This is a genomic window from Roseateles amylovorans, assembly GCF_025398155.2.
Classification (GTDB): domain Bacteria; phylum Pseudomonadota; class Gammaproteobacteria; order Burkholderiales; family Burkholderiaceae_C; genus Roseateles; species Roseateles amylovorans.
The window spans coordinates 5059449-5173577 of sequence record NZ_CP104562.2 but is presented as its reverse complement, the minus strand read 5'-3'; the positions used below and the strand labels follow the sequence as shown (position 1 = coordinate 5173577).

General features: G+C 67.4%; 100 protein-coding genes, 1 tRNA gene, 2 pseudogenes and 1 riboswitch (1 of these 104 cut by a window edge). Of the genes and pseudogenes, 53 read left to right on the top strand and 50 right to left on the bottom strand.

Translation table 11 applies throughout. The features are described 5' to 3' along the window. Window positions 1–178: 178 nt before the first annotated feature. The 7 genes from N4261_RS21410 to N4261_RS21380 all read left to right on the top strand — a co-directional run bounded on the left by N4261_RS21410 (window position 179) and on the right by N4261_RS21380 (window position 9291). Window positions 179–1375, top strand: a complete 1197-nt coding sequence (locus tag N4261_RS21410; protein ID WP_261757275.1) for an MFS transporter — start codon at window positions 179–181, stop codon at window positions 1373–1375. A 338-nt stretch (window positions 1376–1713) separates the two neighbouring features. Continuing rightward, a complete protein-coding gene (locus tag N4261_RS21405) occupies window positions 1714–2691 on the top strand; it encodes a Bug family tripartite tricarboxylate transporter substrate binding protein (protein WP_261757274.1) in 978 nt (325 codons plus the stop codon). A 280-nt stretch (window positions 2692–2971) separates the two neighbouring features. After that, window positions 2972–4324 carry an enolase C-terminal domain-like protein gene (locus N4261_RS21400; protein ID WP_261757273.1) on the top strand — a complete coding sequence of 451 codons (1353 nt, stop codon included), beginning with the start codon at window positions 2972–2974 and terminating at the stop codon, window positions 4322–4324. Window positions 4325–4577: 253 nt separating this feature from the next. Further along, window positions 4578–5558: a Bug family tripartite tricarboxylate transporter substrate binding protein gene (locus tag N4261_RS21395; RefSeq protein WP_435531962.1), complete on the top strand. Its 981-nt coding sequence runs from the start codon at window positions 4578–4580 to the stop codon at window positions 5556–5558. A gap of 320 nt (window positions 5559–5878) precedes the next feature. Beyond that, window positions 5879–6661, top strand: coding sequence for a 2-dehydro-3-deoxyglucarate aldolase (gene garL / locus N4261_RS21390; RefSeq protein WP_261757272.1), 783 nt, complete (start codon window positions 5879–5881; stop codon window positions 6659–6661). A 177-nt stretch (window positions 6662–6838) separates the two neighbouring features. Then, window positions 6839–7735: a 2-hydroxy-3-oxopropionate reductase gene (gene glxR / locus N4261_RS21385; protein WP_261757271.1), complete on the top strand. Its 897-nt coding sequence runs from the start codon at window positions 6839–6841 to the stop codon at window positions 7733–7735. A 254-nt stretch (window positions 7736–7989) separates the two neighbouring features. After that, window positions 7990–9291, top strand: coding sequence for a glycerate kinase type-2 family protein (locus N4261_RS21380; RefSeq protein WP_261757270.1), 1302 nt, complete (start codon window positions 7990–7992; stop codon window positions 9289–9291). A 144-nt stretch (window positions 9292–9435) separates the two neighbouring features. Here N4261_RS21380 and N4261_RS21375 read toward each other — a convergent pair whose 3' ends face one another. Beyond that, complete coding sequence (locus N4261_RS21375) at window positions 9436–9834, bottom strand: hypothetical protein (RefSeq protein ID WP_261757269.1); 399 nt, start codon at window positions 9832–9834, stop codon at window positions 9436–9438. On the opposite strand from N4261_RS21375, the gene N4261_RS21370 reads away from it, so the two are divergent. Both N4261_RS21370 and N4261_RS21365 read left to right on the top strand, forming a co-directional pair. Further along, the gene (locus tag N4261_RS21370) at window positions 9824–10594 is read left to right on the top strand and encodes a Crp/Fnr family transcriptional regulator (RefSeq protein ID WP_261757268.1); all 771 of its coding nucleotides are present in this window, start codon (window positions 9824–9826) and stop codon (window positions 10592–10594) included. The two genes, N4261_RS21375 and N4261_RS21370, sit on opposite strands and share 11 nt — an antisense overlap. A gap of 116 nt (window positions 10595–10710) precedes the next feature. Further along, window positions 10711–11541, top strand: coding sequence for an HDOD domain-containing protein (locus tag N4261_RS21365; RefSeq protein WP_261757267.1), 831 nt, complete (start codon window positions 10711–10713; stop codon window positions 11539–11541). Window positions 11542–11598: 57 nt separating this feature from the next. Here the strand turns inward: N4261_RS21365 and N4261_RS21360 are convergent, their stop codons facing one another. The 4 genes from N4261_RS21360 to xdhA all read right to left on the bottom strand — a co-directional run bounded on the left by N4261_RS21360 (window position 11599) and on the right by xdhA (window position 16448). Continuing rightward, window positions 11599–11994 (bottom strand): helix-turn-helix domain-containing protein, encoded by a 396-nt coding sequence (locus tag N4261_RS21360; RefSeq protein ID WP_261757266.1) that lies wholly within the window; start codon window positions 11992–11994, stop codon window positions 11599–11601. Between the two features lie 9 nt (window positions 11995–12003). Beyond that, window positions 12004–12300: a type II toxin-antitoxin system HigB family toxin gene (locus N4261_RS21355; protein ID WP_261757265.1), complete on the bottom strand. Its 297-nt coding sequence runs from the start codon at window positions 12298–12300 to the stop codon at window positions 12004–12006. Between the two features lie 195 nt (window positions 12301–12495). After that, a complete protein-coding gene (gene xdhB, locus N4261_RS21350; RefSeq protein ID WP_261757264.1) occupies window positions 12496–14871 on the bottom strand; it encodes a xanthine dehydrogenase molybdopterin binding subunit in 2376 nt (791 codons plus the stop codon). Beyond that, entirely contained in the window at window positions 14868–16448 is a 1581-nt protein-coding gene (gene xdhA / locus N4261_RS21345; RefSeq protein ID WP_261757263.1) for a xanthine dehydrogenase small subunit, read from the bottom strand. Before xdhA ends, xdhB begins: the two co-directional genes overlap by 4 nt. Window positions 16449–16598: 150 nt before the next feature. Between xdhA and N4261_RS21340 the strand changes: the two genes are divergently transcribed. The 4 genes from N4261_RS21340 to N4261_RS21325 all read left to right on the top strand — a co-directional run bounded on the left by N4261_RS21340 (window position 16599) and on the right by N4261_RS21325 (window position 22236). After that, entirely contained in the window at window positions 16599–17585 is a 987-nt protein-coding gene (locus tag N4261_RS21340) for a LysR family transcriptional regulator (RefSeq protein WP_261757262.1), read from the top strand. Then, window positions 17582–18952, top strand: a complete 1371-nt coding sequence (gene guaD, locus N4261_RS21335) for a guanine deaminase (protein ID WP_261757261.1) — start codon at window positions 17582–17584, stop codon at window positions 18950–18952. Before N4261_RS21340 ends, guaD begins: the two co-directional genes overlap by 4 nt. 210 nt (window positions 18953–19162) lie before the next feature. Next, on the top strand, window positions 19163–21184 hold the full coding sequence (locus tag N4261_RS21330) for a S9 family peptidase (RefSeq protein WP_261757260.1): 2022 nt from the start codon (window positions 19163–19165) through the stop codon (window positions 21182–21184). Between the two features lie 650 nt (window positions 21185–21834). Further along, window positions 21835–22236, top strand: coding sequence for a cold-shock protein (locus N4261_RS21325; protein WP_261757259.1), 402 nt, complete (start codon window positions 21835–21837; stop codon window positions 22234–22236). Between the two features lie 236 nt (window positions 22237–22472). Here N4261_RS21325 and N4261_RS21320 read toward each other — a convergent pair whose 3' ends face one another. Continuing rightward, window positions 22473–24890 (bottom strand): TonB-dependent receptor plug domain-containing protein, encoded by a 2418-nt coding sequence (locus N4261_RS21320; RefSeq protein ID WP_261757258.1) that lies wholly within the window; start codon window positions 24888–24890, stop codon window positions 22473–22475. Between the two features lie 1010 nt (window positions 24891–25900). On the opposite strand from N4261_RS21320, the gene N4261_RS21315 reads away from it, so the two are divergent. Continuing rightward, complete coding sequence (locus N4261_RS21315) at window positions 25901–26683, top strand: YoaK family protein (protein ID WP_261757257.1); 783 nt, start codon at window positions 25901–25903, stop codon at window positions 26681–26683. A 907-nt stretch (window positions 26684–27590) separates the two neighbouring features. Here the strand turns inward: N4261_RS21315 and N4261_RS21310 are convergent. The 3 genes from N4261_RS21310 to N4261_RS21300 form a co-directional block, all read right to left on the bottom strand. Beyond that, window positions 27591–28793, bottom strand: coding sequence for a PepSY-associated TM helix domain-containing protein (locus N4261_RS21310; protein WP_261757256.1), 1203 nt, complete (start codon window positions 28791–28793; stop codon window positions 27591–27593). Between the two features lie 109 nt (window positions 28794–28902). Next, complete coding sequence (locus N4261_RS21305) at window positions 28903–29085, bottom strand: hypothetical protein (protein ID WP_261757255.1); 183 nt, start codon at window positions 29083–29085, stop codon at window positions 28903–28905. A gap of 272 nt (window positions 29086–29357) precedes the next feature. Beyond that, window positions 29358–31064 carry an FAD-dependent oxidoreductase gene (locus N4261_RS21300; RefSeq protein WP_261757254.1) on the bottom strand — a complete coding sequence of 569 codons (1707 nt, stop codon included), beginning with the start codon at window positions 31062–31064 and terminating at the stop codon, window positions 29358–29360. Window positions 31065–31254: 190 nt separating this feature from the next. On the opposite strand from N4261_RS21300, the gene N4261_RS21295 reads away from it, so the two are divergent. Continuing rightward, complete coding sequence (locus N4261_RS21295) at window positions 31255–31755, top strand: acyl-CoA thioesterase (protein WP_261757253.1); 501 nt, start codon at window positions 31255–31257, stop codon at window positions 31753–31755. A 135-nt stretch (window positions 31756–31890) separates the two neighbouring features. Here N4261_RS21295 and gshA read toward each other — a convergent pair whose 3' ends face one another. The 6 genes from gshA to N4261_RS21265 form a co-directional block, all read right to left on the bottom strand. Continuing rightward, on the bottom strand, window positions 31891–33417 hold the full coding sequence (gene gshA / locus N4261_RS21290) for a glutamate--cysteine ligase (protein ID WP_261757252.1): 1527 nt from the start codon (window positions 33415–33417) through the stop codon (window positions 31891–31893). A 68-nt stretch (window positions 33418–33485) separates the two neighbouring features. After that, on the bottom strand, window positions 33486–34460 hold the full coding sequence (locus N4261_RS21285; RefSeq protein ID WP_261757251.1) for a GlxA family transcriptional regulator: 975 nt from the start codon (window positions 34458–34460) through the stop codon (window positions 33486–33488). A gap of 68 nt (window positions 34461–34528) precedes the next feature. Continuing rightward, window positions 34529–35194, bottom strand: a complete 666-nt coding sequence (locus N4261_RS21280) for a cysteine hydrolase family protein (RefSeq protein WP_261757250.1) — start codon at window positions 35192–35194, stop codon at window positions 34529–34531. Between the two features lie 192 nt (window positions 35195–35386). After that, window positions 35387–36010 carry a DUF1415 domain-containing protein gene (locus tag N4261_RS21275; protein ID WP_435531961.1) on the bottom strand — a complete coding sequence of 208 codons (624 nt, stop codon included), beginning with the start codon at window positions 36008–36010 and terminating at the stop codon, window positions 35387–35389. Between the two features lie 207 nt (window positions 36011–36217). Then, complete coding sequence (locus N4261_RS21270) at window positions 36218–37411, bottom strand: M20 aminoacylase family protein (protein ID WP_261757249.1); 1194 nt, start codon at window positions 37409–37411, stop codon at window positions 36218–36220. Between the two features lie 277 nt (window positions 37412–37688). Beyond that, window positions 37689–38825: an ABC transporter substrate-binding protein gene (locus tag N4261_RS21265; RefSeq protein WP_354005380.1), complete on the bottom strand. Its 1137-nt coding sequence runs from the start codon at window positions 38823–38825 to the stop codon at window positions 37689–37691. Window positions 38826–39033: 208 nt separating this feature from the next. On the opposite strand from N4261_RS21265, the gene N4261_RS21260 reads away from it, so the two are divergent. The 3 genes from N4261_RS21260 (at window position 39034) to N4261_RS21250 (ending at window position 42821) form a co-directional block, all read left to right on the top strand. After that, window positions 39034–41127 (top strand): molybdopterin-containing oxidoreductase family protein, encoded by a 2094-nt coding sequence (locus tag N4261_RS21260; protein WP_261757248.1) that lies wholly within the window; start codon window positions 39034–39036, stop codon window positions 41125–41127. Window positions 41128–41167: 40 nt separating this feature from the next. Beyond that, complete coding sequence (locus tag N4261_RS21255) at window positions 41168–42307, top strand: aminopeptidase (RefSeq protein WP_261760800.1); 1140 nt, start codon at window positions 41168–41170, stop codon at window positions 42305–42307. 169 nt (window positions 42308–42476) lie between these two features. Further along, a complete protein-coding gene (locus N4261_RS21250; RefSeq protein ID WP_261757247.1) occupies window positions 42477–42821 on the top strand; it encodes a polyhydroxyalkanoic acid system family protein in 345 nt (114 codons plus the stop codon). A gap of 48 nt (window positions 42822–42869) precedes the next feature. Here N4261_RS21250 and N4261_RS21245 read toward each other — a convergent pair whose 3' ends face one another. Next, entirely contained in the window at window positions 42870–43121 is a 252-nt protein-coding gene (locus tag N4261_RS21245) for an acyl-CoA-binding protein (RefSeq protein WP_261757246.1), read from the bottom strand. A gap of 116 nt (window positions 43122–43237) precedes the next feature. On the opposite strand from N4261_RS21245, the gene N4261_RS21240 reads away from it, so the two are divergent. Beyond that, window positions 43238–44767: a wax ester/triacylglycerol synthase family O-acyltransferase gene (locus N4261_RS21240; protein ID WP_354005379.1), complete on the top strand. Its 1530-nt coding sequence runs from the start codon at window positions 43238–43240 to the stop codon at window positions 44765–44767. A 597-nt stretch (window positions 44768–45364) separates the two neighbouring features. Here N4261_RS21240 and N4261_RS21235 read toward each other — a convergent pair. Continuing rightward, window positions 45365–46147 (bottom strand): ABC transporter permease, encoded by a 783-nt coding sequence (locus N4261_RS21235; protein ID WP_261757245.1) that lies wholly within the window; start codon window positions 46145–46147, stop codon window positions 45365–45367. After that, a complete protein-coding gene (locus tag N4261_RS21230; protein WP_261757244.1) occupies window positions 46144–47100 on the bottom strand; it encodes an ABC transporter ATP-binding protein in 957 nt (318 codons plus the stop codon). The genes N4261_RS21235 and N4261_RS21230 overlap by 4 nt, the downstream gene beginning before the upstream one ends. A gap of 171 nt (window positions 47101–47271) precedes the next feature. Here N4261_RS21230 and N4261_RS21225 point away from each other — a divergent pair, with 171 nt between their 5' ends. From N4261_RS21225 to N4261_RS21140, 17 genes are all read left to right on the top strand, one after another. Further along, on the top strand, window positions 47272–48021 hold the full coding sequence (locus N4261_RS21225; RefSeq protein WP_261757243.1) for a TetR/AcrR family transcriptional regulator: 750 nt from the start codon (window positions 47272–47274) through the stop codon (window positions 48019–48021). 159 nt (window positions 48022–48180) lie between these two features. After that, a complete protein-coding gene (locus tag N4261_RS21220; protein ID WP_261757242.1) occupies window positions 48181–48519 on the top strand; it encodes a hypothetical protein in 339 nt (112 codons plus the stop codon). Between the two features lie 241 nt (window positions 48520–48760). After that, window positions 48761–49027 (top strand): BolA family protein, encoded by a 267-nt coding sequence (locus N4261_RS21215; protein WP_261757241.1) that lies wholly within the window; start codon window positions 48761–48763, stop codon window positions 49025–49027. A gap of 92 nt (window positions 49028–49119) precedes the next feature. Then, the gene (gene hisG / locus N4261_RS21210; RefSeq protein WP_261757240.1) at window positions 49120–49773 is read left to right on the top strand and encodes an ATP phosphoribosyltransferase; all 654 of its coding nucleotides are present in this window, start codon (window positions 49120–49122) and stop codon (window positions 49771–49773) included. Window positions 49774–49786: 13 nt separating this feature from the next. Beyond that, a complete protein-coding gene (gene hisD, locus N4261_RS21205; RefSeq protein WP_261757239.1) occupies window positions 49787–51097 on the top strand; it encodes a histidinol dehydrogenase in 1311 nt (436 codons plus the stop codon). Between the two features lie 253 nt (window positions 51098–51350). Continuing rightward, the gene (locus tag N4261_RS26100) at window positions 51351–52907 is read left to right on the top strand and encodes a methyl-accepting chemotaxis protein (RefSeq protein WP_290428836.1); all 1557 of its coding nucleotides are present in this window, start codon (window positions 51351–51353) and stop codon (window positions 52905–52907) included. A gap of 85 nt (window positions 52908–52992) precedes the next feature. Then, window positions 52993–53211, top strand: coding sequence for a CopG family transcriptional regulator (locus tag N4261_RS21190; protein WP_261757238.1), 219 nt, complete (start codon window positions 52993–52995; stop codon window positions 53209–53211). Beyond that, window positions 53208–53681, top strand: a complete 474-nt coding sequence (locus N4261_RS21185; RefSeq protein ID WP_261757237.1) for a PIN domain-containing protein — start codon at window positions 53208–53210, stop codon at window positions 53679–53681. The genes N4261_RS21190 and N4261_RS21185 overlap by 4 nt, the downstream gene beginning before the upstream one ends. Then, window positions 53678–54763 (top strand): histidinol-phosphate transaminase, encoded by a 1086-nt coding sequence (gene hisC, locus N4261_RS21180; protein ID WP_261757236.1) that lies wholly within the window; start codon window positions 53678–53680, stop codon window positions 54761–54763. The genes N4261_RS21185 and hisC overlap by 4 nt, the downstream gene beginning before the upstream one ends. Window positions 54764–54868: 105 nt before the next feature. Beyond that, entirely contained in the window at window positions 54869–55465 is a 597-nt protein-coding gene (gene hisB / locus N4261_RS21175; protein ID WP_261757235.1) for an imidazoleglycerol-phosphate dehydratase HisB, read from the top strand. Further along, window positions 55465–56148, top strand: coding sequence for an imidazole glycerol phosphate synthase subunit HisH (hisH, locus tag N4261_RS21170; RefSeq protein ID WP_261757234.1), 684 nt, complete (start codon window positions 55465–55467; stop codon window positions 56146–56148). Before hisB ends, hisH begins: the two co-directional genes overlap by 1 nt. A gap of 113 nt (window positions 56149–56261) precedes the next feature. Further along, complete coding sequence (hisA, locus tag N4261_RS21165; RefSeq protein WP_261757233.1) at window positions 56262–57005, top strand: 1-(5-phosphoribosyl)-5-[(5-phosphoribosylamino)methylideneamino]imidazole-4-carboxamide isomerase; 744 nt, start codon at window positions 56262–56264, stop codon at window positions 57003–57005. A 4-nt stretch (window positions 57006–57009) separates the two neighbouring features. Then, the gene (gene hisF, locus N4261_RS21160; RefSeq protein WP_261757232.1) at window positions 57010–57771 is read left to right on the top strand and encodes an imidazole glycerol phosphate synthase subunit HisF; all 762 of its coding nucleotides are present in this window, start codon (window positions 57010–57012) and stop codon (window positions 57769–57771) included. Further along, complete coding sequence (gene rsmD, locus N4261_RS21155) at window positions 57768–58469, top strand: 16S rRNA (guanine(966)-N(2))-methyltransferase RsmD (RefSeq protein WP_261757231.1); 702 nt, start codon at window positions 57768–57770, stop codon at window positions 58467–58469. The genes hisF and rsmD overlap by 4 nt, the downstream gene beginning before the upstream one ends. A 111-nt stretch (window positions 58470–58580) precedes the next feature. Continuing rightward, window positions 58581–59090 (top strand): pantetheine-phosphate adenylyltransferase, encoded by a 510-nt coding sequence (coaD, locus tag N4261_RS21150; protein ID WP_261757230.1) that lies wholly within the window; start codon window positions 58581–58583, stop codon window positions 59088–59090. A 5-nt stretch (window positions 59091–59095) separates the two neighbouring features. Further along, window positions 59096–59350: a YfhL family 4Fe-4S dicluster ferredoxin gene (locus N4261_RS21145; RefSeq protein WP_261757229.1), complete on the top strand. Its 255-nt coding sequence runs from the start codon at window positions 59096–59098 to the stop codon at window positions 59348–59350. A gap of 505 nt (window positions 59351–59855) precedes the next feature. Continuing rightward, window positions 59856–61034, top strand: coding sequence for an ATP-binding protein (locus N4261_RS21140; protein WP_261757228.1), 1179 nt, complete (start codon window positions 59856–59858; stop codon window positions 61032–61034). A gap of 69 nt (window positions 61035–61103) precedes the next feature. On the opposite strand, the gene N4261_RS21135 is transcribed toward N4261_RS21140, so the two are convergent. From N4261_RS21135 to N4261_RS21125, 3 genes are all read right to left on the bottom strand, one after another. Then, entirely contained in the window at window positions 61104–61700 is a 597-nt protein-coding gene (locus N4261_RS21135) for a histidine phosphatase family protein (RefSeq protein ID WP_261757227.1), read from the bottom strand. A 1-nt stretch (window position 61701) separates the two neighbouring features. Continuing rightward, on the bottom strand, window positions 61702–62490 hold the full coding sequence (locus N4261_RS21130; protein ID WP_261757226.1) for an adenosylcobinamide-GDP ribazoletransferase: 789 nt from the start codon (window positions 62488–62490) through the stop codon (window positions 61702–61704). A 154-nt stretch (window positions 62491–62644) separates the two neighbouring features. Further along, the gene (locus N4261_RS21125; RefSeq protein ID WP_261757225.1) at window positions 62645–63613 is read right to left on the bottom strand and encodes a DUF3369 domain-containing protein; all 969 of its coding nucleotides are present in this window, start codon (window positions 63611–63613) and stop codon (window positions 62645–62647) included. A 521-nt stretch (window positions 63614–64134) separates the two neighbouring features. Between N4261_RS21125 and N4261_RS21120 the strand changes: the two genes are divergently transcribed. The 11 genes from N4261_RS21120 to N4261_RS21070 all read left to right on the top strand — a co-directional run bounded on the left by N4261_RS21120 (window position 64135) and on the right by N4261_RS21070 (window position 78404). After that, a complete protein-coding gene (locus N4261_RS21120; RefSeq protein ID WP_261757224.1) occupies window positions 64135–64383 on the top strand; it encodes a hypothetical protein in 249 nt (82 codons plus the stop codon). A 235-nt stretch (window positions 64384–64618) separates the two neighbouring features. Beyond that, window positions 64619–65839, top strand: coding sequence for an MFS transporter (locus N4261_RS21115; RefSeq protein WP_261757223.1), 1221 nt, complete (start codon window positions 64619–64621; stop codon window positions 65837–65839). A 284-nt stretch (window positions 65840–66123) separates the two neighbouring features. After that, window positions 66124–67131: a 4-hydroxy-2-oxovalerate aldolase gene (gene dmpG, locus N4261_RS21110; protein ID WP_261757222.1), complete on the top strand. Its 1008-nt coding sequence runs from the start codon at window positions 66124–66126 to the stop codon at window positions 67129–67131. A 1-nt stretch (window position 67132) separates the two neighbouring features. Beyond that, window positions 67133–68044, top strand: a complete 912-nt coding sequence (locus tag N4261_RS21105) for an acetaldehyde dehydrogenase (acetylating) (protein WP_261757221.1) — start codon at window positions 67133–67135, stop codon at window positions 68042–68044. 5 nt (window positions 68045–68049) lie between these two features. Beyond that, the gene (locus tag N4261_RS21100; RefSeq protein ID WP_261760798.1) at window positions 68050–69330 is read left to right on the top strand and encodes an aminotransferase class I/II-fold pyridoxal phosphate-dependent enzyme; all 1281 of its coding nucleotides are present in this window, start codon (window positions 68050–68052) and stop codon (window positions 69328–69330) included. A 179-nt stretch (window positions 69331–69509) separates the two neighbouring features. Next, the gene (locus tag N4261_RS21095) at window positions 69510–72050 is read left to right on the top strand and encodes an ATP-grasp domain-containing protein (RefSeq protein ID WP_261757220.1); all 2541 of its coding nucleotides are present in this window, start codon (window positions 69510–69512) and stop codon (window positions 72048–72050) included. Between the two features lie 11 nt (window positions 72051–72061). After that, on the top strand, window positions 72062–73378 hold the full coding sequence (locus N4261_RS21090) for an ATP-grasp domain-containing protein (RefSeq protein WP_261757219.1): 1317 nt from the start codon (window positions 72062–72064) through the stop codon (window positions 73376–73378). 185 nt (window positions 73379–73563) lie between these two features. Continuing rightward, window positions 73564–74628, top strand: coding sequence for a porin (locus N4261_RS21085; protein ID WP_261757218.1), 1065 nt, complete (start codon window positions 73564–73566; stop codon window positions 74626–74628). 103 nt (window positions 74629–74731) lie between these two features. Beyond that, a complete protein-coding gene (locus tag N4261_RS21080; protein WP_261757217.1) occupies window positions 74732–76405 on the top strand; it encodes an FAD/NAD(P)-binding protein in 1674 nt (557 codons plus the stop codon). Further along, on the top strand, window positions 76402–77406 hold the full coding sequence (gene pip, locus N4261_RS21075; RefSeq protein ID WP_435531960.1) for a prolyl aminopeptidase: 1005 nt from the start codon (window positions 76402–76404) through the stop codon (window positions 77404–77406). Before N4261_RS21080 ends, pip begins: the two co-directional genes overlap by 4 nt. A 284-nt stretch (window positions 77407–77690) precedes the next feature. Beyond that, window positions 77691–78404 carry an autoinducer binding domain-containing protein gene (locus N4261_RS21070; protein ID WP_261757215.1) on the top strand — a complete coding sequence of 238 codons (714 nt, stop codon included), beginning with the start codon at window positions 77691–77693 and terminating at the stop codon, window positions 78402–78404. Between the two features lie 224 nt (window positions 78405–78628). Here N4261_RS21070 and N4261_RS21065 read toward each other — a convergent pair whose 3' ends face one another. Continuing rightward, a complete protein-coding gene (locus N4261_RS21065) occupies window positions 78629–79555 on the bottom strand; it encodes an acyl-homoserine-lactone synthase (protein ID WP_261757214.1) in 927 nt (308 codons plus the stop codon). 121 nt (window positions 79556–79676) lie between these two features. Here N4261_RS21065 and N4261_RS21060 point away from each other — a divergent pair, with 121 nt between their 5' ends. Then, window positions 79677–80117, top strand: a complete 441-nt coding sequence (locus tag N4261_RS21060) for a DUF4902 domain-containing protein (protein WP_261757213.1) — start codon at window positions 79677–79679, stop codon at window positions 80115–80117. Between the two features lie 105 nt (window positions 80118–80222). On the opposite strand, the gene N4261_RS21055 is transcribed toward N4261_RS21060, so the two are convergent. Both N4261_RS21055 and N4261_RS21050 read right to left on the bottom strand, forming a co-directional pair. Next, a complete protein-coding gene (locus tag N4261_RS21055; RefSeq protein WP_261757212.1) occupies window positions 80223–80417 on the bottom strand; it encodes a hypothetical protein in 195 nt (64 codons plus the stop codon). Between the two features lie 86 nt (window positions 80418–80503). Further along, a complete protein-coding gene (locus N4261_RS21050) occupies window positions 80504–81397 on the bottom strand; it encodes a PEP-CTERM sorting domain-containing protein (protein WP_261757211.1) in 894 nt (297 codons plus the stop codon). Window positions 81398–81654: 257 nt separating this feature from the next. Here N4261_RS21050 and N4261_RS21045 point away from each other — a divergent pair, with 257 nt between their 5' ends. Next, entirely contained in the window at window positions 81655–83751 is a 2097-nt protein-coding gene (locus tag N4261_RS21045; RefSeq protein ID WP_261757210.1) for a patatin-like phospholipase domain-containing protein, read from the top strand. Between the two features lie 54 nt (window positions 83752–83805). Here the strand turns inward: N4261_RS21045 and cobT are convergent, their stop codons facing one another. The 21 genes and pseudogenes from cobT to N4261_RS20945 all read right to left on the bottom strand — a co-directional run bounded on the left by cobT (window position 83806) and on the right by N4261_RS20945 (window position 104784). Further along, entirely contained in the window at window positions 83806–84849 is a 1044-nt protein-coding gene (gene cobT / locus N4261_RS21040; RefSeq protein ID WP_261757209.1) for a nicotinate-nucleotide--dimethylbenzimidazole phosphoribosyltransferase, read from the bottom strand. A 310-nt stretch (window positions 84850–85159) separates the two neighbouring features. Next, window positions 85160–86650: a cobyric acid synthase gene (locus N4261_RS21035; protein WP_261757208.1), complete on the bottom strand. Its 1491-nt coding sequence runs from the start codon at window positions 86648–86650 to the stop codon at window positions 85160–85162. A gap of 69 nt (window positions 86651–86719) precedes the next feature. Beyond that, window positions 86720–87769 (bottom strand): pyridoxal phosphate-dependent aminotransferase, encoded by a 1050-nt coding sequence (locus tag N4261_RS21030; protein ID WP_261757207.1) that lies wholly within the window; start codon window positions 87767–87769, stop codon window positions 86720–86722. Beyond that, window positions 87760–88710, bottom strand: a complete 951-nt coding sequence (gene cbiB, locus N4261_RS21025) for an adenosylcobinamide-phosphate synthase CbiB (protein WP_261757206.1) — start codon at window positions 88708–88710, stop codon at window positions 87760–87762. Before cbiB ends, N4261_RS21030 begins: the two co-directional genes overlap by 10 nt. 113 nt (window positions 88711–88823) lie before the next feature. Next, window positions 88824–89393 carry a cob(I)yrinic acid a,c-diamide adenosyltransferase gene (cobO, locus tag N4261_RS21020; protein WP_261757205.1) on the bottom strand — a complete coding sequence of 190 codons (570 nt, stop codon included), beginning with the start codon at window positions 89391–89393 and terminating at the stop codon, window positions 88824–88826. Further along, on the bottom strand, window positions 89383–90039 hold the full coding sequence (bluB, locus tag N4261_RS21015) for a 5,6-dimethylbenzimidazole synthase (protein WP_261757204.1): 657 nt from the start codon (window positions 90037–90039) through the stop codon (window positions 89383–89385). The genes cobO and bluB overlap by 11 nt, the downstream gene beginning before the upstream one ends. 180 nt (window positions 90040–90219) lie before the next feature. After that, window positions 90220–91533 carry a cobyrinic acid a,c-diamide synthase CobB gene (locus N4261_RS21010; protein WP_261757203.1) on the bottom strand — a complete coding sequence of 438 codons (1314 nt, stop codon included), beginning with the start codon at window positions 91531–91533 and terminating at the stop codon, window positions 90220–90222. A gap of 49 nt (window positions 91534–91582) precedes the next feature. Continuing rightward, a complete protein-coding gene (locus N4261_RS21005) occupies window positions 91583–92458 on the bottom strand; it encodes an ABC transporter ATP-binding protein (RefSeq protein ID WP_261757202.1) in 876 nt (291 codons plus the stop codon). Continuing rightward, the gene (locus tag N4261_RS21000; protein WP_261757201.1) at window positions 92455–93459 is read right to left on the bottom strand and encodes a FecCD family ABC transporter permease; all 1005 of its coding nucleotides are present in this window, start codon (window positions 93457–93459) and stop codon (window positions 92455–92457) included. Before N4261_RS21000 ends, N4261_RS21005 begins: the two co-directional genes overlap by 4 nt. Continuing rightward, entirely contained in the window at window positions 93459–94424 is a 966-nt protein-coding gene (locus tag N4261_RS20995) for an ABC transporter substrate-binding protein (RefSeq protein ID WP_435532089.1), read from the bottom strand. The genes N4261_RS21000 and N4261_RS20995 overlap by 1 nt, the downstream gene beginning before the upstream one ends. A 98-nt stretch (window positions 94425–94522) precedes the next feature. Beyond that, window positions 94523–95167: a bifunctional adenosylcobinamide kinase/adenosylcobinamide-phosphate guanylyltransferase gene (gene cobU / locus N4261_RS20990; RefSeq protein WP_354005378.1), complete on the bottom strand. Its 645-nt coding sequence runs from the start codon at window positions 95165–95167 to the stop codon at window positions 94523–94525. A 114-nt stretch (window positions 95168–95281) separates the two neighbouring features. Next, on the bottom strand, window positions 95282–97231 hold the full coding sequence (locus tag N4261_RS20985) for a TonB-dependent receptor plug domain-containing protein (protein ID WP_261757199.1): 1950 nt from the start codon (window positions 97229–97231) through the stop codon (window positions 95282–95284). 70 nt (window positions 97232–97301) lie between these two features. Beyond that, a riboswitch (cobalamin riboswitch) is annotated at window positions 97302–97644 on the bottom strand. Window positions 97645–97685: 41 nt separating this feature from the next. After that, complete coding sequence (locus tag N4261_RS20980) at window positions 97686–98342, bottom strand: hypothetical protein (RefSeq protein WP_261757198.1); 657 nt, start codon at window positions 98340–98342, stop codon at window positions 97686–97688. 154 nt (window positions 98343–98496) lie between these two features. Beyond that, a pseudogene (gene pth, locus N4261_RS20975) lies at window positions 98497–99120 on the bottom strand (aminoacyl-tRNA hydrolase); the annotation flags it as partial. 105 nt (window positions 99121–99225) lie between these two features. Then, window positions 99226–99843 (bottom strand): 50S ribosomal protein L25/general stress protein Ctc, encoded by a 618-nt coding sequence (locus N4261_RS20970; protein ID WP_261757196.1) that lies wholly within the window; start codon window positions 99841–99843, stop codon window positions 99226–99228. Window positions 99844–99958: 115 nt separating this feature from the next. Next, window positions 99959–100921 (bottom strand): ribose-phosphate pyrophosphokinase, encoded by a 963-nt coding sequence (locus N4261_RS20965; protein ID WP_290428835.1) that lies wholly within the window; start codon window positions 100919–100921, stop codon window positions 99959–99961. A gap of 71 nt (window positions 100922–100992) precedes the next feature. Beyond that, window positions 100993–101069 (bottom strand) — tRNA-Gln (locus tag N4261_RS20960). A 38-nt stretch (window positions 101070–101107) separates the two neighbouring features. After that, window positions 101108–101506, bottom strand: coding sequence for a 4-(cytidine 5'-diphospho)-2-C-methyl-D-erythritol kinase (locus N4261_RS26255; RefSeq protein WP_435532088.1), 399 nt, complete (start codon window positions 101504–101506; stop codon window positions 101108–101110). A 72-nt stretch (window positions 101507–101578) separates the two neighbouring features. Next, a pseudogene (gene ispE, locus N4261_RS26250) lies at window positions 101579–102181 on the bottom strand (4-(cytidine 5'-diphospho)-2-C-methyl-D-erythritol kinase); the annotation flags it as partial. Window positions 102182–102394: 213 nt separating this feature from the next. After that, complete coding sequence (locus N4261_RS20950) at window positions 102395–102967, bottom strand: outer membrane lipoprotein LolB (RefSeq protein WP_261757193.1); 573 nt, start codon at window positions 102965–102967, stop codon at window positions 102395–102397. After that, window positions 102967–104784, bottom strand: coding sequence for a tetratricopeptide repeat protein (locus N4261_RS20945; RefSeq protein ID WP_261757192.1), 1818 nt, complete (start codon window positions 104782–104784; stop codon window positions 102967–102969). The genes N4261_RS20950 and N4261_RS20945 overlap by 1 nt, the downstream gene beginning before the upstream one ends. Window positions 104785–104993: 209 nt before the next feature. Between N4261_RS20945 and mutM the strand changes: the two genes are divergently transcribed. Together mutM and mutY are read left to right on the top strand one after the other, a co-directional pair. Continuing rightward, complete coding sequence (mutM, locus tag N4261_RS20940; protein WP_261757191.1) at window positions 104994–105887, top strand: bifunctional DNA-formamidopyrimidine glycosylase/DNA-(apurinic or apyrimidinic site) lyase; 894 nt, start codon at window positions 104994–104996, stop codon at window positions 105885–105887. A gap of 60 nt (window positions 105888–105947) precedes the next feature. Further along, window positions 105948–107003 (top strand): A/G-specific adenine glycosylase, encoded by a 1056-nt coding sequence (gene mutY / locus N4261_RS20935; RefSeq protein WP_261757190.1) that lies wholly within the window; start codon window positions 105948–105950, stop codon window positions 107001–107003. A gap of 52 nt (window positions 107004–107055) precedes the next feature. Here mutY and N4261_RS20930 read toward each other — a convergent pair whose 3' ends face one another. After that, a complete protein-coding gene (locus N4261_RS20930) occupies window positions 107056–107244 on the bottom strand; it encodes a hypothetical protein (protein WP_261757189.1) in 189 nt (62 codons plus the stop codon). A gap of 265 nt (window positions 107245–107509) precedes the next feature. On the opposite strand from N4261_RS20930, the gene N4261_RS20925 reads away from it, so the two are divergent. Beyond that, window positions 107510–107920 (top strand): hypothetical protein, encoded by a 411-nt coding sequence (locus N4261_RS20925; RefSeq protein ID WP_261757188.1) that lies wholly within the window; start codon window positions 107510–107512, stop codon window positions 107918–107920. 193 nt (window positions 107921–108113) lie between these two features. Here N4261_RS20925 and N4261_RS20920 read toward each other — a convergent pair whose 3' ends face one another. From N4261_RS20920 to N4261_RS20905, 4 genes are all read right to left on the bottom strand, one after another. Next, window positions 108114–109232 carry a hypothetical protein gene (locus tag N4261_RS20920; RefSeq protein WP_261757187.1) on the bottom strand — a complete coding sequence of 373 codons (1119 nt, stop codon included), beginning with the start codon at window positions 109230–109232 and terminating at the stop codon, window positions 108114–108116. A 236-nt stretch (window positions 109233–109468) separates the two neighbouring features. After that, window positions 109469–110311, bottom strand: coding sequence for an RNase adapter RapZ (gene rapZ, locus N4261_RS20915; protein WP_435532087.1), 843 nt, complete (start codon window positions 110309–110311; stop codon window positions 109469–109471). Between the two features lie 95 nt (window positions 110312–110406). Then, window positions 110407–112149 carry a DNA repair protein RecN gene (recN, locus tag N4261_RS20910; protein WP_261757186.1) on the bottom strand — a complete coding sequence of 581 codons (1743 nt, stop codon included), beginning with the start codon at window positions 112147–112149 and terminating at the stop codon, window positions 110407–110409. Between the two features lie 202 nt (window positions 112150–112351). Further along, window positions 112352–113227 (bottom strand): NAD kinase, encoded by an 876-nt coding sequence (locus N4261_RS20905; RefSeq protein WP_261757185.1) that lies wholly within the window; start codon window positions 113225–113227, stop codon window positions 112352–112354. 70 nt (window positions 113228–113297) lie between these two features. Between N4261_RS20905 and hrcA the strand changes: the two genes are divergently transcribed. After that, window positions 113298–114129 carry the 5' portion of a heat-inducible transcriptional repressor HrcA gene (hrcA, locus tag N4261_RS20900; RefSeq protein WP_261757184.1) on the top strand. Its footprint extends 179 nt past the window's final position, so the window shows 832 of its 1011 coding nt (coding positions 1–832); the start codon lies at window positions 113298–113300; its stop codon lies off the right edge, out of view.

Below are 114129 nucleotides of genomic sequence, written 5' to 3'. Positions count from 1 at the left end.
GCCTTGACTGCGATGAGCGCCACAGGCGCCATGACACGGTTTCCCTGGCGCGCTTCCGCCTTCCGGCTTCGTGCGAACTCGGCCCCCGACGCGTCCCGCGTCATCTCGCCAGCTTCTGGCGCTGTCCGAGGTGCGGCTGTGAAGCGCGCCTCGATCTCACGCTGAGCCAAGGACCTGCATGTCTTCCTCCTCAAGAATGCCGATCCAGGTCTGGATCCTCTCCCTGTCCTCCTTCGCCATCGGAACGGCTGAATTCGTCATCGCCGGGATCCTGAGCCAGGTGGCCGACACCCTGGGCGTGACGCCGGGGCAGGCCGGCAACCTGATCACCGCCTATGCCCTGGCGGTGGTGATCGGCGGGCCTGTGCTCACCCTGTGGCTCGCTCGATTTCCGAAGAAGCGGGTGTTGGTGGGGTTGATGGCGATGTTCATCGCGGGCAACCTCATCAGCGCCTTCGCCACCGACTATTCGATGCTGCTCGTCAGCCGTGTCGTGGCCGGACTGACGCAAGGTCCGTTCTACGGGATCGGTGCGGTGGTCGCCACGCGGCTGGTTTCCGACACCCAGGCCGGTCAGGCGGTGGGCCGGATGTTTGCCGGCCTGACGCTGGCCAATGTGCTGGGTGTCCCGGCCGGTGCCTGGATCGGCAACCGGGGGGATTGGCACACCACCTTCCTGGTCGTGGCGCTCCTGGGCGGGATGGCCATGGTGGCGCTGTCCCTCATGCTGCCCCGGGATGCGTCCGGCACAGCGTCCCACGGCCAGCCCATGGGCCGCCAGCTCGCCGCCTTCAAAAATCCGCAGTTGCTGGCCAGCCTGGCGATCACTACCTTGGGTTGGGTGGGCTTCATGACCTTCTATGGCTACATCGGCCCCATCGCGGAGCATGTGGCCGGCTTTGATCGCAGCTCCCTGAGCGGCGTGCTGGTGGTGGTGGGCCTCGGACTGGTCGTGGGCAATGCGCTGGGCGGACGGACCGCAGATGCCAACCTGCGGTGGTCGCTGATGGGCTGGCCGGTCGCGATGATCGCCGCATTGCTGGCGGCTGGCTGGCTCGCCCCCTATAAATGGCCGTTCCTGGCAGCGGCGTTTGTCTTCGGCATCACCTCGTTCGCCAATGTGCCCTCGCTGCAGATGCGGGTGATGAAGCACGGCCAGGCAGCGCCGGAACTGGCCGCCACGGCCAACATCTCGGCCTTCAACATCGCCAACGCGCTGGGCGGTGTCATTGGCGGAGTGGTCATCGACAGCTCGCTCGGAGAGGCCGCCATCCCGTTTGCCGCCGCCATCGTGCCCGCGGTGGCGCTCCTGTTCATCGTGAGCCAGGAATGGCGTCGTCCAGCCGCCGACGGCACGGCACGCTTGAGCATCTGACCGGCGGCCCCGCCACGCACGGCGGGGCTTGCGTGCCTTCCCCGAGCGCCCCCATGAGGCGCGGGGGGGCGCGAGCGAGGCTGCGGCGCGCATGGCCGCCCGCCGCGGCCCTGGCCCCGTGCGGCGCGCGAAGCCGTGGCTTGGCGTTTTCCCTGGGACGGTGATCATCCTGTCTTGTCAGTGCTTCCCATGCACTTGTATGATGACTGACAACAAGGTCGCCGCCGCCGATGCCAGGATCCTGGTCAGCCCGGATTCATGAACCGATGGACAAGAGCGACTGCCCCACCGACAGGGTGATCCGGCACTTCGCCGACAACGCCACGGAGACAACGTTCATGAATTCACTGTTTCGCCGCGTGCTGCCCCGCCTGGGCGCCGCCTTGCTGACCGCCGGTCTGGCGCTGTCCGCGCAGGCCTTCCCCGACAAGCCGGTGACGCTGCTGGTGCCGTTCCCACCGGGCGGTTCCACCGACACCCTGGCCCGTGCGATGGGCGCGAAACTGCAGGAAAAATGGGGCCAGACGGTCATCGTCGACAACAAACCCGGCGCGACCGGCACCTTGGGCACCGCCCAGGTCAAGCGCTCCGCGCCGGACGGCTACACCTTGCTGGTGTCGTCGCTCGGTCCCTTCGTGATTGCGCCGCATCTGCTCAAGGCGGTGCAGTACGACGCACTGAAAGACATCGACCTGCTCACCGTGGCCGTGCAGGCGCCGAATGTGCTGGTGGTGCCCGCCAGTTCGCCGCTGAAGTCGGTGCAGGACGTGGTGGACACGCTCAAGAAGCAGCCGGACAAGCTGACTTTCGCCTCGTCGGGCAATGGCTCCTCGGACCATCTGACGGCGGAACTGTTCTGGCTGCAGACCGGCACCTCCGGGCTGCATGTGCCGTACAAGGGCGGCGCGCCGGCGATCAGCGACCTGCTGGGCGCCCAGGTGGATGCCTCGTTCCAGAACGTGAATGCGGTGCTCTCGCACATCCAGGCCGGCAAGCTGCGCGCGCTGGCGGTGACCGGCGAGAAGCGCTCGCCGGTGCTGCCGAATGTGCCGACGCTGGCGGAATCCGGCATCAAGGGCGCGGATGTGTATTCCTGGCAGGGCGTGGCGGCCCCCAAGGGTCTGCCGCCGGCGCTTCGCACCCAGATCCATCAGGCGCTGGTGGCGGCGCTGCAGGATCCGGCGGTCAAGCACAAGTTCGCGGAGATCGGCATTGAGACGGTGGCCAATACGCCCGATCAGGCGCAGGCCTTCCAGAAGGCGGAGTTCGCCCGGTGGAAGCAGGTCATCGAGACACGCAAGATCACAGCAGACTGAATAGGTCCCCCCCCTACCGCCTGCGGCGGCCCCCCCAGGGGGGCGAGCAGGAGCCCGGCAAAGCCGGATCTCCGTGCTCTGCTTGACCTGTCGGGGCGGGGCCCCTCTTGGGGGGTGGATGGGCCCCCCCCTACCGCCTGCGGCGGCCCCCCGAGGGGGCGAGCAGGAGACCGGCAAAGCCGGATCTCCGTGCTTTGCTTGACCTGTCGGCCCTGTGGGGCCTTCGATTTCATCCGCGGTGGGGGTGGACGGGGTGACGTGACGACATTTTGGAGTTGAGATGGCAGCAAGTAGTCCTGTAGTGAAGTCGGCGCGGGCCGTTCCGGTGGCCGGGCGCGACGGCATGTTGATGAATCTCAGCGGTGCGCATGCGCCGTTCTTCACACGCAATCTGCTGATCCTGGAGGACAGCGAAGGGCATGTGGGGGTCGCCGAAATCCCCGGCGGTGAGCCGATCCGCAAAACGCTCGAACAGGCCGGCGCCATGCTGGTCGGGCAACCGATCGCCACGTGGAATGCACTGCTCTCGCAGATCCGCGACAAGTTCAAGTCGCTCGACAGCGGCGGTCGCGGCCTTCAGACCTTCGACCTGCGCACCACCATCCATGTGCTGACCGCCGTGGAATGCGCGTTGCTCGATCTGCTCGGCCAACACCTCGGCGTGCCCGTCTGCGAGCTGCTCGGCGAAGGCAAGCAACGAGACTCGGTGGCCATGCTCGGCTATCTGTTCTTCGTCGGCGATCGCACCAAGACCGATCTGTCCTATCTCACCCCCGATGACGAACGCCACGCCAGCCCCAGCGCCGCCGATGCCTGGCTGAAGGTGCGCCATCACGTGGCCATGACGCCCGATGCCATCGTCGCCCAGGCCGAGGCCGCCCAGGCCCGCTATGGATTCAAGGACTTCAAGCTCAAAGGCGGCGTGCTCGCCGGCGAAGCCGAGGTGGAAGCCGTCCAGGCCCTCAAGGCTCGCTTCCCCGACGCCCGCGTGACGCTCGACCCCAACGGCGGCTGGCTGCTCAAGGACGCCATCCGCCTGCTGCGCGATCTCGGCAGCGTGCTCGCCTACGCCGAAGACCCCTGCGGCGCCGAGGACGGCTTCTCCGGCCGCGAGGTGATGGCCGAGTTCCGCCGCGCCACCGGCCTGCCCACCGCCACCAACATGGTCGCCACCGACTGGCGTCAGCTCACCCATGCGCTCAGCCTGCAGTCGGTCGACATCCCGCTCGCCGACCCGCATTTCTGGACCATGTCCGGCGCCGTGCGCGTGGCCCAGACCTGCCGCGACTTCGGCCTGACCTGGGGCTCGCATTCCAACAACCATTTCGACGTGTCGCTGGCCATGTTCACCCATGCCGCCGCCGCCGCACCCGGCCGTCTGACCGCCATCGATACCCATTGGATCTGGCAGGACGGCCAGTTCCTGACCCAGCAACCGCTGCAGATCGTCGACGGCGAAGTGACCGTTCCGACCGCCCCCGGTCTCGGCGTGACGCTGGACATGGCCGCTGTCGACGCCGCCCATCAGCTCTACCTGCAACACGGCCTCGGCGCCCGCGACGACGCCATCGCCATGCAGTACCTCATCCCCGGCTGGCGCTTCGATCCCAAGAAGCCCTGCATGGTGCGCTGACCACAGACACCGAAGACTGCCGCACCGAGTCATCGAGTCATCGATCCCCCAAGTCCCCGAGTCCCCAAGTCCCCAAGTCCCATTTCCCGAAGTTCAGAGGGCTTTGAGAAGCCGAGAAGCCGAGAACCCGAGAACCCGAGAACCCGAGAACGAGAGGCGCCGCGAGACGGCGCCCCGACCCGCCCCCCTTTGCGCCTCGGCGCAGCGGGGTGCGCTCCCCACGATCCCCGATCCACCCCCGGAGAGAGACAACATGCGATTCCAACGACGACACCTGGCCTTGGCGGGCGCTGCAGCCGCGGTGCTGAGCACCCTGCCGACGATTGCGATGGCGCAAGCCGCCGCCTGGCCGACCAAGCCGGTGCGCCTGGTGGTGCCCTACACCCCCGGCGGCTCCTCGGACATCATTGCGCGGGCCATCGGGCCCTTGCTGTCCGAAGCGCTGAAGCAACCGGTCATCATCGAGAACAAGGCCGGAGCCAGCGGCAACATGGGCGCCGATCAGGTGGCCAAGTCGACCGACGACCACACCCTGCTGCTCTGCGATGTGACCGCGCTGGCGATCAGCCCGTCGGTCTATCCGAAGCTGCCGTTCAATCCGTCCAAGGACCTGAAGGGCGTGGCGATGCTGGCCTACTCGCCGCACATGCTGGTGGTGCATCCCTCGGTGCAGGCCAACAACCTGAAGGAACTGGTGGCGCTGTCCAAGACCAGCAAGATCGATTTCGCGGTCACCGCCATGGGCAGCGCACCGCATCTGGCCGGTCTGGCCGTGGCCGGCGCCACCGGCGCGACGTGGGAATACATCCCGTACAAGGGCGGCTCGCAGGCGGTCACCGACACCATCGCCGGCCAGACCCAGGTCCTGATGAACGGCATGCTCGCCACGCTGCCCTTCGTGCAGAGCGGCAAGCTGAAGGTGCTGGGCGTGAGCAAGGCCACCCGCGTGCCGCTGCTGCCGAATGTGCCGACGCTCGCCGAGCAGGGCGCGCCCGGCTTCGAGTCCGGCACCTGGCAAGGCGTGCTGGCGCCCGCCAGTCTGCCCGCCGCCGCGCAGGCCAAGCTGTCGGCCGAGCTGATCCGCATCATCCGCATGCCTGACCTGCGCGCCCGTCTGGCGTCGCAAGGCGCCGAAGTCTTCACCATGAACCCGACCGAGTTCTCAACCTTCTTCGAGAAGGAACGCAAGAACTGGTCGACCGTGGTGACCAAGAACAACATCAAGCTCGACTGATCAAAAGCCCAGAGCATGGCGACGCCGTGGCCACCCGATGGCAAACCCGATGGCGACCCGGAGACGGGTGCCGCCACGGTCGAGGACCTCCTGGACCGCCTGCGGGCCCTGAGCGCCTTCGAGCGCCAGGGCCCCGACGAACGCCAGGAACGCCACGAACGCCATGCTCGCCCCGTTGAACTGAATGGATCGATGGCTTTCGGAGTCCGGCCCCAGGGACGGCCGGTTCGCCGAAGGACGTCGTTCGACGGATTCAACCGATGCGCAGCGCCCCACCGGCGCCGCGCCGATGCCCGACCCGCCGCAAGAAGGATCCCGCCATGACCACCCCGACCACGCCCTACTGCAGCTTCCCCAACTCGCTGCGCCAGCGTCTGCTGGCGGGAGAGACCCTGCTCGGTTGCTGGTGCTCGCTGGCCAATCCCATCACCACCGAGGTGCTGGGCGTGGCAGGCTTCGACTGGCTGCTGCTGGACGGTGAGCACTCGCCCAACGATGTGGTGAGCTTCGTGCCGCAATTGATGGCGCTGAAGGACAGCGTCAGCGCGCCAGTGGTCCGGCCGTCCTGCAACAACCCGGTGGAGATCAAGCGGCTGCTGGATGCGGGCTTTTCCAACCTGCTGATTCCGTTTGTCGAGACGGCCGAGCAGGCGGCCCAGGCGGTCGGCGCCACGCGCTATCCGCCGCAGGGGTTCCGCGGCGTGTCGGTCGCCCAGCGCAACAACCGCTACGGCACGGTGCCGGGTTACTTTCAAGGCATCAACGACCAGCTCTGCGTGATCGTCCAGATCGAAAGCCCCGCCGGTGTCGCGGCCGTGGGTGAGATCGCCGCCATCGAGGGCGTGGATGCCGTGTTCATCGGACCCTCCGACCTGGCCGCCGGCTATGGCCACCTCGGCAACCCCGGTCATCCGGAGGTGCAGGCCGCCATGACGACCATCTTTGAGGTGTGCAAGGCCGCCGGCAAGCCGATCGGCATCCTCGCCCCGGTCGAGGCCGATGCCCGTCGCTACATGGCGATGGGCGCGACCTTCGTGGCGGTTGGCAGCGACCTGGGCCTGTTCCGCGGCGCGACCCAGGCCTTGCGGGACAAGTTCCGCTGAGCCTCGCGGCTCGGCCCGAGCGCGTCAGCCCGGGCCGGCGCGACGGTGGCGGTGGGGCTCGCCCGTCGATGTCCCTCGGTCCGTTCCACGCCGCGCCATGCCGCTTCATCCGGTTCTATCCAGTCTCATCCGGTTCCATCCCATCCAGTTCAGTTCAGCAGTGAAAGAGAGCAAGTCATGAGCATCAAGATCGGTTTCATCGGCCTCGGCATCATGGGCGCGCCGATGGCGGTCCGTCTGGCAGCGGGCGGCCACACCCTGTTCGTGCACACCCGCAGCCAGGTGCGCGACGAGATCAAGGCCACCGGCGCCACCGTGTGCGCCAGCGCCACCGAAGTGGCCCGGCAGGCCGATGTGATCTTCACCATGGTCCCGGACACGCCGGACGTGGAGCGGGTGCTGTTCGGCGAGGGCGGTGTGGCCGCCGGGCTGTCCAAGGGCAAGACGGTGGTGGACATGAGCTCGATCTCGCCGATGGCCACCAAGGACATCGCCCAGCGCATCCAGGCCCTGGGTGCGGACTGGCTGGATGCGCCGGTCTCCGGCGGCGAGGTGGGGGCCAAGGCCGGCACGCTGACCATCATGGTCGGCGGCGATCAGGCGGTGTTCGACCGCATCAAGCCGCTGTTCGAGCTGATGGGCAAGAACATCACCCTGGTCGGGGGGGCGGGTGCCGGGCAGACCTGCAAGGTGGCCAACCAGATCATCGTGGCCCTGAACATCGCAGCGGTCAGCGAGGCCCTGGTGTTTGCGTCCAAGGCCGGTGCCGATCCCGCCAAGGTGCGTGAGGCGCTGATGGGCGGCTTCGCTTCCAGCCGCATCCTCGAAGTGCACGGCGAGCGCATGATCAAGCGCACCTTCAATCCCGGCTTCCGCATCGCCCTGCATCAGAAGGACCTGAACCTGGCACTGCAGAGCGCCAAGGCGATGAGCCTGGCCTTGCCCAACACCGCCAACACCGCGCAGCTGATGCAGACGGCCGCCGCGCAAGGCTGGGATCAGCTGGATCACTCTGCACTGGTGCGCGCCATCGAGCTGATGGGCCATCACGAGCTGGGCGACACCACGTCCTGAGGCCGCACCGAGCGGGCCTTGAAGGGCCCGTGCCGCGGGTGGGCGACGCGCTGGCGGTGTCATCCCCGAGCTGGCCCTTCCAGCCGACACTTCCAGCTGGCCCTTCGAGCTGTCCCTTTGATCTGGCGCTTCGAGCGGTGGCACCGGGCGGTGACCCTGACGGGCCGGGCGGAGCCACCTCTGAATCGCGCCTGCGGTGCCGAGGCGATGGTGTCGGCACCGCCTTTCCTTCCGACTTCGCATAATGGGCGCCCATGAACCAGGCCTCGCTTCTCGATGATCCCCGCGCCTTGTTGCGCCACCTCTATCAGGTGGCGGTGGCGCGGGCGCTCCCCGGCAAGATCCTGGCGGATCATCTGCCACCGCCGCCCAAGGGGCGCACCTTGGTGCTCGGCGCGGGCAAGGGGGGCGGATCGATGGCAAAGGCGCTGGAAGCCGCCTGGCCCGCGAGCGCACCGCTCTCCGGTCTGGTGATCACCCGCTACGGCCATGTCCCGCCGGACTACCGGCCACAGCGGCTGGAGATCGTCGAGGCCGCGCACCCGGTGCCGGATGCAGCCGGAGAACGCGCAGCCGCCCGCATGCTGCAAGGGGTCAAAGACTTCGGTCTGACGGCGGACGACCAGGTCATCTGCCTGATCTCCGGCGGGGGCTCGGCCTTGCTGTCGCTGCCCGCCCCGGGCCTGACGCTGGCAGACAAGCAGGCGGTCAATCGCGCGCTGCTGGCCAGCGGCGCTGGCATCGCGGAGATGAACTGTGTGCGCAAGCATCTGTCGGCGATCAAGGGCGGTCGGCTGGCGGCGGCCTGCGCGCCGGCGCGGGTGCTCACCTTGATGATCTCCGACGTGCCGGGCGACGATCCGGCCGTCATCGCCTCCGGGCCCACCGTGCCCGACGCCACCACCTGCGCCGATGCGCTGGCCATCTGCGCCCGCTACGGCATTGCCCTGCCGGATCGGGCGCGTGAGGCGCTGTCACGCGGCGAGTGGGAGACGCCCAAGCCGGGCGATGCCTGCTTCGAGGGCCATGAACAACGCATCATCGCAGCGCCCCGCCAAAGCCTGCAGGCGGCGGCGGAGGCGGCCCGTGCGCTGGGCCTGACCACCCATGTGCTGTCCGACGAGATCGAGGGCGAGTCCCGGGAGGTGGGTCGGGTGCATGCAGCGTTGGCGCGCTCGGTCGCCCGTCATGGCGAGCCGTTCGCCAAGCCCTGCCTGATTCTGTCGGGCGGGGAGACGACGGTCACCCTCAAGCCGAACCCGGGTCGCGGCGGTCGGGCGGGCGAATTCCTGCTGGGCTGTGCGCTGGCGCTGGACGGTCAACCCGGCGTCTGGGCCCTGGCGGCGGACACTGACGGCATCGACGGCGTGGAGGACAACGCCGGCGGCTTCATCGCGCCGAACAGCCTGGCGCGCGCCCGCGCGCTGGGCTTGAAGCCGGCGGAACTGCTGGCAGCCAACAACGGCTATGCCTTCTTCGAAGCGCTGGGTGATCTGATCGTCACCGGACCGACGCAGACCAACGTCAACGATTTCCGCGCCTTGCTGGTGCGGTGAGTGCGGAGCTGGCAGCGCGGGATGCGGTGCGGCCGCGCTCGGTGCTCGGTGCTCGGTGCTCGGCGGGCGTCGGCATGCTGGGCGGCGCGTTGTCATGGTCGTATCCATTTGAAACAGTAACGGTCGACGGCGCCGTTGTTGACCTCACTCAACGTTCGTGCGCGGCAAGGCCGCGACATTGCGGTTTTGGTTTTTCCCCATCCGCGCCGTGTCAGACCCTGCATGCCCCACAGGTTCCGCGCCCGAGCCTGCCTTGCCGTCCCCGTCACCTGATTCGACCTGGCCCCAGGTGGCCGAGGCGCCGTCCGTGTACGCGACCCTGTCCCCGCCCGTGACGGTCCCGGGCTGCCAGGGCGCGCTGCCGGGGGCCTTGCCGCCTTCAGCGCTGGGGTTGTCGTCGATGCCGCCGTGGTCGATGTCGTCCGCTTCGACTGTTTCGACTGCGTCGATTGCTTCTACTGCGTCGATTGCTTCGACCTCGTCGACGTCGTCGACCTCCTCATTCCCATCGATATCGTCAGCGCCAGCTTCGGTGTTCTCCACCGCTGAAACGCACGCGGTCAGCAAGCGCCCGTCGCTTGACCTTGACGGCGCGCTGCCCTCGGTGCTGAGGCCTGAAGGGCTGGTCGACTGGCCTCGACTGCTGCCCGGCCTGGCTGTCGATGTCGAGCTGAGCCAGGCCCTGAACAGCATGGTCCAGTTGCGGGCCTTCCGGCAGGGGGCGGCGATTCATCGCCAGGGCCAGCCAGCGACGTTGCTGCGAGCAGTCTGCGAAGGCTGCGTCGGTCTGGGGCGACATGCGGGGGGTCCGACCGATGCGCTGATGCAGAGCTTCCAGCTCAAGCGCACGGTGCGGTCGCCGGCCTGGCTGGATCTGCACACCGCCTGGCTGGGCACCACCTACGACCTGGATGCCTGCGCGACCAGCGCCTCGGTGACGCTGGTGCTCGAATGGCCGATGGCGGTGGCGCGCGGCTGGCTGCGGCGGCAACCGGAGGTGCTGGAGGCCCTGATGCGCGCGTTGGGCGGGCAGATGAGGGAGGTCCAGGATGCGCTGCATGACCTGTCGACCAAGGATGCGCTGGGGCGGGTCGCCGCCTGGCTGATGCGGCGGGCCGGCCCGCATGCGCGGCTGGAGATCGGTGAACGCAAGCGGGATGTGGCATCGCAGTTGGCGATCTCGCCCGAAACCTTCTCCCGCATCCTGCGCCAGTTGGCGCGGCGGCGGCTGGTCAGCGTGGACGGTTACGAAGTGGCGTTGCTGGACCGCATCGGCCTGATGCGGCTGGCGCGTGACTTCTGACGCGACTGGACGGGGGCATGTCGTGTCAGACGAGGACAGGCGGTGGCCGGACGCTGGTCGGCGCCGGAGGACAGGCATAGACTCGTTGCACCGAGGCTTATTGCGGAGTCGGCGTGATGAACACCAGCGCGGAACGGTTCTTCGGCAGTCATGCGGCCTTGCCGGTCATGCCTGAGGTCGGGCGGCGGCTGCTCCACAGCCTGGACGATGACAGTGCCAGCCTGAGCCAGATCGCCGAGCTGATCGGCAAGGACTCGACGCTGTCGGCCAAGGTGCTTCGCCTGGCCAACTCGGCCCGCTACAGCCCCTCCCACACGGTGGCCACGCTGCAGGATGCCGCGATGGCGTTGGGCCTGGAGACGCTGCGCAATCTGGCGATGGCCGCCAGCATTTCCGGCACCTTTCCCAAGGTCAACGGCCTGGACCGGGAACGCTTCTGGCGGCACAGCATCCGTACCGCCGGCTATGCACGACTGCTGTCCAAGCTGTTGCAAGGCGATGCGGACACCGCCTACATCGCCGGCCTGATGCTGCGCACCGGCCAACTGCTCATGGCGATCCGCGAGCCGGAGCAGGTGGCAGATGTGGAATCGCATGCGTCCGAGCCGGGCAGCCGGTTTTCGTTGGAGATGCACCGCTTTGCCTGCACCCATGCGGACGTGACGGCGGCGCTGGCCGCGCACTGGCAGTTCCCCGGCAGTCTGGTGGAGGCGTTCAAGGACGCCAACGCGCCGCTGGAGATCCGACCGTTTTCCCTGCTGGCCGCAGTGCTGCATCTGGCCGAGGTGCTGGCCGATGCGGCGGACCAGCGGCAAGACCCAATCAAGGCCCTGCAGGTGGCGGTGCCGGAGTTGGTCGAGCATCTGCATCTGGACCTGGACTTCCTGCGCCTGAGGCTGGAAGGCGCGGGCGACCCCGGCGCGGATGTCGATCTGCTGTTGCACTGAACTGAACCTGCTGGCGGGGCCATCCACGCTTCAGACTCCTGGTGAGTCGGTGGCGCGTTAGCGCGCCTCGCCCGATGGGGACCGGCGAATGGTGCGGGGCTGTATCAATACGTCCGCCGCAAGTCCCAGTCCGCTGTGCAAAGCGCGAATCATGGCCAAGGTGAGGGGACGCGTGCCAGCGAGCACTTCATAGACACGATTCTTCGCCCCGATCATGGGAACGAGATCATGGACCGTCAGTCCTGATTGCTCCATGCGGAATTTGATGGCCTCAATAGGATCCGGCGTCGTGATCGGGTAGAGCTTCGATTCATAGGCGTCGATCAGCGTCAAGAGCACCTCAAACGTGTCACCTTCTACGCTGCCGACCTCAGGCTCTCGCTCAAAAAAAGGAGCAACGGCCGCCAATGCGGCCTGATAGTCCTCGTGATTTCGAATCGGACGAATCTCCATAACTCACTCCTAGCCTACGGTGTCAACGTCAATTGCGTCGTACTGCTCATGGGTCCCGATGAATTTGATGTAGACGGCTTGAAACCTGTAAGCCACCGCGGTCACAAGTCGATAGTCATTGCCCTTGATGTTGAAGATCACGCGCCTGCCTGGGCGAACACTGGCGTTTCGAAACTGCGCCTTGAGCTCCTGGGGAGTTGCCCATTTCGCCTTTGAAACTTCGTCGAACCAAGATTTCAAGGGTTGCTCAGCGTCAGGATGTAAGAGCCAAAACGCCTCTAATGTCGATCTGGCGATCACTTTCATGCTGCATTCTGCTGTGATTCAAATGGTAGTCCCAAATTGGGATCTGGTAAAGCTGGGTGATATGTTGCGTGCGTACGAACTGACGACTGTCAGGTTCGGCTGTGCCTGCGGTGCCGTGACCCGGCCGCTCCGTTCTTCGCGCTTTCCCTTTGCCTTGCCCACGTCCCAATCGCCAGACAGTCACTTCGCCAGCCGTTACATCGCTCGCGTCGCCTCCACCGCATCCAGCACCGCCTCCGGCGTGGCGGGCGCCCGAAGCGGCGGATCGCAGCGCGCGGGCCCGCAGGCGGCGACCGCATCCTTGATCGCGAGCAGCACCGAGAACGGCAGCAGCAGCGGCGGCTCGCCCACGGCCTTGGAGCGATGGATGCTGTCCGCGCGGTTGGGCGCATCGAACAGGGCCACGCGGAAGTCGCGTGGCATGTCGTTGGCCGTGGGGATCTTGTAGGTGCTCGGTGCGTGGGTCAGCAGCAGCCCGGACTGCGGATGCCAGACCAGCTCCTCGCAGGTGAGCCAACCCTGTCCCTGCACGAACGCGCCTTCCACCTGACCGATGTCCAGCGCCGGATTGAGCGACTGCCCGACGTCATGCAGCACGTCCGCTCGCAGCACCCGGTGCTCGCCGCTGAGCGTGTCCACCACCACCTCGGCCACCGCCGCCCCATAGGCGTAGTAGTAGAAGGGATGACCCTGCAGCTTGGCCCGGTCCCAATGCAGGCCCGGCGTGGCATAGAAGCCATCACTCCACAGCTGCAGGCGGTTCAGGTAGGCCTGCGCCACCAGCGCCTGGAAGGTCATCGAGCGGTCACCGCCGTGCACCTGGCCGGCGTTGAACACCACCTCCGTCTCGTTGCAGTCCAGCAGGCGGGCCGCCAGCGGCAGCAGGCGCTGCCTGATCTTGCGGGCGGCATCCTGGGCGGCCTTGCCGTTGAGATCGGACCCGGTGGACGCCGCCGTGGCGGAGGTGTTGGCCACCTTGCTGGTGTCGGTGGCACTGGCCCGCACCGTGTGCGCCGGCACGCCCAGCTCATGCGCCACCACCTGCGCGACCTTGGTGTTGAGCCCCTGGCCCATCTCGGTGCCGCCGTGATTGACCAGCACCGAGCCGTCGGTATAGACATGCACCAGCGCGCCCGCCTGGTTCAGATGGACGACATTGAACGAGATGCCGAACTTCACCGGCGTCAGCGCCATGCCGCGTTTGAGCACCGGACTCGAGGCATTGAAGGCGGCGATCTCGGCGCGTCGGTCGTGATAGGCCGAACTCGTGATGAGCTGATCGGTGAGCGGCTGCAGCAGGTGGTCGTCGATCTGCTGCCCATAGGGCGTGACGTCCTGACCCGGTCGATAGAAATTGCGTTGCCGCACCAGAAGTGGGTCCAGGCCCAGCCGCCGCGCCACGCCGTCCAGGATCATCTCGATCGCCAGCGCGCCCTGCGGGCCGCCGAAGCCGCGGAAGGCGGTGTTGCTCTGGGTGTTCGTGCGCGCGCAGTAGCCGTGCATCGCCACATGCGGCAGCCAGTAGGCATTGTCGAAATGGCACAGCGCTCGCGCCATCACCGGCGCGGAGAGATCGGCGCTGTGGCCGCAATTCGAGATCAGGTCGATCTCGGCCGCCAGCAGCAAACCGTCGTCATCGAAGCCGACCGACCAGCGGTAGTCGAAGCCGTGTCGGCGACCGGTGATCAGGAAATCGTCGTCGCGGTCCACCCGCAACTTCACCGGCTTGCGCAACCGGGTCGCGGCCACGGCGGCGACGCAGGCGAACAGCGCCGATTGCGATTCCTTGCCGCCGAAGCCGCCGCCCATGCGTCGGCATTGCACCGTCACCTGATGAGCCGACCAGCCCAGCGCATGGGCCACCAGCTGCTGCATTTCCGACGGATGCTGGGTCGAGCAGTGGATCAGCACGCCCTGGTTTTCCTGCGGCAGCGCGTAGCTGATCTGGCCTTCCAGATAGAACTGCTCCTGACCGCCGACGGCCCACTCGCCGTCGAGCCGGTGTGGCGCGGCCGCCAGCGCGGCGGCGGGATCCCCGCGGGACAGGTGCATCGGCGGCACCACGTAGAGCCCTTGGGCATGGGCCTCGCGGGCCGTCAGCACGGCAGGCAGCGCCTCGGTGCGGACGACCTGCCGGGCCATCGCGGCGGCGCGGCGGGCGAGTTCGCGATCGGTGGCGATGACGGCATAGACCGGCTGCCCCAGGTAGCGCAGTTCGCCGTCGGCCAGGATGGGGTCATCGTGCACCAGCGGACCGCAGTTGTTCTCTCCGGGCAGGTCGGCCACCGTCAGGACCGCCACGACGCCAGGCTGGCGTCGTAGCATTTCCAGGTCGATCGACAGCAAGCGGCCATGCGCCACCGGCGACAGCCCCAATGCCGCATGCAGGGTGCCTTGCGCTTCGGCAATGTCATCGGTGTAGACCGCCTCGCCGCTGACATGCAGATGGGCGGCCTCATGCACCCGGCTGATGCCGACCTGCGGCTGCGGCGTGGCGGTCTTCAGGGACTTGGCCGACCGCGCTTGGCTTGGCAGGTCGGGCAAATCGCGCAGATCGAGCGGCTTGTTCATGCGACGCTCCGCTGTGGAGGGATGACCTGCCAGACGCTGGTGGCGGCGGTGTCCAGTGGGTCGTCCTCCCGAGTCTCCAGCCAGAAGCGTCGGATCAGATTGGCGGCCACCCGCGACCGGTAATCGGCGCTGGCGCGCAGATCGGTCAGCGGCTGGAAGTCGTCGGACAGCGCCGCCGCGGCGGCCGCTTGCGTGGCCTCGTCCCAGCGCCGCCCGCGCACGACGGCCTCGGCATGGGCGGCCCGCTTGACGATGCCGGCCATGCCGCCGAAGACAAATCGGACGTCGCTGACGACGCCCTGTGTGGTGGTGAGCTTCAGCACCGCGCAGACGGCGGAGATGTCGCTGTCATAGCGCTTGGAGATCTTGTAGGCCCGCAGCGTGGTGACGGCGGTGGTACCGCCGGCGTTGGCGCTGCCGCCGGCGCTGTCCACGGTGGATGCGTGAGGTGCCGCATCCGGATCGCGCAGGGGCACCTCGATGGCCTCCACGAACTCGCCGGGCTGCAGCGCATTCTTCATGTAATCCAGATAGAACGCTTCCAGCGGCAGCCTGCGCGATTGAGTACCGCGACGCAGCACCAGTTGCGCATCCAGGGCGATCATCGCGGGGGCGCCGTCGCCGATGGGCGAGCCGTTGGCCAGGTTGCCCCCCAGCGTCCCGGCATGGCGCACTGGCGGCGACGCAAAGCGCAGCCAGAGCTCGCGCAGCGCCGGCTCGCGCGCGGTGAGCGCGCGCCAGGCCTCTTCCAGGGGCACCGCCGCACCGATGCGCAGGGCCGTGGGCGTGGCCTCGATCTGCCGCAAGGCTTCAACCCGTGCCGTCAGGATCACATCGCCCAGTTCACGGTGCTGCTTGTTGACCCACAGGCCCACATCCGTGGCGCCCGCCACGAGACGCGCCTGCGGCAGCCGCTCACGCAGCTCGGCAAATGCCTCCAGGCTGTGCGGTGCGAACACGTGCTGCGTGGCGCCGTCACGAGCGTGCGCCTCGTAGTGCAGCGGTGGATCCTCGCGCAGGGTGCGCAGCGCCGCGATCAAGGGCGCGCGGTCCAGCGTTTGTGGCGGCGCGTCGAACATGCGCTCACCGGCGTCCAGCAGCGGTCGGTAGCCGGTGCAGCGGCAGAGGTTGCCGGCGAGATCATCGGCCAGTTGCTGACGCGTGGGGCGTGTGCCGTCCGCCTGGTGGCGCTCATACAGCGCCTGCATCGTCATCGCGAAGCCCGGGGTGCAGAAGCCGCATTGCGAGCCGTGGCAGTCCACCAGCGCCTGTTGGACCGGATGCAGCGCGGTGCTGCTGCCCAGATCCTCCACCGTCAGCAGCGCCTGGCCGTCCAGCATCGGCAGGAACTGGATGCAGGCATTGACGTTGCGCAGCGAGAGGCCTTGCCCGCCCTGGTCCAGGCTCGCCACCACCACCGTGCAGGCGCCGCAGTCGCCCTCGGCGCAGCCTTCCTTGGTGCCGGCGCAGTGCGCTTGCTCGCGCAGGTACTGCAGCACCGTGGTGGTGGGGGCGAGGTCCGTCACGGACTGCAGGCGGCCCTGATGGACGAAGCGGATGGGACGGGACACGGTCATGGGGCGACGGCTCGGAAAGCGGACAGCAACGCGCGAAAGACGCACCCCTTCCAGCCAAAGCCGGCGGTAGATGCAATTACCCGGAACGGTAACCCGCCTCGGTCGACATGGTTATACGATGCCGAACATAACCTCTATAAGTTGTTGCATATGTCGGAATCGCTGAACTTCGACAAGATCGAGCTCCAATTGGTGCGGGTCCTGCATACCTTGATTCTTGAGCGCAGTGTGTCCAGGGCCGCGATGCGGCTCGGCAGTACGCAGCCCGCCTTGAGCGTGCAGCTGCGGCGATTGCGCGCGCTCACCGGCGATCCGCTGCTGGTGCGCAGCGGGGCGGGCATGACGCCCACGGCCACCGCGCTGGAATTGCTGGCGCCCGCCGAACGCCTGCTGCGCGAGGCCGATGAACTCTTCGGCAGCCGGCTTCGGCGCAGCGGCTTCGATCCGGCGACGGCCGAGCTGCGCTATCGGATCGCCGCCAGCGATTACCTGGACCCCCTGTTCCTGCCGCAGTTGGTCGCTCGTCTACAGCGTCTGGCGCCCGGCGTGCAGATCGACCTCCAGCCGCTGACCGCCGAATACGACTACCGCGCCTCGCTCGCCCGCGGCGAGGTGGACTTGGTGATCGGCAACTGGCTGGAGCCGCCCGGAGAGCTGCACATGGGCCGGCTGCTGAGCGACGAGGTGGTCTGCTTGGTCAGTGACCAGCATCCGGCCGCGCGCATGCGTCCGCGCGCCTGGACGCAGGAGCGCTATCTCGATGGTCAGCATCTGGCGCCGATGCCGCTCAGCCCGGGCCAGCCCGGCGTGATCGAGCAGCACCTGGCCTCGCTGGGTCTGGAACGCCGCATCGCAGTGCGCTGCGCCCACTTCGGCCAATTGCCGCAGATGGTGGCCCGCAGCCTGTTGGTGCTGACCACCGGCCGGCTGTTCTGCCAACGCTATGTGGACAGCTTGCCGGTGACCATCCTGCGCTGTCCGGTCGCCTTTCCGGCCATGACCTACTACCAGCTGTGGCACGACCTCAGCCATGCCAGCGCACCACTGCGCTGGCTGCGCGAACAGGTGCGCGAGGTCGCCCGTGAACTGGTCAAACCGCCCACCGATCCGAATCGATCTCCTGCGCTTTCCGAATGACGTCCTCCTCATTTCCCGCCTCGGCTTCTTCCAGCTCGGCTTCTTCTGCCTTGTCCCGCTCGGCCGCTTCGGCCGCGCCCGCTCGCCTCGCGCTCAAGGGCGACTTGCTGGATTTCACCGCCGCGCCCGCCTGGGCCCGGGTAGATGACCCGGCGGTGCGCTTTCGCCCCGGTCACTGGCTGCTGATCGAGCAGGGCCGCATCGTCGGCGTCCAGGCCGACGATCCGGGCGAGGGCTGGCAGCGTGAAGATCACAGCGGGCGGCTGATCCTGCCGGGCTTCGTTGATACCCATGTGCACAGCCCGCAGCTCGATGTCATCGCCTCGTATGGAACCGAGCTGCTGGATTGGCTCAACACCTACACCTTCCCGGCCGAACGCCGCTATCAGGATCCGGACGTCGCGCAGGAGGGCGCCGCCCGCTTCCTGGACGCGCTGCTGGCGCACGGGACCACTGCGGCGGTGGTCTACCCGACGGTGCACAAGGTCTCGGCGGAAGCGCTGTTCGAGGCCGCCGCCGCACGCGGCATGCGGCTGATCACCGGCAAGATCCTGATGGACCGTCACGCGCCCGACGGCCTGCGTGACGACGTGCACCAGGCCGAACGCGACTGCTTGGACCTGATCGCCCGCCACCATCGGCGCGAACGGTTGGCTTATGCGGTGACGGTGCGTTTCGCTCCGACCAGCACGCCGGAGCAACTGGCGATGGCCGGCGCGCTGTGCCGGGCGGATCCGACGCTCTACATGCAGACCCATGTGGCCGAAAACCGCAGCGAGGTCGACTGGGTGGCGCGACTCTTCCCCGAGGCCCGCAGCTACCTGGACGTCTATGACCGGGTCGGCCTGCTCCATCCTCGCGCGGTGCTGGCGCACGGCATCTGGCTGGACGAGACCGATCGGGCGGTGCTGGCGCGCACCGGGGCCCAGATCGCCCATTGCCCGTCGTCCAACCTGTTCCTGGGCAGCGGGCTGTTCGACTGGCCGGCCCACCTGGCGGCGGGTGTGGCGGTCAGCGTGGCGAGCGATGTCGGCGGCGGCACCTCGCTGTCGACCCAGCGCACCCTGTCGGACGGCTACAAGGTGCAGGCGCTCAAGGGCCAACGGATGACGGCCTGGTGCGGGCTGCATGCCGCCACCCGGGGGGCGGCCGAGGCCTTGGATCTGTCCAGCGAGCTGGGGCACTTCGACCCGGGGACGCTGGCGGATGTCTGCATCTGGGACTGGGCCAGCGGGCCGGTGGCGCAGGGCCGGATGGACCTGGCGCGCGACCTGCATGAGCGCGTCTTCGCCTGGATGACCTTGTCCGACGAGCGCAACCTGGTGGCCAGCTATGTGGCGGGGGTGGCGCGGTTCCGACGCGACTGAGGGCCTCAGCCGGGCGCTTGGGCAGGCGCGGTTCGGGCGCTGGAGGGATGCTGGAGGGGCGCCGACGTCCAGCGCCGGCAGTCTGTCCACCGATGGCGGCAGTTGGTCAGCACGGCAGGTCGTCCTGTCGCGGCGGGGATGGGCAACACCTGTCCCCGGTTCTATAGTCGCCGACGCTGGGGTGCCACCCTGGCGAATCAAGGAGAGGTGATGACCAAGATGAATGCCAGAATCGGGACGAGGACAGCGGCGCCGGACGGGATCAGACGCCTCGCGTCCGCCTTCATGGGCCTGTGCCTGGGCGCCGCCGCGCTGCTCGCCGCACTGCCAGCCCACGCGGCCGACAGCCCTGCGGCCGGCAAGCCGACCCAGGTCCGCGCGACGAAGGTCGCGCCCGCAGCGCCGGCATCACCGCGGCCTGCCAAGCGCTACACCATCGAGCAGTTCATGGCGACCACCGCGGTCTCCGGGGCGTCGTTCTCCGCGGATGAAAAGCGCATCCTGTTCAGCAGCAATGCCAGCGGCATCTTCAATGTCTACAGCGTGTCTGTGGACGGTGGTGAACCGGTGGCGCTGACGAGCTCCAAGACCGACAGCCACTATGCCGTCGGCTACTTCCGCCATGACGACCGCGTGCTCTACACCCGCGACCAGGGCGGCAATGAGCAGAACCATCTGTACGTGCGCGAGCTCGACGGCACCGAGCGCGATCTCACCCCGGGTGACAAGCTCAAGGCCCAGTTCCTGGACTGGCATGACGACGGCCAGTCCTTCTACGTCTCCACCAACGAGCGCGACGCCCGCTACTTCGACCTCTATCGCTACGACGCGAAGACCTATGCGCGCACGATGGTCTACAAGAACGAGACCGGGCTGTCGGTGGAAGACATCAGCGGCAATGGCAAGTGGATCGCGCTGGGCCGCACCACCACCACCGCCGACACTGACGTGCTGCTCTACAACGTCGAGACCGCGCAGACCAAGCATGTGACGCCGCACCAGGGCGTGGCCGCCTATTCCGCGGCCACCTTCGATCCCGGGGCGCGGCGCCTGCTGATGCGCTCCAACGACGGCAGCGAATTCACCCGCCTGGTGGCCTACGACCTGGAATCCGGCCAGACCACCGAGGTGGAGAAGGCCGACTGGGACATCGCCTACAGCATGTACTCGCGCGACGGCCGTTACCGGGTCACCGGCATCAATGCCGACGCGACGCTGACGCTGCGCATCGTCCAGACCGCCGACGGCAAGCCGGTCGTGCTGCCCAGCCTGCCTGGCGGGGAAGTGCGCGGTGTCAGTTTCTCCCGCACCAGTGCGCGCATGGCCTTCTATCTGAACGGGGACCGCTCGCCCAGCAACCTCTATGTCTACGACTTCGGCACCCGGCAGGTGAAGCAGCTCACCCGCTCGCTGTCCAAGGACATCGACCCGGAGGAACTGGTGGAAGGCCGCATCGTGCGCTTCAAGTCGTTCGACGGCCTGCCGATTCCGTCGGTCTACTACCTGCCCAAGGAGGCCTCGCCGACGAACAAGGTGCCGGCGGTGCTCTTCGTGCACGGCGGTCCCGGCGGGCAGACCATGCGCGGCTATTCGGCGCTGATGCAGTACCTGGCCAATCACGGCTATGCGGTGCTGGGCATCAACAACCGCGGCAGTTCCGGCTACGGCAAGAGCTTCTTCACCGCTGACGACGGCAAGCATGGCCGCGAGCCGCTGTGGGATTGCATCGAAGCGAAGACCTGGCTGGCCTCGACCGGCGTGGTCGATCCCGAGCGCATCGGCATCATGGGCGGCAGCTACGGCGGCTACATGACGCTGGCGGCGATGGCCTTCCGGCCGGAAGCATTCAAGGTGGGCATCGACATTTTCGGCGTGTCCAACTGGCTGCGCACGCTGGAGTCGATCCCGCCGTACTGGGAGTCCTTCCGCCAGGCGCTCTATCAGGAAATCGGGGACCCGGTGAAGGAGAAGGACCGCCTGATCGCCAGCTCGCCGCTCTTCCACGCCAGCGAGATCCGCAAGCCCTTGATGGTGATCCAGGGCAAGAACGACCCGCGGGTGATCCAGCCGGAGAGTGACGAGATCGTCGCCGCGGTGAAGAAGAACGGTGTGCCAGTCGAGTACCTGGTCTTCGACGACGAAGGCCACGGCTTCTCCAAGAAGAAGAACCAGATGGAGGCCAACCGCCGCATGCTGGAGTTCCTGGACAAATACCTCAAGCCCGGCCTGTAAGCCGCGCCCCGGAGACGGGGCACCGCCAGACCCACGACGCCGAGCGCGATGAGCGACTCGGCGTCGTCGTTTGTGACGCTGGCGTCCGCTCGGCTGTGGGGCCTGCTGGGCATGCTGGACCCGATGGACCCGATGGACCCGATGGACCGGATGGACCGGATGGACCCGATATGGACCCGATGCGCTGCCTCGGTCGTCCGGCGGTGGATCGCGTGTGATCGGCCAGGTCAGCGTCACGGACGACGGTGTGGCGGGCCTGCGAGCGCATGTCGCCGCCGGCAGGACGGGTGTCCGACCGCAAAGGCGTGTTTCCATCGGCCTGTGCATGTGCGCCCATCTGTAACGCTCACAAGCAAGGGCAACCGGCCGGTGTGACCGGTGTACACGAGGGCTGCCCACGGCGTGGCGAGCGGCTCGACGGCTGCGGGTGCAGTTCCCGCTCGTTCCAGGGGCGATCGCCGCCTCAACGCCCGCCGCTGGTGCAACCCGACATCCCGGCGCGGCCGAAACCGGTGTCCACGCCAATTCCTGCACAGGTTGCACTGCTTACAGCCTGTTGCCGTGGTCGGCGCCATCACCTGCACGATGCACCCCTGCCCGGACTTGAGACACCTGGGCTTGTCTGTTCTTTGATGAGGGGGATTTCAGACATGCGATTCGAAGGTACGTTGGACAGCTGGTATGCCGAGCGCGGCCACGGCTTGGTGGCACCGGAGCAAGGTGGCGAACCGCTGTTTGTTCATGTGTCCGCATTCCCGATGGACGGTCAGCCGCCCAATGAAGGGGAGCGGGTCAGCTTCGAGGTTGTTGCAAAGAGTGACGGGAGCAAGCAAGCCGTCCGATTGCAGCGCCTCACCCCGTTCAGGGTGCCTGCGCAACTGCGCGCACCTCGCACGGCTTCCCGGCCACGTCCGATCGCCAAGCGGCGACGGGTGTCGGCCCTGATGTGGATGGTGATGGGCGTGCTGGCCCTGGGCTTTGGTGCCACGCTGTGGCCGCCCGCCGGCGACCCATTGCTGGCGCAGCGCGTCAGCGCGACCGCCTCCCGCTGAGCCTCAGGCTTCAGCAGTCATCGCGCAACGCATATTGCGTATTGCGTATTGCGTATTGCGAGATCATCGATTTTCTCGTGGGGGACCGGCGCTGGCGCCCGGTCCCGTCGCCGAAGCGGCCGGTCTTTCGACCGGCTGCTTTTCAAGGCCACCCTTGCGGTGGCCTTTTTTACGTCCCGTGGCGGACGGCGCGGCCAACCGCGCGCACGGCACGCGGGGGGCCGGTCACCTCGCCGTCAGATCTTCATTTCCAGCCGCACTTGCCACACGGTGAAGCTTCGGCCGGTGTTCTCGGCCAGGACGATCCGGTCCGAGGTGGTGGACACGGTGCCATTCCCATAGGTCAGCGGCACCAGGTTGCTGGCCGACACCCGCAGCGCCACGGCCGGTGAGAAGGTCCACATCGCCGAGAGGTCGAGCACCCGCTTCTTGTCGATGTCCGCCAGCACCTGCGCGCTTTGCTGCAGCAGGTTGGACGGCGTGTAGTTGAGCGAGGCGCCCAGCGTCAGCGGCAGGCTGCGCAGGCGGTAGTCGGCGCCGAGGTTGGCGGTGTAGCGCGGTTGCTGGTCCAGCTTGTTGTGGGGGCCGGGAATGCCGTCGACCGCCGAGTGGAACAACGACAGGTTGCTGCGCAGGTTGATCGGCAGGGCGTCGCTCAGGTATTCATCGAGCCGGAACTTGGCTTCGAGCTCCACGCCGTAGGTGGTGGCGTCACCGATGTTGCGCGGCCTCACCACATAGCGCTGCACCGGCGCGTAGGGCACCGTCTCCAGCACCGCCTGGCTGCGGATCAGGTCGGTGATCCGCCGGTAGAAGAAGTTGGCGCTGAGCAGCCCGCCCTTGGACAGGTATTTCTCATAGCCGATCTCCACCCCGGTGGCCATCTCCGGCTTCAGGCCGGGATTGCCCATCCGGTCCGGCGAGTCGATGGTGTTGGTGGTGCAGGGCAGGGCGGGGTCGTCGCAGGGATAGCGGTTGCTGAGGCTGAGCCGGCCCACCACATCGTTCAGATTGGGTGAGCGGTAGCTGCGGGTCAGGCTGGCGCGGATCTGCTCCCGGCTTTTCTCGTCCAGCTTGTAGACGCCGTGCAGCAGCGGGGTCAGCACGTGGGAGGTGTTGCTCACCGGGCCCTGGTTGTTGCGGCTCTCGGTCTGGATGCCTTCCCAGCGCAGGCCGGCATAGAACCCCCATTGCTTGCCGACGCTCCATTCATCCTGCGCATAAGCGGCGAATCGGCGCGTGGAGGCAGTGACGTTGTCGCCGAAATCGGCCAGGTAGGCGCAGTTGCGGGCCGGCTGCGCGGCGTCATAGGACTGCGCGCACAGCCGATCCTGGTTGCGGGTCGTGCCTTCGCCTTCGAGGCCGGCCACCAGGTTGTGATCGTTGTCCATCTGGTGCGTCAGCTTCGAGTTGAAGCTCCAGGAGGTGTCTCGGCTTTTGGTGTCGTCGTCCTGGATGCGGTAGAAGGCGCCGCTGTTGGTCTCCAGTCGATGGCTGTCGCTGGACATCGTCATGCGGCCCACCCCCACCCGCGTCTCCAGGCGCGAGGTCTCATTGAGCCGCTTGTTCCATTGCACATTCAGCCGGGCCATGGTGGCGCGGCTGTCGCCGTCGGTGGCGGCGTCGGTGTAGCGGATGTGGTCGATGTCGTCGGCCGGCAGTGCCGGCGTCTGGACCTGGTTGAAACGACTGGTGCTGCTCCCCCGGTTGACCATCACGAACGGCTGGATCGCGACCGTGTCGCCACCGCCGAGCTTGAGCTGCAGCCGGCCGGTCAGGTTGAGGGATTTGCGCTCGTCGCCGCTCTGGCCGCTGTTGGTGAGCAGGGTCTCGCGGGTGATGTTGCCGGCATCGTCCAGCAGGCGGGTCAGCGAGCGGGAATTGATGTCGTCCAGCCGCTTGTGCTGCATTGCATTGACGGTGAGGTTGTAGGCATTGCCCTCGTCGTCCAGCTTGTCGTTTCGGGTCCAGCTGAGGCTGGGGGTGACGCGGTCGCGCTCGAGGGTGGTGGCGAGCCGAACCTCATTGAGACGCCGCTGCAGCGCCTCGCGCAGCACGACATTGATGGTGCCGGCAATGGCGCGGGCGCCGAACTCGGCGGTGGGCGCGCGCATCACCTCGATGCGTTCGATCTGCTCGGGCGGCAGTTCGTCGAGCGAGAAGCCCGGCGGCATGCGTTCCCCGTTCACCAGGATCTGGGTGTAGCCACCGCCCATGCCGCGCATGCGGACCTCGCCGCCGCGGCCGGGACGTCCACCGGTGGTCACGCCGGGCAGGCGCTTGAGCACCTCGCCGATGGTGCTGTCGCCGTAACGCTCGATCTCTTCGCGGCCGATGATGATCTTGGAGGCGGTGGAGGCGCGCCGCTGGTCGTCGTCCCGCGAGGTGCCCTGGATCTCGACCCGGTCCAGTTTCTGGGGATCCGCCGGCGGGCGCGGCTGGGGTGCGGCGTCGGGCCGCGCGCGCGGCGCAGGGGTCGACGACGGCGTGGCGGGCGTGGGACGGGTGGCCAGCGGTGGCGTGTCCTGCGCGGGTGGGGCGGTCTGGGCCCAGGCCGACGGGCCGACGGCCAGCATCAGGGCGAGTGTCAGCGGGCGAAGGGGCAGGTCGCGGGCCTGGTGCACGGTGGCGCTTGCGGAGCGCGAGGGGCGCATTGAACGAATCGAGGGCCGCAGTGGCGCGGAAGCGCTGGATGTCGGCACCGAGGCGGGGGCCGACGCGAGTGCCGAGGCGAAGGTCGACGCAGGGGCGGACTCAGGGGTCGACGCAGGGGTCGACGGGGCGACGGAAAACGGGAAAGGGCAGCGGGTGCGTGTCATCGTGAAGGCAATGGCAAGGCAAGCGCGGCAGGACTTGGCGTAGGGCTGGGACGCGGCGCGGGAAGGAGGATCGTGTCAATGCTGACAACGCTGGCAGGATCGCATGCGGCCCGCGCGCGGCTGTTTGGCACGAGGCACTTTCATCGTTCTTTACATGGTCTGATGGGCCGGCGCGACGCCCAACTCAGGAGAAACCCTGAACGGGCGTCGCGAATCCCGAAGCGCGTGTTCGAGCGGTCCGCAGTGCGCGATGGCTGCCGGCGTCGGCCAAGAACGACTTGATCGGTTCAGGCATGGGCGCCGGCCAGTCTGCGCGAACGAATGAAAAAAGCCACCGCAGGGGTGGCTTGGTTCGAAATGGGGTATCCGGACGCTGGTGACGGGTTCCAGCACTCTGCCCTATGGCGCAGCCGATTGGTTTGTCTCGGATGCTTTGCATTGTGCCGATCGAGTGTGACAGCTCTTTGACGAAAAGCAGGCGATTGATGGCTCAGTTGCTGGATTCATCGGCTGGGTGGATCGGCGAATGAGCGGGCCGTCATTGACGTGGTGTTTGCCGAGTGCTTTGGAATGCGCCAAGCGCGCTTGCAGGCCGGTCCTGCGCGCGGAAGACGTCGGTCGGATCGCCTGCGCCATGAGGGGCTTCCAGGCGACCTTATCATCGACCGCCACTGGACGATCGGATCGCCATCGCCATCGCCATCGCCATCGCCATGGCGTCCATGGCGTCCATGGCCATCGTCACCCGTCTCATTGCCACCGGGAGAAGTCATGAAGCGTCGAGCTTGCGCATCATCGGAATCGTTCGGCCCAGTCGGTGGGCCCCGCCGTTGCGGTGGTTTCCGGTGAGGCGGCTGCTTCATCTCACCCATCGTCATAGGTCGCCGGCGACCAACCAGGCCCTGGGCCTGTTGCTGGCGTTCAATGCCGGGGCGGTGAATGCGGGCGGCTTTCTGGTGTTGCAGCGCTACACCTCGCACATGACCGGCTTTGCCTCGCAGTTGGCGGACGGCGCGGTGCTCGGGCAAACGACCTTGGTGCTCAACGCGCTGGGCGCGATCCTGGCGTTTCTGGCGGGCGCAGCGGTCTGCGCCTTGCTGGTCCATTGGGCCCGACAACAGCATTTGCGTTGTGTCTATGCGCTGCCGCTGCTGCTGGAGGCGGCGCTGCTGTTTCCCTTCGGCCTGATGGGCGCGATCACGCTGGGTTGGCACACCCCGTTCGCGGTGCCGCTGACGGTGCTGTTGCTGTCGTTCATCATGGGCCTGCAGAACGCGGTGGGGTCCAAGACCTCCGGCGGGCGCATCCGCACCACCCACATGACGGGCAACATCACCGACCTGGGCATGGAACTGGGCAAGATGCTGTATTGGAATCGCCAGGCCGCGCGGCACGGGGCGGTGCCCGATGCAACGGCGGTGGGCGTGCATCACAACCGGCAGCGGGCGGCCATGGCCGCAGGTCTGCTGGGCAGTTTCGTGCTGGGCGGTTTTGTGGGCGCGCTGGGGTTTCAGCGTGTCGGATTCATCTGCGTGGTGCCGTTGGCGGCGTTGTTGTTCGCGCTGTCGGTGATGCCGATGCGGCGCGACTGGGCACGGTGGCGCGCGATTGTGTGGGGCGGCTCCTGAGGAAGCGGTTTCCGGACCCACGAGGCCGGTCTCGAATCAATACCCCGCTCGGTTGGCGGATGTGCTCGGGCACTTCCTGCGCCGACAAAAAAAGTCCGCTCGACTTGAGCAATGTCCGGGACGGACGCTGCTCAAGCGGAGCGGATCAAGGGGGTTTGAAATGGTGAAACTGAACGAGACAAAAGAACAAGAACGGGCTGACAGCGCCGCGAACAGACGCAGCTAAACGATCCGCTGCCATCCCTTCGCGGCCATCCCTTCGCTGATCAGCACGCTGAGTTCAAAGACCCAGCCATGACGCGCTGAAAGAACGAGTCGCTCAACCCAGCACGCCGGTGGCCAGTCCCAGACAGGACAGCACACCGATGCACAGCACCCAGGCGTCGGCATTGTTCAGCGAGGACCAGACTCGTTGCTTCAGGACTTGCATTGCCATCTCCAGAACGGTGCCGGCTGACGGGGTCAACGGCGGGGTGGCGCCACTCCGGTTGAAGCGGCGGCCGGCTTGCCTGCCGGATCTCTCGATCCGACAGGCCCGGCAGCGATGGAGAGAATGTACTGTATGTCCATACAGTATTCAACAGGGTCGATCCGAATGGCGATCGAGGCTCGCCCGCGCTCCGGTGGTGCTGAGCCTGGAGAGGCGGATGCCGCGTGGTGGCCTGGTAGCGGCAGGATCGCAGATCGCCTGAGACGGCAGGAGGGCGATGGCCTTGGCCTGGCAGCGGTGCGGTGGCCGAGGGATCGTATCGCTCAGGTCGAAGGACATGGCCCCGGGATGAACCCGGGGTCTCCGGCCCGGAAGCTGTGACACGCCCCCCGAGCTGATCGCACTGGGGCGCAAAGACATGCCGAAGGTCTCGACGATGCCGATCGATGCCGATCGCCGCCTGCCGACGCCGGAGGATCAGGCCGCGGCTGTTTCGGGCTGCTTGCCGTCGTCCAGGGATTCTTCCAGCGCGGGCGTCGCGGCGCGCGCGGAGGCAGCACGTCGCGCACCATGCGGCTTGCGCAGCCACAGGTAGAGGCCGCTGCCCAGCACGATGATGGAGGCGATGTCCAGCAGGGCCCAGATGATCTTCATCGGCATGCCGCCGTAATCGCCGAAGTGCAGCGGCTGCGACACCAGCAAGGCGGTCAGGTACCAGGGCAGATCGGGCGAAGCGGTGAGGGCGCCGGTGCGGGCGTCCATCAGCATCGGCTTGAGCAGCTTGGAGGTGAGCGGCGTATCGCCGCGCATGAACACCGTGTTGTGGTGCGGGCTGGAGAAGGATGTGCCCGGGAAGGCGATGAACGACATCTTCATGCCGGGCGCCGCGGCTTTGGCATTGTCCAGCGCCTGTTGCAGCGGGCCGCGTTCGGCCGCGGGCACCAGTGGCTGGTCCTTGTAGGGGGCGATCAGCGTGCCGACTTCGGCGTATTGCCAGTACTTCACCAGCAGGTCGGCCCAGGTGTTGATCATGCCGGTGGCACCCACCACGAAGAGCCACACCAGGGTGACGATGCCCAGCAGGTTGTGCAGGTCCAACCACTTGATGCGGGTGGAGCGGCCGCGGCGCACGTCGCCGAAGTCCAGCTTGCGCATGAACGGTGCATACAGCACCACGCCGCTGACCAGCGCAATCAGCAGCAGCAGACCCATGAAGCCGAGGAACAGCTTGCCCGGCAGGCCGGCGAACAGGTCCACATGCAAGCGGAACATCAGGTCCATGAAGCCTTCGCCGACCTTGTACTGGCCGACCAGCTCTCCAGTGCGCACATCCACGGCGACCGACTTGTAGTCGTCGGTCGGCGCCGGTGTGGGCGTCAGCGTGAACCACCACAGCCGCTCGTCGTCGTCCGACTGGCCGGCGAACTGGACGATGCGGTCCGGATGCGTGGACAGGGCCGCCTTGATCATGGTGTCCGCATCCACCCGGTGGTTTGCCAGATGGGCCTTGTCCGCCGGCAGCTCCGGGGCTTCGATCTCATCGCCCAGGAGATGGCCGATCTCATGATGGAAGATCAGCGGCAGGCCGGTCAGGCACAGCAGCAGCATGAACAGCGTGCAGATCAGGCTGGTCCATTTGTGCAGCCAGGTCCAGATGCGGATGGAACGGGAGCTGAGCATGGGCGGGTCCTCGTGAGGATGACGGGGCGTCGGCGGTCGGGGGCAGGGGCTGGAAAAACCGGGAGGGTTCCGGACGGTCAGGCGATGGCGAGGAAGACGGCGGGCGCGTTCAGGCTGAACGCTCGCGCCGCCAGCTGAACCAGGCCATCACCAGCACCGGCAGTCCCAGCGCAAACCAGGACCACACATCGCCCCAGTGATCGGACACCAGCGCGGACAGCAATCCGCTGGTGCTCAACACACCGATCGCCGTCGGCCACGCCCACAGGCGTCGAGATTCGGGAGAGAGCATGCGCGGCGCTTCTTAATGACAATTATTCGCATTCTAGCCAGGCGCAACGCCCCGATGCGCGGCTCGACCGAAGTTGATGGATGCTTGTGCGAGATTGACAACGCGCGAGTGCGGTCGTCGCGGGCGCTCGGCCCGCGACGTGGGATCGTCAGGGCGACCTGCGGAGCCGCCGGCGACGTGCGGGGGGACCGCGGGATGCGATCGTTGCTCGCTGGCCCGAAGGTGTTGCGATCCAGATGCCAAACGAATCCGGAGCGCGCCCGACCGCACGCTCAGACGGTCGTGCCCTGCTTGGCGGCTTCCAGCCGCGCCGTCTCTTGCCGAGCCAGGTACTGATGGATGCTGGCCACCACCTGCGCACCTTCTCCAATGGCGCCGCCCACGCGCTTGACCGAGCCGGACCGCACATCGCCGACGGCGAACACGCCGGGGATGCTGGATTCCAGCTGCGCCGGCTCATAGTGATCCAGTGCGCACTCGCAGGCCCGGCCGGTGACGATGAAGCCGGCCTTGTCCAGATGCAGTTCGCAATCGGAGACCCATTCGGTTTCCGGCTCTGCACCGATGAACAGGAACAGATGCTGCAGCGCCAGCCGCCGCTCCTTGCCGTTGCGTCGATCGCGCCAGGTGACCGCTTCCAGCGCGCGGTCGCCCTCCAGCTTGCAGATTTCCTGATGCGGCAGGAGCTCGATGTTGGCGGTGCCGCGGATCCGGTCGATCAGGTAGCGGGACATGGTTTCCGCCAGACCCGGTCCGCGCACCAGCATGATGACCTTGGCCGCATGGTTGGCCAGATAGACGGCCGCTTGACCAGCGGAATTGCCGCCGCCGACCAGCACCACCGTCTGCCGGCTGCAGATCCGTGCCTCGATCGGCGAGGCCCAGTACCAGATGCCGCGGCCCTCGAAGCGCTGCAGGTCCTCGATGGCCGGGCGCCGATAGCGGGCGCCGGTGGCGATGACGGCCGTGCGGCTGCGGATGGTGCGTCCGTCCTCCAGCGTCAGGTGGAGCTCATGATCTTCGCCGTCGCGGCCGCAGCCCATGCGGGTGACCTTGGCCGGGATCAGCAGGTCCGCGCCGAATTTCTGGGCCTGGACGAAGGCCCGGCCGGCCAGCGCCTGACCGGAGATGCCCGTCGGGAATCCGAGGTAGTTCTCGATCCGCGAACTGGCGCCGGCCTGGCCGCCATAGGCGCGGCAGTCCACCACCAGGACCGACAGGCCTTCGGACGCCGCATAGACCGCCGCCGAGAGTCCGGCCGGACCGGCGCCGATGATCGCCACGTCATACAGATCGGCGCGTTCACGCATGTCCACCATGCCCAGGCAACGGGCGACCTCGTCGTCGCTGGGGTTGATCAGCACCGCGCCGTCGGGGCACAGCACCACCAGCTCCACACCGTCCTTCATGTATTGGTCGGCGATGGCGCGGGCGTCTTCATTCTGATCGGGCTCCAGCATCTGATGCGGAAAGCCGTTGCGGCCGAGGAAGCTGCGCAGGCGCATGACCGGCGCCGACTTGGCGCGGCCGATCAGCGTCGCACCGCTGGCGCCCGCCTCGATCAATCCGACCCGGCGCAGGATGAAGGCGCGGGTGAGCCGCTCGCCCAGATCCGCCTCGCCGATCAGCAGCGCCCGGAGTTGTGGCGGCGAGACCTCGACCGCCTCGACCTCGCTTTCCGCCTGGGCATCCACCAGCGACGGCCGTCCGCTGAGCTGTCCGACCTCGCCCATGAACTGACCCGGTCCGTGCCGGGTGATCAGCTTGCTGTGACCCAGGCTGTCGCGTTGCGAGATCGAGACCTCGCCGCTGAGGATCAGCATCATGCCCACGCCTTCCTCGCCGGCACGCACCACCCACTCGCCGGCGGAATAGCGCCGAAGTTGTCCGAAACGGGCCACGCGGGCGATGTCCGACACGCCGAGCGTGGGGAACATCTGCTCGCTGCGGGTATCCATGATGTTGGGCTGCTGCGCCATCGAATCCTCCTGTCACCTACCCTAACCGAGCCCATGCATGCCCGCAAGCGCCGTAAGGGGGAGGCGCAGGCCGGCAAGGGGGCACAGTGGCATACCGGAGTCCCGGCCCTGGGCATTGGCCGCGCCCGCCGAACGTCGTGCCATCACGCCCGCACTCTGGCACCATCACGCCCCTGACTCTGGAGCCCTCATGGACTTGCCTTCCCACCAGCTCACGATGACCGTGCTGATGACGCCCGACATGGCGAACTTCTCCGGCAATGTGCACGGCGGCACGATTCTCAAACTGCTCGACCAGGCCGCGTATGCCTGTGCCAGCCGCTATGCCGGCCGCTATGTGGTGACGCTGTCGGTGGACCAGGTGATGTTCCGCCAGCCGATCCATGTCGGCGAACTGGTGAGCTTCCTGGCCTCGGTCAACTACACCGGGCATTCGTCGATGGAGATCGGCATCAAGGTGGTGACCGAGAACATCCGCGAGCAGGTGGTGCGCCACGCCAACAGCTGCTTCTTCACCATGGTGGCCGTGGATGACGCCGGTCGCCCCGCCTCGGTGCCCCCGCTCACGCCCACCACGCCGGATGAAAAACGCCGCCGTGAGGCGGCGATCGAGCGCAAGAAGCTGCGGCAGGAACTGCAGACCCGTCACCAGGCGCTGCGCAGTTCGGTGCTGCCGGGCGAGACCGGCTGAGGCCGTGAGGCCGTCCGGCGGAGCGGCCCGCGCCGCTTCCCGCCAGCACCACGCTGCAGGACCCGGTGTCACGCGTCAGGCATCAGCCATCGGCCGTCAGTCGTGCATCGGGCATCAGCCATCAGCCATCAGCCATCAGCCAGCCAGTTGCGCCGGGTTCAGATACTGTTGACGGAAGGTCTCGAAGTCCAGCGTGTCGGCCGCCTCGATGGCGGCCTGCGCCTCCAGCGACGCGCGTGCAGACGCCTCGAAGCGGTCCATGAAGCCGTCCGGCGTCGGCTGCGCCAGCACCTGATCGCGCGCCCAGGCCGATTGCGCTGCGGTGAACGACAGGTGCGACGACCCGTGATCCGCCTGCATCGCGGCCAGCACCCGGGCCGAGGGCAGGTCATCCGGCGTGACCCAGCGCTGACGCGCCAGATTCAGCGCGTCCAGGTACAGATGTCCACCGAGGGTGGCATCCAGCTTCTCGGCGATCGGCGTGAATTCATTGAGCAGCGCCTGGCCCCAGTCCCGCAGCGACACCCGCGTCTCACCGCGCTCCAGCATCAGGCCGGGTTGCCGGCCGGCGGAGGCCGTCTGCTGCTGGTTGCGCGCCAGCGCGGCCAGCTCGGCCGGAGTGTCGTCCGGGCTGTCGGTCAGCCAGCAGTGCAGCAGGAAGATGTCGATGAAGCGCATCGTGCTGGCGGCAATGCCGACCGGCTCGAAGGGGTCCAGGTCCATGCAGCGGACCTCCACATATTCCACCCCACGCTCGCGCAGAGCATGCAGCGGCCGTTCGCCCGGTCGGATGGTGCGCTTGGGGCGGATCGTGCCGTAGAACTCGTTCTCGATCTGCAGCAGCGTGGTGGAGAGCTGGTTGTATTCACCGCCCGGATTGACGATGCCGATCTTCTCGTAGGCGGCATAGGGGCGGGTCAGCGCTTCCTGCAGCGAGGCGGCATAGCCGTCCAGGCTGTTGTAGCTGACCGAAAGCGACGACTGCGCATCGCTCTGGTAGCCCAGCCGTCCCATGCGCAGCGAGGTGCCGTAGGGCATGTGCAGCGTGCCTTCAACCTCACCCAAGGGCTGCAGGCCGTGGTCGCGGCCGGCCACAAAGCTGCCGCACAGCGCCGGTGAGGCGCCGAACAGCGTCAGCAGCAGGAAGGAGTGGCGGCGGAAATTCCGGATCAGCGCAAAGTGATCGGCATTGTCCAGGCCCGGCAGCGACCAGTTGTAGTGGATGCCGGAGATGGTTTGCATGCGACGACCGTACCGGTGTCCCAGCCCCATCCGGTAGACGCTCTTGGCCCGGCCGATGTTGGACGAGCCGTAGCGACCCAGCGGGATGGTTTCGTCGGCCGGCAGCTTGCAAGGCATGCTGGAGGCCCACATCAGTTCATCACCCAGGCAGCGATGAACCGCCTGATGGATTTCGGTGAGTTGGGTCAGACAGTCGTCGGCAGAGCGGTGCACGCCGGTGATGAGCTCCAGCTGCGATTCGCTGAAGTCGGTCGTCACCGTTTCATGTGTCAGGGCCGAGCCGAGGGCGGTGGGATGGGGCGTCAGCGCCAGGGTGGCGCCGGTGGGCTGGGCGCGCAGGCTCTCCTTCTCGACACCGCGGCGCATGCCCGCCAGACGTGCCGGATCCAGTTCTGCCAGTCGCTGCAACCAATCGCTCAAAACCCGCTCCTTCGTTCGTTGTGGGCGCGCAAGTTAACAGAACTGCGCGAATCCCGCTTGACTTGGATTTATGCAGATTGTGCTAAACGACGGCGCGTTCGACGCAGTTGTTGATCAGAAGTGAATCCGGCCGCCAACGCCGCCTGGGCCGGGCGCATCCCGCGGTCCAGTTCCCGACGGGCCAGTTCCAAACGGATGGCGCGCAGATAGTCCAGCGGCGTGGTGCCGCCGTGCTGGGCAAACAACCGGGTGAGGTGGCGCGGGGTCACATGGGCCACGTCGGCCATGCGGGCCAGGCTCCAGTCCTGGCGCGGCTCGGCACAGATGGCGTCCTGCACCCGGTGCAGTGCCGGATGGAGATGGTGCCGGTTTGCCAGCAGCGGCGAGAGTTCCGGATCCTGCGGACCCCGGCGCAGATACACCACCATCACCTGCGCCACGGTGGCGGCGATGGCTTCTCCGCAATGGACGGCGATCAATGCCAGCACCAGATCAATGCCCGCCGTGATGCCGGCGCTGCTGGCCAGCGGACCATCCAGCACGAACACCCGGTTGGCCTGGACGTCGGCATTCGGCGCGAGCGCACGCAAGGCATCGAGCGATTCATGATGGGTGGTGCAGCGGCGTCCGGCCAGCAGGCCGGCACGAGCGGCCAGCAGGGCCCCGGCGCAGATGCTCACCAGCCGACCTTCGCCGCCGGCCAGCAGCGCGCTGCCTTCTTGATGCAGCCAGCGTTCCATGTCCAGCGCCTGGGCCTGCTCGGCGACGCCTGGCGGTGGATCATCCGGATGCGGATGACGTCTGCCGCTCAGGATCAGCCAGTCTCGCTCGCCCAGCCGCGGCAATGACTCCAGGCCGCCGAGTGGCAACCCGACCGAACTCACCACCTCCGCCTCGGCGCCGCAGTAGCGCAGCCGGAAAGCCTCCGGCTCGCCGCGCCGGCGCAGGGCCTGGTTGGCCAGGCGCAGCGCTTCCGCCGCACCGGCCAGGTCCAGCAGCAGGGTGTGCGGCTCCACCAGCATCCAGACGTCGATTCGAGACATCACGACAGTATGCCGCGCCCGCACGCCTGCGGTGCCGCGCGGCCTGGGGGCACCCGCGCTCAGGCGGCTCACTGCGCCCGATCCAGCGCCTGCTCGACGCTGCAGATCTGCGCAAACCGGTCCTGCAGAACCAGTTCAGTGCGCAGCTTGATGTCCGCCACGCTCAGGGTCACGCCGCTGGCATGTCGCATCGGGAAGGTGAGGGTGGCCTCGGTGACATAGTCGACCTCCCAGCCCGCATCGCTGGCATGCCGGGTCGTGGTCTCGCAGCATTGCTCGGTCCGGATGCCCGTCACGATCAGCCGGCGGATGCCGTTTTCGGTCAGCCAGACCGACAGCCCGGTCCCGACCAGCGCACTGTGGCGCCGCTTCAGGAACTCGGCGGCCACCGGCACCTGCGCCAGCTCCTCCAGCGGGCGGACATGGCCGCTGACCAGCGCAAACGGGTTGTCCGGGGTGTCCGGCCCGTCGCTGTGCAGGATGCGGACGACCGGCAGGCCGCGCGCGGCCGCGCCGTCCAGCAGGGCCCGGGTGCGCGCCAGGAACTCAGGCAGCGCGGCGGGATCCCAGTACGGACGATGGCGGAACGACTCCTGCACATCGATCAGCAGGACGGCCGTGTCCGGGCCGGTGCGGCGGGTGGGGGGCGTGGTCGGCGCGGTGGTGGGCGCGGGCGAGGAGGACGTCGAAGAAGACGAGGAAGCCGAAGCGTTGGGCGAGGTCGTGGTGGTCATGGTGCGTTCCATCAGGGTTGATGGTGCCCATGATGCGCAGCGGCAGACGTCTCGTCGCGCCGGCGCCGGACCAGTCGCGGTCAAATCAGGACATCACTTGCCGCTGCGCGCAAGTCCGTTGCGGCCTGCGGATCCGCCGCTTCCGGCTGAGCGGTCACGGGCGCGCGGTCCGAGACGTCCGGGGGCTCGGGATCAGTCCTCGCGGGTGACGCGCACCGACAGCGGCAGCTTCGGTGCCAGATCCAGGGCTTGCCAGCCCTTCAGGCCGATGCGGCGCAGGGTCTCGATGTTGGCCTCGTAGATGGCATCGGTGTCCGGCATCGACTCGACCGCGCGTTCAATGCTGTCCTCGCGCAGCAGGTGCAAGGTCGGATACGGCGAGCGATTGCTGAGGTTGTCCACATCGTCCGGCTCCGTGCCATCGAACTGATAGTCCGGATGGAAGCTGGCCACCTGCAGCAGGCCGTCCAGTTCCAGGTCGTCGACCAGGGCATCGGCCGCGCCGAGGAAATCGTTGTAGTCCAGGAAGTCGTTCAACACCCAGGGGTGGACCAGCAAGGTGGTTTCGGTCTCTTCCGGATCCGCCCGGCGCAGCGCCAGCAGCTCCCGGGCCAGATCCTTGAGCAGGTCTTCCGGCGTGCGGGCGGCGCTGACGACGATCCGCAGCCGCTGGTTGACCTCCACGCTCTTGGCAAACGGGCAAAGGTTCAGGCCGATCACGGCACGCTGGACCCAGCGATGGGTGTCCTGGCGGACGGTCTGTTCCTGGTCGTCGGTCATGGCGGCGGGCGGGGTGTCGGTCGGAGGGGCGGTCATCGGGTCGGGTCTGGAAACGGAATGGCGGAGCGGCGGAACAGCGGAACAACGGAACAGCGCCATCGCTGAACAGCGGAACCCTTGCGGAACGGGAAGCGGCGCCACAGCGCAGTGGAAAAGCGGATCACCACCGGCCATCGGTCGACGGCCGTGCGGCCCGATGGGTCACCGGCCCCGTTCAGCCCGGCGATCCCAAGGGCCGATGGATCAGCGAGGCTGTTTGAACCAGGCGTCGACCAGGCGGACCCACATCGATCCGCCCAGCGGGATCAGATCGTCGTTGAAGTCGTAGCTGGGGTTGTGCAGCATGCAGGGGCCCAGGCCGTGGCCGCCCTCACGATGGCTGCCGTCGCCGTTGCCGATCAGGAAGTAGCAGCCCGGCACTTCCTGCAGGTAGTAGCTGAAGTCTTCGGCGCCCATGGTGGGCTCGAATTCCTGGACATTGGACGCGCCCACCATCTCGGTCACCACGCGCCGGGCGAAGTCGGTCTCCGCCGCATGGTTGATGGTGGGCGGATAGTTGCGGTGGAAGCTGAACTCGCACAGGACCTCGAAGGCCTGGGCGGTCGCCTCGGTGATGGCCTGCATCCGGCGCTCGATCAGGTCCAGCGTTTCCAGGGTGAAGGTGCGCACTGTGCCCTGCATCTCGCAGTGCTCGGGGATCACATTGGTGGCCTCGCCGGCATGGATCATCGTCACCGAGATCACGCCCGCATCGATCGGCCGCTTGTTGCGGGTGATGATGGTCTGGAAGGACTGCACCAACTGCGCCGCCACGATCACCGGATCGCTGCCCAGGTGCGGCATGGCGCCGTGCGCGCCCTTGCCTTTGATGATGATCTTGAACTCGTTGCTGGAAGCGAACACCGGGCCGGTCTTGAGCGCGAACTGCCCGGCCGCCATGCCCGGCCAGTTGTGGACGCCGAACATCGCCTCCATCGGGAACTGCTTGAACAGCCCGTCCTTGATCATCTCCCGGGCGCCGCCGCCGCCTTCTTCCGCCGGCTGGAAGACCAGGTAGACCGTTCCGTCGAAATCGCGGTGCCGGGCCAGATGCTTGGCAGCGGACAGCAGCATCGCGGTGTGGCCGTCATGGCCGCATGCATGCATCTTGCCCGGGTGCTTGCTCGCGTGCGGGAAGGTGTTGTGCTCGGTGATGGGCAGGGCGTCGATGTCGGCGCGCAGACCCAGGGTGCGTGGACCCTCGCGGCCTTTGAGGATGCCGACCACGCCGGTCTTGCCCAGGCCGCGATGCACCGGGATGCCCCAGTCGGTCAGCGTCTTGGCAATCAGGTCCGATGTGCGGTCTTCCTTGAAGCACAGCTCCGGATGGGCGTGCAGGTCGCGGCGCAGGGCGGCGATGGCCGGTGCATCGGCCAGGATGGGTTCGATCAGCTTCATGGGCGGACACTCCGGATGTCGATCGGCGCGCTCATCGCGCCGTCACGGGCGGGCGCGGGATTCGCGCCGCTGCCGCAGAAACCACGGCACCGATCCGGTCATGACACGGGGCGCCACGGATGCGGCCGAGTGTACCCGCGGGGCCTTGGCCCTGATTCGCGGCGGGGCGGCCAGCGGGCGCTGCGCCCGGGCCGCCGACGGGGCCGGGCGTGCTTGGACGACGCCCGGTGGTGCGACGTCCCACAGATGCGGGACTCGGCACCGCCCGCTGTTCAGATCAGCGCTTGACGCGACCGTCGTTGGTCAGCATCGACAGCTCCACGAAGTTGGAGCCGACATGCTTGCCGGGTCGGAAGTTCACATTGAAGCCGCCGACGTTGTAGTTCGCCATCGACTCCAAGGCGGTGACCAGGCCCTCCCGGGTGGGGCGCGCCATGCGGCGGACGCCTTCGCTGAACACCTTGGCGGCGATGTAGCCCTCCATCGCGGTGTAGTTGAACTTCTGGCCGGCCTTGGTGGCGGCGGCCTGGTAGTCGGCGACCACGCCGATGCCCGCACCGAACGGATAGGGCATGACCTGGCTGACCACCACGCCCATCGCTTCCGGGCCCAGCTCGTCCAGCAGCGCCTGGGTGCCGACGAAGGACACGTTGTAGAACACGCCGCCATAACCGGCCTTGCGGGCGGCACGGATGAAGGCGGCGCAGCTCTTGTAGGCGCTGACCATCACGATGGCTTCCGGCGGTGCGCCGGTGCTCACCAGGTCCTTGACCGCCTTGGCCACGTCCACGGTGTTGCGCTCGACGGTGGAGACCGCCTGCGGCTGAATGGCCAGCGGCTTCATCGCACGCAGCACGCCGTCCAGACCGGCCTTGCCGTAGGCATCGTTCTGGTGGAAGACGGAGATGCGCATCAGGCCGAGCTGGGTCAGCTGCTTCACGATCAGCGCTGTCTCGTCGTAATACGAGGCACGGATGTGGAAGACCCAGGGGCTGGCCGGGTCACGCAGCGATTCGGCACCGGTCAGCGGCGCGAAGAACGGGATCTTGTTCTGGTTGACCAGCGGCAGCGCGGCCACCGAGGTCGGCGTGCCCACATAGCCGAACAGCGAGAACACGTCGTCGTTGATCAGCTTCTCGGTGTTGGCCTTGGCGCGGTCCGGCTCATAGCCGTCGTCCAGCGTGCGCAGCTCGATGGTGGTGCCGTTGATGCCGCCGGCTGCGTTCTGCGCATCGAAGAACATCTTGGCGCCGGCCTGCATCTGGATGCCCAGCTGCGCGGCGGGGCCGGTCAGCGGGACCGACTGTCCGAGGACCAGACGGCGGCGTTCCTGGGCCTGCACCCCAGTGCTGAAGGGCAGGGCGGCAAGCGCGCCCAGGGCGCTGACGGAGGCAAGAACATGACGGCGATGCAAGAGGAGCTCCCCTGGGATAGTTGTTTGGGCCGATCAAGCGGCTGCAGCCGGGGATGACAACCCGGCGGGACGACCGAGGGATCGTCCGGCACACCGCCCGGAAACGAGTTTGAGAAGATTGGCCCTCTGGCGCGCGAGCTTATCTGCTTGCGACGCCCCCGTTCGGTAAGTAAACGCAAGCCTGTGGCGGCTGTGCAATAGTTCGCGCATGTCCGCTGCCCCCACCGACCCCGCCGTGAGCCACACGCCACAACCTGACTCGTCAGTCGCCATCGCGTCCTCCTCCGAAATTCGAGTCGTCAAGGGCGCGTGTCCGCACGACTGTCCGGACACGTGCGCATTGCGCATCAGTGTGCAGGATGGTCGCGTCATCAAGGTGCAGGGTCAAGCGGAACATCCGAGCACCCACGGCGCGCTGTGCACCAAGGTCTCCCGCTATCCGGAGCGCACCTACCACGCCGAGCGGGTGCTTCACCCCCTCAAGCGGGTCAGCGCCAAGCACGAGGCGCCGCGTTTCGAGCGCATTTCCTGGGCCCAGGCGCTGACCGAGATCGGCGGACGGCTCAAGGCCATCGCCGACCGGGATCCGCAGGCCATCCTGCCCTACAGCTATGCCGGCACGATGGGCATGGTGCAAGGCGAGGCGATGGCCGGCCGCTTCTTCAACCGGCTCGGGGCCTCCTGCCTGGACCGCACCATCTGCGCCTCGGCCGGCGGGGCGGCGCTGACGGCCACCTATGGCGGCAAGGTCGGCATGCATCTGCCGCACTATGCGCAGGCCCGGCTGATCCTGATCTGGGGCAGCAACTCCATCGCCTCCAACCTGCATTTCTGGACCTTCGCCAACCAGGCCAAGCGCCACGGGGCCAAGCTGATCTGCATCGATCCGCGCAAGACCGAAACCGCCGACAAATGCCATCAACACCTGGCCTTGCTGCCGGGCACCGATGGCGCCCTGGCGCTGGGTCTGATGCATGAGCTGATCGCGCACGACTGGCTGGACCAGGACTACATCGATCGCCATGTCGACGGCTGGGCGGAACTCCGCGAGCGCGCCCTGGCGTGGCCGCCGGAGCGCACCGCCGAGGAATGCGGCCTCACCGCCGACGAGGTGCGCACCCTGGCGCGCGACTACGCCACCACCGCTCCCGCCGCCATCCGGCTGAACTACGGCATGCAACGGGTCCGCGGCGGCGGCAATGCGGTGCGCCTGATTGCCTTGCTGCCCTGCCTGACCGGCGCCTGGCGGCATCCGGCAGGCGGCATGCTGCTGTCGAGCTCCGGCTGGTTCGTGCCGTTCAAGAACCCGTCCCTGGAACGTCCGGAGCTGCGTGCCGGACGCCCGAGCCGGCTCGTCAACATGAGCACCATCGGCGACGACCTGTTGCGCCAGGCCGGCCCGGACTTCGGTCCCCGGATCGAGGCCGTGATCGTCTACAACAGCAATCCGGTCGCGGTGGCGCCTGAATCGCCCAAGGTCGTGGCCGGATTCCAGCGCGAGGACCTGCTGACGGTGGTGCTCGAGCACTTCATGACCGACACCGCCGACCTGGCGGACTATGTGCTGCCGGCGACCACCCAGCTCGAGCACCTGGACATCCACACCAGCTACGGCCATACCGATGTGCTGCTGAATCAGCCAGCCATCGCGCCGCTGGGCGAGTCCAAGCCCAACACCCAGATCTTTCGCGAGCTGGCCGCCGCCATGGGCTTCGACGAGCCGGCGTTCCTCGAGGACGACACCGCCCTGGTCCGCCAAGCCTTCAAGGCCGAGGTGGATTTCGACCAGCTCACCGAGCAAGGCTGGTTCACCCTGCCGCTGGCGCAGGCGCCCTTCGCCGAGGGCGGCTTCCCGGCGCCGGGTGGCAAGGCCGACGCCCGCGGCGCTGACTACCTGCCCAATTACGAGAGCCGACGCAGCGATCCGGCGCTGGCCGCCCGCTATCCGCTGGCGATGATCTCGCCGCCCGCGCGCAACTTCCTCAACAGCAGCTTCGTGAATGTGAAGAGCCTGCGGGACATCGAAGGCGAGCAATTGCTGGAAATGAACGCCGAGGATGCCGCCGCACGGGCCCTCACCGACGGCCAAACCGTTCGCGTCTTCAATGACCGCGGCAGCTATCAATGCCGGCTGATGGTGAGCGAGCGGGCGCGTGCGGGCGTGGTGCACGGGCTGGGCATCTGGTGGCGCAAGCTGGGCCTGGACGGCCGCAACGTCAACGAGGTCACCCATCAGCGGCTCACCGACCTGGGGCGTGCACCCTGCTTTTACGATTGCCTGGTGGAGGTCGCGGCGGCCTGAGCGCCGCCGCATCCTGATGCGCGGATTCAAGGCCGTGAGCATGCACCACAGCGGGCCGGACCGCCGCCGGGCTGCCTGGCAGGTGGCTTGGCGCGCCACGCTGCTGGGTGTCGCACTCTCGCTCCTGGGCGGCTGCGCCCAACTGGGCTACTACGGCCAGTCCCTCTCCGGGCACCTGTCGCTGGTGCGCGCGGCCAAGCCGGTGGACGAGTGGCTGGCGCAACCGGACCTCGATCCCAGCTTGCGTCGGCAACTGGCGCTGACAGTCTCGTTGCGGGAGTTCGCCTCGGCGCAACTGGGCCTGCCGGACAACGACAGCTACCGTCGCTATGCCGACCTGAAGCGCGGCGCAGCCGTCTGGAATGTGGTCGCCACGCCGGAATTGAGCCTGCAACTGCGCACCTGGTGCTATCCGATCATGGGATGCGCTGGCTACCGCGGCTATTTCAAGCCCGAAGCCGCCCAGGCGATGGCCGCCGAGCTGCGCAGCCAGGGGCTGGAGCCCTATGTGTATGGGGTGCCTGCCTATTCATCGCTGGGGTGGAGCAACTGGCTGGGCGGTGATCCGCTGCTCAACACCTTCATTCAATACCCGGAAGGCCAGTTGGCGCGCATGCTCTTTCATGAGCTGGCGCATCAGGTCGCCTACGCATCCGACGACACCACCTTCAATGAGAGCTTCGCCACTGCGGTCGAGCAGCTCGGCGTCGCACGCTGGCTGGCGACGCGTCCGGACGCCCTGAAGGAGGACGAGCAGGCCCGTGTGCGTCAGGACCAGGTCCAGGTCTTGCTCAGGACGGGGCGGGAGCAGTTGCAGAGCGTCTTCCAGAGCACCGCCAGCGACGACGAGAAGCGCGCGGCGAAAGCCGAAGTCTTCGTCCGGCTGCGTCGCGACTATGAGGTGCTCAAGCGCGACCAATGGGGCGGCGACACCCGCTATGACCGCTGGATCGCGGGCCTGAACACGGCGGCGCTGGCCATCCAGGGCAGCTACACCGACCTGGTGCCCGACTTCATCCGGCTGTTCGAGCGGCAAGGCCAGGACTGGCCTCGTTTCTACGCCGAAGTGCGGCGACTGGCAGCCCTGCCGCGCGAGGCCCGGCGCGCCGAGCTGGCGCAAGGCGTCGTGGCGACAAGCGAGGTCAGATCCGACCGGGTTGACGCGCCAACCCCGAACTGAGCCGATCGGCTGTTGAGGGTCGTCAACCCGCGGGCGCTGAACCCGGCCGATCGGCGTCCGACCTGGCCGATGTGGGCCGGGCGCGATTCATGCCGCCGGATGCTTCAACACACCGCCGCGAGCACGCACAATCCGCGGCACATCACGACTACACCGAGGAGCGGCAACGATGGCCGACATCCATGTCTTCCGAGCGCACGGCCTGGGCCTGGCGCGGGCACGCGAAATCGCATTCTCCTGGGCCGAAGAGGTCGAGCAGCGCTACGGTATGGCCTGCACCATCCATGAGGGCGAGGACAGCGACACCGTCGAATTCGTCCGCAGCGGGGTGAAGGGCAGCCTGGAAGTGACCGGTGAGAGCTTCGAGATGGAAGCCACGCTGGGCATGCTGCTCGGCGCGTTCAAGGCCAACATCGAAAGCGAGATCGAACGCGGCCTCGATGCGCTGCTGGCCAAGGAGGCCGCCGCCTCGGCGGCCGAGCCGTCCAAGGCCGCCAAGCGCCGACGCAGCTGAGCCGGCGGCCACCGGCCCCCGGCGGCTTGGAGGATGCCGACCGCAGGCCTACTTCAGCGATTCGACCAGGTCGATGTACTGCTGCATGGCCTCGTCGCTGCTCAGTCCCTTGAATCCGTTCCAGGCGTCCCACTTGGCCCGACCGACCATGTCGGTGAAGCCGGGGCGGTCGCCGTCCACATCGCCGCTGCTGGCCTGCTTGTAGAGCGCATACAGCTTCAGCAGGGTCATGTTGTCAGGGCGGTCCGGCAGTTGCTTGGATTCGGCGACGGCGGCTTCGAATTGGTCCTTCAGGCTCATGATGTCTCCCAGAGTGTTGAGCAGGTGGTCCGTTGCATGGTCACAATCGGAACGAGTGGCCGCGATATTACCCAGCGGCACCGGACCCCTTGTGTGGTGACGACTCTCTAGAGTGCATGAAAAAGATTCGTGAGTCCGCCCCGCGCCCTCGTCGGCGCCCGTCGGCGGCGCCACCGCCGCAGACCGATCCACCGGCCCGTGCCCACGCCAGGCCCCCGTCGCTGCCGCCCGGCACCGAGCGCATGGCGACGGTCGACACCGCCTGGCTGCGCCTCGATACGGCGTCCAGCCGGATGACGATCGTCGGCGTCTGGTTGCTGCGGCCCGGGATTCAGCTGCAGACGCTGCGTGCGCGGGTGTCTGAACGCCTGCTCCGCTACGGACGTTTTCGTCAGCGGGTCGAGGAGGACGGGCAGGGCGCGCTGTGGGTGGAAGACCCGGCCTTCGACCTCGACCGCCATGTGGTGCCCGAGACCCTCAAGCGCCGCCGCGGCCAGACCGGCGACGCGGCCCTGCAGGCGCGCGTGGCCGAGTTGGCGGCCGATCCACTCGATCGGGCGCGCCCGCTCTGGCAGTTTCATCTGGTGGAGCAGCATGACGGCGGCAGCGCGCTGATTGCGCGCCTGCACCACTGCATCGCCGATGGCATGGCCCTGATCGCGGTGATGCTGTCCATCACCGACGACGGACCGCCGCCGCCCGCCGCCACCGGCGCTCCGGGCGGCTTCGGGTCCCTGGGCGTGGACGGCGATCCCGAAGGCTTGGCCGACGCCATGCTCAAGCCGATCAGCGATTGGACGATCAAGGCGATCCGCGAGTCGGGCGCGACCCATGCTGCCGGTCCGGAAGGTCTCGGCACCGGCGTGGATGCGGGTGAACTGCTGGGCACCCAGGTGGCCAACGATCTGGCGGCGCTGGCCTTCGTCGAAGACGATTCCCCTACACGACTCAAAGGCCGACCCGGAAGCTTCAAGCGGGTGGCCTGGGGTCAGGGCTTGCCGCTGGACTCGGTCAAGGCCGTCAGCAAGTCCCTGGGTGTCTCCCTCAACGATGTGCTGCTGAGCTGCGTGGCCGGCGCCATCGGCGCCTATCTGCGGGCCAAGGGAGACGACACCCACGGTCAGGAAATCCGGGCCATGGTGCCGGTCAACCTGCGGCCGCTCTCCCAGGCTGGGCAGCTCGGAAACCGCTTCGGCGTGGTGCCGGTGGTGCTGCCCATCGGCATCGCCAATCCAGTGCGGCGGCTGTATGCGGTGCATGCGCGCATGCGGGAGGTCAAAGGCAGCCTCCAACCGGTCCTGGCCTTCGGTCTGATGGCCGCCGCCGGCATGCTGCGGCCCGAACACCAGTCCATGCTCAACGACTACAGCCGCAAAGCCACCGCGGTCATGACCAACGTGCCGGGGCCGGCCACACCGCTGCGGTTCTGCGGCTCCACCGTGGAGCGGGTGATGTTCTGGGTGCCGCAGTCCGGTGACATCGGCATGGGCGTGAGCCTGCTGACCTATGCGGGACAAGTCCAATTCGGCCTGATGACCGACGCCGGCCTGTGCCCCGATCCGTCGCTCATCATCCAGGCGTTCGAGCCGGAGTTTCAGAAGCTCCTCACGCTGGCGTTGATGCTGCCGTGGGAGGTGCCGGGGTGAATGCCGGCCCGTTTGTGGCGCTGTTGGACGGTCTGCGGTGGGGGCAGGCCGCCCACCTGCGCGTCACCGAGCGCCGTGCCTGAATCGGCCAGGGCCCCTCATCGTCAGGCGCTTCGCATTCCTCTTCGGAGCCCTGGCCGATTCAGGCACTCGAGTCGCCGACGTCTCATGGCGACCCGGTGTCCGGCGTCGGTGGTGGCTTGAATGTGGGCAGGTTGCGGTGTGGTGCGACCGCCCATACGTCGGTCACCGAGCGCCGTGCCCGAATCGGCCAGGGCCCCTCATCGTCAGGCGCTTCGCATTCCTCTTCGGAGCCCTGGCCGATTCAGGCACTCGAGTCACCGACGTCCCATGGCGACCCGGTGTCCGGCGTCGGTGGTGGCTTGAATGGGGGCAGGTTGCGGTGTGGTGCGACCGCCCATACGCTGGTCACCGAGCGCCGTGCCCGAATCGGCCAGGGCCCCTCCTCGTCAGGCGCTTCGCATTCCTCTTCGGAGCCCTGGCCGATTCAGGCACTCGATGCACCGTGCCCGCTGCCGGCCCGTTGCGTACGGACCTGCGGTTGGCGTTGTGAATGCGCTGGCGTTGGGGATCCGCTCAGCCGCGGATCTTGTAGCCGCGGCGCAGCAGCTCAAGGGCCAGTCCGGCGATGAGGACGAAGGCGGTGCCGACCACGGCCAGGCTGGTCCAGGGCGAGACATCGCTGACGCCGAAGAAGCCGTGCCGGAAGCCGTCGATCATGTAGAAGAACGGGTTCAGGTGGCTGACGCCCTGCCAGAACGGCGGCAGTGAATGCACCGAATAGAAGACGCCCGACAGGAAGGTCATCGGCATGATGATGAAGTTCTGGAAGGCCGCCATCTGGTCGAACTTCTCAGCCCACAGGCCAGCGATCAGGCCCAGCGAACCGAGCATTCCCGCGCCCAGCACGGCAAAGACCAGCACCCACAGCGGCTGTGCGAGTCCCGGCGGCGCAAACCAGCAGGTGACCAGGAACACGCCAAGTCCCACCATCAGCCCCCGCACCACCGAGGCGCCCGCATACGCCAGGAACCAGGCCCAGTGCGACAGCGGAGAGAGCAGCAGGAACACCAGGTTGCCGGTGATCTTGCTTTGGATGAGGGAGGAGGAACTGTTGGCGAAGGCGTTCTGCAGCACGCTCATCATCACCAGCCCCGGAATCAGGAAGCTGGTGTAGCCAACGGTGCCGTAGACCTTCACATGGTCCTCCAACACGTGGCCGAAGATCAGCAGGTAGAGCACCGCCGTCAGCACCGGTGCGCCGACGGTCTGGAAGGCGACCTTCCAGAAGCGCAGCACTTCCTTGTAGAACAGGGTGCGCGCGCCGGCAAGGCGAATGGGGAAGTGGGCAGCGCTCATGCATGAGCTCCTTGCATGATTTCGAGGAACACGTCCTCCAGGTCGGCGCGGCCGATCTCCAGGTCCTCGACCGGACAGGCCGCCTCGCGCAGCGTGGCGAGGATCGTCTCGACCTCCGCCGCGTCATGCGCCTTGATCTGGACAATCCGCCCGGTGACCCGCGATTGCGACAGCAACGACATCGGCAGCGCCGCATCGGTCTTGAACTGCAGCATGGTGGACGCCCGTCCGGCCAGCAGTTCGGAGGTGCGGTCCAGCGCCACGATGCGGCCCTGCTTGAGCATCGCAATGCGGTGGCACAGGGCCTCGGCCTCCTCCAGATAGTGGGTGGTGAGCAGCACGGTATGGCCCTCGCGGTTGAGCCGCGCAATGAATTGCCACAAGGTCTGGCGCAGCTCCACGTCCACGCCGGCCGTCGGCTCGTCCAGCACGATCACCGGCGGCCGGTGCACCAGCGCCTGCGCCACCAGCACCCGCCGCTTCATCCCGCCCGACAGCTGGCGCATGTTGAAGTGGGCCTTGTCCGCCAGTCCGAGGTTGAGCAGCAGCTCATCAATCCAGTCGTCGTTGTTCCGTACGCCGAAGTAGCCGCTCTGGATGCGCAAGGTCTCGCGCACGCTGAAGAAGGGATCGAACACCAGCTCCTGCGGCACGATGCCCAGCTTCTTGCGGGCCTCGGCATAGTCGTTCACCACATCGTGACCGAGCACCGACACCGCACCGCCGCTGGCCCGCGACAGGCCGCCCAGGATGCTGATCAGGCTGGTCTTGCCCGCACCGTTGGGTCCGAGCAGGCCGAAGAATTCACCGGGTTGGATGTCGAAGCTGACCTGATCCAGCGCCTTCACCTGGCCGGCGCGGTAGGTCTTGCTGACTTGATGGAAGCGAAGGGCGGGCGGACCGCCAGCCGGCGCGCTGGAGGCGGCCGGCGAGGTAGGGGGGCTTGCAAGCATGGGCGGCGATTGTAGGCAGCCGCCTTGAACCGTGTGGGCCCGGGGCTTTGCCGTCGCGCGCTCGTCACGGACCTGGGCAATGGCCGGTACGCTTGTCACGGTTCATCGAGGCATCACGCTGGAAATGCCCGATCTTGATGACAGAATCGCTGCATATCCGCACACAAGCCCATGGCCACCAAGAAGCCGCGACGCACCGCCGAACGAATCCTCGAAGTCACCCTGGATCTGTTCAACCGCTTTGGCGAACCGAACGTCTCCACCACGCTGATTTCGGCCGAACTCGGCATCTCGCCCGGCAACCTCTACTACCACTACCCGGCCAAGGACGAGCTGATCAACGCGCTGTTCGGCCGCTACGAGCGCGCGCTCTCCGAGCTGCTGGGCGCCTCCGACAACGTGCGCAATGTGGAGGACGCCTGGCTGTTCTTCCACATGCTCTTCGAGCTGATCTGGCAGCACCGGTTCCTGTACCGCGACCTCAACGACCTGCTCTCCAAGAACCGCAAGCTGGAGACCCATTTCCAGAACGTGCTGGCCCAGAAGAACCAGGCCATGGCGGCCATCCTGGGCGGCTTGCAGGCCGGCGGCGCGCTCACCATGCAGGTCCGCGAGGCCGTGCCCACGGCCAATGCGATGGTGGTGCTGCTCAGCTACTGGCTGAGCTATGAATATGTCCGCGACCCCCGCAATGCGCTGGAGCCCGACCGCGCCGGCGAGGCACTGATGCGCGGCGCCTTTCATGTGCTCGGCCTGTTGCTGCCCTATCTGGAGCCGGCATCGCGCGAGCATCTGTTCAAGCTGGTCGAGCAATACCAGGCACCGTCTGCATCGTCGAGCGGTCAGCCCACATCAGCCACCACGGCCACCACGGCCACACTGGCCGCAGGCGGTTCGGAGTCGGGCAGTCCACCGCGTTGAACGTCGCACGGCGTCGTTAGCAGCACGCGCGACCTGGCCGATCGGCACAAACCCTGAATTTGTGCGGAAGCGGCCCCCGCAAACGCGGATGGCGATGCAAAAAGCAACCCTATAAGCTAGGGATATCTTGTCACCCGTTCCTCTGAGGGAGCTGTCCGAATGAAGCACGTCCTGAGCACCACCGCCGCTGCTGCCGTCCTGGCCCTGATCGCTCCGCTGGCGCACGCCGCGGCGGAAAACAGCGAAGCCCAATCGCTGCGCGCCGAATGCGCCGCCCAGCATGCCGTCAGCTTCGACGCGCCGGCCCAGTCCAACGAGTACCGCTTCGTCTACAGCAAAGGACAGTACCGCGGCGAAGCCAAGGACGGCCAGCCCGTGGCCTGCGCTCAGGCCCAGTACGGCGAATTCCTGGCCAGCGCCGACCCGGTGCGCGTCATGAATGCCTATCCCACCGCCGCCGGCCGCGCCAAGGTGACGGGCAAGGCCGCCAGCAAGTAAGCCCGCCGCCCGATCGCCGAAGGGTGTCGAAGAACGCCGCTGAACGCTGCCAAACGCCGCCGACAGGCGGCGTTTGTCTTTGCGGCGACGAGGCTCGCGACCGCCCGCGGCGACGGCCTCCGCTGCCAGGGCCAACGGCGCGCAAGCGGGCCCGCCCGCGACGATCCGTAGTGATCCGGCCCGCGCTGCCAAATCCCCCGGGCGCCTACGGCTCACCCTCGACGATACAATCGCCGCCATCATGGCCGACCCGACCCCCACCGAAGTTCAAAGCTACATCGCCCAAGGCTTGGCCTGCACCGAGCTGCAGGTCGAGGGCGATGGCCGTCATTTCTTCGCCACCATCGTGTCGGCCGAGTTCGATGGCCTGAGCCGGGTCAAGCGTCATCAGCGCGTGTACCAGGCGCTGGGCGACCGGATGCGCGAGCAGATCCACGCGCTGTCCATGAAGACCCTGACGCCCACCGAATGGGCGCAGCAGGGCACCGACCTGCATCACCATTCCTGACAGCCACCCAGCTTTGCAGCGGGTGGCGGTGTGGCGCCGTCCGGTGATCCCGCTGCCGTCCCGCTGAACCGATACGTTCACGAGGACACCGCATGATCACCCTGGCACTCTCCAAGGGCCGCATCTTCGAAGAGACCCTGCCGCTGCTGGCCGCTGCTGGCATCCGCGTGCTGGAAGATCCGGACAGCTCCCGCAAACTCATCCTGCCGACCAACCAGGACGCCGTGCGCGTCGTGCTGGTGCGCGCCACCGACGTGCCCACCTATGTGGAATACGGCGGCGCCGACATTGGCGTGGCCGGCCGGGACGTGCTGATCGAGCACGGCGGCGCCGGCCTGTATCAGCCGCTGGACCTGCGCATCGCGGCCTGCCGCATGAGCGTGGCCGTGCGCAATGACTTCGACTACGAACATGCCGTGCGCCAGGGCTCCCGCATCCGGGTCGCCACCAAGTACACCGGCATCGCCCGCCAGCATTTCGCGGACAAGGGCGTTCACGTCGACCTGATCAAGCTCTACGGCTCGATGGAGCTGGCGCCGCTGACCGGCCTGGCCGATGCCATCGTCGACCTGGTCTCCACCGGCAGCACCCTCAAGGCCAACCGGCTGGTGGAGGTGGAGCGGATCATGGAGATCTCGTCGCGGCTGGTGGTCAACCAGGCCGCGCTCAAGCTCAAGCGCGAGACGCTCAAGCCCTTGATCGATGCGATCGCCTCGGCGATTCCGTCGTCCCCCGTTGCCGCCTGATCAGGAGCGCCCGATGCTCAACCTGCGTACCCTCCGTACCGCCGACGCGGACTTCGAGGCCGAATTCAAGCGTGTGCTGCACTGGTCCGCCGAGACGGATGCGGCCATCGAAACCCGCGTTGCCGAGATCCTGGCCGATGTTCGCCAACGGGGCGACGCCGCCGTGCTCGCCTACACCGCCCGCTTCGACGGCCTGCAGGCCGGCTCGATGGCTGAGCTGGAACTCACCCGTGAAGAGCTGAAGGCCGCCTTCGACGGCTTGCCCGAGGCGCAGTCGCACGCCCTGACGCAGGCCGCCGAGCGTGTTCGCCGCTACCACGAGCGCCAGAAGAAGGCCTGCGGCGAGAGCTGGAGCTATCACGACGAAGACGGCACGCTGCTGGGCCAGAAGGTCACGCCGCTGGACCGCGTCGGCATCTATGTGCCGGGCGGCAAGGCGGCCTACCCGTCCAGCGTGCTGATGAATGCCATCCCCGCGCAGGTCGCCGGCGTGCCGGAGATCGTCATGGTCGTGCCCACGCCGCGCGGTGAGAAGAATCCGCTGGTGCTGGCCGCCGCCTATGTGGCGGGCGTGCATCGCGCCTTCACCGTCGGCGGCGCACAGGCAGTGGCCGCATTGGCCTACGGCACAGCCACCGTGCCCCGTGTCGACAAGATCACCGGCCCCGGCAATGCCTATGTCGCCAGCGCGAAAAAGCATGTGTTCGGCCAGGTCGGCATCGACATGATCGCCGGCCCCAGCGAGATCCTGGTGCTGGCCGACGGCACCACTCCGCCGGACTGGGTGGCGATGGACCTCTTCAGCCAGGCCGAGCACGACGAACTGGCGCAGAGCATCCTGCTCTGCCCGGACGCGGACTACATCGCCCAGGTGCGGTCGTCGATCGAGCGGCTGCTGCCCGACATGCCCCGGCGCGACGTGATCCGCGCCTCGCTGGAAGGGCGCGGCGCGCTGATCCACACCCGCTCGATGGACGAGGCCTGCGAGATCAGCAACCGCATCGCGCCGGAGCACCTGGAAGTCTCCAGCAACGAGCCGCACCGCTGGGAGCCGCTGCTGCGCCATGCCGGGGCGATCTTCCTCGGTGCGTTCACCAGCGAGTCGCTGGGCGACTATTGCGCCGGTCCCAACCATGTGCTGCCGACTTCCGGCACCGCGCGGTTCTCGTCGCCACTGGGCGTTTACGACTTCCAGAAACGATCCAGCCTGATCGAAGTCAGCGAGGCCGGCGCACAGGTGCTGGGCCCCATCGCCGCCACGCTCGCCTATGGCGAAGGCCTGCAGGCCCACGCGCAGGCGGCGGAGTTCCGACTCAAGCGTTGACCGCCAGCCGCCCCGGGGCGGGCCGCCGCTGGCGCACCCTGTTCGGGTCGCTATCGGACGCTGGGTCAATGGCGGAATGCTGCATCGCGGCTGACGGGACGCGGTCTCGTTTGCAGGCCATCCTTGTGGCAGCGTTGTCGTTTCAGATGTGCACGCGAAGTGCGATAAAGCACCGCTTTTTCATTGTTTGGGCGACCCTCGCCCCCAGGTGAACTGCACTAGCATCGTCCGGCTGGGTCAACAACATGGGGCGATGAGCATGAAGGTCTCGGATCTGCGTGTGGGCGTGCGGATTTCGCTGGGATTCGCAGCGGTGCTGCTGGCGACGGTGATCGTGGGGCTGGTGGCGATCAGCCGGCTCAATGTCATCCAGGGCAATGTCACCGTGATGGCCACCAACTGGGTGCCGTCGATCAACGCCATCAACGTGCTGCGCGGTCAATTGAACGACCTGCGCCGCGCCGAGATGTCGATGTGCCTGCAAGAGGTCATCCTCGAGGTCGAGAAAGAGCAGGACCGCATCAAGCGCATCCGTGGGACGCTGCTGCCTGAATCGATCAAGCAATACGACGGGTTGGTGTCCCTGCCGCAAGAGCGCACCGCCTGGACCGATGCGCAGGCTCAACTGAGCGCCTTTCTCGCGATTCAGGATCGGCTCATTGCTTTCCGCAAGGCGGGCGAGCGCGGCAACTATCTGACGACCGTCACCACCGAATCGGGGGTCCAGTTCCTCAAGCTGATGGCGTCCATCGACACCTTGGTCAAGATCAATACCGAGGGTGCGCAGCAGAGTTTTGTCGAATCCGAGAAGACCTACAGCACCGTGGTGACCACCATGGCCGCGCTGATCGCCGTCGCGCTGGCGGCGGGCGGGGCGCTGGCCTGGTTCCTGACCACCAGCACGGTGCGCCCGCTCACCCAGATGGTGGCGGTGGCCCGGCGTGTGGCGGAAGGCAACCTGACGGTGGAGGTCGACACCTCGCGCGGCGACGAGCTGGGCCAACTGGCCAAGGCGCTGTCGGAAATGAAGGATGCGCTCAATCGCTCGCTGTCGGCGGTGCGCAGCAGCGCGGAGAGCATTGCGATGTCGAGCAATGAGGTTGCGGCTGGCAGCAGCGACCTGTCGGCACGCACCGAGCAGATGGCGGCGAATCTGGAAGAGACCTCGGCCACCATGCAGGCGCTGACCGACACCGTCCGCCAGAACGCCGACGCCACCCAGCAGGCCAGCCAGCTCGCGCTCAGTGCCAGCGAGGTCGCAGACCGGGGCGGCGTGGTGGTGTCCAACGTGGTGAACACCATGGACGAGATCAATTCGGCCTCCCGCAGGATCGCCGACATCATCGGCACCATCGACGGCATTGCCTTCCAGACCAACATCCTCGCCCTGAACGCGGCGGTGGAAGCCGCACGGGCGGGCGAACAGGGCCGCGGTTTCGCGGTCGTTGCCAGCGAGGTGCGCTCCCTGGCCCAGCGCAGCGCCGAGGCCGCCCGCGAGATCAAGGCCCTGATCGGCTCCTCGGTGGAACGGGTGGAGGTGGGGGCGCGGCTGGTCGGCGATGCCGGCAACACCATGCGCGAGATCGTGGATGCGGTGCAGCGGGTCACCGACATCATTCAGGAAATCTCCGGCGCGACCCAGGCGCAGAGCACCAGCATCACCGAAGTCGGCCAGGCCGTTCAGCGCCTGGACGAGGTGACCCAGCAAAACGCCGCCTTGGTCGAGGAGTCCAGTGCCGCCTCCGAATCTCTGCGCGAGCAGGCGGGCGCGCTGCAACAGGTGGTGGCGCAGTTCCGGTTGCAGTCCTGATCTGGCCGGAGGAGGGCGGCAGGGCGTCGGATTGAGATCACACGAAGTTAGTGTTCCACGAACTTCGTGTTAATCTCGCGGCGTCATGAAGAATGTCACCGTCACCATGGAAGACAGCGTCGCCGAGTGGGCGAGGCTGGAAGCGGCGCGGCGCAATACCAGCGTGTCGCGGCTGGTGGGCGAACTGCTGGCCGAGAAAATGCATCATGACGATGCCTACCAGCGGGCCCTGCAGGACTGGTTGCATCGCGAGCGCACCTGGGCGTCGGACGGTCGACCCTACCCCGGCCGGGAGTCGCTGTGAGCGCCGCTGCCTTGCCGGTGATCGCGCTGCAGGCGCCGGTCTTTGTGGACACCTCGGTCCTCATCCTGAGCGAGGACGGCGCCGATGCCGCCCACCGCGAGCAGGCCATGCGCTGGTTGAAAGCCCTGTGGCAGCAACGGCTGGGCCGGGTCTCCACCCAGGTGCTCAATGATCTCTACCGCACCCTCACCACCCGGGTCACGCCGCCCATGCCCAATGGCGACGCGCGCGCGGAGGTCCGGCGCTACCAGCGCTGGCAGCCCTGGGCGATCGACCATGCCACCGTCGAATCCGCCTGGTCGCTGGAAAGCCGGTTCAACCTGCCCTATTCAGATGCGCTGATCGTGGCCGCCGCCAAGGCCCAAGGCTGTGAGACCTTGCTGAGCCTGGCGCTGCCGCATCAGCAGCTGTATGACAGCGTCACCATCCTCCATCCGCTGCTGGCTGTGCCAGCGGACGCCCCGACATGAGTACCCCCCTCGACAACGCCCTGAACTGTCTGCGTGACGACGTCCGTGCCATGCACGCCTATCAGGTGCACAGCGCTGCCGGCCTGCTGAAGCTGGACGCGATGGAGAACCCTTACCGTCTGCCGCAGGAACTGCAGCAGGCGCTGGGTGAGCGCCTCGGGCAGGTGGCCATCAACCGCTATCCCGCTGAACGTGTGCAGGATCTGGCGCGTGCCCTTGCTGCTCATGCGCGGATGCCTGCGGACAAGGGCCTGATGCTGGGCAACGGCTCGGACGAGCTGATCTCGCTGCTGGCGATGGCCATCTGCAAGCCCGGCGCCACCGTGCTCGCACCGGTGCCGGGCTTCGTCATGTATGAGCTCTCGGCCCGCTACCAGGGACTTCGGTTCGTCGGCGTGCCCTTGACCGCCGATTTCGAGCTGGACGAATCCGCCATGCTCGCCGCCATCGCGCGTGACCAGCCGGCGCTGATCTACCTGGCCTATCCCAACAACCCGACGGCCAACCTGTGGGACCCGGCAACGATCGAACGCATCGTCCAGGCCGCTCCGGGCCTGGTGGTGATGGATGAGGCCTATCAGCCCTTCGCCTCCCGCGACGCGATGGACCTGCTGGCCCGCTATCCGCAGGTGCTGGTGATGCGCACGATGAGCAAGTTCGGCCTGGCCGGCGTGCGCATCGGCTATCTGATGGGCGATGCCGAGCTGGTGCATCAGATCGACAAGCTGCGCCCGCCCTACAACATCAGCGTGCTGAATGCCGAGGCGGGTCTGTTCGCCCTGGAACATGCCGATGTCTATGAGCGCCAGGCCGCCGAACTGCGCCACGAGCGCGCCCAGCTGCAATCGGCGCTGGCCGGCCTGCCTGGCGTCCAGGTGTTCCCCAGCGAAGGCAACATGATCCTGATCCGCGTGCCGGAGGCGAATGCGCTGCATGCGGACCTGAAGTCCCGCGGGGTCTTGGTGAAGAATGTCTCCGGCATGCACGCGTTGCTGGCAGGATGCCTGCGATTGACCGTCGGCACGCCAGAGGAAAACGCCGCCATGCTGGCCGCGCTCCAGGGCGCGCTGGGGTCGGCCTGAATCGCACTGCCCGTTCCCGACGCTGATCCCGATCCGACCCGATCCGATCCCGATCCCGACACTGATCTCACGCTTCGCTCGCTTCCCTCGATTCCAGGAATTCCCATGAGCTCCGAACGCATCGCCGAAATCCGCCGCGACACCAAGGAAACCCAGATCCGCGTGCGCGTCAACCTGGACGGCACCGGCCAGGCCACGCTGAACACCGGCATCGGCTTCTTCGACCACATGCTCGACCAGATCGCCCGCCACGGCCTGATCGACCTGGACATCGAGGCCAAGGGCGATCTCCACATCGACGGCCACCACACTGTCGAGGACGTGGGCATCACCCTGGGCATGGCGGTGGCGCAGGCGATCGGCGACAAGAAGGGCCTCACCCGCTACGGCCACAGCTATGTGCCGCTTGATGAGGCGCTCTCCCGCGTGGTGGTGGACTTCTCCGGCCGCCCGGGCCTGGCGATGGATGTGCGCTTCACCGCCGGTTCGATCGGGGCCTTCGACACCCAGCTGGCGTTCGAGTTCTTCCAAGGGTTCGTGAACCACGCGCTGGTGTCGCTGCACGTGGACAACCTGAAGGGCCACAACGCGCATCACCAGTGCGAGACCATCTTCAAGGCCTTCGGCCGCGCGCTGCGGATGGCGATGACGCTGGACCCGCGCTCGGCCGGCGTCATTCCGTCGACCAAGGGGACGCTGTGATGGCCGCGACCGGGACCGATGTCGTCGCCAAGGCTGGTCCCCGCACCGTGGCGGTGGTGGACTACGGCATGGGCAACCTGCGCTCGGTGTCGCAGGCGGTGCTGCATGCCGCGCAGGATCAGGGCGTTCGGGTGGTGATCACCTCCAGGCCTGAAGAGGTCTATGCAGCGGAACGCATCGTGCTGCCCGGTCAGGGCGCAATGCGCGACTGCATGCGTGAGCTGGCCGATTCCGGCCTCAAGGAAGCCGTGCTGGATGCCGCCGCCCGCAAGCCCTTGATGGGCGTGTGCGTCGGTATGCAGATGCTGCTGGACCACAGCGAGGAGCAGGACACGCCCGGCCTGGGGCTGATCCCCGGCCAGGTGAAGCGGTTCCAGCTCGAGGGACAGCGCCAGCCTGACGGCAGCCGCTACAAGGTCCCCCAGATGGGATGGAACCGCGTGCACCAGATGCGAGCGCATCCGGTCTGGGGTGACGTGCCCGACCAGAGCTGGTTCTATTTCGTCCACAGCTTTTATACCCAGCCGTCGGACCCGCGCGACAGCGTGGGCGAGAGCGACTACGGTGCGCGCTTTACCTGCGCCGTGGCGCGGGATAACATTTTTGCGACCCAGTTCCACCCCGAGAAGAGCGCGGCATTCGGGCTCGCGCTCTATCGAAACTTCCTGCATTGGACGCCTTGATCGCCAGGCAAGCCCTGGCACTTGTCGAAACCTGTGGGACGTACGGCGTCACCCGGCGGCGCGCTTCCTCCCGCGCCCCATTCACTCACCTCTCTTAATCTGCTTCTTCGGCCATGCTGCTGATTCCCGCGATTGACCTGAAAGACGGCAAATGCGTCCGCCTCAAGCAAGGCGACATGAATGACTCCACCACCTTCGGCGAAGATCCGGCCGAGATGGCCCGTCGATGGGTGGATGCGGGCGCCAGACGCCTGCATCTGGTGGACCTGAACGGCGCCTTCGCCGGCAAGCCGGTCAACGAGGCCGCCATCAAGGCGATCCTGCGGGAGGTCGGCGACGACATCCCGGTGCAACTGGGCGGCGGCATCCGCGACCTCGACACCATCGAGCGTTATCTCGACGACGGCCTGTCCTACGTCATCATCGGCACTGCGGCGGTGAAGAACCCCGGCTTCCTGAAGGACGCCGCGTCGGCCTTTGGCGGCCACATCATCGTGGGCCTGGATGCGAAGGACGGCAAGGTCGCGACCGACGGCTGGAGCAAGCTGACCGGCCATGAAGTCGTCGACCTCGCACGCAAGTTCGAGGATTACGGCATCGAAGGCGTCATCTACACCGACATCGGTCGCGACGGCATGCTCACCGGCATCAACATCGAGGCCACGGTGAAGCTGGCGCAGGCGCTGAGCATCCCGGTGATCGCCTCGGGCGGCCTGTCCAACATGGCCGACATCGACGCGCTCTGCGCGGTTGAAAGCGAAGGCGTGGAGGGCGTGATCTGCGGACGTGCCATCTACACCGGCGACCTCGACTTCGCCCTGGCGCAGCAACGCGCCGACGAACTGAACGGAAGCTGAGCACTTGCTGGCCAAACGCATCATTCCCTGCCTGGACGTCACCGGCGGTCGCGTCGTCAAAGGCGTGAACTTCGTCGAGCTGCGCGATGCGGGCGATCCGATCGAGATCGCTGCCCGCTACAACGAGCAGGGCGCCGACGAACTCACCTTCCTCGACATCACCGCCACCAGCGACGGCCGCGACCTGATCCTGCCGATCATCGAGCAGGTCGCCTCGCAGGTGTTCATTCCGCTGACGGTGGGCGGCGGCGTCCGCTCGGTCGCCGATGTGCGTCGTCTGCTGAATGCGGGCGCGGACAAGGTCAGCTTCAATTCCGCCGCAGTGGCCGATCCGGAGCTGATCCGCGCGGCGTCCGACCGATACGGTGCCCAGTGCATCGTGGTGGCGATCGATGCCAAACGCCGCGCCGACGGCACCGGCTGGGATGTCTACACCCATGGCGGCCGCAAGAACACCGGGCTGGATGCCGTGGCCTGGGCCAGCCGCATGGCCGAACTGGGCGCGGGCGAGATCCTGCTCACCAGCATGGACCGGGACGGCACCAGGAGCGGTTTCGACCTGGCGCTGACCCGCGCGGTGTCGGACGCGGTCAGCGTGCCGGTCATTGCCTCCGGCGGCGTGGGCTCGCTGCAGGATCTGGCCAACGGCATCACCCAGGGCGGCGCCGATGCGGTACTGGCCGCCAGCATCTTCCATTACGGCGAGCACACCGTGGGTGAGGCCAAGGCCTTGATGGCCAGCCAAGGCATCCCGGTGCGCCAATGAGCGGCACGCCCCCCAACCGCGCCAAGCCCGGCGATCGCGATGGTGGCGGTGACCGTCCGCGTCGCGGCGGTCGCCCGGGGCCGCGGGTCACCGTCGGCGAGGGCGCGGTCAAGCCGCGGCCGCGAGAAGCCGGCCCCGGCGAGGTGCGCATCGTCGGCGGGCAGTGGAAGCGCTCGAAGCTCCCGGTGCCCTACAGCCCCGGCCTGCGGCCCACGCCGGACCGGGTCCGCGAGACCCTGTTCAACTGGCTCGGCCAGGACCTGAGCGGCTGGCGGGTGCTGGACGCCTTCGCAGGCAGCGGCGCGCTGGGCTTCGAGGCGGCGTCCCGTGGCGCGGCCCAGATCACCTTGCTGGAGCGCGACGGTGCGCTGGCGGCGGCGCTTCGGGCCAACCTCAAGCGGCTCGACAAGGACGGCACCGTCTCGATGCGGATCGAGAATGCCGATGCGCTGGGCTGGATGAAGCGGGCGGCGCCCGGATCGTTCGACCTGATCTTCCTGGATCCGCCGTTTGCGCTCGACCTGTTCGCGGCGTCGCTGCGCGCAGCCGCGCCGCTGATCGGTGAACAGGGGGTGATCTACCTGGAGTCGCCCGCCTCGCCGGCACCGATCGAACTGCCGCCGGACCTGGGCCTGTCCCTCTGGCGGGAAGGGCGGGCGGGCGCGGTGCATTACCGGTTGCTGCGGCGCAGCGGATAATCCGGCACAGATTCGCCCACCTCCTCATCCCGGACCGGCGGCCCGCCCTTGCGGGTCCGGGCTGCCTCGGGATGGGACTGCCGACACCGCTGACGCCCACCGGAGCGCCGCTTGACCTCTCAAACCCTGCTCACCGCCATCTATCCGGGCACCTTCGACCCGATGACCCTGGGCCATGAGGACCTGGTGCGGCGCGCCAGCCGCCTGTTCGAGCGCCTGGTGCTGGCGATCGCCGCCGGACACCACAAGCGCACCATGTTCGGCATTGAAGAACGCCTGGACATGGCGCGGCAACTGGTCGCGCCGTATCCGAATGTCGAAGTGGTCGCCTTCAGTGGCCTGCTGCGGGATTTCGTGATGGACAAGGGCGGCAAGGTGGTGGTGCGGGGCCTGCGGGCGGTGTCGGACTTCGAATATGAATTCCAGATGGCCGGCATGAACCGCCAACTGATGCCCGACGTGGAGACGCTGTTTCTCCCCCCGTCGGACCATTACCAGTTCATCTCCTCCACCTTCGTGCGGGAGATCGCCAGCCTGGGCGGCGATGTCAGCAAGTTCGTCTCGCCGCTGGTGCATGAGCGGTTGAAGGAACGTGTCGCCAAAGGGCGGCAAGGGGAGTAAGCGCGATGGCATTGATGATCACCGATGAATGCATCAATTGCGATGTCTGCGAGCCCGAGTGCCCCAACCAGGCGATCTCCATGGGTGAGGAGTACTACCAGATCGATCCTGGCAAGTGCACCGAATGCGTGGGCCACTTCGACGAACCGCAGTGCGTGATGCTCTGCCCGGTGGCCTGCATTCCCACGAATCCGTCGCACGTCGAAAGCCGTGAGACGCTGATGCAGAAATATCTGCGGCTGACCCAGGCCACCGCCTGACCAGGGCACCCGCTTGAGCCCGTCGCCCGCCCCAGCCGGTAGCCCGCCCGCCTGAGCCCCGCCGCCCGAGCCGGCCGCCCGCTCGCCTGAGCCCCGCCGCCCGAGCCGGCCGCCCGCCTGCGCCCCGCTGCCCGGGCCGGCCGCCTGTCTCTGTACCAGATCGCTTCCTCGCCGAATCCTTTGGACGACAGGGCTCGAGCCCGTGGGTGCGGGGCTCACAGGACGCCCAAGTCGTCCGGCTTCCTCACCCGATTGACCTGCCATTGGCCTCTTCTTGACGTTGCACGCCTGGCCATGTCCGCGAGGCCGTGGTGCCCCGAGAGAGGGCCGCGCCTCGACAGCCGTCGGGTCCGGGTTGATGCACGTCGCTCCCTCCCAATTGGTGAATCGACCATGCTCTTCCCTGCAGACGAGCTGCTGCATGACCTGAATTAGCCCCCGCACGGTCTTTGTTGGAAATTATTCCTAGCGCATAATTAGTCCTGGCAAATAAAAAGGCCTGAAGATGACCTACCACCGCCCCGAACTCGCGCTCGGCATGGCTGAGCAGTTGATCCGGCCCAAAGGCCTGCAGATCAGCGTTCGATCCGGCCTTTTTCTGGGTGGGCTTCGGCGCATCGGCAAGACCACGTTCCTGCGGGGCGACCTGGTGCCCGCGCTCGAGAACCTCGGCGCGATCGTGATCTATGTCGATCTGTGGTCCAACACCAATGCCAAGCCCACTGACCTGTTGCTGGCTGAGGTGCGAAAAAAACTCGCCGAGCTCCAAAGCGTCAACTCCCGGGCCATCGGTCTGCTGAAGCGGGTCAAGGGCCTGGACCTGGGTGCCGTCGGCTTCAAATTCGCCTTCGGGCTCGACGAGCTCGGCAAGCCCGAAGGCGCCACCCTGGCGGATGCGTTTGTGGATCTCGTCGATCAGGGCAAGACCGACGTGGTGGTCATCGTCGATGAGGTCCAGCACGCCATGGGCTCCGAGGACGGCAACAGCATGCTGCTGGCCCTCAAGGCCGCGCGCGACGCCATCAACACCCGGCCGGACACCCCGGGGCATTTCCTGTTTCTGGGCACCGGATCGCACCGCGCGCGGGTGCGTGAGCTGACCATCAAGGGCAATCAGGCCTTCAACGGGGCGCTGTCTCAGGACTTCCCGGTCCTGGGCGATGACTTCGTGGCCTGGCTGCTGGAGGAATCGGCGCTGGGCGAGCGCACACCGACGCTGAAAGCCGCGTCCGACAGCTTCCAGCGCCTGGGCCGCCGGCCTGAAGAGCTGATGAAGGCGCTGCTGGCGCTTCAGGCCATGGCGGTCGGCCAGGACCCGGATGCCGATCTGCGCGCCATCACCGAGGCCGTGCGGCAGTCCGCCGCCGTTCAGGACCTGGCTCGCCTGGATCAATTGGGGCCGGTCGCCCAGTCGGTCTTTGCGCGCGTGGTCAGTGAAGGCGGCCACGGGGTCCGCGGTCTGTTTTCGGAATCGTCGCTCGACGAATACGGCAAGGCGCTGGGCCGGCGCGTCGCGCAGGAGGAAATCCAGCCCGCGACGAACGCCCTGTTGGATGCCAACCTGCTGGCCCGTGATGGTCACGGGATCTATGGCGTCAGCGATCCGTTCGTGGCCGAGGCCTTTCTCAGCCGACAGACGATGCACCAGAAGCTCAGTGGGAACGACGCACAGCGTCTGGACTAAGGCTTAGGGAGACACGGTCCCGCTTGCAGCTTGCCCTGAGTCGTGAGCCCCGAGCCCGGGATCGCTCATTCAGAGTGCCCAGCGCTCGCCATACCTCGGAGGCTGCGGCCATTGGTGCGCAGCGGGCGGCTGATGGGGATGCATCGCTGCCCATCGGCGCGCCAGCATCCAGCCCCCGTGGCTGACCACCAGTGTTCCGCCTGACCAGCGACTGGCCCGCATCAGCAGCGCCTGCAGCGGTTCACCACCCGCCGGCGCGAAGGTCGAGAAATTCGCCACCCAGGCATCGATCTCGGCTTTCGGTATCTGCGCCCAGGCGCGCCCGTCCCAGGCCCCGAAGTCGATCTCGGCCAGCGCCGCGTCCACATGGTGGCGCCAACCCCATCGTCGCAGCCAACGTCCCACCGATGCACAGCGCGTCAACGGCGAGGTCCAGATCTCATGGGCCAAACGGTGCCGCCGTGCATGGGCCTGGATGCGGCGCGCCAGTCGTTTGGCGCGGCGGGGCGCCACGGTGAGGTCACAGCCGGCGCCGACGCATAAGCCGGCCGCGCCGTCCGGGCGCGGATGCCGCCACACCGAGATCGGGGCGCTCGATGCCGCCGCGGGTGGCGAGTCGCCCGGCATGTCGCGAACGTCCGGAAGATCCTGCAAGGCGTCCCCCATCTCAAAACACCGCAGCCAGGCCGAGCAGTGCCAACAAGGTGCCCAGCTCCACGATCTGTTGGGCCGCACCCAAGGTGTCCCCGGTGTAGCCGCCCAGGCGACGCTCCAACATCGACTGCAGATAGAAGGTCAGCCCGCAGGCGGTCACCAGCGCGCCGATCAGCAGCGGCACCTCGTCGGGCAACAGCCACGCGGCAACACCGCTGGCCAGCAACGCAATGACCAGGGCCACCACCAGCCCGCCACCGCCAACCTGCGTCGCCAGCGGCTTGGCCTTGGCATGGTCCGCATCACCGGCATAGGGCAGCGCATGCATCAGCCACACCGGCGCCGCGCGCGACACCACATGCGACCACACCACCGCCATCAACACCAGCGTGGGGTCCGTATCCGCCAGCCCCAGCAACGTGGCGGCCTTGAGACCCAGCACCAGCATCAGCCCCAACGCGCCGTAGCTGCCGATGCGCGAGTCCTTCATGATCGCCAGCGACTTCTCGCGGCTCACCGCACCGCCCAGCCCGTCGCAGCTGTCCGCCAATCCGTCCTCATGAAAGCCGCCGGTCAGCCAGACGCTGGACGCCATCGCCAGGCCCACCGCCACCGTGGCCGGGAACATCAACGAGGCGGCCCACAGCACCAGCGCGGAAAAGCCGCCCACCACCGCGCCCACCAGGGGAAAGTAGCGTGCGCTCTCGTTCAGCCAGCCGGGCTGGAAGCCGACCCAGCGCGGCACCGGCACACGGGTGAAGAACTGCAGGGCAATGAAGAACAGGCGGAAGTGATGCAGCATGGCGCGGACCGTGGAGATCGGTCCTCAGGACAAGGGAGCAGGGCCGACGCACGTCCACCGCGCGGCGACGACAGATCCGCAGACACTCTGCGGACGAACGGCCGCGATGATACGAGGCGCTGGGCGCGGCTGCGGCTGTGCGACGGCGTCTGTCTCAGTGCCCGGCCGCCTGCTCCCGAGCCAGCAGGCTCTCGTAGGCGATCGCCAGATTGGCGCAGAAGATCTCCAGCAGCTCGCGGCCCTGGGCGTCGATCGGTTCCGAGAAGGCCATGTACAGCAGGCTCTCGTTGCCGGAGTGGGTGCGGTAGTAGCCGATGAAGCACTCGCCATCAAAGCGGCTCTCGCGTGACAGCAACGCCTGGTCGATCGCCTCGCGCACCTCGTCGGGCAGGTCGCGCACCTCGTCGTCCACCAGCAGGCGCTGATACTCCGAGGTGGCCGCCAACACCCGCAGACGTCCCTGCGCATGCGAGGCGGCATAGGCGCTCATCCGGCTGGCACACAGCCCCTGGGCCTCGGCGCCGAGCAGGTGGGCGACCTGCTCCAGCATGGCCGACGCGAAATGGCGCAGGTTGTGGGCATCGTGGATCATCGTGATCGCCTCGATCGAGCGCCGCAGCGCCTGACGCGCATGCTCGATGATCATGATGTCGCGGTACGAGCGCAGGGCCGAATAGAAGACTGTGATCAGCTTGCGCTTGGTGAGTTCGGTCTTCTCCTTGTAGTCATTGATGTCGTAGCTCTTGATCACATGCTCTTCGGGCGCCTGGCCGGGCTGACCGGTCCGCAGCACGATGCGGACATGGGTGTTGAGCAGTTCCTCGCGGATGAATTGCGCCAGGTCCAGACCGGCATGGTCCGACTCCATCACCACGTCCAGCAGCACCAAGGCCACATCGCGTCGGCTGCGCAGCAGATCGCGCGCCTCGGTGGCGCTGTAGGCATTCAGAAACTGCAGACGGCGACCGGCGAATTCAAAGTCGTCCATCACCAACTGGGTCACCTGGTGCACGGCCGGATCGTCGTCGACGATCATCACCACCCAGGGCTCGGCGGCTCGGCTGCGGCCACTGGGGCCGGCACCCGGTTCGGGCAATTCGTCGGCGAACACCATGTCGGTCATGCGGTCCTCCCTCTTCGCTGCTTGTGCTGCGATTATCAGCAGCTGCGCCCGAACGAACAGACCTCGTGCACGCGACGCAACGGCGCTGCTGTCGCGATCGCATGGTGGAATCGAATGGTGCTGCTGATCGGACGATGTCACCCCAGTCCCGCATAGCGCCTTTCTCATTCCATTGCCGTGGATTGAACTCTGAATGCGTACCCAATGCTCGTTGAATTCGCATTGATTGCAATTGGACTGGGCTGCGAGGACGTCGGCGTGCAGTCGATTTCAATCGAGGGCCGGACGCTTTCGCAGGACGAGAAGTCAGACGCTGTACGCCATGGCCATGCACTGAATCGGTTCGCGCCTGCGGATTCGTGGACAACACTTCCGGTGTCAGACATGGCAACAGGGCTATCAAACAGGGGATTTACTCTGGCCTGTGCGGCGCGGACATTCAATCCGTCCGAGGTTGCGACCCAATCGGCATCTGACCGAGGACGCATCAAGTTTGACTCGGGGCCACAGGGAGTTCGGCCATGAAGACCTTGATCACCGTATTGCTGGCGCTGTCTGCCTTTGCCTTGCAGGCTTTCGCTCGTTCGCAGGGCACGGCGGCTTCACCGGCGTTGTCACCGCAGGCGCAGTGCGTGGCGCCCGCGCATGAATCAGGTGACGCCGTCGATGTGCGTGTCTGGCGCCTTGAGACGCTGGCTGCCAGCGAGGAAACCACCGCGCTCAATTGCGCGGCCTCTGCGCTTCAGCGCCGCTGCACCGCTCGTTCGTGACTCGGGACGCGTCGGGAGACGCGTGACGATAGACGCCTGACGCCTGACGCCTGACGCCTGACGCCTGACCGATTGCGGGCGGCGCTGCGCGCTCACGCTGAGGCGGCATCGCTTCCATGCGCGTACGGAGCGCCTCCACCACCACCGCCACCACCACCGTAACGAGGGGGAGCCAGAAGCGCCCTAACAGTTCTGCTAGGCGCGTTTTTGCAGGGCCTGCGGAAGAATCCGCCGCATGCTTGCCACCGTCCTGACCCAGCGCTTTTTCATCCTCAAGGACACGCAGTTCCGTGCGTTGTTCCTGCGCATGCTGTGCAACCGTCTGGTGGACGGCATGGTGTATGTGGTCACCGCCTGGATGCTGCTGCGCATGACCGGCCACGCGTCGTCGGTCGCGCTGCAGCTCACACTCACCCTGCTGCCCAGCGCGCTGCTGTCGCCGGTGATCGGCACGGTCACCGATCGCTTCAGCCGCCGCAACCTGGTGGTGATCGCCGACCTGTTCCAGGGCGCTTTGATCGCGCTCACCGCGCTGATGCTGGCCCTGTCGGTGCAGACGCCGATCTACCTGTATGCCATGACGCTCGCTGTTGGCCTGTCCAGCCTGCTGCATTCAGTCGCCGCGCGCGCCCTGCTGCGGGAGCTGGTGAGCAAGGAAGGCTTGCTCTCGGCCAGCTCGACGATCTCGATCGCCAACCAGACCGGCGGCTTGTTCGGCCCGATTTTGGGTGGGCTGCTTGCCTACCAACTGGGCGAGGTGTCGGTGCTGGCGATCGCTGCCGGGCTGGCGGTGGTGGGCGGCCTGAACCTGCTGCAGATTGCGGCGCGCCCACCGCATGGCGGCCCGGGACCGTCCGGCGCCTCGATGACGGCCGAGTACCTCGCCGCCCTGCGTCTGCTGCGGGACAACGAGCGGGTGCGCCGCCTGTTCGTCGGCTGCTCGCTGTTCTATGTCTCGCTGCCGCTGCTGAATTTCCTGTTGCCCTTGCTGACGATGAAGACCTTCGGTCTGTCGGTGCAGACCTTCGGCCTGATCGACGCGATGTTCGGCATCGGCGGCATCGCGGCCGGCGTGTTCCTGCATGCGCTGGAGGAGCGCTTCGGCCATCAACCGATGATCGTCGGCGGCGTGGTGATCTACGGCCTGGTGATCGCGCTGCTGCCGGCCAGCGCCTTCCAGCCCTGGCTGATCGCGATGTACCTGCTGATCGGCTTCGCCTGTCACAGCGGCGTCGGCCTGATGAGTGAACTCCAGCGCGAGATCCCCACCGCGATGCAGGGCCGCGTGCTGTCGATGTTCAGCACCTGCACCGCCTTGATGGCGGCGGTCACGGTGCAACTGCTGGGGGCTGTGGGCGGATCCACCACCGTGATCGTGGCGTATGTCGTCTACGGGTTGATGCTGGTCGGATTCGGTCTGATCTTCCTGCGGCGCTGGATGCGCGCGCCGGCCTGAGTCGATCGGCCGGCCGCAGCGATCCGCCCCAAGACTGCCGGGCGGCGGCACCCACCGCCCACCACCGCATCGGACCTCGGAGGCGAGCCGCCGCGTGGCGACGGAGGCGGCAGCGATCGATCTCGAACCATCTTGGATTCATGGTCCCGCCGACGGATGTCCCGCTGGCGGAATGTGTCGAACCCGTGCGGCCAGGCCGCGCCGACGAATCGGTGCGGCACCCGTGACGGACTGGCTGCCGCGCCAGCGGGTTCGTTGTTGTCAGAACACCTGGGGAGACCCTCTTGTCGATTCACATCTATGACCCGACGCTGCGCGACGGGAACCACGCGATCGGACATCAGCTGTCCACCCGCGACATCGAGACCTACTGCCGCGCCGTCGATGGCTGCGGCCTGTGGTGCGTAGAGGTGGGTCACGGCAACGGCCTGGGCGCCTCGTCGCTTCAACTGGGCCTGGCCCGGCACAGCGACCGCGAACTGCTCGAGTGCGCTCGCCAGCATGTCAGCCGCTCCTTGCTGGGCGTTCACCTGATTCCGGGCTTCGCGAAGATCTCCGACATCCGGACCGCCGTCGAGATCGGTGTGGATGTCATTCGCCTGGCCTCGCATTGCACCGAAGCCGATCTGACGGAGAGCTATTTCGACTACGCACGCGGCCTCGGCAAACAGGTCCACGGCGTGTTGATGATGACCCACATGGCCAGTGCCGAGACCTTGCTGGAGCAAGCCGCCAAGCAGGTCGGCTACGGCGCCAGCGCCATCACGCTGATGGACTCCGCCGGTCACTACGACCCGCGCAGTGCGACCGAGAAGATCGGCCTGCTGGTCAAGCATCTGGGCGTGCCGGTGGGCTTTCATGCCCACAACAACCTGGGTCTGGCGGTGGCCAACTCGCTGGCCGCGGCCCAGGCCGGTGCCACCATCCTGGACGGCACCCTGCGGGGCTTCGGCGCGGGCGCGGGCAACACCCAGCTCGAAGTGATGTGCGCGGTGCTGGAGCGCTACGACTACGAGACCGGCGTCGACCTGTTCCAGCTGTGCGCCGCCATCGACAGCCTCAGCGACATCCCGCCGGTCAGCAAGCCGACGCTGATCGGCACCTCCAACCTCATCAGCGGCGTTTACGGCGTGTGCGCCGGATTCGAAAAGCATGTCGCGCGGGCCGCCCAGACCTTCGGTGTCGCGCCGCGGCTCATCTGGAAGGAACTGGCGCGCGTCAATGCGGTGGCCGGACAGGAAGACCTGATCATCGATGTGGCCAACCGGCTGCGGAAAGGCGCGGTGGCCTGAGATGCTGAACGTCGCCATCCTCGGCAGCGGCAACATTGGCTGCGACATCCTGTGCAAGGTGCAGCGCTCGGCCCAACTGGACTGCGTGCTGTTTGCCGGGCGCAATGAACAGTCCTCCGGCCTGGCCTTCGCGGCGGCCCGGCAGGTGCCGGTCAGCGCCGGCGGGCTGGAGGCGCTGATGCAGCGTCTGGACGACGTCGATCTGGTGTTCGATGCCACCTCGGCCGATGCCCACCTCGAATTGGCCGAAGCGCTGCGTCCGCACGGCACGCCGATCATCAACCTCACACCGGCTCACCTGGGCGAGCTGTGCGTGCCGCTGCTCAACGGCGACGACCTGCACCGTGCGGCCAACATCAACATGATCACCTGCGGCGGTCAGGCCTCGCTGCCGATCGTGATGGCGGTTTGCGCGGTGGTGCCCAGCGTGCGCTACATCGAGGTGGTCAGCGCCATCTCCGCGCGCAGTGCGGGACCCGCCACCCGCCGCAACCTGGACCACTACATCACCACCACCGAAGCGGCGATCCGCCATTTCTCCGGCTGCGAGCAGGTCAAGACCATCCTCAACATCAATCCGGCCAAGCCGGAGGTGTCGATGCAGACCGCGGTCTCGGTGCTGTTCGACTCCCTCGGCAACCGCACCCTCGGCGACCTGCTGGACCGGGTCCACCAGACGGTGCAGGAAGTGCGCGAGTATGTGCCCGGCTATGAGCTGATCGTCGAGCCGCGACTGGATGCGGACCGCCTGTTCGTGATGGTGCGGGTGGTGGGCCGGGGCGACTACCTGCCCCCTTATGCCGGCAATCTGGACATCATCACCTCCGCCGCCGTGAACATGGCCGAGCGGCTGGCGGCGCGCGGTGTCGGACGTGCCACCCCGAACGCGCTCCGCGATCTGGTCCTGCGGTGAACCCGATGCCCCGGCTGGCCCCGCTCCATCGCGATGCGCGCTTCTGCCCCATCCTGGATGTGGTGGCCCAGGTGCGGCAGTTGCAGGCTCGCGGCGTCGAGCTGATCGATCTGTCGGTCGGCACGCCGAACTTCCTGCCGGCGCCCCATGTCTATGCCCAGGCCCAGGCGGCGCTGGCGGCCGATCGCGGCGTCTACGGCAGCAGCCGCGGGCATGGCGCGCTGGTCGAGGCCTATCTGCATCACCTCGCCGAGCAGGGGCTGCGGCTGCATGAGGAGCGCCACATCGTCACCGGCCTGGGCGCGAAGCACCTGCTGCATTCGGTCTTTGCCGCCATCCTGGAGCCCGGTGACGAGGTGGTGATCCCCACGCCGTGCTGGCCGACCTATTTCGACATCGTCCAGCAGGCCGGCGGCACGGTGGTGCCTGTCCCGGGCGGCGTGGACGCCGACTACAAGATCAGCCCCGACGCCTTGGCCGCGGCGCTGGGACCGCGGACCAAGGCGGTGCTGCTGAACAATCCGTCCAATCCCACCGGCGCCGCCTACGACCGCGATGCGCTGCATGCGCTCGCCGCCGTGCTGCGCGGCAGCGATGCCTGGATCGTCAGCGACGATGTCTACAGCCGCTTCGTCTCGCGGACGATGGACTTCTGCCATCTGCTGCAGGTCGCGCCCGACCTGATCGACCGCGTCGTCAAGATCGACTCGGTCTCCAAGCTCTACGGCATGCCCGGCTGGCGCGTGGGCATGATGGCCGCGCCGGTGTCGCTGGCCGAGGCGGTGGTGCGGCTCAACAGCAACTCGATCTCGAGCGTGCCTGAGGTTGCCGCGGCAGCGGCGGCGGCGGCCCTGGCGGGCGACCAGTCGTTCTCCTACGCGATGGTGGAGCGCTATCGCCAACGGCGGGAACTGGCCCACGGCCTGCTGGCCTCGAGCCCGCGGATCCGATGCCCGCTGCCGGACGGCGCCTTCTATCTCTTTCCCGACGTGTCGGCCTGCTTCGGCTTGAGGTTGCCGGCCGGCACCTCGTTCGATCCGGATTCGCACGCCCCCGCCGAGAGGCATGCCGACCTCGCCACGGCCCGCCCTGCCGATGCGGACGCCGGACGCATCCGGGACGACCTCCACCTGACCCAGTTGCTGCTGACGCACGCGCAGGTGGCGGTGGTCCCCGGGCGGTTCTTCGGCGAACCCCGCAGCATCCGGATCACCTGTTCGGCCGATCTGGACACCTTGGCGGATGGGGTCGAGCGCATCCGTTCGTTGGTGGACGCGCTCGTGTGACCGCTCGATGGGGTCAGTGAATCCCGCCCAACGCCTCGAACGACTTCCGTCTCAGCCTCAACGTTCCAGCCCCAACGTCTCAGCCACAACGTCTCAGCACCAACGTCTCAGCACCATCCCCTTCATCGAGATCCAGCCGCTTCGTCCCCCATTCCTCACGACCTCACACAGCCACCACCATGACCGCCACTTCCTCCGCCCCGAAGCCCCCTCATGTCCTGATCGTCGGTGGCCGCGACCACACGGTGAAGAAGGTGCAGGCGCTCGGCCTGCGCTTCGCGATGATCCAGTCGTCCGACCTGGTCAGCGAGCTGCAGTTCAAGCAGGCCAGCCGCTACCTGGTCACCGATTACAAGGACCTGGAAGAGGTGATCGAGACCGCCAAGCTCTGGCATGCCCTGGATCCGTTCGATGCCGTGGTCTCCTTCGCCGAATACGGCCTGCATGCGGCCTCGGTCTGTGCCAATGTGCTGGGACTGCCGGGCGGCAATGAGCAGGCGGTGCTGATGACGCGGGACAAGTTCCGCATGCGCCAGCTGCTGCGCGAGCATCAGCTCAGCGCGGTGGACTACGCCCTGTGCCAGGACGAGGCCGATGTGCGCGCCTTCTTCGACCGGCTCGGCGGGCGGCCGATGGTGCTCAAGCCGTTCGACGGGGGCGGCAGCATCGGCATTTCCTATGTCGACGCCGCGGCCGGCATTCCCGACGCCTGGGCCTGGACCCGCAATGCCTGCAAGGGGCGCATCCTGGCTGAGGAGTTTCTGGAGGGCCAGGAGTACAGCGTCGAATCGATTTCCCGCAATGGTCGGCACGAGGTGGTCATGATCACCGAGAAGCTCACCACCCAGGCGCCGCATTTCATCGAGCTGGGCCATCAGATGCCGGCCCGCCTGTCGCCTGAGACGCGCCAGGCGGTGGTGGACACGGTCACCCGGCTACTGGACGTGGTGGAGCAGCAGACCGCACCTGCGCACACCGAGATCCGGGTGGGACCGCAGGGCGTGAAGATCATCGAGTCGCAGACCCGCATCGGCGGCGATCAGATCTGGGAAATGACCGAGCTGGTCAGCGGCGTGGACCTGATGTCCGAGACCCTGTGTGAATTGCTCGGCCTGCCGGCGCCTGCGCGTCGGCCGGTGGCACCGGCGGCGGCGATCCGATTCTTTGCGCGTGAGAACGAACAGATCGAGTCGGTGGCCAACCTCGACCGCGCAACCAGCAGCGAAGGCGTGGTGCGCCTGAGTTGCACCCTCAAGGCCGGGCAGCGTCTGGGCAAGCTGACCTGGTCCGAGTCCCGCCAGGGCTATGCCCTGTGCCAGGGCGAGACGGTGGAGCAGGCTGTCGAGAATGCCGAACGCGCAGTGGCTGCGGTGCAGGTGACCGCCACGCCGTTCGAGCCGCTCAAGCTGGCGCTGGCGTTCCCGATCGGCCCGTTGAGCCTGGGCCGCTATCTGGCCATCTGCCAACGCCAGGGCTGGGAAGCGGTGGTGGTGGGCGCCGAGAGCTTCCGTGAGCAAGCCCGTGCGGCCGGCGCGGACCTGATCGTGGCGGACATAGCCGACTTCACCACGGCCGATGCGGCCGCCGCTGCGGCGAGCATCGACTCGCTGGTGGGACGTTTGCGCGGGGAGCGGGTGCAGGGCGTGGTGCCCGGCGGCGAATATTCGGTGGCGGTGTCCGACCGCATCGCCGCAGGCCTGGGCCTCCCCCACAACCCGCTGGACCAGGGCCTGGCATTCCGCAACAAGGCCAGCATGCGGGCCCGCTTTGCCGAGTTCAATGTGCCGCAGCCGAAGGTGCTGGCGCGCTTCAGCCACCTGGACGAAGCGCAGGCCTTTGACTGGCGCGGCGTGCGCTTTCCGGTGATCGTCAAACCGATCGACATGGCCTCCAGCATGTTCGTCCGCGCCTGCCACACCGAGGCCGAGGCCCGCGAGCTGCTGGTGGCGATGTTCGGCTTCGTCGACAGCGGCTCGGACGGGCTGCCCTTCTCCAAGGGCGCGCTGGTGGAGGAACTCGCGGTCGGCCCGGAGTACAGCGCGGAATGTCTGGTCGAGAACGGTCGACTGAAGGACTTCTTCCTGACGACCAAATTCGTGTCGCCCTGGCCCTACTGCAATGAGGTGGGCCATCTCAGCGGAGACCGACTGGCGCCCGAGGTCGAGGCGCAACTGCTGCGGGCCATCGCGGGCATCGTCACCGCCTGGGGCGTGACCCACACCGTCATGCATGTGGAATTCAAGCTCACGCCCGACGGCATCCGGGTGATCGAGGCCGGCAACCGGGTGGCCGGCGACCGCATCTCCGAGCTGGTCGAGCTGCGCTATGGCGTGTCGCTGGAGGAATGCTTCTGTCGGCTGCGGGCCCAGGTGCCGCTGCGGATCGCGCCCACGCGGGACAACGCCCAGGCGCCTTTCGTTGGCGTGAAGTTCTACTTCGATGCGGAACGCGCGCCGTCGGAATCGCTCACCATCGTGCGTGAGGAGGTCTGGGCGCCGCGGGTGGCGATGACGCCGATGGTGCACGACATCAAACAGCGGCTGGGTTTCCGGATCGTCAGCTCGGCGGATCGGAATGCCCTGGAGCAACTGATCGCGGTGGCCGGCGCACCCACGAGCGCCGGTGTGCCGACGCCGCTGCCGGCGACGACCGCCGCTGTGCCGACCGGCAGTGCCGTTGGCGTTGCCCATGCCGCCCATGCCGCCACCGCGGCGACCTGAGGAGAATCGCCATGAGCCTGCTCCTGTTCTGCCCGCCCAAGATCCTGTTGCAACACAGCGCCGCGCAATGGGCGGAGACGCTGGGTTCGGACGCCCGCGTCCTGACCTGCTCCAGCCAGCGCGAGTCGATCGAACGCCATCTGGCCGGGCGCGTCGTCTGTCATTTCTTTGATCGCTTCAACGACAACGCCGCCGTCGAATTGCGCGCGCTGGAGATCGCCCGCACCTTGCCCGGACCACGTGCGGTCGGGCTGGCGGAGATCGACATGCTGCGCGCCGCACGCGTCAATGACCGCCTGGGCCTGACCAGCGGGGCCGAGGACGCGATGCGCTACTACCGCGACAAATACCTGATGAAGTGCCGCGCCCGTGAGGCCGGCCTGCCGGTGGCCGCGATGGCGGTGGTGCACAGCGCGATGGATGTGCGTCGCTTCATCGATCGCCACGGCTGGCCGGTGGTGGTGAAGCCGCGCGATGGCCGTGGCTCCAACAATGTGATCGTGCTGCGGGATGAGTCGGCCCTGGATGCCTGGCTGGATCGCCAGCCCTCGTCCACGCTCTACAACACCATGGTCGAGGCCTTTGTGGTCGGCGATCACTACATCGTCAACGGCCTGTATGTTCGGGGCAAGCCGGTGGTGATCTCGCCGGTGCGGGTGATGACCTCGGCGCTGGACTTCCTTGGGGGCGCCTGCCACGACCTGCACATGCTGGACGACAGCAACCCGGTGCAGCAGGCGCTGGTGGACTATTCGCGCCGACTGGTCGAACAGGTGCTGCCGTCGGAGCCGACGATGCTGTTCCATCTGGAGGCCTTCGTGGACCCGGCCGGCCGCATCGTGCTGTGCGAGATCGCCTCTCGGCTGGGCGGCGTGTTCTTCAACCAGGAGCTGGAGGAAGCCTGGGGCCTTGATGTCCGCATGGCCTTCCTGCGCGCGCTGCGCGACCCGTCGGCGACGGTGTCGGCGCCGGAGCGGCCGGTGCGGCGCGTGGGCCACATCAGCATTCCGCCGGTGCCCGGCCTGCTGGTGGAGGCGCCGACGGAGTGCCCGCTGCCCTTCGTGCGACGCTACAAGCTCTATGGGCAACCGGGGCGGGCCTACTCCGGCATGGCCTTTACCAACTCGGAGGTGGTGAGTGCCATCGTCGAGGGGGCGGACGAGGCCCAGATCCGCGACCGGCTGCAGGCATTCCAGCGCTGGTTCGCCGACAACACCCGGTGGGAAACCGGACGCCACGAGGCCAGCGGCGGCGCGCCCACCGCCGCCAGCGCGGGACCGGAGCTGCGCGCGCGGCCTGCGGGCGCCGAGCCGATCGTCGCGCAGTGAGACCGCACGCGGAACGGACGCCCGGACATCGCTCCGGGCGCGTGATCGATCGCCTGCGGGAGCGCTGGGGTGCCGAGGGTCGATCGGGTCGGGCAGTCTGGTCAGAGCGACCAGAGCGACCAGTCCGACCCGCCCGGGGCCGCTCGGTGGCGGCGCTTCAGCTGGCTGGGCTGGGGGCAGCATTGATGCTGGCAGGGAACTGGCCGGTGACCGCCGCTGCGGCCACCGATTCCCTGATCCTCTCCGGCGAGCTCAATGTGCAGCTGAACCGACTCCGCTACGCGGATGCGGACGGCCGTGCGCGGGTGCTGAACCGGCTGGACAGCTCGGCGTCCAACATCCGCTTCAAGGGCACCGAATCCCTGGGCGACGACCTGAGCGCTTCGTTCTACGTTTCTGCCGGCCTGCGCACCGATACCGGCACCGGCGGCTTTTGCAACCGCGAATGCTTCGTGCAATTGGCGGGTCCTGCGGGGGCGATCAAGCTCGGTCGGGTCCTGCCGATCTATGACGATGTGTCGCTGCCTTGGTACTTCATCGAGATCCAGGGCAACCACAACCCGATCGCGCTGTGGGCCAACTGCGGCAATGGCGCCGGCATGGACCGCGGCTGCATGGATGCGTTCATCACCGCCGTCCGCTACGACACGCCCACCTGGGGCGGTTTCTCGGGCAGTGTGTCGGTGGCCGACCTTTCCACCGATCTGCAACGTGAGAAGGGCAGCTCGCACGCGTATTCGGGCGGCATGCAGTACCGACAGGGCGCGCTGTACCTCGGCGTGGCCGCGCAGAAGCAGGTCGATACCCGGTATGCGGGCGCGCGGGACCACGGGCTGACGCTGTCGATGGAATGGAAGGGACCGGTGACGGTCGGGCTGGGGCTGGAGCGGCTGAGCTACCGCGTCGCCGCCGGCGGCACGCTCACGCGGGACTACGCTGGCCTGCTGCTCAGCCGCACCTGGGGCGCGCAGACGGTGTGGGGCAATGCCGGCCGTGCCTTCAGCGGACGGGGCTCGGCCGGACCGGAGGCGGTGGTGAACAACGTGCGTCGCCAATCGCAATCGGGGGCGAGCATGTTCTCGCTCGGCTACACGACGCGGCTGTCCAAGCTCACCAAGCTCTATGCGTTCCACAACCTCATCGTGAACGACCGGCGCTCGCGCTATTCCTTCGATACCTCCACGTCGGCCGCGCTGGGCACCGGGCGGCGGGTGTCGTCGCTGGTGGTCGGCATGTCCAAGAAGTTCTGACTGACGGGCGCCAGCGCCGATTGCCGATTGCCGATGGCCCAGCGTCTACCGCCCACTGTCTTCATCCATTCGACTGTCTCCATCACCACTCAGGGGAGCGACCTTGTCCAGAGCCTATACGGTGGCCCTCGTCGGCGGGGGCTCCATTGCCACCAGCGTGCTGGCGCAATTGGCCCGTCGCATCGAGTCCTTGCCTGCGCTGCATCTGCTGCAGTTCGAGCCCGCCACCCGCCTGGGTGTCGGCCAGCCCTATGCGCCGGACCTGGAGGCGGTGCTGCTGAACACGCCGGCGGCAGCGCTGTCGGTGCTGCCTCAGGAGCCGGCGCATTTCACCCGCTGGCTGCAGGCGCGTGCCGACAGCGATCCCGCCCAGGCCCGATGGCTCACCGGCCCGGTGCCCCGATCGGTCTATGGCGACTATCTGGCCGACACCTATCGCCAAGCTGTGGCCACCCTGGCGGCGCGGCAGATTCCGCTGTCGCTGATCGGCGAGGCGGTGGTGGACCTGGTGCCCACCGACTTCGGTGCCACCGTGCTGCACACCGCGCGAGGCTTGCGCTTCACCGCCGATGAAGTGGTGCTGTGCAGCGGCAACCTGGCGTCGTCCCAATACCGTGACTTGGTGGGCCAGCGGGGCTATCTGCCCTCGCCGTATCCGTGCCGGGAGATGGTGAAGGCGCTGGCGGAGGCGGACCATGTCGGCATCGCCGGCACCAGCCTCAGCGCGTTGGATGCGATCGTGTCGCTGCATGACAGCGGCTTTCGTGGACAGATCACCGCCTTCTCGCGGCGCGGCCATCTGCCGTCGGTGCGCAGTGACGTGAGCAGCCCGGTCACGCTGCGTTGGTTCACCCGCGAGGGCATCGACGCCCTGCGCTGCGATGCGCACGGTCATGTGGCCCTGGATGACCTGGTGCACCTGCTGCGCCTGGACATCGAGGCACGCACCGGCGAACCCTTCGACCTCACGCAGGCGTTGGCGCACGGTGCCACGCCGGCCGAGTATCTGGCGGGCGAGATCGAGATCGCCCGCCGCGGCGAGCGCCATTGGCAGTCGGTGCTCTATCAGACCAATGAGGTGATCGACCATGCGTGGCACCGGCTCTCCTTGGCGGACCGGCGGCGATTCGTCGCGCACCATCGCCACCTGTTCCTGGTGCGACGGATCGCAGTGCCGCTGGTCAATGCGGAGAAGGTGCTGTCGATGCTGCGCAGCGGTCAGTTGGCGGTGCGCGGCGATGTGGTGGCGGTGACGGCCCGCCGCGAGGGCTTCGACATCAACTTCGGCGCGCGTGATGATGCGCACCACTCCGCCCACCGACTCACGCCGCCACCCGCATCCACCTGCCACGTGGACCATCTGGTCAATGCCACCGGCATGTGCGTGGACGTGACCCGCTCCGACGATCCGCTGATTCGTCAATTGGTCGCGCGCGGCCTGATGACGCCTTGCGAATTCGGCGGTGTGCGTCAGCAGTTCGAGGATCTGCGCCTGATCGGCCGCCATCGGGACGGGGAGGGCGCCGGGGATGCCCATTCTCAGCGTGCACCGCTTGCGGCCCAGCGATGGGAGCCGGTGGTGTCCTTGCTCGGCTCGCTCAGCGTGGGCACCTGCTTCTGGACGAATGCGATGAGCGTCAACGCCCGGCTGGCCGATCGGGTGGTGGACGCGGTGCTGGCGCGTGCGTGCGGGGCCTTGGCGCCCACCGCCGGGACGTCGATTGCACCGATCCTGCCGGTCATCGATGCCGCCCGGGGGGTGGCGGCTACAGTATGAGCATGGCGCTGAACCCTGACACTTCTTTCGTTGACACCCACCCGCAGGCGGGCGAAGCCGCCGCGGTGCTCTATCCGCCGATCGAGCCCTTCGCCAGCGGCCATCTGGACGTCGGCGACGGACACCGGCTGTATTGGGAGCTGTGCGGCAATCCCCATGGCCAGCCGGCGGTGTTTCTGCACGGGGGGCCCGGCAGCGGCTGTTCTGCCGACCAGCGCCGGCTGTTCGACCCGGCGCGCTATTGCGTGCTGTTGTTCGATCAGCGCGGCTGCGGTCGCTCCACGCCGCATGCCTCGATCGAGGCCAACACCACCTGGCATCTGGTGGAGGACATCGAACGACTGCGCCGCATGCTCGGCGTTCAGCGCTGGCTGGTGCTGGGCGGTTCCTGGGGCAGCACGCTGGCGCTGGCCTATGCACAGGCGCATCCGGAGCAGGTCACGGCGCTGATCCTGCGCGGCGTCTTCACTGCGCGTCGGGAGGAATTGCGTTGGTACTACCAGGACGGTGCATCCTGGATGTTCCCCGACGAATGGACTCACTTCGTGGCGCCGGTCCCGGTCGAGGAGCGTCATGACCTGCTGAGCGCCTATGCCCGCCTGCTGACCGACGCGGACGAGGCCACCCAACTGCGCGCGGCGGTGGCCTGGAGCCGCTGGGAGGCGCGCACCATCATCCTGCGGCCCGATCCGGTGTCCCTGGCCCAGCGCACCGAGCCCCGGTTCTCACTCGCCTTGGCGCGCATTGAATGCCATTACTTCATGCACGGCGCCTTCCTGGAGGAAGGTCAGTTGATTCGCCAGGCCGATCGGCTGCGCGGCATTCCCGGCGTCATCGTGCAGGGCCGCTATGACATGGCCACGCCGCCCCGGACCGCGTTCGAATTGCACCAAGCCTGGGCGGGTTCGGACTTGCGACTGGTGGAAGCGGCGGGCCATGCGTTCAAGGAACCTGGCATTACCGATCAATTGATCCGCGCCACCGACCGATTCGCAGGTTGACCGCCCCGGCGGTGAGCGCCGTGGTGACCGCCGCAGCGTCGCGGCCACGCGGCACGTGGATGCCTCCGCGGCTTAGAGTCATCCCTCCAAGATGCGTTTTCCTTTGCCTAGGGGATAACGGGGATAACGCCATGCGCCTATGCTTGCGCTCTATCCGGGGCGATTCAGGTGGAAGCAGCGTACTTCGACCGGATCGGTGCTCCCGACATCTGCAGAACTGACGGCGCTCGGCGCGCGCTGACGGAGGACAGGTCCGTTCGGTACGGACTCAGAGAGGGATGGAGATGAATTGCTGGCAGGTGCAACAGTTGCGGCTGGTCAGTTCCGCCGCAGACACCGACGAGACGTTCCAGACGATTCTGGCGGAGGTGAACCGACTCGGGTTCCAGTACTGCTCATTCGGCATGAAGGCACCGGTACCATTGATCGCGCCACGGGTGCTTTGGTGCAGCAACTATCCCGAAGCCTGGAAGACACGCTATGAACAGGGCGACTTCCTGCGGCGCGATCCCACGGTGGCGCATGCGATCGTCAGCGACGAGCCCATCCTGTGGTCCGATGCGCTGTTCGCCACCTGCCCCGAATTGCGACTGGAGGCGCGCGCCCACGGTTTGGCCCACGGCTGGGCGCAGCCGCGACGCGATTCCCGCGGCATGGTCAGCCTGTTGACCTGCGCCCGCACCGACCCGCCGATCTGCGAGGAAGAACTGCAGGCCAAGGCCGAGCGATTGCAGTGGTTGTCCTATCTCTGTCATGAAGCCATGCTCAAGCATTGGGATTCTTCATTGCGAGACAAAGGCGACCTCGATCTGTCCGCCCGCGAGCGGGAAGTGCTGCGATGGTCTTGCGACGGCAAGACCTCGGCCGACATGGCCCAGATCATCGGCGTGTCCGAGGCCACGGTGAATTTCCACATGCGCAACGCCTGTCAGAAGCTGGGCACCGGCAACAAGACAGCAGCAGCCGTCATGGCGGCGTTGATGGGATTGTTGAGCTGACGCCGTGGCGGATGGCCGAATCGCAGAATTCCGTGAATCGCGAATGAGCTGAATCGCTGAATCGCCGACTCGCTGAATCGCCGAATCGCCAAATCACCGCCAGATAACCAGATCACCGCCGAATCGCCAAATCAACGGGTCGCCAGATCCACCTGTCGCCGCGCCGCGGCCTCACGGCCGGGGTGCGGGCTGGGGATGGGCGATGTGTCAGCCGTACGGCGAGGTCAGACTGCAATGGCCCGGCCGCCTGTGACGAGCGCTGACGGCGCGCTGGCGCAGCGCGTGTCCTTGCGCCAGGCCGGCGAGCCGATGGCGTGGGCGGCGCCGTGATGGCCGATCGCGGGCACCATGCCGTGCCCCTTGAGCGCGGCCAGCCCGGCCAGCGAGACCAGAGGATCCTGCGACGCATTGGCCAGCGTGGTGCTGCCCAGCGAGGTCAACGCCCCGGCTGCCGAGAGCCCGTGGGCTGAGGCGGTCGTGGGCGCCTGCGCCTGCAGGCCGGTGTGAAGCGGGACATGCCCCGGGGCATGCAGTGAGGCTGCCGATCCAGCGGTCGATGTGATCTGCACGGCGGCGGGCTCGAGCGCCTCCAGCGTCTGGCGTGAGCAATGGATGCGGGCCGCCACCAGCAGTCCCGCGCTGGTGCGCACCGGCGGTCCCAGTCGTTCGATGTCCACGCCCCAGCGATGCGCCAGGCGTTCCACCGCCACGGTGGTGCAGCAGATCAGTTGCTCGCCGTTGCGGGCCATCACGAAGCGAACCGCCTCCAGCAGCACCCGTTTGCCGATGCGGGTATGGGCCTTGGCATCGGAGGCGCTGCCCGGCTGTGCGGCATGGCCCGCCGCGAAGCGCGACAGCTCCCACACCTCGGCCGACTGCGGTGCAGCGGCGCCATTGAGCAGGTTCGCGAAATGGGTGGCCAGCAGATACGGCCGCAAGGTGGGCAGCAGGCGCGCATAGCCGACCACCTGATCACCATCGAAAGCCGCGAGATGGGTCGCGCCCTCGGCGTCGAACTCGTCCTGTTCATGGCCCGGGTCGCAGGGCAGATCCCATTGCAGCGATTCGATGAAGACACGGTGGCGATAACGGGCAATCGCGCCGCGTGTCGTGGCGGAAACGGCTTGGTCGTCGATGAGTTCAATGCGCATTCGGTCCTCCGTGGGGGCTCTGTGTTCTGGGCAGCGCGCCATTACATGAGTCGCCCGGAGGCCGATCAACTGACAGATCTGTTAATCGATCCGATGTCGGGAATCGATACACTGCTTCGCAATGAAAGAGACTGACGCCTCAGCCCCTTTTGACTTCTATGTGCGGCTGCATGAGGCCGCGCTGTCGCGCATGGCGTGGGTTCATCTGGAATCCGGTCTCGACCTGCTGGACGAGCAGGACGATCGGCCCTGTAACCGGCTGGTCGAAGGCGCTCAGCTCGGCAGCGAAATCCGCGGCTACACCGAATGGATCAGCGAGTCGCTGCCGGTGGTGTCTTTCGGATGGGATTGGTCGATGACGCTGACCGGCACGCTGCAACTGAATCGGCATTCCATCCGCACCAACCTGATGCTGCTGGATGAATGCGGCCGTGATTTGGGCCGTCTGGCCTCGGTGCAGGGGGTGATGCGACTGATCGACCAGCGCGAATGGCAGGCCGCGGTGCTGTCCGCCATGCACCAGATGACTGGCCGCTGCCGCGTGCCGGTCTGGCCGATGTAGTCGCTGTCGCGGCTGGCACGCGCGATCGGCACTGCCGTTCGGCTCGTGCCTGCCGTCGCTTCTTTCGCTTCTTGCGGTTGGGTCGCTGTGGCGATCACCGTCGACTCAGGTGCCGCGTCCCGCGTCCTTCTTGTCGTTGGGCGGTGGCGTTTCACGCCATTCCGGATGGCCGCGCTGGATGTCGCCGGTGGCTTCCGGACCGGTCTGGCCGGTCTCGCCGACGCGATGCGCGTCCTCATCGTGTTCCATGCCGCCCTGCAGGCCGGGCGGGTAATCCTTGGATGGTCGGGGTGCGCTCATGGGAACTCCTGGGGTGGGTGGGCAAGCAGTGCCAGGATGAGCGGCAATCGAGGGTCCTGCGACCCGGGCCGAGGGAACGGGCCGTGTCAGTGGCGACGACGCACGCGCCAGCCCAGCACCAGAGCGCCCAGCAGCATCAGCACCACGGTAGATGGTTCCGGGGCTGTCGAGGCCGGTCCAAAGGACAACGCGTAATTGGCGCCGGATTGAGACGCCACGCTGTAAGGCACCACCTGGCCGTCCCAGGTCGTGACTTCGGAGATGCCGCCCCAATACACCGACTGGCTGAGGTCGACGCCGCCGTTGCCGCGGGTGTGCGCGCCATACAGATTGAGCGAGGTCTCGGCCATCAGGTACATGTAGAACGAGGTCGGATCGCCCGAAGTGACCGTGCCCACGAAGTCCATGCGTCCGTAGACCTGTTCATTGGTGCCGCTTTGATTGCGGGAGTTGGTGACCGTCTTGGTGCCGTCATAGCCCACCACGGTCGTGCTTTCGGCGCTGGCCCAGCCTTGGCCCAAGTTGTGGGCGATCTGCCAGCGGGAGAAGCCCGCATCATTCGGCACGCCCGGCAGTGTGAGTGTGGGCTGCACATCAATGGCGGCAGAACCCACCACGACGATGCTGTAGTGCACCAGCAAGGTGTCGCCCTGGGTGCCGCCGTTGAAGGTGAGCGTGTCCCACTGCTGGGCGGTGACGGTGGCATGCGACGACGCGGTGCCGTCGAAGCTGGCGTGCACCGAGCCGCGCAGGGTGCCGGCGGTGATCGCGGAGGTCGCATCCGCGCCGACCGTGTAGGCGCCGCCGGTGGGATCCTGGCCGGACTGGCTCAGGTGAGACGACAGTTCAGCGCCATTGGCCGATTGGCGGCTGTCCATCAGACTGCCGGCAGAGATCTGCTGCGATTGGGATTGTTGGGGTTGGGCTTGGGCCAGGCCGGCCGAAAGCAACCAGAGACAGGCGGTCAACACGCGTTTCATGACGAGACTCCAAAAGTTTGAGACCGGTACAGTAAGAGAGCGTGGTGGGCCGTCTTGTCGCTGATTTCAGGTGACATGCTTGCCAAGCGACAGGTGTTTCCACCCACAGATGGCCTGCTGGCGACCGGCGGGCGATCCATTCGCCCGTGACTGCGCTTTTGCGGGGCATGTCGTGGGCCCGGGACACCCCCGCGAATGAGCAGTCGGCCCATTCGCTCGCTTGACATTCGACGGCCTGCGAAATTGAAGGAGGCCGCATGTCGCCGCATAACGAGACGAACAACGAGACGAACAACGAGACGAACAACGAGACGAACAACGAGACGAACAACGAGACGAACCACAAAGACAACGACCCGCCATCGCAGGTGGACGCAGATGCCGCTGCTGCGGCACCGAGATCCCTGGAAGCCCCGGCCGCCTATGCCCAGGAGTGCGACCTGGTCATGAAAGGCGGCATCACCAGCGGCGTGGTCTATCCGCTGGCGATCGTGGAGATTGCGAAAGCCTTTCGCCTGCGCTCCATTGGTGGGACCAGTGCGGGCGCGATGGCGGCGGCGGCTGCGGCGGCTGCCGAATGCGGTCGCCAACGTCAGGCCTCACTGCCCCCGGGCACCGATCCGTTTGCCGAGCTGGAGACGCTGCCCGCCTTCCTGGGCGGCCGGGCGGCCAGCGGGGGGACGCGTCTGCTGGCGTTCTTCCGACCCCTGCCGGCGCTGCGGCCGCTGTTCCAGGCGTTCACCGCCAGCCTCGGGCGCAAGGGCATGGTCCGGCGTACGGTGACGGCCTTGTCGGTGCTGCTGATGCATCACTGGTGGATCACCTTGCTGGCGGCCGTGTGGGCCGCCTGTGCGGTGCGCCAGTTGCCGCCGGAGCCGCTCTCGCTGGCCTGGGCGGTGCTGATCGTGGCCGGGGTGGCCGTGCTGGCGGCGGGGTTATCGGTGTTCCTGACTTTCCGCACGGTGCTGCGCACCTTGCCCGGCAACTTTTTCGGCGTTTGTACCGGCATGGCCGAGCCGGGTCAGCCCCATCCCGACGACACGCTCACCGCCTGGCTGACGGCCTACCTGGACCGGCTCAGCGGTCAGGCCCAATTGAATCCAGGCAAGCCGCTGACCTTTGGCGACCTCAAGGCCCAGGGCATCGATCTGGAGGTGATGACCACCTGCCTGACGCTGGGGCGCCCGTTCCGCCTTCCCTTTCGCAACGACAACATCGTCAAGGAGAACAACCAGTTCGCCTTCGATGAACAGGAATTCCGGCGGCTGTTTCCCGCCTCGGTGGTCGACTGGATGGTGGCGAATCCCCGGCCCTTCAATGCCGACAGCGACAACCGCCTGCTGGGTGAAATCGACTTCGGTGGCCTGCACCGGCTGCCGTCGCCCGACGACCTGCCGGTGATCGTCGCGGTGCGCATGAGCCTGAGCTTCCCGATCCTGCTCAGCGCCATCCCGCTGCATGCGGTGGACTTCCGTGAAGTCGCCGCCTGGCGACGGCATCCGGAGCGCCGCGAGCGTCCCGCACCGCGTGCGTGCTGGTTCACCGATGGCGGCGTGGGCTCGAACTTCCCGATCCATTTCTTCGACACCCCGCTGCCCACCCGGCCCACCTTCGGGCTGGACCTCGGCAGCCTGGACGCAGACGCGCCGCCCGGTGCCGCACGGGTCGTGTTCCCGCGCAACAACGGCGACGCGATGATGCCGTACTGGCGTCACCTGGGCAGCGGATCCGGCCTGTCGCGCATTGCGGCCTTCCTGGGCACCGTGTTCTCGGTGGCGAAGGACTGGAACCATGAATCGCTCACCCACATGCCGGGATTCCGCGACCGCATCGGTCTGATCCGGCTGAACGAGCAGGAGGGCGGCCTGAACCTCACCATGCCGCCGGCACTCATCCAGACACTGACCGATTACGGTCGCGAGGCGGGCCGCGAATTCGTCATCCGCTTCGGCAATCCGGCGAAGTGGCCGGCGGGGGCCATGCCGTCACCGATGGATTGGGAGAACCACCAGGCGATCCGATTGCGCCTCACGCTGGCCGCCTATGCCGAAGCGGCCGCCGAGATGTCGCGCTCGGTCAGTCAACTCGCCGAGACCCCCAGCGACTACGACCGCTTCTTCACCGGCCCCTACGGGCCACCGACCTATCGCTTCCACGGGCTGGGCAAGCTGGACATCGATGCCGACGACGGCTTGCATGTCTCCCAGGCCGGTCTGGCGCATTGGTCGATGGAGGCGCTGCTCGGCATCTCCAAACGGGTGGCGATGACGACGGCGGTGCGCGGCGCCGGATTGCACCCCGGAACCCGCGCGCCCAAACCGCTGCCGGAACTTCGGTTGCGTCCGCGGATCTGAAGGGGCTCGCGGCGGACCGGCTGGCGCTCCCGCGCCGCGCCGGGTCGGTGCGACTCAGTGCTTGTCGCTCACGCCGGCGGTATCGAAGCTCGCCATCTCGGCCAGCACCTTGCAGGCCGACGCCAGCAGCGGCCAGGCCAGGGCCGCGCCGGAGCCTTCGCCCAGCCGCAGGCCGAGGTCCAGCAGCGGATCCGCCCGCAGGGTTTCCAGCATCAGCCGATGGCCCGACTCATGGGAGCGGTGGGCAAAGACGCAGCGCTCCAGCACCGCCGGGCGCAGCTTGGCCGCCACCAGGACCGCGGCCCCGGTGATGAAGCCGTCCACCACGATGACCCGCCGTTCCACTGCCGCCTGCAGCACCGCGCCGACCATCATCGCGATCTCCAGACCGCCCAGTGCGGCCAGGGCCGCCAGGGGCTCGTTGGCCCGCGGATGGCGCTGCATCGCGCGGGTCAGCACGTCCAGCTTGTGCCGCAGCTGCGTGTCGTCCAGCCCGGTGCCGCGGCCCACGCAGTCCGTCAGCGGATAACCGCCCAGCCGCGCCAGCAGCAGCGAGGCCGCCGAGGTGTTGCCGATGCCCATCTCACCGAGCAGCAGCACATTGCCCGGCCGCTTCTGCAGCAGCGTCTTGCCGGCGGCCACCGCCGTGGCGCATTCCTCCGTGCTCATCGCGGGGCCGGCCAGCATGTCGGCACTGCCCATGGCGATCTTGGCGATCAACAACCCCGGGCGCGGCTGAAAGGTGTGACGCACCCCGGCGTCGACCACGCTCAGCGTCAACCCGTGCTGGCGGGCCAGCACCGACACCGCCGCGCCGCCGGCCAGGAAGTTCTCCACCATCTGCCAGGTCACGTCGGACGGATAGGCCGAGACGCCGTGTGCCGCCAGCCCGTGATCGGCGGCGAACACCATCAACTGCGGATCCTCCAGGGTCGGCGTCTCGGTGCCCAGGATCAGGCCCAGGCGCAGCATCAGGGTCTCCAGCCGGCCCAGCGCACCCAAAGGCTTGGTCTTGCGGTCGATGCGGTGGCGCAGGGCGGCTTCCAGGCGGGTGTCGAGCAGGGACGGAATCTCGGGGATCAGGTCTTGAGTGGTCATGGCGGGGAGACGGAGGAGGACGCGAAAGGGGAGGCAGCCGCGAAGCGGGCGAGACGCTCAGTCACATCGCCCCAAAGCGACCGCCTCCATGGCGGGCATCGCGGGAAGGAGGTGTCTGGCGGCAGCGCCCTGTACAGCTTGAACAACTTGAACGAGGTGGACGGCGTGGACGGCTTGGACGGCGTGGATTGAATCGACAGCATCGCCTGCAGCGACAGCGCCAACGACGCGGGCGACTTGAGAATGACAACCTTGTCTCGCCGTCCGCGCAAGCGGAACGCGTCAAGGACGGCGGCGGATGTCGGGGAAATCACTCGGTGGCGCCCGGTTGGAGCAGGTCCATCAGCACGCCAGGCGGAAAGTGCCGGTCGATGTAGTCGGCGAGCTCGTCGAAGACGCGCTCCAGCGGTCGGACCGGCCGGCTGAACAGCGCCGCCAGCGCGCGGTCGTCCTCGAACAGGCCGTGCAGATAGTGGCCCATCACCGACCCCTGCTGCCAGCCCAGCGGCTGGCCGTGCGCATCGAACAGCACCGGCGTGGCCTCGGACAACGAGGGATGCTGCGCAGTGCGGCCGTGGTGAATCTCGTAACCGCGCGCCGGCTGGCCCTGGAGCGCCGACCATGGTGCGGCCAGCGTCGGGGCGAACCGGACCTCGACCTCCCTCAGCAGCTTGTCGCGCTCGAACTGGGTGACCAGCGGCAGCAGGCCCAGGCCCGGCGCATTGCCGTCCAGCCCGTGGGGATCGATCAGGGCTTCGCCCAGCATCTGCAGCCCGCCGCAGATGCCCAGCACCGGTCGGCCGGCCGCGGCATGCGCGGCAATGACGCCATCGAGCTGCTGCGCCCGCAGCCACGCCAGATCGGCCGCGACGGCCTTGGAGCCGGGCAGGATGATCCAGTCGACGCCGTCCAGCTCCGCCGGCGTGCGGGCCCAGCTCAGGCGCACGCCGGCCAGGCTGCGCAAGGGCTGGAATTCATCGAGGTTGGACAGCCGCGGATACGCCACCACGGCGATGCGCAGCGTGGTCGTGCCGTCGCCGGAGGGTCGATCGTCAAAGACGCCGTCCTCCTCCGGCAGGCCGTGGCCGCGCCACATCGGCAAGGTGGCCAGCGTGGGCACGCCGGTCATCGACTGCAGCATCTCCGGTCCCGGCGACAGCAGCGCCGCATCACCGCGGAAGCGGTTGAGCACGAAGCCGCGGATCAGCGCGCGCTCGTCGGGCGGCAGCAACTGATGGGTGCCGAAGAGATGGGCGAAGGCACCGCCGCGGTCGATGTCGGTCACCAGCAGGCAGGCGGCGCGGGCCGCCAGTGCGGTGCGCATGTTCACATAGTCGCTGTCATGCAGATTGATCTCGGCGGGCGAGCCGGCGCCTTCGATGACCACCACATCGTTCTCCGCCATCAGCGCCTGAAGCGCGCCGCGGGCGGCCTCCCACAAGTGCGCGCTGCGGGCTCGCCAAGGGGCGCGGGTCAGGGCCTCGTCCACTTCGCCCAGCACCACCACCTGCGAGGCGGTGTCCTTTTCCGGCTTGAGCAGCACCGGATTCATCCGCACGTCCGGCCGTGCCCGCGCGGCCAGCGCCTGGAAGTATTGCGCCGAGCCGATCTCGCCCTGACGCCCGTTCAGACCTGGCACCACCCGGGCGTTGTTGCTCATGTTCTGCGCCTTGAACGGGGCCACCTTCAGGCCCTGCCGCGCATACCAGCGGCACAGCGCGGTCGTCAGGAAGCTCTTGCCGGCGCCGCTGGTGGTGCCCAGCACCATGACCGCACGGGCGCGGCGAGTGGGGGTGCTCATGAGGTGGGGTCCTGATCGATGAGAGGTAAGGGGGATGGGAAGGCGCGGCGCGCGAAGCCGTGGCCAGGGTCACACGTCCAGCATCGGCCCGAGCGCCAGCACCAGCGCTTCCAGCGCCGGTGGCGCCTGCACCGACAGCCGCACCCAGCCCGGCATGCCGAATGAGCTCGCATCCCGCAGCTTGATGCCCTGGGCCCGCAATCGGGCCAGTTGCTCGGCGGCGGTTCGATGGTCGGTGCTGGGCAGCCGGGCCAGCCAGAAGTTGGCGACGCTGCCGGCGCGCTGGCGCATGCCCAGCGAGGCCAGCCGTCGCCACTGGATGCCTTGCCAGTCGCGCAGCACCTGCAGTGATTCACGCAACTGCGACTGCACTGCGGGCAAGGTCCAGGCCATCAGCATCGCCTGGCCTTCGGACGACAGCACCCAACTGGACGCCAGCGCGAGCAGTCGCTCCGTGCCGTCATCGGCCCGAGGCGCCAGCAGATAGGCCCCGCGCACGCCGGTCAGTCCCAGGGCCTTGTTGGGACACATCATCCGCCAGGCCCGGTCCGACAGGACCGCCGGCAGCGCGTTGCTGCCGACCAAACGCAGCGGCTCATAGGCCTGGTCCACCACCAGTCGGGAGTCATGCCGCTGCAAGGCGACGTCCAGGGCCAGCCATTCGGCGACGGTGAAGCTGGCTCCGGTCGGATTGCAGGGATCGCAGACCCACACCAGCGCGCGTCGATCCAACTGGTCGAGCAGTGTCGCCAGTCCGGCCGCGTCCGAGTAGCCTCGCACCGTCAGCCCCAGCACCTCGGCCGCCACGCCGTAGTCGGCAAATCCGGGCTGCGGCACGCACACGGTGGTGACGCCCTCCAGCAGCGCCGCCAGGCTCAGCCGACGGATCGCCTCCGAGCCGCCCGCACACGGCAGCACCCGCGAGGGATCCACGTCATGCCAGTTGCCGAGGCATTCACGCAGGGCTGCATACGACGGATCCGGATAGCGCAGCCGATCGGCCTTGAGCACCGCATCCATCGCCAGCGGCGGCGGCCCCAGCGGGTGACCGTTGGTCGAGAAGTCATGCAGGATCGGGGGCCCGTTGTCGGTGCCGCCGTGGACGATGCTCACCACCATGCGCCTCTCATTCCGGCGGCCGCAGCCGCCATCACCACCGTCAACAGAACCAGGGCCTGCGACGCCAGCCGCTGGGCGACGACGCCATCTCCCGCGCGCACTTCGCCACCGTCCGCATGCAGGCAGTAATGCCCGGGTTTGCTCAGTCGGCGGTCCAGCCGCAGCGCCATGGCGCCCATCGGCCAGCCCCCGTTGGGCGAGGGCGTGCGGCCGGCTTCGCGCCACAGCCGCGGGAGCAGGCGCCCCAGGTGGGCGGGGCGGGTGACGATCAGGGCCAGCCCGGTCAGGCGTGCGGGGATCCACGACATCAGATCGTCGGCGCGTGCGGCCCATTTGCCGGCCCATTCCCATCGGCCGCGGTAGCCCCACATCGCATCGGCCGTGTTGGCGAATCGATAGAGCGCCGCCCCGGGCAGACCGGCGATGGCAAACCAGAACAGCGGCGCGATGACCGAGTCATTCAGGTTCTCGGCCAGGGTTTCGATGGCCGTTTCCCGCACCTCCACGGCGCTGAGCACACGCGTGTCGCGGCTCACCAGGCGGGCGAGCTGGCTCTGGCCGTCTTCCAGCGACCGCGTCAGGGCCACTTCCACCTCGGCGACCTCCTCGCGCAGCATCCGCCAAGCCAGCAAGGGCTTGAGCAGCAGACCCATCAGCAGGCCGGCGGCGATGAGGTGCCCGGGGCCCGCCCACGGCGTGAGCCCGAGCCAGATCAATTGCTCGATCACCAGCGCCAAGGCGATGACCCCTGCGGCGCCCGCCAGCCAGGCCAGTGCGCCCGCCACGAAGGCCATCTGTGGCGCCAGGTTGCACAGCCGTTGCTTGAACAGCCCCAGGTAGCGACCCATGGCCACCACCGGATGCGCCCAGGTCGGCGGCTCGCCCCACAGGCGATCCACGCTCAGCGCCATCAACATGGACAAGGGAAAGAGCCAGCTCATTGGGTGTGTTGTCGGGATCCGGTTGCGAGGCGATGGAAGCAGGGGGCGGAGCGTCGGGCCGCGTGCCGGGCTGCGGGCCGCGCAGAGGCGGAGGCAGCACGGGCGCGCCGGCCTCAGTCCTCGATGCCGCGTTGGGCCGGGACGCCCGCTTTGAAGTGGTGTTTGATCAAGGCCATTTCAGTGACCGTGTCCGCCAGGTCCATGAGTTCCTGCGGGGCGTTTCGGCCGGTCAGCACCACATGGACATGGGCGGGTCGTTCGCGCAACGTGGCCAGGACCGGGTCCAGCGGCAGCCAGCCGTAGCGCAGCGGATACATGATCTCGTCCAGCACCACCAGGAAGTGCTCGCCGCCCAGAATGGTGTCGCGCGCGCGCGCCCAGCCATCGCGGGCCAACTGCGCGGAGTGCTCCAGGTCCTTGCTCTTCCAGGAGAAGCCGTCGCCGAGTCCTTCGATGGGCACGCCCAGTTGTTCAAACACCCGGTGCTCGCCAAAGCGCGCGCTGGGCACCTTCATGAACTGGTAGATCTTGACCGCCTTGCCGCGGCCATGGGCGCGCAGCGCCAGGCCGAAGGCCGCGGTGCTCTTGCCTTTGCCGTCGCCGGTGTGGACCAGCACCAGGCCGCGGCGCTCGCCGCTGGGAATGATCCGTTCACGGTCCACGGGCGGTTGTTCAATCTGCATCGCGAGGCGTCTCCATCAACATGTCGTTCAGCGGCCGGCGATGGCGCCAGCCGGTTTCTTCCAGCATCGGCTGGTCATAGAAGCGGTCCACCGGTCCGAGGCACAGCAGCCCCAGCGGCTCGCTGCCGGTCGGCAGGCGCAGCACCCGCGCCAGCTCGACCGGGTCGAACATCGAGACCCAGCCCATGCCCAGGTGCTCGGCGCGGGCGGCCAGCCACAGGTTCTGCACCGCGCAGGCGGCGGAGCACCAGGCCATCTCGCGCGGCAGGCTGCGGCGTCCGAAGACGGTGCCGTCGTCCGGCGCGAGCACCACCGCCAGCAACTCCGCGCAGTCCCGCAGGCCTTCGACCTTGAGCTGCATGAAGGTCGCACCGCGTTCGCCCAAGGCCTCGGCGGTGCGCAGCCGTTCCGCCTCCACCAGCGGCACCAGTCGTTCGCGCCAGGCCGGCACGCTCAGCCGCATGAAGCGCCACGGCTGCATCAGGCCCACCGAAGGCGCCTGGTGCGCCGCCTGCAGCAACCGTTCGAGTTGCCCGTCCGGCAGCGGCGGCGAGGGCGTGAAGTGGCGCACGTCGCGGCGCAGCTCGATCGCGCGGTAGACGGCGTCGCGTTCGGCGTCGGTGAATCGGTGTTGGGCGTCGGTCATGGGTGTCCTCGCAGGGCAGGCGCACGGCGCGATGCTGCCCTGTGAGCGACCAGCGGCAGGTGGTTCATGTCCGAACACCGGGTGAGCCCGATGCGGCCGAGGCATCTGATGCAGCGGCTGCGAGCGCTCGGTCACTGGCCGACCTGCCGCGCCACCGGGCCAGGAATCGAGTTGGCCGGTTCATCGATCGCCCTTGAAGAAGGCCGCCACCGCGGCGGGGTTCGACGCAAAGTAGTGGTGCACATAGCTCGCGCGCAGCGAGCCCTGCGCATACAGCGGCTCGGCCGTGCGGCCGGCGTTGGGATTGCGCGCCGTGGCGATCGGCGCCAGCGGCGTTTCCATCGTCGAGTAATGGAAGCTGTGGCCGCGCAGCTCGCCTTCGGGCCAGGTGATGGCTTGCAGCCCCAGTGCCGCGAGCTTGGGTTGCAGCCGGGCCTGGCCGGGCATCAGGCCGGCCATCGGATGGTCGATGCCGTCGGCATCGGTGAGCGCGTCCAGCAGCACCAGCATGCCGCCGCATTCCGCCAGCAGCGGTCGGCCCGCGCCGAGGTGTTGACGCAGGGCGTCGAAGAAGCGGGGATGCTGCTGCAGCGCCGGCGCATGCAGTTCCGGATAGCCACCGGGCAGCCACAGCGCATCGCAGTCGGGCAGGTCATCACCGGCGATCGGGGAGAACAGTCGAACATCGGCACCCAAGGTGCTCAGCATCGACAGATTGGTCGGATAGATGAACGAGAAGCAGGCGTCCTGCGCGACCGCAATGCGCCGGCCCGACAAGGGCTGGCCCAGCGCATGGATGGGATCGGCCGGTGCGGACGAGAAGTCCACCGGCCGCCACAGCGCCTCGCTGGCTTGGCCGTGTGCGCAGCCGGCGTCCCAGGCGTCGGCCCAGGCGTCGAGCTGCGCGTCGAGGTCGGGCAGTTCCAGCGCCTGGACCAGGCCGAGATGACGCTCCGGCAGGCTCAGCGCCGGCGCCCGTTTCAGTGCGGCCACCAGCGGCAGATCGGCCGGCAGGCCTTCGGCCAGCAGCGCGGCATGGTGATCGCTGCCCACCCGGTTGGCGACCACGCCCACCACCCGCACATCGTCTCGGAAGCGCGCCAGCCCGGTGGCCAGGGCCGCGAAGGTCTGCGCCATGGCGGATGCATCCAGCACCACCATCACCGGCAGGCCGAAGGCGGCGGCCAGGTCGGCGCTGCTGGGGTTGCCGTCGAACAGGCCCATCACGCCTTCCACCAGGATCAGGTCCGCGTCTCGCGCGGCATCGGCCAGCAAGGCGCGGCAGTGGTCGACGCCGCCCATGAACAGATCGAGCTGATGGACCGGATGGCCGCTGGCGCGCGACAGGATCATCGGGTCCAGGTAGTCGGGACCGGTCTTGAACACCCGCACCCGCTGGCCGCGTCGGCGCGCCGATCGCGCCAAGGCGGCGGTCACGCTGGTCTTGCCCTGGCCGGAGGCAGGGGCGCTGATGAGCAGGGCGGGGCAGGGCATCGGGGGTTCCTGGGGGACAGTCATTCGGGGAGGGAGGACGCGGCCGCGCTCAGGCATTCAGCGCGATCCAGCGGCCTTGCACCTGCAGGATCAGCAGGCGCTGCTGGAACACCTGCTGCAGGGCGGCGTGGGTGGCGGTGTCATGCGGCGGCCCCTGGTGGACGATGCGACCGTCGTCCATCACCACCAGCAGGTCGGCCTGCATGGCGATGTTGAGTTCATGCAGCACGCTGACCACGGCGGCCCCATCGCGCACCCGTTCGCGCACCAGATGCACCCAGTCGCTTTGATGCGGCGGGTCCAGATGGGCCAGGGGTTCATCCATCAGCAGCACGCCGGATTGCACCGCCAGCGCGCGCGCCAGCAGCACCCGCTGGCGTTCGCCGCCGGACAGGCTGCCCAGCGGCCGCTCCCGCCATTCCCAGCTCTGGGTCTGGCGCATCGCCAGTTGCACCGCGGTGTGGTCCTGCGCATTGGCCGGCGCCAGCCAGGCCTGATGCGGCAGACGGCCCAGCATGACCACGTCGAAGGCGGTCAGGTCCTCGGCGGTGGATTCGTTCTGGCCCATCCAGGCGATGTGCCGTGCCCGCTCACGCGCCGGCCAGGCGGCCCAGGGGCGGTCGTCCAGCGTCAGGCTGCCGTCGAAGGGCAGCAGGCCGGACATGGCGCGCAGCAAGGTGGATTTGCCCGCGCCGTTCGGGCCGACGATGGCGGTCCAGGCGCGACGCGCGGGGGCCAGCGTCAGCGGTTTCAGCACCGGACGTCCCGACAGTGCCAGCGCACGCAAGGTGATGCGAATGGCGGGAACCGGCTGCAGCGCGGTCGCCGCCAGCGGGTCGCCGGTCTGATCGGCCGGGGCCGTGCCGATCGCATGCTCAGCGGGCATCGCCAGTGACGACGGGCTGGAGGCAGTGCCGCGGTTCATCGCGCACCTCCCAGCGAGGACTTGCGTCGATGCATCAGCCACAGCAGATAGCTGCCGCCCAGCAACGCGGTGATGATGCCCACCGGCAGTTCCTGCGGCGCGATCACCCAGCGGGCGCCGATGTCGGCGGCCAGCAGCAGCGCGCCGCCGGTCAGCGGCGAGAGCAGGAGCAGCGCGCCGTGGGTGGTCGGCCCCCAGCTGCGCACCAAATGGGGTGCCACCAGGCCGACGAAGGCAATCAGGCCGCACTGCGCCACGGCCGCGCCGGTGGCCAGCGACAGCGCACCGATGAGCAGCAGCCGGATCAACGTCAGCCGTTGGCCCAGCGAGCGGGCGGTGTCCTCGCCCAGGGTGAGCGCATCCAGCGCGCGGCTGCAGCCCAGCGACACCAGCAGGCACAGCACCATCGCCATGGCCATCACCTGCACCGCACTCCAGCCGACATAACCGGTGCTGCCCAGCATGAAGGCCTGCATGGCGCGCAAGATGTCCGGATTCATCAGCGTCAGCAAGGCGGCGCCGGAGCCCAGCACCACACCCACCACCACGCCCGCCAGCAGCAGCCGCAGGCTCTGTTCCACACCGCGTGCCAGGATCAGCGACAGCACCACCGCGAACACCGCACCGGCAAAGGCCGCGCCGGTCATGCCGATGCGCAGCGCCAGCGCGGTGGCCGGCGGCGACAGGCCCACCAGGAAGTTCAATGCCGCCACGCCCAGCGAGGCGCCGGCCGAGCAGCCCAGCAGATACGGATCCGCCAGCGGATTGCGAAACAGCCCCTGCGCGACCGCACCCGCCAGTGCCAGCAGCGCGCCGGCCAGCCAGGCGCCCAGCGAGCGCGGGGCGCGGATGTCCCACAGGATCTGGCGCAGGGTGGGGTCGTTGTCGGTCCAAGGACTGAAGCCGGTGCTGCCGATCGACAGCCCCAGCAGCATCAAGACCGCACACAGCACCAGCAGGGCGGCCAACTGGATCGCCGTGCGCGCGCTCATCGCGAGCATCAGCGCATGCCTCCAGCCGGCGCGTTGAACGGCGCGGTCGGCCAGGTGACCGGACCGGCGGCCGCATCGCGCAGGCAACGCGCCATCAGGGCGGCGGCTTCCGACATGCGCGGGCCGGGGCGCACCAGCACATCCGATTCGGCGGGCGCCCAGACGCAGATCTTCTGCTCCCGCACCGCGCGGATCGCCTGCCAGCCGGGCCGTTGTGGCAGGCCGGCGGCATTGCGCTGGCCCACCATGATGACCTGCGGGTCGGCGCGCACGATGGTTTCCGGATTGAGCTTGGGGAAGGGCCCCAGCGCCGGCGGCAGGATGTTTTTCGCGCCCAGCCGCGTCAGGATCTCGCCGATGAAGGAGGTGCTGCCCGCGCCGTACGGCCCGGCATCGACCTCGTAATAGACGCTCAGCCCGCGGGCGGCCGCAGGCAGGGAGGCGGCGCTTTGGGTGATGTGGCCGTCGATGCGGTTCCAGAGGCGGCGTGCCTCGTCCTGGCGGTTGAGCACCTGACCGACCTTGCCCAGCACCCGCTGCACATCGTTCAGGCTCTTGGGCTCCAGGGCGATGACCTGGATGCCCAGCGATTCCAGCCGGTCGATGACCCGGGCCGAGATCCCGAGCAGCACCACATCGGGCTTCAGCGCGATCAGCATCTCGATGGCGGTGTCATCCAGTCCGCCCAGCTTGGGAAGGGTCTGCACCCGCGCCGGGAAGTTGGAGAACCGGTCCACGCCGACCAGCTTGTCGCAGTCGCCGAGGTCGCAGACGGTCTCGGTCAGCGAGGGCAGCAGGCTGACGATGCGCCGGGGCGTGTCGGCCAGGGTGATGGTGTGGCCGCGATCGTCCTTGACCGAGATCGGGGCCGCGTGGGCGGCGTTGAAGGTCGACAGCGCCAGGAGCGCGACCCAGGCGGCCGCCACCGGGGCGGCGATCGATCGGGCGAGGGCCCGCAGGCCGGTGGGCGGCATCGACCTGTCCTTCGTGTCCTTGGTGGCCTTGGTGCTCATCGTGTCGATCGTCTCGGTCGTCTCGGTCGTGTCCATCATGTCCATCGTGCCCATCGGATTCATGCGTCGTTTTCCAGTGCGTCGCCATGGCGAGGGCGCAGCGTCGTGGGATGGGTCGGTGTTTGCCCGTCACCCGTCGCTTCGGCCAGCGCGTCCAGGTCCTGCACCGGCCGGGTCCAGGGCTGTCCCGCGACCATCAGCGTCAACTGGGCGCACTGGCGGGCCACCAATTGGTTGAGCCGGCCCAGTTCGTCCACATAGGCGCGCACTTCGCGCCCCATCGGCATCACGCCCCAGCCGACCTCGTTGGAGACGAACACCACCGGCGACGCCAGCGTAGGCAGCAGCCGCTGCAGGTCGGCGCATTCGCCGCGCCAGTCGTCCCAGCGGGGCTCGCCATGCATCGGCATCAGCCAGTTGGTCAGCCACAAGGTGAGGCAATCCACCACCAGCAGGCGGTCGGGCGAGGCGCTGCGCTGCAGGGCCTCGGACAACTGCAGCGGCGCTTCGACGGTGTCGAATCCCGCCGGACGGTCTGCGCGGTGACGGGCGATGCGCTCGCGCATTTCGTCGTCATGCGCCTGGGCGGTGGCAATGACCGCCACGCGACGCGATCCGCCGGCCATCCAGCGCTGCGCCAGTCGCTCGGCCTGGCGCGACTTGCCACTGCGTTGACCGCCGACGATGAGGTGATGCGCAGCCATTCGGCCTCTCCTGCACGGCGCTTCGGCGCCGTTTGATGTCATGCCCGTGGGGATGGTCGGCGCGGTCGGCACTGACAGGCCTGCGCGCTGACCACCGTCCGTCGCCATGGGCGGTCAGAGCGACGGTGAATAGCGCAACATCACGAACCAGGTCCGCGGTGCCTGCGCATAGTTGTTGGCGGTCATGTAGCGGCGGTCGAACAGGTTGTCGACATTCAGCTGCAGCCGCCAGTCCTTGGCGATGCTGTAGCGGGCGTCGAGATTCCACAATCCGTAGCCGCCCAGGCGGGTGGTGTTGGCCGCGTTGTCCCACCGCGAGCCGGAACCCTGCCAGGTGGCGCCAAAGGCCCAGTCCGGCAGCGGGGTTGGCTGGAAATCAGCGCGCACGCTACCGAACCGTTTCGCGCGCCGCTGCAGGGTTTTGCCGGTGCTGTCGTCGGTGGGATCGCTGAAGTCCAACTGCCCGCTCAGGCCCACCGGTCCCAGTTGGGCGCCTGCTTTCAAGCTGGTGCCTTGCAGCGTGGCGCGCGCGACGTTGCCGTAGCAGCCGACGGTCGACCGACAGGTGCCCGCCGCGCCGAAGGCGATCAGGTCGCTGACGCGGTTGTGATAGGTGGTGATGGCGGCATTCAAGTCGCCCTGTTCCCAGGCCAGTCCGATCTCCCGGTTGTGGCCGCGCTCAGCGCGCAACGGCGCCACACCGGGCAGGCTCAGGTTCGGGCCGTAGACGCTGCCCATCTGATAGAGCGTCGGCGCACGGAAGGCGTTGCCGGCAGCGGCGGTGACGCGCCATCCGGCACCCAGCCGGTAGCCTGCGGCCAGCGTGCCGGTGTTGATGCGGCCGAAGTCGCTGTCGTCGTCATGCCGGCCATGGGCCTGCAGGCTGAAGGCGCCCGCGCTCAGCAGGTAGCTCAGTCCGATGGCGTCATCGTGCCGCTCATCGCTGCCCGCCGGCACCAGGGCGGTGTTGTCCAGACGGTCTTCGCGGCGCTCGACCAGCGCATTGATCTGGTGGCGCTCGTCGAGCTTGTAGAAGCCCTGCAGCGTCGCGGTTCGGATGCGGGTCTTGCTCAGATAGGGCGACGAGGGCTTGGTCTCCAGCGTCTGGCGCGATTCGGCCACATCGAGCTGGGTCGACAGCGCCGGGGACCACTGGCCGCTCCAGCCCGCGCGTGCGGCTTCGCTGGTGGTCAGGGTGCGGTCGTCGGCGTTCTTGCCGGCGTCGTAGCCGCTGTCGGTGCGGCTCTTCAGGCCGACCACTTCCAGCCGATGCCCGGCCGCGATCTGACCGCCCAGGCGCAGGCTGGCGCTGTAGTTGCGCCAGCCGTCCTTGTCCGGTTGGTAGCTGGTGCTCTTGGCATTGGTGAAGCCGTTGAAGCCGGTGCCTCGATCGCCGCTGAGCGAGGCCGCGTAATCGAAGCGGCGGTCGCCACCGGAGACCCCGATGTCGGCCTTCACCTGACCCAGGTTGCCGGCGCCCACGCCCATGTCCAACTGGGTGCGGCCGCTGCCCTTGCGGGTGAAGATCTGCACCACGCCGCCGATGGCGTCGGAGCCGTAGAGCGCGCTGGCCGGGCCCTTGAGCACTTCCACGCGCTCGATCTGCGAGAGCGGCAGGTTCTGCCAGTCGGCGCCGCCGGTGGATTGCGACTCCACGCGCACGCCGTCGATCAGCACGATGGTGTGGCGGGATTCCGCGCCCCGCACGAACAGCGAGGTGTTGGTGCCGGGACCACCGTTGCGGGTCATCTCCACGCCCGCACGGTTGCGCAGCAGGTCGGCGACATTGCCGTAGCCCTGGCGTTCGATGTCCGCGCGGTTGAGGACCGTGAGGTCGCCCAGCACGTCGGCCAGACGCATCGGGCTGCGGGTGCCGGTGACGGTGACCTCATCCAGCTGGCCCAGCGGGCGTGTGCCGGTGGCCTCCGACGAGATGGCGGCCAGGGCGATCGACCCGGTGCCAAGGAAGAGCGAGGTGGTCAGGACGGCCGAGGCCAGCGCCGACGGCGTGTGGACGAGCAGCGATCGGGCGCGAGGCCGGATGCGCGAGACAGGGGAGATCATGAGGAAAGCCAACGACGATCCAGGCGCCAGCTTCCCCGCAGGCACCTGTGACACGACACGGCATCGGGTGATGGCGTGTCTCCTGTTGGCCGGTATCCGGGCTGGTGGCGCGATGCCTGTGTCCTTCCCAGCGCGCGAGCGCCAGTGGACGTGGGGACAGGCATTGCCGGCTCGATGCCGAGGTCGCCATACCGTGTGTGTCAGGCCGGGGCATCACGGCTGCGCGTCCATCCAGCGGAAGCGGGCAGGTGATGTCCATGCGGCACACAGACAGGGATGGAGGCGTCGGATCGTGGCCAGCGACCACTTACCGTTGCGGGGACAGCTCAGGTTGGCTGACGAATCGACGAGACGTCGGCTTCCTGATTCCCGTTTAACTGCACAGGCGCAATGCCTGCACGAGCACCAACGAGGCGCATTCTAGCGGGGGTGGGGTCCGCAGATGCCGCTCGCGTCAAGCGTCGGGACCGGAGAGCACCGGCCGCGGGGGCGGTGACGGCTTGGGAAGCTTGGGCGGCTTCAGGGGCGATGCTGGGCTGTTCGGGTCCTTGGGCTTGGGCGTGGGATCTGTGGGCGTGGGATCTTTCGGTTGGGGATCCTTCGGCTTGGGGGGCTTGGGATCCTTCGGTGGGCGCTTTTTGGGATCTTTTGGCTTGGGCAGCGCCTTGCCGGCGGCAGATGCCATGGCAGACGGTGCGGCGATCCCATCGCGGATGGCGCTGGGCGATGCCGATCGTCGCGCTTCGAATTCCGCGCGCTGGCGCCGCAATTGTTCGGCGTCGCGTGCTTCGCTGGTCGCACGGCGCTGGGCCGCTTGGCGTTGGTCGGGCGTGACCCGGTCCTCCGGCAGTGGGACGGCGCGGCCGGCGGCCTCGGCCGGGCACGGCGTGTCACGCAAGTCCTGACCCTGCGGGCCGCATCGAAAGTAGGTGGTGAGGCCGGAGGTGGCGCGGGCGGGCGGCTTTGTTCGTGCCGCTGGCGCGGCGGAGGGCGGCGTCTCCATCAGCTCGTCCGCGGTGGCCGAGACCGCCGCATCCGTCATCACCAGCAGCCCCACCAGAACACCGAGCGAGATCGTCCGAAAGAGCAGGGCGGGTCGCTGGCGGTGCATGGGGGCCTCAGGTGTCAGAGCGGCCGTTGCCGGTCGCCGAGGGAGGGCCGGCGACCGCAGCCGAGGGCGCTGGCGGTGTGCCGCTTGATTCACCGGCGGGCGCACCGAGCGGCGCACTCACCGACGTACCAGTCGACACACCGGCCGAAGTGGGCTTGCCCTCCACAGGCGCAGCGGGGCGAGGGGGCTTGGGCCTCGGCGGCTTGGCGTGGATCTTGGTCAGCGCCTTGTCCATGTCGCCCTTGAGCATCAACTGGACCGCCTCCATGGACTTGGCGATGCAATCCTCCACCGCTTGACGATCGGCCAGCGGCGGCTTGCGCAGCACATAGTTGGCCACTTCCGCCTTGTGGCCCGGGTGGCCGATGCCCAGTCGCAGCCGCCAGAAATTGGCCGAGCCGAGTTGGGCCTGCATGTCCTTCAAGCCGTTGTGGCCGCCGTTGCCGCCGCCTTGCTTGAACTTCATCTCACCGGGCGAGAGGTCGAGCTCGTCGTGGATGGCCAGGATCTCTTCGGGCGCAATCTTGAAGAAGCGTGCCAGCGCCGCCACCGACTTGCCCGACAGATTCATGTAGGTCATGGGCTGCAGCAGCCAGATGGGACCGTCCGCACCGGGCGCGTGGTTCACCCGGGCCACCAGGCCGTGGTAGTTGCGGTTCGCCTGCAGCGAGGCGCCCAGGCTGCGTGCGAGCGTGTCGATCCACCAGAAACCGGCGTTGTGGCGGGTGTCTTCGTATTCGGTGCCGGGGTTGCCCAGGCCAACAAAAAGTCGAATCATGGAGCGGGATTATCGAGTGAGCGCGCAAGAAAAAAGGCCCCGCTGAGCGGGGCCTTCCTTCGGGGGACACTCCCTGCGAAAGGGGGTGTCCGAACCGTCGAAGAATTACTTCTTCTTCTTCTTGCCAGCGTCGGGCGCCGGAGCGGCGGCGACGATGATCTCTTCCACAGCGGCCGGCACCGGGGTGGCGACCACCGGGTTCGGCTTGCCATGGGTGACGATCTTGATGTGATCGGCCACCTTCAGGTCGTTCACATGCACCGAGTGACCCATGGTCAGGTTGCTCAGGTCCACTTCGATGAACTCGGGCAGCTGTTGGGCCAGGCAGGTGATTTCCACTTGGGTGATCACGTGGTTGACGGTGCCCTTGTCGGTCTTGACGGCCGGCGACTCGGCTTCACCGACGAAGTGCAGCGGCACCTTCTTGGTGATCTTGGTGGTGGCGTCCACGCGCTGGAAGTCCACGTGCAGCACTTGCTGCTTGTACGGGTGCATCTGGTAGTCACGCAGCAGCACTTGCGTGTTGGTGCCGTTCAGTTCCATGTCCAGAATCGAGCTGTGGAAAGCTTCCTTCTTCATGGCGTGGAACAGCGCGTTGTGATCCAGCTCGATGCTGGCGGGCTCGCCGGCACCGTAAACGATACCGGGCACCTTGCCAGCGTTACGCAGGCGGCGGCTCGCTCCGGTCCCCTGCAGCTTGCGCTCAAAAGCGACGAATTTCATAGTTGACTCCAATGTGACGAAACGCCCCCATGGCGTTTCGGTGTGAAGGCCCCGCGACCAGGCGCCTTCGTTGAAAGGCCGCTGTCCTTGCGAACAGCGGCCGATGCAATGGCGATCAGAAGTTCATGTTCTGTTCGCTGAACAGCGAGGTGACCGACTCGCCGTCCGAGATGCGACGGATCGTCTCGGCGAACAGGAAGGCCACCGACAGCTGACGGATCTTGCCGCAGGCCTTGGCGGCTTCCGACAGCGGAATGGTGTTGCTGATCACGACCTCATCGAGCTGCGATCCGGCAATGCGCTCGATGGCGGGGCCGGAGAGGATCGGATGGGTGCAGTAGGCGAAAACGCGCTTGGCGCCGCGGTCCTTCAGGACTTCGGCCGCCTTCACCAGCGTGCCGGCGGTGTCGATCATGTCGTCCATGATCACGCAGTTGCGGCCATCGATCTCGCCGATGACGTGCATGACTTCGCTGACGTTGGCCGCAGGGCGGCGCTTGTCGATGATCGCGAGGTCGCAGCCCAGTTGCTTGGCCAGTGCGCGGGCACGGACCACGCCGCCGACGTCGGGGCTCACCACCACCAGGTCGGTGTAGTTGCGCGACTTGAGGTCGGACAGCAGGACGGGGGAGGCGTAGATGTTGTCGACGGGAATGTCGAAGAAGCCCTGGATCTGGTCGGCGTGCAGGTCCATCGTGAGCACGCGCTCGACGCCGACGGTTTCCAGCAGGTTGGCCACGACCTTGGCCGAGATGGGCACGCGGGTGCTGCGAGGACGACGGTCCTGGCGTGCATACCCGAAGTAGGGAATCACGGCGGTGATGCGGCGCGCGCTGGCGCGCTTGAGCGCATCGACCATGATGAGCAGCTCCATCAGGTTCTCGTTGGTCGGCGCACAGGTCGGCTGGATCACGAAAACGTCGCGAGCGCGAACGTTTTGCTGGATCTCGACAGTGACTTCGCCGTCAGAGAAACGTCCCACCACGGCCTTGCCGAGCTCGAGGCCCAGATGCGTGGCGATTTCTTTGGAGAGCGACGGGTTAGCGTTACCCGTGAAGAGGACGGTATTGAGCAGCACAGCAGGCCATCCTTGAGAGATTTGTGGCCCGGTGGCCAACCCAGCGGGTCCCGGATTGAAACTAAGAAATTTGGCAGGGGAGGAAGGACTCGAACCCTCGCATGTCGGAATCAAAATCCGATGCCTTGACCAACTTGGCGACTCCCCTACACCGGACGTTGTGCGTGGCACAACACCCTACAACCTTCAGTCGACTGCCCAACCGCGAAGCGGGTGAACATCCAGACTGCGACATATTCTTCCGACCCAACCATCAGGTAAACCTGCCAGTGTCGCCTTGAGATTTCTCTCAGAGTCAGAAGCGATGTCTGCTTCCTGCTGCGAGCCAGAATTATATTCCGATTCGCGATCAGCTGAATCCGAGATTCTAGCAAATACTGCACTGCCTGAACCCGTCATTCGGCTATTGCCGTAGCGAGTTTGCAACCATTGCAAGGCTTGAGAGACTTCGCCGCTCGCAGCTTCCGCCGGAGGTTGCAGATCGTTTCTGCCCCAACCGTTGCACAGCTGCTGTGCGAGATTCCCAAGCGCTGGGTATTCACCTGATTCGCTTGATTCACCTAAGCGTTCGGTCCCGGTATTCAGAAAACCCGTTGAATTCGTGGAGGCCGAGTGCCTTGCCGAATGTCTTTCCGAGTTGTCTGCGTCGCGTTCTTCGTTCGCTGCAGGAAAGCCCGCTACTATAGCCACGGAATTTGACCTTTGCAACAGCGGGCTCGAAAAAATTTCCTTGGTGCCGATACTCACGCCGGGTTTGACCACGGCCAGCCGCATCGCCGGCACCGTCATCGGATGCAACACCTCGCCGATGCCCTCGACCCACGCATTGCGTCCGCCGACGAAAAACGGCACATCCGCCCCGAGCTTCAGCGCCAACGGTTGCAGTTGGGACCGCGACCAGTTCAGTCCCCACAAACGGTTCAGCGCCAGCAGTGTGCTGGCCGCATCGGACGAGCCACCACCCATGCCCGCGCCCGAGGGCAGTCGCTTCTCGATGTGGATGTCCGCCCCCATCGTGCAACCGCTGGCCTGCTGAAGCGCCCGCGCGGCCCGCAGGCAGAGATCGTCCTCCGGCAGGGCATCGCCACGGTCATGGCGTTGCAGTCGGCCGTCGATGCGGCGCTCGAAGTGCAGCGTGTCGGCCCAGTCGATCAGGATGAACAGCGACTGCAGCAGGTGATAGCCGTCCGGCCGCTTGCCCACCACGTGCAGGAAGAGGTTGAGCTTGGCCGGTGCCGGAACGTCGTAAAGGGCTTGCATGGGGCGGGAAGTATGCCGTGGGGCTGCGAGGCGCGCCGATCAGGCACCCTCGGCGTGAGCCGATCGTTTGAATCGCCGTGGGGAACGCTGGCAAGGGAGCCGCGCCACTGCGGCACCTCAAGGCTTGTGGATGCGGCTTCTGTATTCGGCTTCTGTAAGCGGCCTGTAGCGGCGGCGTGTCAAAGCCGCTTATAGCGGAGGAGAGCGGTGGCGCTACGGCGTGTCGTCGAGCTTGAGCCGCAGGGTGGCGATGGCCTCGCCACCGTCGGGATTCAGGCGCTGGGCCGAGATCAATCGATCGTTGAAGCGCCGAAGGTCCACCTGCCAGCCGAGTTGCTCGAAGCCCTGCTCACCCACGGGCCGATGCGCGGCCTGCGGCCAGGGGCGGCCCTTGAGCCAGTCGAACAGCGCTTGCACCGGCAGCGCCTGGCCCAGCAGTTCCTGGGTGAGGGATTCGACGTCGTCGTACTGGCGCTCCTCGTCGGGCGTGCGCAGCGACACCCACCCCGGCTGCCACGAGACTCGGGCGACCAGGCTGCCCATGGGCGTGCTCATCTCCAGACGGCCGCGTCGCGGATCGCCCAGCAGCTCGAAGTTGGCGGTGACGTTCTGACCGCGCGCCTGCCCGCCTGCGCCCGCCGGCACGATGAGACCGAAGCGCCCGGTCAGGCGCGGCGCATCGGCGAGCAGCGCGCTTTCCTGTTCGCTGACCTTGGGCACGCTGCTGCAGCCGCTCAGCCACCAAGCGGTGGCGGCGAGTGCCGCCAGGGAGTCGCGTCGACGCATCAGGGGCGAACCTGCAGGCGTTGCAGCACGCTTTGGATCGCTTCATTGCGGGGATCGCGCTTCATGGCGTCGGCAAAGATGCGGCGCGCCTCGTCCTGCTGGCCTCCGGCCCACAGCACTTCGCCCAGATGGGCCGCGATCTCGGGGTCGGGCCGCGAACCATAGGCCTGACGCAGCAGGCGCTCGGCTTCGCCCAGTCGACCGAGGCGGAACTCCACCCAGCCCATGCTGTCGACGATGAAGGGCTCGCCGGGTGCGAAGGTGAGTGCCTTGGAGATCAGGTCGCGAGCCTCTTCCAGCCGCTCATTGCGATCTGCCAGCGCATAACCGAGGGCGTTGTAGGCGTGGTAGTGCTGCGGCTTGAGCCGGATGACCTTCTGCAGCAGCGCTTCCATCTCCTTCATGCGGCCCAGCTTCTCGGCCATCATCGATTGTTCGTAGAGGAGATCGGTGTCTTCGCCGTTGCGCTCGATGACCTGTCCCAACAGGTCATAGGCCGCCTGCCACTGGCGGTTGTCGCGCAGCAGTTGCGATTCGGCGAGCACTTTGGCGCGCTGATCCTGTTCCCGTTCCGCCGGCAGGGCCTGCAGCAGCTGGCGACCCTGGTCGAGCTTGCCCTGGCGTGCCAGCAGCGAGGCGCGTCGATAGGCGATGTCCAGGTTGCCCGGCGCGGCGTCGATCTCGCTCAATCGCGCTTCGGCGGTCTTCAGGTCACCCCGCATCTCGGCGGTCTGCGCCAGCAGCAACAAGCCTTGCTGGCGGGCGTCGCGTTCGGTCGGGTCCACTCGCGATTGCAGGCCCGGTTGCTGGGCCAGCAGCTTCATGTAGCGCTGCAGTGCGGATTCGGCGGCCTCGGTGTGCTGCAGGTCCAGCTCCAGCGAGCCCAGTGCCAGCCACGGGCCGGGGTTGTCCGGCGATTCCTGGGTCAGGATGCGGAACTCGCGAGCCGCATCGGCAGGGCGCTGGGCTCGCGCCAAGGCGCGACCGTAGGCCAGGCGCAGGCTCTGCTTGTCGGGATGGGCCTGCAGCTCGGCAGTGATGAGCGCTTCGGCCTCTGGACGTTGCGGCAGCAGCTCGAGCGCCAGCAGCAGCGGCTCATCGCGATCCGGGAATTCCTTGGCTGCAGTGCGCACATTGATCAGCGCGGTCTCGGCATTGCCGGCGGTCTGCGCCAGTCGGGCGATCACCATCAGGGAGATGAACCGCGTCTCCGGCTTGGCGGCGGTCTCGCGCAGCAAGGGCTCCAGCGCGTCCAGCACCCGCTTGGGCTCGGGGCTACGCTGGAAGAGCTGAGGAATGCTGGCCAGCAACTGGCCGCGCGCTTCCGGCGCATTCATCGACAGCAGCGCCCGCAATGGCGCAGCGACTTCGGCGGGGCGATTCAGCAGGGCCAGCAACTGGACCAGCGTGCGATGGGCTTCCTGGGAGGTCGGCAGGGTGTCGCGCCAGGCGCGGGCGGCAACCAGGGCCTGGTCACCGGCACGGCCTTGCAGGGCGATGCCGACCACGCGGCGGAAGAGCTCTTCGTCGCTGCTGCGACGCGCCGCATCCAGCAGTACCTGGAAGGCGACGCCGGCCTGGCCGTTCTGGAGCTCGAGTTCCCCGACCAGCAGTTGATAGAAGAGCGGTGCATCCAGGTCGGAGTTGACGATCTCTTGAGGTGCGGAAGCTGCAGAGGCGGCCGGCTCTGCGGCGACCGGTGCTTCCGGCGCCGAGGCCGCCGACGGTGCCGCCGGCGAGGTGGATTGAGCGTGAGCGGCGCAGCTCAGGACGAGGGCGACGGACAGCCACCAGGGGTGGCGCGCGGAGGCGGACATGAAGGAACTCCTGAACTGACTCGATCGGAACGGGTCGCCGGACCATTCTAGGGAAACTCCGCCTCACGCTGGATCACCCCGCCACTTGCCCTGACGGTGCACCCGTGCGGCAGGCGCCTGCCTGGGCTGCGCCCGGATTGGGGGTGGGCGCGGCCGGCCCATCGGTGTGGCGAAAGATCCTTCGCAGGCGGTCGACCTATGATGCTGGCATGCCCGAGTTACCGGAAGTTGAAGTGACACGTCTGAGTTTTGCCTCGACCATCGAGGGGGCTCGTGTGCTGGACGTGCGAATGGGGAAACCGCTGCGTTGGCCACTGGGCGTGGAGCCCGCGCGGCTGGTGGGGCGCCGTGTCGGTGCCACGCTGCGTCGCGGCAAATACCTCTGGCTGCCGCTGCAGATGACGTCCGGCGAGCCCTTGCCCCATCCCGCTGCCGCCGGTGCGGCAAGCGACGCTCCTTCATGGGAGCCCGCGGTCGACGGCGGGCTGCTGTTGCACCTCGGCATGTCGGGCTCACTGGCCTTTCGCGAACAACCGCCGACGGCCGGGCCGCACGACCATTTCGAACTGGTCACCGATCGCGGCGTGCTGCGGCTGACCGATCCGCGGCGCTTTGGTGCGGTGGTCTGGTCGGAGGGGCTGGATGTCGCACCGGCGGCCAAGCTGCTGGCGGGCATGGGCCTGGAACCGTTCGATGTGGACTTCCACGGCGCTCACCTGCATGAGGGCTTCAAGGGCCGCCGTGTGGCCATCAAGCAGGCCATTCTGGCCGGCGATGTGGTGGTGGGCGCCGGCAACATCTATGCGTGCGAGGCGCTGTTCATGGCCGGCATCGATCCGCGCATGGCGGCCGGCAAGATCAGCCGGCCGCGGGCCGAGAAACTGGCCCGCGCCCTGCGGCAGGTGCTGGGCGAGGCGCTGGAAGCCGGCGGCAGCACGCTGCGCGATTTCAAGGATGCCCACGGCGTGGCCGGCAGCTTCCAGATGCAGGCCCGTGTCTATGGCCGCGAGGGCCAACCCTGCCGCACCTGCGGCACACTGATCCGCCGGATCGTGCAGGGGCAGCGGTCGACCTTCTTCTGTCCCGTCTGCCAAAAGCGCTGACGACCCGCGCTCATCGGTGTGACCTGCACCGAGATCCGCTCCGATTCGATTGAATGCCTGATGACTGACGACGACCTGCACGCCCGCGTGCATTCCCTGCAAGGCGATTTCGCACCGCTGCTGCTGGCCTGGCAGCGACGCGAAGGGCGCCATGACCTGCCGTGGCAGAACACCCGCGACCCCTACCGGGTCTGGTTGTCCGAAATCATGTTGCAGCAGACCCAGGTCACCACCGTGCTGGGCTACTACCGCAATTTCCTGGCGCGCTTTCCCGATGTCGCCGCGCTCGCGGCCGCTCCGCAGGACGAGGTGATGGCCGCCTGGGCCGGACTGGGCTATTACAGCCGTGCGCGCAATCTGCATCGGTGCGCGCAGGCGGTGGTGGAACGCCATGGCGGCGTCTTTCCGTCCACCGCCGCAGAGCTGGCGGAGCTGCCCGGCATCGGCCGATCGACCGCCGCAGCGATCTCGTCCTTCTGCTTCGGCGAACGGGCGGCGATCCTGGACGGCAACGTCAAGCGCGTGCTGGGACGGCTGCTGGCCTTCGATGGCGATCTGTCCCAGGCCTCGCAGGAAAAACGACTCTGGCGCCAGGCGGAGGCCTTGCTGCCGCCGGACGGTGCGGACATGCCGGCCTATACCCAGGGTCTGATGGATCTCGGCGCCAGCCTGTGTGCCACCCGCAGTCCGCAGTGCCTGCTGTGCCCCGTCTCGGCCTTGTGCGCCGGCCGGGCAGAGGGCGAGCCCACCCGCTATCCGATCAAGACCCGCAAGCTCAAACGCGGCCAGCGCGAGAGCTGGTGGCTGTGGCTGGAGCACGAAGGACGCATCTGGCTTCAGCAGCGACCCAACGAAGGCGTGTGGGGTGGTCTCTGGACCTTGCCGCTCTTCGATGACGAGGACAGCCTGAACCGCCACAGCGTGGCGCTCGGAGCGGCGGCTCCCGAAACGCTGCCCCGGGTGAAGCATGTGCTGACCCATCTGGACTGGATCCTTCATCCGCGACGTGCGCTGCTGACGGCCGACACTGCGCCGCCGATCGACGGCGTCTGGGTGGCGCGCGAGCAGTTGGCCAGTTATGCCTTGCCTGCGCCGCTGAAGAAGCTTCTGGACTGAGGTCATCCAGGTCGGGTACGCGACGGCCTCGTGATCGCCGCGCGAGCGGACCTCAAGAGGGCGTGGACCGATCGGGCCAGGCCTCGCGCTGAGACGGCCCATGGTCTTCCGCCATGCTGGACTGCCCCGGCAGATTGAGCACCGGCTCGCCCCACTCGCGTCCGACCGCCTCCGCAAGCCGTTGGAAGACGTCCAGCTTCCCCGCTCGGGTCAGCAACCGGCTGCGGGTGCGCTGTGCCATGTGTTCGCTGGCGCGGGAGGGTTCGCAGTGCACCAGGAAGAGGGCTGAGATGGTCAGGGTCCCAGTGGCTGGATACGGCTCTCCCTGCGCTGGAGGCTCGTCGGCGCGCGTTGAGCAGGGCCAGAGGCCACCGAGGCAAGACGAGCGTGTGGGCATGCGGCACCGAGGGCAGCGGAGTGGACCGGTGAGTCCGCCTCCTTTCGGGGCGGTTTCGAGCAGGGAGCAGCGAGCGGGACCAGGTCGGCGGTGGGCGCGACGTCTCAGATTGACCACCCCCGAGTCAGACAGCCGCCTCAGGCGTCGTTATGCTTGCGCCTTTCCGAACCCCCATTGCTTCAGGGACATCATGCAGAACCCCGCCGTCAAGAGCGCTCTGGAATCCGCGCTGGTCGCCATCATTGTGGGCGGCGCCTGTTTGTGGTTCCTGATTTCGAATGCCCAGGAAGCGGAAGTTGCGCCCGCACGCATCACCATTTTCGGACTCGGCCTGCTGGGCGCCTGCTGCGCCCATCTGGCGTTCATGAGCGTGGCGCTCAAGCGGGCGGGGCGGTTCGTGTTGCCGTGGATGCTGCTGCTGATCTTTCTGTTCCCGATTGCGTCGATCTTCGTCGGGGTCATGTTGATGAACCAGGACGATGACACCGTCAAGCGCGACCAGGCGGGGCCGGCGGTCTGAGGCGCGGCATCCGCGTGTGCCCATGGGTGGCATCCCTCGCCTAGGTGTCGTCGCCCTGAAGCGGCTGACGGGCAGGATGGACCCGAGGAGCGCGGGCTGCGTCATCAGAGCGATCACTCAGCCCACCCAGCCCGGCGTGATGGGTGGGATCCGTTCTGCGGGCTTTTGCAGTTGGGTCCGATGATGGCGTGGATCAGCGGTGCGACGACGAGGCGCTTCCCAAGCGATGGCGATCGTCCAGCAACTGGGCCAACAGGTGTTCCGCCTCCTCGAAAACGGCCTTGATCTCCTTGCGGGGCGGGACGCTGGTGAGATCGGTCACCTCATCCTCCTGCATGCCGAAGAAGCTGCAGCGCTCCTGGGCCCTGAGGGCCTCGGCCAAACGGGGCCGCAGATCGGACAGTACGGCGGGGGGCAGGTCGCGAAACCTGCCATTGTTGAACTCTGCCATCTGGGACTGGAACGTGGCGTTGGCGAGCCTTGAGACGCCCCTTCCCGGCTGCAAGCGCACGGACGGCCCGGTATACGTTGGCTCAGCGCTGACTTTCTGCTGCGCCCCGGCCATGTGCTTCGTCGCGTGCTCCAAGGCGGCGCGTGCCTGCGCCAGCTTTCCTTTAAGGACTGCCTTTTGCGCCATGTCCAGCTTCTCTTTGGCCTCCGAGCGCAGCGGGAACACCTCAGTTCGGTGCCAGTCCATCCTGCTGGTCATGGCGGCCAGGCGCTGATTGCTGGGTTCGCTGTGTTGAAAGTCCAGGACCCTCTCAAGTCGCTGCATCTCCCCTGCGAGCAGCACGACGTCGGCCAAGCGATCGGCGAGCTCATCGGCTTCCTTGGCGAGCCGCACACACTCCCTGGTGCCTGCCGAGGGACTCTTGCCGTACGCGCTGGCTGCACGTTTCTCCAGCTTCTTGAGGTCGCCCGACAGCTCAGGGAGCATCGACATGTCATCTTCGTTGTCGTCCGCGAAGTTGCGAAGGGCTTCTAGCCGAGTCCAAAGCCGCTTGACCGCCCCGTCGAACTGCGACGGGTCCTCGTTGGCCTTGTCCACCCACCCCAGGACTTGCTTGAAGAGGACCTGTTGCTTGTGGTCCGAATCGCAGCGGCGCAAGTCGCGTCGCAGCATCTCGATCTCCTGAAAAGGCGGATGCTTGGCATGCTTGAGGGTTGACTCGGCGCGATCCAGCAGCGTCAGACCGCGATGAGTGAAGTGCTGCCGCTGCAACTCGCGCAGTGACACGGCCGGGGCGCTGGGATCCAGCGCGGCGCAGGCCTCAGGTGGAGACTGGCGGACTGAGGATGAGGAGGGCCACATGGCGTTGAATCCAGTCAGGGGTTGAGCGACACATTCGCGAGCGCACCGTCTTGAGGTGACGATGCGACCGCGAGTGAGTCAGCCGACAGTCTGGAAACGGTTCGCGCTGATCGCCAGCGCAGTCAGTTCGGACGCTTCGCCATGCGCCGCAGGACGACGCAAGACGACGCACGACACCGCAAGACGCCGCAAAACGCAGCACGACGCCGCAGGACGCCGCGAGAGGCGGCCCGCGCTCAGCGAGCGTCGAGCTCCCGATGCCGCTTGAGCACCTGACCGTGGAAAGCGAACTGCTTGGCCAGGGTCTCGACCAAATACACCGACCGATGCTGACCCCCGGTGCAGCCGATGGCGATGGTGAGATAGCTGCGCTGGTCGGCGGCGAAGTTCGGCAGCCATTGCGAGATGAAGGCGCCGATCTGGCTGAGCATCAGACGCACCTCGGGCTGCTGTTCCAGGTAGCTAGCCACCGGCGCATCGCGCCCGGTGAGCGGCCGCAGTTCGCGGTCGTAGTAGGGATTGGGCAGCACGCGGACATCGAAGACGAAGTCCGCATCGCTGGGCACGCCGTGCTTGAACGCGAAGGATTCGAACACCATCGTCAGCGATGAGCCGCTCACCCGCACCAGATCGCGCACCCAGGCGCGCAACTGGGCCGGCCGCAGCTGGCTGCTGTCGATCACCGTGGATTCCATGCGCAGCGGCGTCAGCAGTTCGCGTTCCAGCGCGATGGCTTCCTGCAGCGCGCGATGGGTGTCCCCGTCCTCGGTGGCGCCGGCGCGCAGCGGATGCGGTCGGCGGGTTTCGGAGAAGCGGCGCAGCAGGGTGTCGTTGTCCGCATCCAGGAAGATCGCCCGCAGCGCGACGCCGTTCAGCCGCAGTTCCTTGATGTGCAGCAGCAGCTGCGGCAGCGAGCCCGCGCTACGTACATCCACCGCAATCGCCACCCGACGCTGTGAGCCGCTTTCCTGCTCCAGCTTGAGGAAGTGGGGCAGCAGCTCCGGCGGCAGGTTGTCCACGCAGAAGAAGCCCGCATCCTCCAGCGCATGCATGGCAATCGACTTGCCGCCGCCCGACATGCCGGTGACCAGCACCAGATCGGTGGTGCGGGCGGCATGGCCGGCCAAGCTGTTTTCGCGCGGCGCCGGCGGCACGGGAGCGGTGTGGGGCGCGCTCACGGCTTGACCTTCTTGATGGTGGTCTTGGTCTTGGTTGGGGTCGGCGTGTCCACGCTCTGGGCCGACAAGGCCAGCATCTCCTGCGCATGGGCGATGCTGGTGGACGACAACCGCTCGCCGCCCAGCATCCGGGCGATTTCCGCCACGCGGGCCTCACCGTGGATCGGTCGCACGTCGGAATTGGTCACACCGGCTTTGAGCGACTTGGCCACCAGGAAATGATGGTCCGCACAGGCGGCCACCTGCGGCAGATGGGTCACCGCCAACACCTGGACATGGCGGCCCAACTGCTTCATCAGCCGACCCACCGTCTCCGCCACCGCGCCGCCCACACCGGTATCGATCTCATCGAAGATCAAGGTGCCGGCGCCGCTGTTCTGCTGGCTGGTGGTGACCGCAATCGCCAGCGCAATGCGCGACAGCTCGCCACCCGAGCCCACCTTGGCCAGCGGCCGCGGTGTGCTGCCGGCATGACCGGCCACCAGGAACTCCGCCGATTCCAGACCGAAGCTCTGCGGCTCTTCCTGCTGCGACAGCGCCACTTCGAAGCGGCCACCGGTCATGCCGAGCTGCTGCATCGCCTGCGAGACGGCGGTCGACAGCGCTGGTGCGGCCTTGGCGCGGGCGGTGCTCACTGTCTTGGCTTCGCGCTGGTAGAGCTTCAGGGCTTGCGCCTGTTTGGCCTGTAGACCTTCCAGATCGGTGGCGGCATCCAATTGCGCCAATTCGGCCTTCCACTCCGCCAACAGTGCCGGCAGTTCTGCGGGTTGGCGCCGATAGCGACGCGCCAGCGTCACCCAGGCGGAGAGCCGGTCATCCAACTGCTGCAGCCGGTCGGGATCCAGATCCGCCGCGTGGAGATAGGCGGCCAGGCTGTGGGCCGCATCCTGCAATTGCGCTTGGGCACCCTGCAGCGCATTGACGGTGTCCTGCAACTGGGCGTCGTAGCTCAGCACATCCTGCAGGCTGGACAGTGCCTCGTCCGTGAGCGCCTGGGCGTTGACCTCGGCATCGCCGATCCGCTCCAGTGCGCCGCGCGCCGCATCCATCAGCGACTGCGAATGCGACAGCCGCGAGTGTTCCGCGTTCAGCTCTTCCCACTCGTCCGCATCCGGCGCCAGCCGGTCCAGTTCGCCGATCTGCCAGGTCAGCCGCTCATGCTCGCGGGCGAGGTCGGCCTGACGGGCCTGGGCGGTGGTCAGCGCTTCGGTGGCCTGACGCCAGGCAGCGTGGGCCACGCTCATCGGTCGGGTGTCGATCTGGGCGAAGCTGTCCAGCAGCTCGCGCACGCTGGCCGGACGGGTCAGGCCTTGCCAGGCGTGCTGGCCGTGGATGTCCAGCAGATGTTCCGCCAGTTCCCGCAGTTGGGCGACGGTGGCGGCACTGCCATTGATCCATGCGCGGCTCTTGCCTTGCGCATCGATCACGCGACGCAGTAGCAGGGACGGGGTGTCGGTGTCGCCGGGGCCCTCGGGGTCATGGGGGGCATCGAAACCGGCTTCTTCCAGCCAGGCCACCAGGGCTTGGGGCCGATCGAACTCGGCGCTGATCTCGGCGCGGCTGGCACCTTCGCGCACCACGGCGGCGTCGCCCCGACTGCCGAGCGCCAGTTGCAGCGCATCGATCAGGATGGACTTGCCCGCGCCGGTTTCGCCGGTCAACGCGGAAAAGCCGGCGGCGAAGTCGAGCTCCAGCTCCGGCACGATCACGAAATCTCTCAGGCTCAGTCGGCGCAGCATGTCGGTGAGTCCTCATTCAACCCCGACCTGCACCTGGCGGGTGCGGGGCCTTGTCCTGTCTCAATGTCTGGCGTTGGTCGCTGTCCGTCGGGCGCTTGGTCGCGCTCGGGGCATCGGGGTCAACGGTCGGAAGTCGGTGGTCGGAAATCGTCAATCAGCTCACTGCAATGGGCAATCGGCAATCGGCAGTCTGAGTCCGGACTCAGCTCACGCCTTCATACCAGCGCAGTTTGCGACGCAGCGTGGCGTAATAGCTCCAGCCCCGCGGATGCAGGAACGGCGCCCGGTGCTGCGAGCGGCGCACGGTGATGCAGTCCCCGTGCAGCAGGCTGGCCAGGCTTTGCATGTCGAAGTTCACGCTGGCGTCGCGACCGGCCACGATGGTGAGCCGCACCTCGCCGGAATCCGGCAGCACGATGGGGCGGTTGGACAGCGCATGGGAGGCGATCGGCAGCACCACCCATCCGGCGATGCCGGGATGCATGATGGGGCCGCCGGCCGACAAGGCGTAGGCGGTGGAGCCGGTGGGGGTGCCGACGATCACGCCGTCGGCCCGCATGTTGGCGACGAATTCATCGCCCACGTCCACCCGCAGTTCCACCATGCCGGCGGTGGCGCCGCGGCTGACCACCACGTCGTTCAGGGCGACGCCGGAGAAGATCAGCTCACCGTCGCGGATCACGCCGCCTTCGAGCATGGCACGGTGTTCGATCTCGAAATCGCCGGCCAGGATGGGTTTGAGCGCATCCTTGTACTGGTCGGCGGAGATGTCGGTGATGAACCCCAGCCGGCCCTGGTTGATGCCGACCAGCGGGAGGTTGTAGCGGGCCACCTCGCGGGCGAAGCCCAGCATCGTGCCGTCGCCGCCGACGACGATCGCCAGGTCGCACTGGGTGCCGAGTTCGGCGTGGGAGAGGGCGGGCAGGGCGGTGATGCCGGTGCTGTCGGCGGTTTCCTGTTCGAGGGAAACATCCAGTCCCTGGCCGGCGACGAAATCGGCGATTTCCTCCAGGATGGGGCGAATTCCCCTGGACTGGGGCTTGCCGACGATGGCCACATGACGGAATCGCTTGGACATATGCACAGAATTACACCACAGCGCCACCCTGCGGCACGGGTGGCGGGCGGACGCCCATACAATGAAAACCATGCTCGACGAGCGCGCCAAAACACTTCTCAAAACCCTGGTTGACCGCTACATCGCGGACGGTCAACCGGTGGGCTCCCGCACGCTCTCCCGGGCTTCGGGCCTGGACCTGAGCCCGGCGACCATCCGCAACGTGATGGCGGACCTGGAAGAACTGGGCCTGATCGCCAGCCCGCACACCAGCGCCGGCCGCATCCCGACCGCCCGCGGCTACCGCCTGTTCGTGGACACCCTGCTCACGGCGCAGACCCTCAAGTCCGAGGTCTCCTCGCTGGAGTCGCAACTGCTGCCCGACCAGCCGCAGCGGGTCATCGCCAACGCGGCGCAGATGTTGTCCAGCCTGTCGAGCTTCGTGGGCGTGGTGACCTCGCCGCGCAAGAGCAGCGTTTTCCACCACATCGAATTCCTGCGCCTGGGCGAACGCCGGGTGCTGGTGATCATGGTGTCGCCGGAAGGGGATGTGCAGAACCGGCTGGTCTTCACCGCACAGGACGTGACCCAATCCGACCTGACCGAGGCCAGCAACCGGCTCAATGCCCACTATTCCGGCATGAGCCTGGACGTGGTGCGCGACCGTCTGCGCACCGAGGTCGACGCGCTGCGGGGCGAGATTGCCTCGCTGATGAGCGCGGCGGTGGATGTCGGCACGCAGAGCTACGAGGAACAAGAGCCGGTGGTGGTCTCTGGCGAACGCAACCTGCTGACGGTGCAGGACTTCCGGCACGACATGGGCAGCCTGCGGCGGATGTTCGACCTGTTCGAGGAAAAGACCCAGCTGATGCGGCTGCTGGATGTCTCCAGCCGCGCGGAGGGGGTGCGGATCTACATCGGCG

Excerpts from the sequence above, each read along its gene's own strand:
- N4261_RS21410 (WP_261757275.1), top strand. The coding sequence starts at position 179 with ATGTCTTCCTCCTCAAGAATGCCGATCCAGGTCTGGATCCTCTCCCTG.
- N4261_RS21405 (WP_261757274.1), top strand. The coding sequence starts at position 1,714 with ATGAATTCACTGTTTCGCCGCGTGCTGCCCCGCCTGGGCGCCGCCTTG.
- N4261_RS21400 (WP_261757273.1), top strand. The coding sequence starts at position 2,972 with ATGGCAGCAAGTAGTCCTGTAGTGAAGTCGGCGCGGGCCGTTCCGGTG.
- N4261_RS21395 (WP_435531962.1), top strand. The coding sequence starts at position 4,578 with ATGCGATTCCAACGACGACACCTGGCCTTGGCGGGCGCTGCAGCCGCG.
- garL (WP_261757272.1), top strand. The coding sequence starts at position 5,879 with ATGACCACCCCGACCACGCCCTACTGCAGCTTCCCCAACTCGCTGCGC.
- glxR (WP_261757271.1), top strand. The coding sequence starts at position 6,839 with ATGAGCATCAAGATCGGTTTCATCGGCCTCGGCATCATGGGCGCGCCG.
- N4261_RS21380 (WP_261757270.1), top strand. The coding sequence starts at position 7,990 with ATGAACCAGGCCTCGCTTCTCGATGATCCCCGCGCCTTGTTGCGCCAC.
- N4261_RS21365 (WP_261757267.1), top strand. The coding sequence starts at position 10,711 with ATGAACACCAGCGCGGAACGGTTCTTCGGCAGTCATGCGGCCTTGCCG.
- N4261_RS21360 (WP_261757266.1), bottom strand. The coding sequence starts at position 11,994 with ATGGAGATTCGTCCGATTCGAAATCACGAGGACTATCAGGCCGCATTG.
- N4261_RS21355 (WP_261757265.1), bottom strand. The coding sequence starts at position 12,300 with ATGAAAGTGATCGCCAGATCGACATTAGAGGCGTTTTGGCTCTTACAT.
- xdhB (WP_261757264.1), bottom strand. The coding sequence starts at position 14,871 with ATGAACAAGCCGCTCGATCTGCGCGATTTGCCCGACCTGCCAAGCCAA.
- xdhA (WP_261757263.1), bottom strand. The coding sequence starts at position 16,448 with ATGACCGTGTCCCGTCCCATCCGCTTCGTCCATCAGGGCCGCCTGCAG.
- N4261_RS21340 (WP_261757262.1), top strand. The coding sequence starts at position 16,599 with ATGTCGGAATCGCTGAACTTCGACAAGATCGAGCTCCAATTGGTGCGG.
- guaD (WP_261757261.1), top strand. The coding sequence starts at position 17,582 with ATGACGTCCTCCTCATTTCCCGCCTCGGCTTCTTCCAGCTCGGCTTCT.
- N4261_RS21330 (WP_261757260.1), top strand. The coding sequence starts at position 19,163 with ATGACCAAGATGAATGCCAGAATCGGGACGAGGACAGCGGCGCCGGAC.
- N4261_RS21325 (WP_261757259.1), top strand. The coding sequence starts at position 21,835 with ATGCGATTCGAAGGTACGTTGGACAGCTGGTATGCCGAGCGCGGCCAC.
- N4261_RS21320 (WP_261757258.1), bottom strand. The coding sequence starts at position 24,890 with ATGCGCCCCTCGCGCTCCGCAAGCGCCACCGTGCACCAGGCCCGCGAC.
- N4261_RS21310 (WP_261757256.1), bottom strand. The coding sequence starts at position 28,793 with ATGCTCAGCTCCCGTTCCATCCGCATCTGGACCTGGCTGCACAAATGG.
- N4261_RS21305 (WP_261757255.1), bottom strand. The coding sequence starts at position 29,085 with ATGCTCTCTCCCGAATCTCGACGCCTGTGGGCGTGGCCGACGGCGATC.
- N4261_RS21300 (WP_261757254.1), bottom strand. The coding sequence starts at position 31,064 with ATGGCGCAGCAGCCCAACATCATGGATACCCGCAGCGAGCAGATGTTC.
- N4261_RS21295 (WP_261757253.1), top strand. The coding sequence starts at position 31,255 with ATGGACTTGCCTTCCCACCAGCTCACGATGACCGTGCTGATGACGCCC.
- N4261_RS21285 (WP_261757251.1), bottom strand. The coding sequence starts at position 34,460 with ATGTCTCGAATCGACGTCTGGATGCTGGTGGAGCCGCACACCCTGCTG.
- N4261_RS21280 (WP_261757250.1), bottom strand. The coding sequence starts at position 35,194 with ATGACCACCACGACCTCGCCCAACGCTTCGGCTTCCTCGTCTTCTTCG.
- N4261_RS21275 (WP_435531961.1), bottom strand. The coding sequence starts at position 36,010 with ATGACCGCCCCTCCGACCGACACCCCGCCCGCCGCCATGACCGACGAC.
- N4261_RS21270 (WP_261757249.1), bottom strand. The coding sequence starts at position 37,411 with ATGAAGCTGATCGAACCCATCCTGGCCGATGCACCGGCCATCGCCGCC.
- N4261_RS21260 (WP_261757248.1), top strand. The coding sequence starts at position 39,034 with ATGTCCGCTGCCCCCACCGACCCCGCCGTGAGCCACACGCCACAACCT.
- N4261_RS21255 (WP_261760800.1), top strand. The coding sequence starts at position 41,168 with ATGCACCACAGCGGGCCGGACCGCCGCCGGGCTGCCTGGCAGGTGGCT.
- N4261_RS21250 (WP_261757247.1), top strand. The coding sequence starts at position 42,477 with ATGGCCGACATCCATGTCTTCCGAGCGCACGGCCTGGGCCTGGCGCGG.
- N4261_RS21245 (WP_261757246.1), bottom strand. The coding sequence starts at position 43,121 with ATGAGCCTGAAGGACCAATTCGAAGCCGCCGTCGCCGAATCCAAGCAA.
- N4261_RS21240 (WP_354005379.1), top strand. The coding sequence starts at position 43,238 with ATGAAAAAGATTCGTGAGTCCGCCCCGCGCCCTCGTCGGCGCCCGTCG.
- N4261_RS21235 (WP_261757245.1), bottom strand. The coding sequence starts at position 46,147 with ATGAGCGCTGCCCACTTCCCCATTCGCCTTGCCGGCGCGCGCACCCTG.
- N4261_RS21230 (WP_261757244.1), bottom strand. The coding sequence starts at position 47,100 with ATGCTTGCAAGCCCCCCTACCTCGCCGGCCGCCTCCAGCGCGCCGGCT.
- N4261_RS21225 (WP_261757243.1), top strand. The coding sequence starts at position 47,272 with ATGGCCACCAAGAAGCCGCGACGCACCGCCGAACGAATCCTCGAAGTC.
- N4261_RS21220 (WP_261757242.1), top strand. The coding sequence starts at position 48,181 with ATGAAGCACGTCCTGAGCACCACCGCCGCTGCTGCCGTCCTGGCCCTG.
- N4261_RS21215 (WP_261757241.1), top strand. The coding sequence starts at position 48,761 with ATGGCCGACCCGACCCCCACCGAAGTTCAAAGCTACATCGCCCAAGGC.
- hisG (WP_261757240.1), top strand. The coding sequence starts at position 49,120 with ATGATCACCCTGGCACTCTCCAAGGGCCGCATCTTCGAAGAGACCCTG.
- hisD (WP_261757239.1), top strand. The coding sequence starts at position 49,787 with ATGCTCAACCTGCGTACCCTCCGTACCGCCGACGCGGACTTCGAGGCC.
- N4261_RS26100 (WP_290428836.1), top strand. The coding sequence starts at position 51,351 with ATGAGCATGAAGGTCTCGGATCTGCGTGTGGGCGTGCGGATTTCGCTG.
- N4261_RS21190 (WP_261757238.1), top strand. The coding sequence starts at position 52,993 with ATGAAGAATGTCACCGTCACCATGGAAGACAGCGTCGCCGAGTGGGCG.
- hisC (WP_261757236.1), top strand. The coding sequence starts at position 53,678 with ATGAGTACCCCCCTCGACAACGCCCTGAACTGTCTGCGTGACGACGTC.
- hisB (WP_261757235.1), top strand. The coding sequence starts at position 54,869 with ATGAGCTCCGAACGCATCGCCGAAATCCGCCGCGACACCAAGGAAACC.
- hisH (WP_261757234.1), top strand. The coding sequence starts at position 55,465 with ATGGCCGCGACCGGGACCGATGTCGTCGCCAAGGCTGGTCCCCGCACC.
- hisA (WP_261757233.1), top strand. The coding sequence starts at position 56,262 with ATGCTGCTGATTCCCGCGATTGACCTGAAAGACGGCAAATGCGTCCGC.
- rsmD (WP_261757231.1), top strand. The coding sequence starts at position 57,768 with ATGAGCGGCACGCCCCCCAACCGCGCCAAGCCCGGCGATCGCGATGGT.
- N4261_RS21145 (WP_261757229.1), top strand. The coding sequence starts at position 59,096 with ATGGCATTGATGATCACCGATGAATGCATCAATTGCGATGTCTGCGAG.
- N4261_RS21140 (WP_261757228.1), top strand. The coding sequence starts at position 59,856 with ATGACCTACCACCGCCCCGAACTCGCGCTCGGCATGGCTGAGCAGTTG.
- N4261_RS21135 (WP_261757227.1), bottom strand. The coding sequence starts at position 61,700 with ATGGGGGACGCCTTGCAGGATCTTCCGGACGTTCGCGACATGCCGGGC.
- N4261_RS21130 (WP_261757226.1), bottom strand. The coding sequence starts at position 62,490 with ATGCTGCATCACTTCCGCCTGTTCTTCATTGCCCTGCAGTTCTTCACC.
- N4261_RS21125 (WP_261757225.1), bottom strand. The coding sequence starts at position 63,613 with ATGACCGACATGGTGTTCGCCGACGAATTGCCCGAACCGGGTGCCGGC.
- N4261_RS21120 (WP_261757224.1), top strand. The coding sequence starts at position 64,135 with ATGAAGACCTTGATCACCGTATTGCTGGCGCTGTCTGCCTTTGCCTTG.
- N4261_RS21115 (WP_261757223.1), top strand. The coding sequence starts at position 64,619 with ATGCTTGCCACCGTCCTGACCCAGCGCTTTTTCATCCTCAAGGACACG.
- N4261_RS21105 (WP_261757221.1), top strand. The coding sequence starts at position 67,133 with ATGCTGAACGTCGCCATCCTCGGCAGCGGCAACATTGGCTGCGACATC.
- N4261_RS21100 (WP_261760798.1), top strand. The coding sequence starts at position 68,050 with ATGCCCCGGCTGGCCCCGCTCCATCGCGATGCGCGCTTCTGCCCCATC.
- N4261_RS21095 (WP_261757220.1), top strand. The coding sequence starts at position 69,510 with ATGACCGCCACTTCCTCCGCCCCGAAGCCCCCTCATGTCCTGATCGTC.
- N4261_RS21090 (WP_261757219.1), top strand. The coding sequence starts at position 72,062 with ATGAGCCTGCTCCTGTTCTGCCCGCCCAAGATCCTGTTGCAACACAGC.
- N4261_RS21085 (WP_261757218.1), top strand. The coding sequence starts at position 73,564 with ATGCTGGCAGGGAACTGGCCGGTGACCGCCGCTGCGGCCACCGATTCC.
- pip (WP_435531960.1), top strand. The coding sequence starts at position 76,402 with ATGAGCATGGCGCTGAACCCTGACACTTCTTTCGTTGACACCCACCCG.
- N4261_RS21070 (WP_261757215.1), top strand. The coding sequence starts at position 77,691 with ATGAATTGCTGGCAGGTGCAACAGTTGCGGCTGGTCAGTTCCGCCGCA.
- N4261_RS21065 (WP_261757214.1), bottom strand. The coding sequence starts at position 79,555 with ATGCGCATTGAACTCATCGACGACCAAGCCGTTTCCGCCACGACACGC.
- N4261_RS21060 (WP_261757213.1), top strand. The coding sequence starts at position 79,677 with ATGAAAGAGACTGACGCCTCAGCCCCTTTTGACTTCTATGTGCGGCTG.
- N4261_RS21055 (WP_261757212.1), bottom strand. The coding sequence starts at position 80,417 with ATGAGCGCACCCCGACCATCCAAGGATTACCCGCCCGGCCTGCAGGGC.
- N4261_RS21050 (WP_261757211.1), bottom strand. The coding sequence starts at position 81,397 with ATGAAACGCGTGTTGACCGCCTGTCTCTGGTTGCTTTCGGCCGGCCTG.
- N4261_RS21045 (WP_261757210.1), top strand. The coding sequence starts at position 81,655 with ATGTCGCCGCATAACGAGACGAACAACGAGACGAACAACGAGACGAAC.
- cobT (WP_261757209.1), bottom strand. The coding sequence starts at position 84,849 with ATGACCACTCAAGACCTGATCCCCGAGATTCCGTCCCTGCTCGACACC.
- N4261_RS21035 (WP_261757208.1), bottom strand. The coding sequence starts at position 86,650 with ATGAGCACCCCCACTCGCCGCGCCCGTGCGGTCATGGTGCTGGGCACC.
- N4261_RS21030 (WP_261757207.1), bottom strand. The coding sequence starts at position 87,769 with ATGGTGGTGAGCATCGTCCACGGCGGCACCGACAACGGGCCCCCGATC.
- cbiB (WP_261757206.1), bottom strand. The coding sequence starts at position 88,710 with ATGAGCTGGCTCTTTCCCTTGTCCATGTTGATGGCGCTGAGCGTGGAT.
- cobO (WP_261757205.1), bottom strand. The coding sequence starts at position 89,393 with ATGCAGATTGAACAACCGCCCGTGGACCGTGAACGGATCATTCCCAGC.
- bluB (WP_261757204.1), bottom strand. The coding sequence starts at position 90,039 with ATGACCGACGCCCAACACCGATTCACCGACGCCGAACGCGACGCCGTC.
- N4261_RS21010 (WP_261757203.1), bottom strand. The coding sequence starts at position 91,533 with ATGCCCTGCCCCGCCCTGCTCATCAGCGCCCCTGCCTCCGGCCAGGGC.
- N4261_RS21005 (WP_261757202.1), bottom strand. The coding sequence starts at position 92,458 with ATGAACCGCGGCACTGCCTCCAGCCCGTCGTCACTGGCGATGCCCGCT.
- N4261_RS21000 (WP_261757201.1), bottom strand. The coding sequence starts at position 93,459 with ATGCTCGCGATGAGCGCGCGCACGGCGATCCAGTTGGCCGCCCTGCTG.
- N4261_RS20995 (WP_435532089.1), bottom strand. The coding sequence starts at position 94,424 with ATGCCGCCCACCGGCCTGCGGGCCCTCGCCCGATCGATCGCCGCCCCG.
- cobU (WP_354005378.1), bottom strand. The coding sequence starts at position 95,167 with ATGGCTGCGCATCACCTCATCGTCGGCGGTCAACGCAGTGGCAAGTCG.
- N4261_RS20985 (WP_261757199.1), bottom strand. The coding sequence starts at position 97,231 with ATGATCTCCCCTGTCTCGCGCATCCGGCCTCGCGCCCGATCGCTGCTC.
- N4261_RS20980 (WP_261757198.1), bottom strand. The coding sequence starts at position 98,342 with ATGCACCGCCAGCGACCCGCCCTGCTCTTTCGGACGATCTCGCTCGGT.
- N4261_RS20970 (WP_261757196.1), bottom strand. The coding sequence starts at position 99,843 with ATGAAATTCGTCGCTTTTGAGCGCAAGCTGCAGGGGACCGGAGCGAGC.
- N4261_RS20950 (WP_261757193.1), bottom strand. The coding sequence starts at position 102,967 with ATGCGTCGACGCGACTCCCTGGCGGCACTCGCCGCCACCGCTTGGTGG.
- N4261_RS20945 (WP_261757192.1), bottom strand. The coding sequence starts at position 104,784 with ATGTCCGCCTCCGCGCGCCACCCCTGGTGGCTGTCCGTCGCCCTCGTC.
- mutM (WP_261757191.1), top strand. The coding sequence starts at position 104,994 with ATGCCCGAGTTACCGGAAGTTGAAGTGACACGTCTGAGTTTTGCCTCG.
- mutY (WP_261757190.1), top strand. The coding sequence starts at position 105,948 with ATGACTGACGACGACCTGCACGCCCGCGTGCATTCCCTGCAAGGCGAT.
- N4261_RS20930 (WP_261757189.1), bottom strand. The coding sequence starts at position 107,244 with ATGGCACAGCGCACCCGCAGCCGGTTGCTGACCCGAGCGGGGAAGCTG.
- N4261_RS20920 (WP_261757187.1), bottom strand. The coding sequence starts at position 109,232 with ATGTGGCCCTCCTCATCCTCAGTCCGCCAGTCTCCACCTGAGGCCTGC.
- rapZ (WP_435532087.1), bottom strand. The coding sequence starts at position 110,311 with ATGTCGGGCGGCGGCAAGTCGATTGCCATGCATGCGCTGGAGGATGCG.
- recN (WP_261757186.1), bottom strand. The coding sequence starts at position 112,149 with ATGCTGCGCCGACTGAGCCTGAGAGATTTCGTGATCGTGCCGGAGCTG.
- N4261_RS20905 (WP_261757185.1), bottom strand. The coding sequence starts at position 113,227 with ATGTCCAAGCGATTCCGTCATGTGGCCATCGTCGGCAAGCCCCAGTCC.